We start from the raw sequence: 115,343 nt of genomic DNA on the forward strand, positions 1-115,343 counted from the left end.
CGTGAACGACTTCAACCAGTTCGGCCGCACGTACCAGGTGGTGGTGCAGGCCGATGCGCCATTCCGCTCGCAGCGCGAGCAGATCGCGCAACTGAAAGTGCGCAGCGACAAGGGCGAGATGATTCCGCTGTCGTCACTGATGCGCATCAGCGACACCTACGGGCCTGACATGGTCAACCGCTACAACGCCTACCTGTCGGCCGACATCAGCGGCGGCGCCGCGCCCGGGGTGTCGTCCGGCCAGGCGCAGGAGGCGATGACGGCGCTGGCCCGCGAAACGCTGCCGAAGGGGATCACATTCGAATGGACGGACCTGACCTACCAGGAAATCCTGTCCGGGAACACGATGGTGCTGGTATTCCCCCTGTGCGTGCTGCTGGTGTTCCTCGTGCTGGCCGCGCAGTACGAAAGCTGGACGCTGCCGCTGGCGGTGATCCTGATCGTGCCGATGTCGATCCTGTGCGCCCTGGTGGGCGTGAAGCTGACCGGTGGCGACAACAACGTGTTCACGCAGATCGCGCTGTTCGTGCTGGTGGGACTGGCCTCGAAGAACGCGATCCTGATCGTGGAATTCGCCCGCGAGCTGGAAGACCATGGCCGCACCGTGGTGCAGGCCGCGCTGGAGGCATGCCGCCTGCGGCTGCGGCCCATCCTGATGACATCGATCGCCTTCATCATGGGCGTGCTGCCGCTGGTGTTTTCCAGCGGCGCCGGCGCCGAGATGCGCCACGCGATGGGCGTGGCCGTGTTCGCCGGCATGCTGGGCGTGACGTTCTTCGGGCTGTTCCTCACGCCGCTGTTCTACGTGCTGCTGCGCTCCCTGGCGCTGCGCGTTTCGGGCGCGCCGCACAAGCGGCACCATGCGGACACGGGGTTGGGCGCCTGACGGCGTCAGGCCGCGATCGCCATCTCAACCGCCCCATCCACGCCATAATGCCGTGCATAGCGCGCATCGAGGTTCGCGAGCGGCATCAGCAGGAACAGGTCGGCGCTGTCGAAATCCGGGTCCCAGGCCGGCTCGCCGCACAGCCACGCGCCGGAACGCATGTAACCCTTCAGCAGCGCGGGCACATTGGCCGCGGCGGCCGGTTCGATCTTCGTGTGCGGGAATGGCAGGTGCGGCGTGACGCGGTATTCGGCCGGCGCCATGTGCGTTTCGCGCAGTTGCCGGAACACGGCGACGGCGTTGTGGCCACCGTCCGCGAGGCTGATGCTGGCGCAGCCGGCCAGGTAGTCGCAGCCCTGCCGTCGCATGTACTCGCCCAGCGCGGCCCACAGCAGCATGATGACGCTGCCGCCCCGGTAATCGGGATGGATACAGGCGCGGCCGGCTTCGATGATGCGCCCGCGCAGCGGATTGAGGCGGCCCACGTCGAACTCGCCCTCGGAATAAAAACGGCCGAGCCGGCGCGCGCCGGCGGGCGCCAGCACGCGGTAGGTGCCCACCACCTGGAGCGTGCTGGTATCGCGCACGAGCAGGTGGTCGCAATGTTCGTCGAATTCGTCGCAATCGAGGCCGTCCGGCCGTGCCAGCGCGGTGAGATTCATGCCTTCGATGAAAACGCGGTAGCGCAGGCGCTGCGCTTCGCGCAACTCTTCCGCGGTGGTGGCGATGCTGGTGGCAAGGCGCGGGCGCGGGGCCCGGACGCCGGCTGCAGTATTCGTCTGCTGGATGGTCGTCTGCTGCATGCTTCGTCCTCTCGGTGAAGTGGAGACGAAGCACAGCGTAGCGATGGATTACTTCAACAACATGACAGCAAGATAACGGTTCGGTGACCGTGGCGCCGGCGCGTCAGCTTCCATGGAGGAAGCCGGCGTGCCGGCGCCGCCCGGCAGACGAGGCGCTCAGTCCTTCTTTGGACGGCCCGTCTTCAGTTGCGGCAGCGAAGCCAGCACGTTCTGCAGCGTGGCCATGTCGATCTGGCTGATCAATGCCACGCCGATGCGCAGCAATTCGCTTTTCTTGATCTCGAAGCCGGCTTTCAGGCAAGCCTTCTTCACTTCACCCAGCACCGCGTACTCCGCTTCCGGCATCGTGAAGCTGTCACGCACCAGGCGCTCCTTGCGCGGCGCCGCGACTTTCTCGACAGGCTTGGCCGCGGCCTTGGCCACCGCTTTGGCAGGCTTTGCCGGCTTGGCTGCCTTGGCGGCCTTCGGCTCGGCCTGCGCCGCTGCCGGCTTGGCGGCCTTTGCTTTCACGGCCTTGGCGGCGGGCTTGACTTCGGCCTTCGGTTCCGCCTTGCTTTCCACGCTGGCGGCGGGCTTGGCAGCGGCTTTGGCCGGCTTCTGCGCTTTCGGTTTGGCGGCAACGGCCACCTCCGCCTTCGGCGCGGCTTTCGTCGCCCGGGCCTTTGCCGGCGTGGCCGGCTGCGCTTCGGTGGTGTCCTTCACCGCGGCTTCCTTCGCGGCCGTTTCCTTCGCGGCGGGCTTGCGCGCCGCCGGCTTTGCCGTGGGCTTCGTTTCGGTTTTCGCGTCGGCCCTGGCTGCCGGCTTGTCGGCGGCGGGAGCGGGGTTGGCCAGCTTCGTGGCGGTATCGGCGGAAGTCTTCGTTACATCGGTCTTGGCGTTCATTGATGCTCCTGAAAAAGTTGAACTATATAAATAATATATACCATTTTTAAGGAAAGAGCACCTACCATTACACGTTCGGTTGCATTTCTTAAGGAATTTCAAATTTCCCTGCCGCACCACCCTGCCCCGAACCGCCGCGCGCCGCGAGCAGGGCCTCGAGTTCCGCATTGCGGCGTGCCAGGTCGCGGCGGACGGCGCGCAGCGCGAGATGCGTGGCCACGCGGGCAAACAGGATGGGCGGGCTGACCGGTCGCGTGATGTAGTCGACCGCACCCGCCGCCAGGCCACGCGCCTCGTCTTCCGGCTGGCTCTTCGCGGTGGTGAAGATCACCGGCATGTCGGCCGTGCGCGGGTCCTGCACGATGCGGCGGCAGGCTTCGAGGCCATCCATGTCCGGCATCATCACGTCCAGCAGCACGAGATCCACGCCGCCCGCCGCAAGGATCTGCAGGGCTGTGGCGCCGTTGGTCGCCACCTTGGTCCGGTACCGTTCCTTCAGCAGTGCCGACAGCAGCATGATGTTGTCGGGCGTGTCGTCCACGATCAGGATCGTCGCGCGGTCGATGTCGCGTGGGTCGTTCATGAAGCCTCCTCCCGGGCGGCGGCATCGAGCACCTGCCGGGCCGCGTCGAAATTATAGGCGGCGATGTGCGCGGCCAGGCGTTCCAGCGCGGTCGCCGGCAGTTGTGCCGCCAGCACCGTGCGCACGCTGGCGAAGTAATCGTTGCTGTCGCCGCTGTAGTCGGCCAGCAGTCCGCGCAGCCGGGCCAGCGCCTCGGGCACGGTGCCGGTGTCGGGCGGGGTCGGCGCCACGCTCGGCATGTTCGCGGCGTCGGCACCATCGTCAGCGCCCGTCCCGGCGAAATGCGCATCGAGGCCGGCGATCGCGGTGCGCAGCGCTGTCGTCAGTTCCTCGACCAGCGTGGCGGTCGGCACTTCGTCGCGATCGAGCAGTTCCTCGATGGCGCGCGCGGCCGCTTCCACCGCGTTGGCACCGACGTTGCCGGCCACGCCCCGCAGCGTGTGGGCACGCTTGCGCGCGTCGTCGCGTGCGCAGTGCAACAGGCTGGTCGCCACCTCGGCCGCGGCATCGCGCTGCGAATTGCGGAACCGGTCGAGCAACTGCAGATACAGCGTTTCGTTGCCGGCCACGTGGCGCAGGCCGCGCACCGTGTCGATTCCCGGCAGGACCGGCAGGCCGCCGCTCACGCCCGGTGCGCGCGGCAGCCGCGGCGCCACCGGCGGCATGGCCCGGCCCAGCCAGCGCGCCAGCGTGGCATACAGCATGTCCGGATCGATCGGCTTGGTCACGTAATCCTGCATGCCTTCGGCCAGGCAGCGCTCGCGGATGTCGGCCAGCGCATGCGCGGTCATCGCAATGATCGGCAAGCCGTCGAAGCGGCGGTCGCGGCGCAGCGCCAGCGTGGTTTCATGGCCATCGAGCAGCGGCATTTCCAGGTCCATCAGCAGCAGGTCGTAGTAGCCCGCGCCGGCCTGCGCGAGCCGGTCCAGCGCCTCGCGGCCATTGCCGGCAAACTCCACGGCGATGCCCTGTATGCCCATCAGTTCCGCGGCGATCTGCTGGTTGACGGGATTGTCCTCGACCAGCAGGACCCGGCCCGTCACATCGAGCCTGCCGGCCTCGATCGGCAGGCCGTGGCGGCGCGGCGGCGCGAACAGCGATACGAGCGTATCGACCAGCACCGACTGGCCGATGGGCTTGAACAGGTAACCGACGAATCCGGCGTCTTCGGCCTCGCGCTGCACTTCCTCGCGGCCGAACGCCGTCAGCAGCACCATGCCCGGCTTGCGTTCCAGCGGCGCGGCGGCCACGCGGCGCGCCAGCTCGATGCCATCCATGCCCGGCATCTGCCAGTCGGTCAGCACCAGCGCATACGGGTCGGCGGCCGCATCGGCCTCCACCACGCCGGCCAGCGCCTCGGCCCCGGACGACGCCATATGCACCCGCAGCGGCAGCGCCCGCGCCGCCTCGCCCAGTACTTCGAGCGCCATGGGGCTGTCGTCCACCAGCAGCACGCGCGCATTGTTCAGCGCGGCCGGCACCACCGGGGCCCGCTCGGGCTGGCCCGACAGGCCGAATTCCAGGTCGAACGAGAACACCGACCCCATCCCTTCCTCGCTGGTGACCGTGATCGTGCCGCCCATCAGCCGCACCAGCTGCTGCGAGATCGACAGCCCCAGGCCGGTGCCGCCGAACTGGCGCGACGTGGAACCGTCGGCCTGGTTGAAAGCGCGGAACAGCTTGCCCATCTGCTCTTCCGGCATGCCGATGCCGGTGTCGCGCACGGAGAAACGCAAGGCGGTCCGTCCGGGCCCTGGCGCCGGCAACTGCGTGCAGCACAGTTCCAGCTCGCCCTGCGCCGTGAACTTGACGGCGTTGTTGACGAGGTTGATCAGCACCTGCCCCAGCCGCAGCGGGTCTCCCTCCAGGTGGCGCGGAATGGCCGGCGGCACGTTGAACAGGTATTCGAGCTGTTTTTCCGCGGCGCGCTGGCTCGTCACGCTGGCCACGTTGGCCAGCACCTCGTCGAGGAAGAACGGGATCTGCTCCACTTCCAGCCGGCCCGCCTCGATCTTGGAAAAGTCGAGGATGTCGTTGATGATGCCCAGCAGCGCCAGCGCCGCGCGGTGGATCTTGCTCACGTAATCGTGCTGCTTCGCGTTCAGGTCGGTGCGCAGCGCCAGGTAGGCCATGCCGATGATCGCGCTCATCGGCGTGCGGATCTCGTGGCTCATGTTGGCGAGGAATTCCGACTTGGCGATATTGGCCGCCTCGGCCCGCACGTTGGCGGCCACCAGTTTCTGTTCCCGCTCCCTGCGTTCGCTGATGTCGCGCACGAACCCGCAAAACTCGAACTGCTCGGCATCGAGGTCGATGCGCGTGATCGACAGTTCGATGGGAAACTCGGTGCCATCCGCATGCAGCGCCTCCACCTCGATGCGCCGGTCGAGCACTTCGCCGGGGCTTTCGCCGGCCAGGTAGCGCGCCATGCCCTTGCGGTGGTCGCCACGGTAGCGCGGCGGGATGATCAGCGTGTCGAGCTGCTGGCCCAGCGCCTCGTCGCGCTCGTAGCCGAAGATGATCTCGGCCTGCCGGTTCCAGCCCACCACGCGGCCGTTGCGGTCCATGTTGACGACGGCATCGAGCGCCGTGTCGACGATCGCGCGCAGCTTGCGTTCGGAATCGCGCGCCACGGCGATGGTGCGCTTCAGTTCCTGCGTGCGGGTATCGATCTTCTGTTCCAGGTCGCCATTCAGCTCGCGCAACTCGCTTTCGGCATAGCGCAGCCGCGTCAGCGTGTCGCGGAAGCTGCGCACGGCGATGGACAGCCGCCCTACCTGGTCGGCGCGGCCGATGCCGGAGAGCTGGATGTCGGTCTTGCCCTGGGCAAGCTTTTCCAGCGATTTCTGGATGTCGCCGAACGGGCGCACGGTCTTGCGCGCGACGACGAAGACCGAGCCGACGATCGTCAGCGCCAGCAGCAGGTTCACGGTCAGCGCATGCAGCAGCTGCTGCTGGAGTGCCTCGTCGGCTTCGCGCCGCGAGTACGTGAGGTCGATGGCGCCCACCTTGTAGTTGCGGGCGCCATCCTGGAAGCTGATGTCGCGGTGCACGGTGATCGCGCCCGCCGGGTCGAACTTGCCGGTGCCGAAGCCGGCCAGCTCGGCGCCGTTCGGCGCCAGCACGCGCAGCATCAGCACTTCGGGCGTGGCGCGCATGGCATCGACCACGCTGGTGATCGCCGCGCCGTTGATGTCGAACAGCGGGCGCGCCAGCGCCTGCGAGAGCACCGTCACGAGCCGCTCGGAACGCTCCTGCAGCTGGACCTCGGCCTCGGCGTGCAGCGTGCGCACGGCATACGTGGTGTAGGCGGCCGTGGACAGCGCGACGGCCAGGAAGATCGACACGGCCAGGCGCAGCACGATGTCGCGCCGCCAGGTATCGCGCAGGTTGCGCAGCGCTGTGAGCATCAGGGTTGCTTGCCCTTGCCGGCAACCGGCAATTCGGATTTTTCAAGCTTGCGGTACTCGGCGCCGTTGCGCTCCGTTTCCACGGCATCCCAGATGCGCCGCGCCAGGTCGGGCTGGCGCTCGACCAGGCGATGCGACAGCAGCAGGAAGTAGGGTTTTTCCACCAGCGGCTTGGGCAGTGCCTCGATCTGCGGGCCAAACGGGCCGGCCAGCAGCGTGCGCGCATCGCTGCCGCCCAGGGCCGCGGCGGCCAGCCTGCCGGCCAGCAGCTTGCGCACCAGTTCATCGGAGCGCTGGCTGCCTTCGTCGACCGTGACGTTCAGGCTGCGCAGCAGGTCGGTGATGGAATAGCCGAGCTGCGCGCCGACGGCGCCATCGATGTTGTGCAGCGCCTTGCCGTCCCATTCGACATTGCTGCCCTTGCGGCGGATGAGGATGTAGCGGTCGATGTGCATGCGCTTGGCGATATCCGGCGTGGCACCGCCCGGGAACTCGCCGATCTCGCGCCGGTCGGTCTTGAAGCTGACGGCGAATGCGCCATCCACGGCATTGGCCTTGAGCTGCGCGAGGCAGCGCTTCCAGGGCATGCTCTGGAAATCAAAGCGGATGTTTTCACGCCGGCCCACCAGCTTGAGCAGCTCGAAGTTCAGGCCGCGGCCATCCTCGGTGCGCCACGGTCGCACGTTGGCGCGCTCGTAGCACAGCGTGACGACGGGCGGGGCGGCCAGTGCAGTGACAGGTGAAGTTGCCGCTGCGGTGGCCGATCCGGTGGCAGATTCAGCGGCAAACACGGCCGGCGCGGGCATGGCGTACAGCCCGGCCCACGCGCCCAGCGCCGCCGCCATCCTCGTCATCCGCCCAGTGCTCCCGACCGCCATCCCCGCCTCCATGCTCACAACCTATAGTGTAAGCAAAAGTACAAGGCCCGTGGAGATTCTCTTTGACAATTTCCACCGGCCTGCACAGGGTGGCGGCCCTGGGGGAACTCAGCCGGTCACTTCGACGACGCGCCCGTTCAATGGCTGCACGGGCCGGGCATTCATGCGGTACAGCTTGCGGAAGGCGGACAGCTGGCCCTTCGAGAGCTCCACCGGCTGCTTCAGCACCTGCCAGTGCACGCCTTCGCTGCACGGCGGCGTCGTCAGCGAACCCATATACGCGTAGTAGGCGTGCTGCCGCGGCAGCAGTGCGCCAAGGTCGAGCTCGCCCGCCACCGCATGGTGGTCGCCGGCGTGCGCCGGCAGTCCGGCGAAAACGGGTTTTAGAGCAGCATTCTCCTTGCCCTGCCTGAACAGCACGGCCACCACGGCCAGTTCGCCGGCGTCGTTCCGGTGGACCAGGTGCGCCACCAGCGGATACCGCTTGCCGTTGATCTTTTCCTCGCTGGGCGTGTGGAAGTGGAACTGCACGAGCTTGTAGTCGCCGCTGGCAAGGTGCACGGCGCCGCCCTCGGCCAGGTTCACCTGCACCGTGTGCCCGTTGTTGACGATGTCGGCAGTGCTGGCCGCATAATGGAAATCGATCGGCGCGGGCGCGCCAGTCTTCGCGCCGCGGATGTCGATCGGCGACTGCGCCTTGCCCAGCTTGCAGGCGGCGAAGTCCTGTTCGAGCTCGCCCCAGTGCGCGGTGCCGGCCTTGCCCGTGTATTCCCAGTGCGCGGCGCCCTTGTCGGCGGCGTGCACGCTTCCCATGGCAGCCAGGGCGGCTGCCAGCATCAGTAGTGTCTTTTTCATGGTTGACCCGGTTCGTTGAGTGACATTCGGTGCCGGTGCCCGCGCAGGCATCGGCACGCCGACGGTAACAAGCGCGCGGTGAAAATTTAGTTAAGGCAAGATGAGCCGAAACTTAAGCAGCGCGCACCCGAAGCCGGCATTCGCGCTGCTTCGGCACGCAACGCAGTATCGGCGCCGGGCGGCCGCGCGGGCACTCCCATCGGGCCAGGCGCGGCCCGGAACGAAGGACAGACGGGTCAAGGGAACCGCCAGTGCCACCGGTCGCCGCAGGCCGGCCGGGTTCAGGTCTCCTGGGGTTCCGGGCCGCGCGTGCGCCCCGGCAGCGCGAGCTTCACCGGCCGGTGCGTGCGCGCCGACTCGTAGATCGCTTCCGTGATGCGCTGGTCCTGCAAGCCTTCCTCGCCCGGCGTGTGCACGTCCTTGCCCTGCTGGATGCACTGCGCGAAATGGTCCAGCTCCGCGGTGAACTGGTTCTGTTCCTCGGCCTGGATGTCGCTGGCCTGCTCCTTGCCGTCGACCACGCGCGAGATGCGCAGCCGGTTGCCATGGTAGGCATAGCCAGGGTTCATCTCGGCCCACGCGTCGGCCCCGTTCAGGCGGAACATCTGCGACTTGTGCGCCGCATAGCTGGTGCTGCAGCTGGCGATGAAGCCGCTGGGGAAGCGCAGGACGAACTGGCACGACTCTTCCACTTCGCGGAACCGCGCATCGCCCGCCGTCGACCACGTGCTGCCGATCACCTCGTTCGGCTCCTCGCCGCTGAGGAAGCGCGCCGCGTTGATGCAATACAGGCCGATGTCCGGCAATGCGCCGCCGCCGGCCAGCGCCCGCTTCAGGCGCCAGTGCTGCGGGTCGCCCATGTTCTGTGAATTGACGGAGACGAATTCCTTCAGCGCGCCCAGCTTCTTTTCGCGGATCATCTTCACGAGGGTGCGGTCCAGCGCTTCGTACTGGCTGCGGTAGGCGATCATCAGCTTGCGGCCGGCCTTGCGGCACGCATCGATCATCTGCCGGCATTCCGCCACGCTGTTCGCCATCGGCTTTTCGCACAGCACGTGCTTGCCGGCGCGCGCGGCGCGCACCGTGTACTCGGCATGCATGTGGTTCGGCAGCCCGATATACACGCCCTGCACGTCCGGCATCTGCGCCAGCCTGTCATAGTCGCGGTAATCGAGCACCGCGCTTTCCGGGATGTTGTATTGGTGCGCGATCTTCAGGCCCTTGGCCCGGTCGCCGGTCACCAGCGCGACGGGCTTCGCATGCTTGCTCTGCGCAAAAGCGGGCAGCATCTCGTTGATGGAAATCCGCCCCAGCCCGACGATGGCGATCCCACGCGTTCGTTCCACGGATCGCCGGGCGGCTCGGTGCGCTCGGGCTTTTCGGCTTTGTCAAAGATCGGCGGGAATTCGACCCGGTCCTTTTCGCTGGCTCCGGCCTGCAATGCGGGCGTGGACAATGCGGCCAGGGTTCCCACATAGCGCAGGAAATCCCGGCGCGGCGGCTGGTTCTCCATGTGATGGCTTCCTTGAAATGATAAAAAACCATCGTCGCATGCGGTGTTTACCGGCAGCGCTCGCTTGCCCGATTGCAAAGATGGATGGGTTCACCTGCCACTTTTGTTGCTATGAACCATCAATTTCAGTCGTCGCGGGCCTTGGAGATTGCCACGCGGCGAGAAGGTCACTACAGTGCGAAAAGCCGCTTTAATTTACGACCAGCAATATCAATCCGCGCCTGCGCCGGCCCCCATGAAGATTCCCACGATTCCGACAGCCCGTATCCAGGCACCTCCGGCCATGCCGCGGCACGGCCAGGCGGGGTTCACGCTGGTCGAACTGATCACGGTGATCGTCATTCTCGGCATCCTTGCGGCCACCGCGCTGCCGAAATTCGTCGACCTGGGATCGGACGCGCGCATCGCTTCCGTGAAAGCCGTCGGGGGCGCGCTGGCGGCCACGTCGGCCATGGTGCATGGCAAGGCGCTGATCGACCCGTCGGCCACCACTGTCACCAGCGAGAATGTGGTCGTCACGCTGGAAGCCGGCTACCCTTCGGCAGCCCGCGTCGGCAACATGGCACTGGCGGCGGGGCTCGACACGGCCGACTACATCATCCGCTACGGCTCGGCCACCGCGACGGCCACCCAGCCGGCCCTGCCCATCAACTCGTTCGCGGCCATTCCTGTCGACGTGCAGAACACGCCGAAGGCGCTGGGCTGCTATGCCCAGTACACAGGGGCCAGCCGGACGGGAAATGCGGTTACGCCGCCGGTAATCACCGTGGTGACGAGCAGCTGCTGACTGTCAGGTTTGGCGAAACTTACAAACTGTGTTTAGCTTTACTTACTCAGCTCCGGATCCAGCACCTGCAGCGATGGCGGGTTCTTGAGTCGGGTTTCCGGGCCTGTCCTTTGCAAGCAGGGTCCATCCAGCATCACCCCTGTCGTGGCCCTCGTAAAAAACCAGACCTGGCAAATCCTCAGGCAGCGCAAGAGCAGGCTGCGATCCTGATAACAATGCGCGAACGGGTTCGATAATGCTCTTGCGGAGGGCGTCTTCGCTATTCAGATCGAGCAGCCGGATAGAAAAAGTCCACTGCGGCAGTTGTCCTTCTTTCTCGCTGTCCCAGAACAGCAAGCGGCTTTCCTTGATCTCGGTTGAGTCATCCCAGGCCGAGGGAAATTCGACGTAGAAACCGGACTCCAAAAAATCCGTTTCATAGTGCCAGAATGAAACGTGTACTACAGGACCCAAGCTTTCCTGGGTCGCGCCTACAAGGGGCGGAATGCCGCTACCAAACAGGCTGATCTGGTAATTGATCCATGCGTCGATGGTGTCGTTACGCCGTCTTTTGCCTGCGGCAGGAAAACTCATCGCATACTTAGTGCTACCCCATCCAGACGCTGTTTCATCCCAGGCTTCCCGCCATGGCCCTGCGCTACGCAGCTGACCGAACTCTCCCTTTTCGAGCGCAGCTTCCGTCATGGCACTCAACGAATTGGTCAATTCCTGCACCTGCGACCAAATACTCTCTACAAGCTCAAAACTCCGCACGATCTTTGTCCCGGCATTCATAAGCTCTCCCTCTATGGTATTGGGTAGTTCCTTATTCCTTGGTGCCCAGCCAGAATTTCAACGCGGCATTATCGCTATCTGCGATCGCATTGGCCAGCTGTATCGCGGCGTGAAAACCCACGAATGGACGAATACCGACATGGCCCAAGAATTCACCAATCAGAACGCTCCACCGCTTCAATGGTGCGGAAGTATCCGGCCGAGCAGCCAGTTTTGAAATCTCATGCTTGAATTCATGCCAGCGCACGGCTCGCAAGCGATTTACCGTCACGCCATCCGGCTCATTCTGGACCCAGGCCTGGCTATCTGGCAGGAGTTCTTTTACACGCTTTCCAATGAAAACATGGAGCGAATGACCATGCTGGCCACTTTGATAACGAGACCATTGCTTTTCCAACTGGTCAGCACCACTGACACCAGCATCCCACTTCAGTTCCACAAGAAGGGATCTCGGCTCGCCCTGTGCATCTAAAAACCTGATGACGAGATCCGGCTCGATACCATTCTTTCTTGGCCAGAACTCGAAAGTACAGGCCACAGGAGAATAACCCTGGAAATAGTCCGATGGCAGTGGCCCGCACAGGCTGTTCGATTCTGCGCTCGCCAGCACTTGCTTCCATAACGTCCAGTTGTCTGAAGCGGATAGAAACTCAAGGGGGCCAAATATGATGGAAGTGATTTCATCTTCCGAGCTGACTCGCGGCTCCGAAGGATCCCTGATGCCAAGGTAACGGGTGTAAGCCTTGCTTTTATTACGCGTGAATGCATGCAGCATATTGAACCTGTCAAGGTACGCGGAAGTTTCGATGCTAGCACTACCGTCTGCTGGTCGCCGCACGGCTTGGACTGGACGGAGTCCTTGCCTCCCCTGGCAGGAACTGGCTTGTTAATAACAAGCAGCTCGCCGTTATAGAAACGCAGCGAGCACAATCGAACGGTGCCAGGGAGTTCATGCGCCGAGATATTCGGATTCGAATAAAAGAGCGGCTTGCATCAATAGCTGGCAAGTAGCTTGCAGTGCCGCCCAAGCTGGCTATTTCAACAACGCATTTACCAGCAATGAGAATAGGTCCGCACCATTCCAGGCGTTTTGGCTTTCGCCAGCGCAGGGCGGCAAACTGCCTTCCCCACGCCGGCCGAATAATGTTCCCAGTCAGGTCCCCGTCCGCAACCCCAGGTCCACGCCCACCTCGTCCCAGTGCTCCTGCTCCTTCTCGACCCAGTAGGACAGCGTGGGATGCCCGCTGACGAGCGCGCGCGGCAGTTCCAGTTCGATGCGGTTCTTCATGCGCAGCTTCGGCTGGGCGTCGGCCACGGCGATGCGGGCATGCATGAAGACGACGGCCAGCCGCAGCGCGACCACGGCGCGGGCGAAGTCGGGGTCGGACAGGAATTCCTCCACCTTGCGCAGGTTGCCCTTCTGCGCCAGCACCAGCCGGCTCATCGTGCGCTGGTCGCGCGTGGTGAAGCCCGGCAGGTCGGCGTTCTCGATCAGGTAGGCGGCATGCTTGTGGTGGCCCGTCTGCGACACGGCCTGCCCCACTTCATGCAGCAGCGCGCTCCAGTACAGCAGCCGCGCCGTGGCGTCGTTCGCAAGCTTGAGCTGTTCCACCAGCGCGAGCGCATCGTCGGCCACGCGCGCGGCACGCGCCTCGTCGACATGGAACTTGCGGGCGAAATCACGCACCGACTGCTCGCGGCGGTCGCGCCGCATCTCGCGCATCGTGAGATCCCACATCACGCCCATGCGCAGACCGGCTTCGATCGGACACAATTCCTCGATATCGAGTTCGTGCATCACCCCGATCAGGATCGCCAGGCCGCCGACCACGGTGGAGGCGCGGTCCGGGCGCAGCCCCGGCAGGTCGATGCGGTTGACGTGGCCGAGCGCGATGAAGCGCCGCTTCAGCGCTTCCAGGCTGTCCGGCGTGATGCCCTTGCCAAGGCCGTTCTTTTCGATGACCTCGGCGATCGAGCGGATCGTGCCGGACGAACCGTAGGCCCGCTTCCAGAATTGCGGCATGTAGGGCGGCGCGCCATCCTCGAAGTGGCTGCGCGCGGACAGGATCGCCGCCTCGTACGACGGTCCGTCGACGTAGCCGTTGACGAAGAACGCGAGGCTCTGCTTCACGCTGCCCACGCTGAACGACTCGACCCGCTCGATATCGAAACCGCGGCCCAGGATCAGCTCCGTGGACCCGCCGCCGATGTCGACGACCAGGCGCCGCTCGTTCGGCTGGGCCAGCGCGCTCGCCACGCCCATGTAGATCAGCCGCCCCTCCTCCTCGCCCGAAATGATTTCGATCGGAAAGCCGATGGCCGCCTCGCACTGGGGCAGGAACGTGGCGATGTTCTGCGCCTGCCGCATCGTGGACGTGGCCACCACGCGCACCGCGTCGAGCTGGTAGGCCGACAGCGTAATGGCGAAGTTCTGCAGGCAGGCGATGGCGCGCTGCTGGGCCGCTTCGGTGAGGTTGCCGGCGGCATCGAGCCCGGCGGCCAGCCGGATCGGTTCGCGCATGCTCTTGAGCACGCGGATCGTGTCGCCATCGTGTTTGCCTATCGACAGGCGGAAACTGTTCGATCCGAGATCGACCGCTGCATACATCGGGGATTCCATTAATTTATATTGTTTATATTGAAAATCCTATCACATTAGTCCGCCCACATGACGGCTTGATGACAGGATAATCGTGTGCACAGGACAAACCGCGCGTTCCAGGTCTGTTCAGGTGCCGGTGCCCTCTTCCTCCACCAGCGGTGGCGGCGCGGCCACCACCCGGTTGCGGCCATGCAGCTTGGCCGCCTGCAGCGCCTCGTCGGCGCGTTTGAACAGGCTGACGGGCGTATCGTCGGGGCGGATCGTCGTCACGCCCAGGCTGGCCGTCAGCGAGATCACGGCGCGCTCGGCCTTTACCGGCGCGGCCTCGATCGATGCGCGGATACGCTCGGCCACGTGGACGGCGTCGGCCAGCGCGGTGCGCGGCAGCTGGATCGCGAATTCGGCACCGCCCAGCCGCCCCATCAGGTCACTGTCGCGCAGCTGGCGGCGGCAGGCAACGACCATGGCCTTCAGCACCTGGTCGCCCACCGCATGGCCATAGTGGTCGTTGACGCGCTTGAACCCGTCGAGATTAAGGATCAGCAGCGCGGTCGGGGTGCCGGGGCGGCGTGCCAGCGCGAGCCATGGCGCCAGCGCACCGTAGAAGCCGCGGCGGTTGGGCACGTCCGTCAGCGCATCCACCATTTCGAGGCGCGCGAGTTCGCCCTGCAACGTCTCGCGCGCCAGCAGCAGGTAACCGGCGCTGACGATCAGCATCGCCAGGAAAAAGGCCACGTAGGCGAGACCCTGCAGCTGCGCCGGCCCGAACCCGGCCCAGCCCTGCGGCAGCGCGATCGCCAGCAGGCCGCGGCCGGCGATCGCCAGCGCCGGCACGGCCAGCGCCAGGGTCAGGAAACGCCGCAGCATCGAGGCACGACGCCAGTCCAGCGCCAGCGCCGCCACCCCGGCCAGGTAGAACGCGCCGACGATGGCGTAGCCGCCGGCCACCCGCAGGCCGCTGTCCACGTCCAGCGCATAGCAGGCGAGCCATGCCGCGGTCCCCAGGCCCAGCGCCGGCAGCACGATGCGCCGCCAGCCGGTACGCCCCGCGTGCTCCCACAGCGCGCCGGCATCGAACGCCACGCCGGCGAACAGCAATACGTTGGCAAGGGGACCGGCCAGCAGTTCGGGAATCACGCCGCGGAAGTAAAGCAGCAGCCAGGCCACCGCCTGGAATTGCCTGGCCAGCGCAAAGGTGGCCAGCGCGCCGCGCTGGCGATTGTCCGTATCGTGAAAGAAAAGGGCTGCACACAACGCGAGATTGCCGAGCGCCAGGGTGAGTACCAGCGTCCTGACGTCCACGTCAGATCTCGTGCTCGACGTTCGTCGTCCCGTCGCCCACCTTGGATGCCCACGCCCGGCTGAAGAATTCCTTTTCTTCCTCGGTGGGTGTGTCGTGCCAGAACACGATCAGCGTGCCCTTGTGGTCATGCAGCTGGCTGCATTTCTCGATGAAGTTCTGCCGGCCGGCCGCATCGGCCAGCGCAGCCGCGTAGCCATAGACACGGTTCAGGCGTTCGATACGGTCCGGCTCGGTGAAACTGTTGGTCGCGGTAATGGTCGGGTGATCCAGGAACATTGTATTCTCCATCGAGAGCCGGCCGTGGCAATGTACCCACAAAACGTTTTCGTGTAAATGCGCCGCCGGGGTACACTTTCGGCGAGCCAGTGAGCTTAGCAGAAAGCGTCCCCGACACCAACCCGAGCCACCATGCCGCACACCCTTGATCCGGCGCCCGGCCAGCCGCTGCCCGCCGGCCAGGGCCCTGCTCTACAGCCTGCCACTCAACCCATGCCCTTGCCCGTCGGCCAGCCCGCTGCGAATGGAAATGGGGGAGCCCTGCTCAGCCGGCGCAAAGGTCGCCTGACGCTGGAATTCGCGCCGGGCGAAGTGCAGAGCCAGATGGACCTGGCCGATCCGCATCGCCTCGTGCTTGCCTACGCCCGGGCCATGATGTGCTTCGTGCTCTTCAAGCCGCGCCCGGCGCATATCGTGATGGTGGGCCTGGGCGGCGGCTCGCTGGCCAAGTTCTGCCACCACTACCTGCCGGACGCCCGCATCACCGTGCTGGAACTGTCCGCGGACGTGATCGCGCTGCGCGAGCACTTCGCCGTGCCGCCGGATAACGACCGATTTCGCGTGATCCATGCCGATGCAGCCCGCCACATGCCGCAGCTGGCGGGCACCGCGGACGTGCTGCTGGTCGACGGCTTCGACGCTTCCGGCCTGCCGCCCGCACTGGGCAGTGCACGCTTCTACGCCGATTGCCGGCGCGCGTTGCGGCCCGATGGCCTGCTCGTGGCGAACATCTTCAGCTACGACCCGAACTACCACGCCATGGCGAACCGGCTGCGCCAGGCGTTCGGCGGCCATGTCTGCCAGTTCCGTGGCATTGCCGGCAACAATCACATCCTGTTCGCGCTGCGGCCCGCAGCCGGTGCGCCGACGCGTGCCTGCCGCCTGGTGCAGCGCGTGGCGCTGTGCGGCGCGCTGTGGCCCGGCCTGGCGCCGTTCAACCGCCTGCTGGCCCACTGGATCGTGGGGCGGCTGCGCCAGACGGCGGCTTGACGCCCCCTCCGGCAAGCCGCGCCTGCGCTATTGCCCGAGCAGTTTCTTCAGACTCAGCAAGTTGTTTGCATTGCCCGCCGGCTTGGCTTGGGCCTGTGAGCCAGCGGATGGGTCAACGGGTCGGGCATCAAAACTTGCATCGACAGCGGCGCCCAGCCATCGATTGCTTCCACCGTCGACATTGGGCGCTCCCGAGCGTCCGAACGTCGTCGTGATATACGCTGCATCCATGCTTGGCTTGATGCGGATCAGCGTACCATCCTCGCGCACGATTTGCGGAGTCCCGGCAATTCGCAGGCCGGTCGCCTGGAAGATGTCGCGCAAGTGCAGCTCGGCCTTCTCGGCCACGCGCGGATCGGCAAACGCGCACTGGCGCGGCTCCGGTATGGCCCGGGTAGTCCAGTAACGTTGCCAGGCATCGTCGGGCCGGGCGTCGCACCATATGCGGGATACGGTGCCCCATGCCTGCTGCCCCCCTGGGACAACCGTTGAAGCGATGAGGGCACCACATAGATCGTGGAATCGAGCTTGGCAGCGTGCTTTCGCATGCTGTCCTCGAACTCTTTGCAGAATCCGCAGTCAATAGCGCTAAACATCAGCAAGCGCCGCCCTCCGCCATTGCCGTATGTCAGCTTGGGGAGCTTGTCGTAGTCAACCGATGAAAGGACTTCTCGCTGAAGCTGGTTTCTTTCATCCGGCGTCATTGCACGTGGCTGCGCTCCGGCAGGCGACACGACGTTGAAACCGCGCGAATCGCCAAATAGCGTCCCTGTTTCGTTGGTGAAACCAATAAACCGGCCTTGCCTGTCAGATAAAACATACATGCCCTTGACGAGGGTCGGCCCGACCGCGGTTGTCTTCTCATCGACACCGAGGCTGGCCTTTGCCCGAGCCAGATTGCCGAACAGGTTATGGGCAGCAGTCTGGCCATCGGCAGTCGCAGTGCTGGAGACCAGCGTTGCAAACGCGACCCATAATATCTTTCCGCGCAGTTTCATAGTTTTCCTTATCATAAGAGTCGAGATTAACCGTAGTTTGAAGTTTCTATGGCTTGCCGCATGCAAGATGATGACGACAACATTATCAAGTCCAATGCAGGCCCCAATTCCATGATAACGACTCGGCCTTTTTTGACCTCCTCGTGGACCGCGGCATCGCACATGGCGAGCATCCGGTTATCTTAATGCTGTACAAAAATAAAACGTATCCGATGCACCGGTGCATTGGCAGCGAATCAGGACAGCGATGTCCGCTATGAAGCGGAACGCTGTTTATCCTGGCAACTGATTCACGTGGGATTCCCTGCCGCGCGAGTCGGGTTCGGCCGCGGCGTTACCTGCTTTCGTCGCGTTCACGGCTTCTCGTCGGGCTGCGTGTCCTGGAGCTGTTCCAGGGTCGTTCGTGTCACGAAAATGGGAAGCGGCGAAAATTGCTTGTCCTTATCGGAAATGAAGTGCACTGCAGCGTGTTCACGACTGTCGTGTGCCGTTTCCTTGACCGGTTCCCCGTGGCTGGCCGGAATGCTGGCGGAACCTTCGTCAATGTAGGTAATGCCGGAAATCTCGACGTCGACAGGCGACCGAAATGGCGTCAGGCCGCACCAGAAGGCCTCCAGGCCTTCCCTGACCAGCCGCGTGACCTGATCGTTTTGTCCGGCAAGGACATGGGGCACGCTGAGCGACAGCTGAAAGCGGGTGATCGTGCCGTCGCCATGCGGAACGAGCGTGCAGTAGCCGCTGATGAAAATGGCCTGGTCGCGCCACAGAAGGTTGAAATGTCCTGGCGGCTCGCTGTCCGCCGGGTTGCGCCAGGGCTGCCCGCCCAGGGAAAGGAAGGTCGCTCCCGCCTCCGCGTCGAAGGAATACGTCTTCGAGAGCGACAGGACCGGCCCCGCGAGACGCCGGACAAGCAGCGCTGTTTCAGCAGGATCAAGCGTGGCAAGCTGGAAAGTCATTGTGAGTACTCATTTTCGGGTTGGTGGTGATAGGCCTTGCAATCTGTTCGACACGCGATACCGGATTCATTCCACAAGATCGAGCAATGGCTCGAGGGAATACAGCACGTGCGGTGTCGAGCGAGCGGCTCCGCGGATCATGCTCCAGCTTTTCGAGTTCCTCCGCTTCGAGGTTGATCCGCAGCACGGCTGCGGCATCGCGCAAGCCCAGGCTGCGTCCCATCAGCGTTCGGGCATCTTCATCGGTCTTCGGCCTGCCGCGCAATTGACCAAGTCCCAGCAGTCCCGCGAATGGACTGCGCTTGTCATTGATGTGCGCGATCGTCCCATAGACGTCGAACACGACGGCGCAGATCCTGTTTGATCCCCCGAGCTTTGGCAACAGTTTCTCCGTCTGTAAATAACCATGAAGATAGAAGTTTCCAATGGACGGACAGGCTTTGACGCGCCAATATGGGCACAGGATTGAACCAGTCTTATCCGGACGTTGATGATAGCAGCTTGTTCCGGTCGTGGATGAGCTTTGGATTTACGGTACACGCTTTATATTGGTGTTTTTTGGCGTGGTGAATGTGCTGCCAGCTCGGCCAGGAACCCCAGGGTTTTTTGCCGGGCGGTCGTTGTCATGAAAATCGCGGCCGTGCATGGCCAAATGCCGAAGGATTTTGGAATATGCAACTGTTATTGAAATCGCTGGACAATCCGGAGCAGGAATTGAGGTTTGCCATCTCCGATCCCGAGTATTGTCCCGATGGCGCTGGTTGCGAGGTCAGGCTCAATGGGAACGTTCTTTTTCGTTCCGTCATCGGCGTCGACCCGATCAATGCAATCGAAAATGCCATTACCGCCATTCGTGCCTATCTTGCCGGATCCCGGGAGAACATTGCATGGAGCGATGGCTCCCGCTACGCCGGCCCGCCATAGCGGCCCGCACCAGCCGGCAATACTGACGTCGCACCCCTGCCCCGGCCACTGGCCCGGCCGTCGTTCCACGGCCCGCGCCTCCGGCTCGTCATTGCGGCGGCGCCGAGCGCATCGCGTTCGTATCCGCGAGAAGCCGGAATGCGATCGAAAATGGTGCGCAAATGCAACAATACGTTCTTAGAAGATATAATCTCTCGAAGGCTCCCTGCTTTTATGACACACTGACGGCCGGGCTTGCTCGCCCGGTGGTTTCGTTCAGACACAGGAGTCCCATGGCACGCAGGTTCACCCCGGTTTCGCTGGCAGCGGCGGTCACGCTCGCCGTCGGCCTGTGCGTGACGGGCGCCCTGTTCATTGCCGTCAGCGCGCTCGAATACGGCAGGCTGTCGGAAAGTTTCGAGCAGCGCGCGAACCTGCGCTTGGCGGCGATCCGCCGCGGCCTGGACGATGCCGTCGAGGTGCTGACCGTCACGAACCAGTTGTTTCGCACGATGCCCGGCGTGACGCAGGAGCAGTTCGGCGACTTCGCCCGCCCGCTGCTGCACCGCCACCCCTTCATGGTGTCGTTCACCCACCAGCACCTGATGACGCATGATGAGCGCCTCGCCTTTGAAGCGCTCATGGGGCGCACGCGCCCCGGCTTCACCGTGACCGAGCTGCGCGCCGGCCGCTTCGTCCCGGCGGCGCGGCGCGACCGCTACCTGGTCACGGAATTGTTCGCGCCACTGCAGGCGCACAACGGCGCGCTTGGACTCGACGTGCTGCCGATGGAGTCCGCGGAAGCAACGGTGGAACGCATGCTTTATACGGGCAAGCCGACCGCCACGCCGCTCGTCAGCGTGCTCCACCCGGCGCGGCGCGACAGCTTCGTGCTGCTCGTGCCGCTGTACCTTCCGGGCATGCCCACGGAAACGCCGCTGCAGCGCCGCGCCGCCTGGATGGGCCAGACGGCCGCGCTGATCCGGGCACCGCACCTGGTGCACACGATCCTGCAGTACGGCGGCCTGCTGGACGATCCCCACCTGCTGCTGCGCGTGTACGCCGGCGATGACGCGGACCTCGTCTACGCGACCGGCCCCGATGCCGAAGCGGACAACCGCGCCCTGTTCACGCTGCCGCCATGGCTGGCGTTCCATCACCCGCAGCACGTGGCCAAGCGGTTCGACCTGCTGGGCCAGACGTGGCGGGTGCGCGTGGATGCGCTGCCGCGGCCCTTCCTGGCCGACCATGCCGGCTCGCTGATCGCGCTGGTCGGCGGCCTGCTGTTCTCGATGCTGGCCGCCGCCCTCGTGCACATACTGGAGCAGCGCTCGCGCCGCGTGCAATGGCTCGTGGACGAGCGCACCGCCGACCTGCAGCGCAGCAATGCACGGCTGAACGACGACGTGGCGGCGCGCAAGCGCACCGAGCGCGCCCTGCAGGAAAGCGAACACCGCTTCCGCCGGCTGCTTGCACTGTCGTCCGACTGGTACTGGGAGCAGGACGCGAATTTCTGCTTCACCTACCTTGCCGACGGCTTTTTCGACAAGGCGCATGTGCAGCGCAAGCAATACCTCGGCCGCACCCGCTGGCAGATCAGGCCGGATTTCCTCGAATCGACGGCTGGCCGCGACCATCTCGCGCTGCTGCAGGCGCGGCAGCCGTTCGCCGGCCTGGAACACGAGATCACTGGCGACGATGGCGTGACGCGCTGGTTCCAGTCCACCGGCGAACCGGTCTACGATGCCCAGGGCGACTTCCGCGGCTACCGCGGCACCGGCAGCGAGATCACGGAACGCAAGCTGACGGAGCAGCGCATCCGCCACATCGCGCACCACGATGCGCTGACCGGGCTGCCGAACCGGATCCTGCTGCAGGACCGGCTGGCCCAGGCGGTGGCCTATGCCAACCGCGGCGGGCGCCGGATGTGGGTGCTGCTGATCGACCTGGACCGATTCAAGTTCGTCAACGACACGCTGGGCCACAAGGCTGGCGACCACCTGCTGCGCACGATCGCCGGGCGCCTGCGCGCGGCGGTGCGCGAGACCGATACGGTGGCGCGGCTGTCCGGCGACGAGTTCGTGGCGATCCTGTCCGAGCATGCCGACGAGGCGCTGGCGCCGGAGATCATCGACCGCATCATGGCCGCACTGGCGCAGCCGATGACGCTCGATGGCAAGGAGTTCTGCGTGACCTGCAGCATCGGCGTGGCCAGCTACCCGGCCGACGGCACGCCGGCCGACCACCTGATCGAGCATGCGGATATCGCCATGTATGCGGCCAAGAAGCTGGGCCGCAACCGCTGGCAGTTCTACCATGGCGCAATGAACGAGGAAACGCGGGAACGGCTGCGCATCGAAGGCGCGCTGCGCAACGCGCTGGAGCGCGGCGAGTTCGTGCTGCACTACCAGCCGCAGGTGGACCTGGCGAGCGGGCGCATCGTCGGCATGGAAGCCCTGCTGCGCTGGCAGCACCCCGAGCTGGGCATGGTGCCGCCGCAACGCTTCATCGGCCTTGCCGAGGAAACGGGCCTGATCGTGCCGATCGGGGCCTGGGTGCTGCGCACCGCCTGCGCACAGGCGAAGGCTTGGAACGACGCGTGGGCACCAGGCGGGCTGCCGCCGCTGCGGGTGGCCGTCAACCTGTCGGCGCGCCAGTTCGCCCAGCCCGACCTCGTGCCGTCGATCGCGCAGGTGCTGGCCGACACGGGCCTGCCGGCCGCGTGCCTGGACCTGGAACTGACGGAAAGCCTGTTCGTGGACGACGTGGCCCAGGCGGTGGAGGTGCTGCACCAGCTCAAGGCGCTGGGCGTGGCGCTGTCGATCGACGATTTCGGTACCGGCTACTCGAGCTTCTCGTACCTGCGCAGGTTCCCCATCGACGTGCTGAAGATCGACCGCTCGTTCGTGGCCGATATCGCCAGCGACGCGGACGAGGCGGCGATCGTCGTCTCCATCATCGCGCTGGCCCGCAACCTCAAGTTGCGGGTGATCGCCGAAGGGGTAGAATCACTGGCTCAGCTGGAATTCCTGCGCGCCCACGGCTGCGACGAAATGCAGGGCTATTATTTCAGCCGGCCGCTGCCGGCGGAGGAATTCGAGCGGATGATACAGAGCGGCAGCACGCTCGCGCCGGCGGCGGAGCCGGAACTGCTGCCAGCGTAAAGACTTACCGAACGGGGGATAACAACAATGAATGCACGAGCCAAGAAACAATTCCTGCTGAAGCCTCAGCATGCGCGCACCAACCGCAAGATGCGCGACCTGGTCGACAAGGCCGTGACCGCGCTGCCCGAGGTGGGCATCCGCAAGTCCGCCGAATTCCTCGCCTCGATGCACGTGCCCGTCGAGGTGGCCGTGCGGGCCCTCGTGTACCCGAAGCGGCGCCGCGCCGTCACGCCACCGTCGTACAAGCGGCCCGGCGTCAAGTACGCGTCACGGCCGACGGCGACTTCGAACGCTTCCTGAGCCGGCAAATTTACCGGTTCCAGGTTCAGTCCTGCCGCCTTTGGTTTGGTTCCTGTTTCGCCCCTACTGCCCCTTTGCCTTGTTCTTGGCCCCGTGCAGCGCCAGCCGCGCGGCCTTGCGCGCCTCGGCCTGCTCGAAGCGGGCGACCTGTTCCGGCGTTTCCGGCACCAGCTGCGGCACCGCCACGGGCTTGCGGTCCTTGTCCACCGCCACCATCGTGAAGTAGCAGCTGTTGGCGTGCCGCACGAGCCGCTGCTGGATGTTTTCCGTCACCACGCGGATGCCCACCTCCATCGACGTGCGCCCCGTGTAGTTCACTGAAGCGAGGAACGTCACCAGTTCGCCCACGTGGATCGGCTGCAGGAACATCACCTGGTCGACCGACAGCGTCACCACATAGCTGCCCGAGTAGCGGCTGGCGCACGCGTAGGCCACGCTATCGAGGAACTTCAGGATCGTGCCGCCGTGGACATTGCCCGAGAAGTTGGCCATGTCGGGCGTCATCAGGACGGTCATCGTCAGCTCGTGGGCCGACCAGTGCATTGCGCTTTCCATCGTGCTTTCCAGTGGTTGAGGGTCCTACACATTCTAACGGCAATGCCGTATGCTTGCGCATCATCAATTTCACCATTGAAAGGGCGCCCCCATGAAGTGGAAACTTGCCGCCTTCGTGGCCGGCAGCATGCTTGCCGCCTCGGCCCAGGCCGCGTTTACGTCCGACCAGGTGCAGTCGTTCACGCTCGCCAACGGCATGAAGTTCATCGTCCTGGAAAGCAGCACGATCCCCAACGCGAACATGTACACGTTCTGGAAGGTCGGCTCGCGCAACGAGGCGCCCGGCACCACCGGCCTGTCGCACTTCTTCGAACACATGATGTTCAATGGTTCGAAGAACTACGGGCCGAAGATGTTCGACCGCACCATGGAAGCGAACGGCGGCAGCAACAACGCCTACACGAGCAGCGACGTGACCGTGTACCAGGACTGGTTTCCCGCCACTTCCCTTGAAACGATCTTCAAGCTGGAGAGCGACCGCATCGCCCACCTGACGATCGATCCGAAGATGGTCGAGAGCGAACGCGGCGTGGTGCTGTCCGAACGCAGCACGGGCCTGGAAAACTCGAACATCCGCATGCTGATGGAAGACCTGAACAGCGTGGCCTACTCGGCCCACCCGTATTCGTGGCCCGTGATCGGCTTCGAGTCGGACATCAAGGCCTGGACGCAGCAAGACCTCGTCAACTACTTCCGCACCTACTATGCGCCCGGCAACGCGGTGGCCGTGATCGTTGGCGACGTGAAGGCCGACCGCGTGAAAACGCTGGCCACGAAGTACTTCGGCGCGATCCCGAAACGGGCGGCGCCGCCGGCCGTGAAGACGGTGGAACCGGAGCAGAAAGGCGAGCGGCGCCTGTTCGTCGCCAAGCCTTCGGCCACGTCGGCCAACCTGATGGTGGCATACAAGGCGCCCCGCGCGGACAGCCCCGATTACTACGCGCTGAACGTGCTGCAAGGCGTGCTCACCGAAGGCAAGACATCGCGCCTGTACAAGGCGCTCGTGGAAAAGCAGCTGGCGACCTCCGTCGGCACCGACGCCACCGATGGCTTCGATCCGGGCCTGCTGTACGTGTTCGCCGTGGCCGCGAACGGCGTCGACGGCGCGAAGGTGGAAAAGGCGCTGCTCGACGAAATCGACAACGTGGTGAAGAACGGCATCACCGAGCAGGAGCTGCAGGCCGTGAAGAACAAGAAGCTGGTCAACCTGTACCGCGCGCAGGAAACCATCAACGGCAAGGCGCAGCAACTGGGCAACTACGAAACCTTCTTCGGCGACTGGCGCAAGCTGTTCGCAGCGCCGGCCGAATTCGAAAAGCTGACCACCGCCGACATCCAGGCCGTGGCCGCCCGCTACCTGAAAAAGCAGCAGCGCACCATCGGCGTGCTGGCCGCGAAGGAGGAATAATGAAGAAACTGGTATTCACCACCGCCCTGGCCGGCGCCGCCGCGGCGCATGGGGCTGCGCAAGGGGCTGAATTCAAGCTGCCGCAGTTCGAGACGACAAAGCTGTCCAATGGCCTGACCGTGATGCTGATGGAGCGCCACGAAGTGCCGCTGATCGCCGTGCGGGCCGTCGTCAAGGCTGGCGCCGTGAACGACGGCACGCAGGCCGGCCTGGCCAACCTGACCGGCGACGCGATCCTGCTGGGCAGCGAAAAGCACGCCAAGGCCGCCATCGACGAGGCATTCGACTTTCGCGGCGCGCAGCTCGCCGGCGGCAGCGCCACCGAGCAGACCACCGTGCAGGCGAACTTCGCGAAGAACGACGCGGCGGCCTTGCTGCCGCTGTTCGCCGAGATCGTGCAGCAGCCCAGCTTCGAAGCGGCCGAACTGGACAAGCTGAAGAACCGCAAGGTCAGCGGCCTGAAACAGGCCAAGGAAAGCCCGCGCCAGGTCGCCGGCACGTATTACCGCAGCATGCTGTACGGCGACGCGCCCTACGCCAGCCCCGCGGGCGGCACGGTGAACAGCCTGGCCGCGCTCAAGCGCGCCGACGTGCAGGGCTTCCATGGCCGCTACTTCAGGCCGGACAATGCCGCCATCATCGTCGTCGGCGATTTCGACCCGGCCGCGATGCGCCGGCAGATCGAAACGCTGTTCGGCCAATGGACGGCCGACGGCCCGGCGCCGCAGCGTGCCGACTACGGCAAGCCGCTGGCGGCCAAGCCGCGCGTGTGGCTCGTCGACAAGCCCGATGCGATCGAGACCACGTTCGTCATCGGCGGCCCCGGCATCGCCCGCAACGATCCGGACTACGTGCCATTGCAGGTGCTGAACACGGTGCTGGGCGGGCGCTTCACGTCGTGGCTGAACGACGAGCTGCGCGTGAACTCGGGGCTTACATACGGCGCCAACAGCGCCTTCTCCCCGCTGGCGCAATCGGGCACCTTCGCGGTGTCCAGTTTCACCGCCTCGGCCAAGACGGAAGCGGCGCTCGACCTGGCGCTGAAGACGTACAACCGGCTGTGGGAAAAAGGGATCGACAAGGCCACGCTTGATTCGGCGAAAGCCTACGTGAAAGGCCAGTTCCCGCCCCGCTTCGAGACAAGCGAGCAGCTGGCCAGCCTGCTGGGCGACATGTATGCGCTGGGCGTGGACCGCGCCCAGATCGACAACTTCATGCGCGACGTGGACGGGCTGACGCCGGCGAAGGCGAAGCAGCTGGTCGACCGGCACTTCCCGCGCCAGAACCTGCAGATGGTGTTGGTCGGCAAGGCCGACGATATCCGCAAGGTGGCGGCCAAGTATGGCGAGGTGACGGAACTGGAGATCAGTGCGGATGGCTTCAGGCCTGGCAGGAAGTGAATCTGGCTGGTCTCGAGAACCAGGCCGGGTGATGCCGGAATAGGGAGGCATCTGAAGGTCTGGTTTCGGGCCAGAAGCGGCCGTTAGCCTCGAACAATTTGCAGGGAGGTATGGTGTTATTTGTGGTGGAAAAGAAGGCTCCCAAGCAAGATCCGACTACGGCTCAGGTAATCGCTGCGATCACGAAGTTGCGGTCTTATGGACCGTCATCTTTTGCATCACTCACCGATGCGCACGGGAATTACCTGCAGGTGGCCGGAGGAGGGTTAACCTGTCTGCTCGAAAGGCGAACTGCGGCAGGTGCGCAGCACTTCCGGGCATATCTAGAAAAGCCAAGCGGCATACATCCGGACGGTACCACCCTTGCCTTCAGCGGTGGCCAAGTAAAGCTTCGAGCCGACGAGTGGATATCCGCTCCGCTTGTCATTGACGCTTTTACCGCATTCTTGCAAGGTCACGAGCTTCCTCAGACTATACGCTGGCGAGACATCACAACCTTACTCGGCAGCTGAAGGTCCGCTTCGGGGCGAAAGCAGTCGGCCGAGACAGGCTGCTTCCGCTGTGCGCGGACCGCTTCGCCAATACGACACCATCGTCGAACTGGCGAGCTGATCGCACGCCGAAAGCAATTCTGCTTCGAGACTGGCAGCGGCTCGGCGACTCGGATCACTCCCGGGAACGGACGATCCGCGGGCTTTCCGGCGGTCCCAGGTAACTTGGCTGCAATCCTCCTGCATCGATGACGAGCCGCTGCAAGACGAGCTCGGGGTCCAGCGCCCAGAACTTCACCGTGTGCTTCCCGGGCTGGTCGACCTCCAGCGTGGTGGCGAACTTCGCCACGCCGTCCGATACGATCCGGCGCCAGTAGTCTTCTGACTGGTCGGCGTGCACGTTCACCTCCTGTGGCGGACCATCGTCGATCGACACCGCGTAGCGGAAGCCATTGCCGGGCTGGAACTGCAGCGTCGGCGACAGTACCGCATGCAGTTGCACCTTGCCTGCGCTGAAAAGATGCACGTCGTACTCGAGGCGCATGCCATCCTGTACGGTCAGGGCTGGTGCGGCACCGGGCATCGTCGTCACGCCGGACAGCGTGCGGCCGTAGCCGGGAATGGTCTGCCACCGCCGGCCCGCCGGCGCCAGGGCGCGGCTGTAATGTTCGGCCTCGATCGCGATCACGCCGCGCGTTTCGACGTGGCCTTCTACGGTATCGGTACGCGCATGCACCGGCACCCTGACGACAACCCTGGCCTTGTCCGGGCCGTGTACGGTGAGCTCCGCCTCCGTCACGCCGGCCGGCACCGCATCCCAGTCGACATCGACGGCGATACGCCGCTCCTTGCTAACGCGGCCGGCCGGGTGGCTGATCTTCAGCCACGGCTGGCTGGCGGTGACCGTGTAGTCGAACGGTGCGCTGCTCCGGTTGAACAGGTTGATATGGCGAGGCTGGCGTTCGTACCGGTCGAGCGCCGGCAGGACCAGCTGGCGGAGCGGGAAGACAGGCCAGGCGACGGGATTGCCATCGACAGCCACGCCCATCTGGTCCGAAGGGTGGATGCCGTTCGGCGCCGCCAATTGGCCCGGCTCGGGAATGCGCAGTTCGGAAACGGCCGGCATCACATCGCGATACGGCTGGTCCCAGTTCGTGTAGCCGAAACGGGTCTGCGACATCATGTGATTCCACTTGCCGCCGCTGATCCCTTGCTGGTACTGGCGTGCCAGTTCCGCATCGTGCTGGAACAGCTGGCGCACCCGCGCCGCCATGTCGTTCGTGCTGACCCGCCCCTGGCGCGCGTAGAGCTGGTTGCGGCCGGCTGACACGTAAAGGTCCACCGCGTTCGCGGAGGCCCGCACCGGGTATTCCACAAGCTGGAAGTAGGCGTCCCGCATGGCCTTGGGCAGTGTCTTGCCGATGCGTTGCGCCTCTTCCGACAAGGCGGTGTAGTCCGCGACCATGCGTTCTGCCTCGTCGTAGTTCACTAGGCTGTAGGTATCCGGCGCCAGCTGTTCGGGCCGGCGGCGGGCGTTGTTGCGCGTGTATTGGTCGACGATGTCGGCGATCCGGTGCGCGTGCCGCTCACCGAATTCCCGGGCTGCCCACTGGCGGAGGTAATCGGGAAGGCGTTCGGCGGGCCAGGCCGCAGGATCCCATGCATACGCAAGAAAGAATTCGGTCGGCACTTCCATTGGCTTCAGGTCGCCCACGTTGACGATCCACATCCTGTTGGCACCGTATTCGTTGGCCAGGTTCATCTGCTCCCAGACCTTGCCTATCTGGGTGACGTTCAGCCACTTGTAGGAGCGGGGCACGCCAACGTAATCGAAGTGGTAATACACGCCGGCACCGCCGCGCCGCTTGCGCTCCTCGGGCGTCGGCAGGCGGCGGATATTGCCCCAGTTGTCGTCGCACCAGAGCAGCAGCATGTCGTCCGGCACGCGCATGCCCTTCTCATAGTAGTCCTGTACTTCCTTGTACAGGGCCCACAACTGGGGAACCGTTTCCGGCTCGCGCTGCCATTCATTGCGGATCAGCTCGCGCTGGTCCGAGACGATGCGTTCGAGCAGCCCCACGTTCGCGCTTTCGGACATCGGCTCATCCCCGTCGCCACGCATGGCCATCGTGATGACGCTTTCGTAGTTCTTCGTATTGCGCAAGCCACCGGCCCAGAACTTGCGCAGCGTGTCGCCATTGCGCTGGTAGTCCCAGGGACCTTTGCCATAACGGTGCCACTCCTGCTGGGCGCGCATCATCGGCTCGTGGTGCGAGGTACCCATGACGATGCCCATCATGTCCGCCAGCTCGCCATTGCCCTTGTCGTCGTCATAGAACGACGAGTACCACATTGCCGGCCACAGGTAATTGGCCCGCATGCGCAGCATCAGTTCGAACAGCTTCTCGTAGAACTGCCGGTTGAAGCCGCCGAAGCGCTCCTTTGCCCAGTTGGTCAGCGCAGGCGCCTCGTCGTTCAGGAAAATGCCGCGGTATTGCACGGCGGGTTTTTCGGTCACGCGTGTGGCGAGCGGAACGGTCAGCGAAGCGTGGCGAGGGATCGGCACGTCGGCCCACCAGTGCCACGGCGATACGCCGATCTGTTCCGACAGCGTATAGAGGCCATATATCGTGCCGCGTTTGTCGCTGCCCGCAATCACCAGTGCACGCTTCACGCCCGGCATCGGATCGACGACAGCCTGGATCAGGAAACCTTCCCACTGTCCGGAAAGATGCGCCGCATCGATTTTCCCCTCCTTTGCCAGCTGATCGATCACAGGGTGCCGGCCCAGCGTGCCGGCGATGATGATGTCGCCGGCCATGGTCACGGTCTCCGTGCGCCAGGCGGGCGTGGCGCCGCTGACCTTGCCGATATCTCTCTGCAAGTCGCGTGCCGCCCGCAGCACGCCGGGAAAATCGCCGCGCGATACCAGCAGCGGGGCTGCGCGTCCTGTCTTGGCAACGATCATGCCATCGCGCCCGTCCAGTTGCACGAAGCGTCCGGTGCCGAGCGCATTGGCCGGTGCCACCGCCATCAGGCAGATCAGGGCCGCGAGGATCCGGGTTATCTGGATACGATTGAAAAATCGCCACCGTTTCAAGGCGAAAACAGTCGCAAGGCTGCTCGAGCGCGAGCTCATCCATTTGGTCACAGTGTCTCCTTCGTGAGGCTTGATATCCGCTACCATCGCGTATCATTTTTTGTTAGCGCAAACAAGATAGCTCGCGATGGTAGCGGTGTCAAACTTCGCAATGCAGTACGGTCATCGAAGCACCGGAATTGCGCGGACCTGACAATCACGGTACTGAATCCCCATAGGCCAACAGCCGGCCTGGAAACAAGCGCGGGGCCGCCTGCCGCGTGACCTGCCTTTACCGTGCCCAGCGCTGGTCACGCGCCGCGCGTTCACCTTGCGCATCGAGTGCATCGCCGGCGATGCGCTCATCGATCGCATCGAGTACCGCCTGCGGCATCTGCGCGCTCGCCTGGCGGTATTGCTGGTCGCGCGCCGCCGGGGTTTCCGTGAGCACGGCAATGCGCCAATCACCGGTATCCCGGCATGCCAGGCCGGCCGTTCGCTGGACCGTGAAACTGCGGCAGTAGGCGCCTTCCGTCGAGACGAAGCTGACCCCGATGCGCACGCCATCCGACGATTCGGCAGCCAGTTGGTTCGACAGCGCGCTGGCAAGCGTTCCCCGGGCGGTCGCGCCACCGCCCTGTTCCAGCACTACTTGGCTGGCGTCGTCACGCAGCACCTGCCACCCGGCGCCGCCCGCGAACACCCCGATCGCCAGCGAAGCGGCTAATGCGCCCCACTCCGGCCATGACCAGCGGCGCCGCTGTGCCCGCTCGCGCACGGCCGACATGGGCACGACGTTGTCAGCCCGGGGCCGCAGGCGTGCCGGCACCGGCTCGTCCAGAACGCCCGCGAAGGCGTCGAAGACGTCCCGCCGCAATGCCTTGTGGCGGGCCACGGCCTGGGCGATCGACGGGTCGGTTTGCATTGCCTGTTCAATGGCTTCGCGCTGCGGCGCATCGAGTTCGTTGTCCGCATACGCCATCAATAGTTCATCCGAGATCTTCATTTCATGTCCCTGCCAGCAAGCCCTGTAACGCCTCGCGTGCGCGCGCCAGGCGGCTCGTCAATGTTCCCATCGGTACACCAAGCACCTCGGCCGCCTCTTTATATGGCAGGCCCTCGACCAGTACCAGTGCGATCACCATGCGGTGGTCTTCCGACAGCATGCTCATGGCTTTTTCCACCGCGAGCTTTCGCTGATGCGCCTCGGCCGAGTCATCGCCGACGTGCTCGCCCGCCTCCTCCGGCGCGAACAGGTCGTCGCGCCGGATCCGGCTGCGCGCCTCGTCGATCCACGCATTCTTCATGATGCGAAATATCCAGCTGTCGAGCCGCGTGCCGGCCTGGAACTGGTCCTGGCGCACCAGCGCGCGTTCCGCCGCGACCTGTACCAGATCGTCGGCGTCCTCGCGATTGAACGTCAGCGCGCGCGCAAAACGGCGCATGCGGGGCAGCAGGTCGGCAATGTCGGCATTCAGTTTCATCATCTGTCATTGGCAGAACGACGGCGGCGGGGATTTTATTCCATTCCCCGGACGTTTTACATGCAATGCCGACCGATACTATCATTGCGCCATGATCCCGCCACGCTACCTCTGCACGCTGCTCCTTTGCCTTTGCAGCACCGCCAATGCCCAGCTGCGCCTGCCATCGCTGCAGGTGCCACAGCCGCTCAACACGGATCTGCTGCGTGGCCCTGTCGAACGCCTCGTCGACACGCGGGTCCTGGCCGACGTGCGTGGGCTGCGCCGGGAACTCGTCGACAGTCTGCTGCGCCGCCACCCGGACATCGTGGAAGCCGATCCGCGCGGCGAGCCCGCGGTGCGGGGCGAAATCCTCGCCTGGTCGCCTTCGGCCGAAGGATTGACGGCGGCGCGAACCCTCGGGCTGGCGGTGGTGCGGGAAGAACGATCCGACGAGCTCGGCCTGCATATCGTCGTGCTGAGGGCGCCGCAAGGTGCCGCCACGGCCCGTCTGCTCGAGGCCCTGCGCATGGCCGATCCGGCTGGCACGTATGACTTCAACCATTTGTACACGGGCTCGGGCAACGCGACCGGCATCCCGGCCGGCAGTGGGCCGGCCGCCGTCGTGGGCCTGGTCGACAGTGGCGTGGATGCAGGCCACGCCGTGTTCGACGATGCCGATATCCGCCGGGACGGGTGTGGCGGCACGGCGCAACCCCATGCGCATGGTACCGCCGTCGCCGCCCTGCTGGTCGGCCGTGCGGACGGTTTCAAGGGCGTGGCGCCGGAAGCGACGCTGTTTGCCTATGACGTCTATTGCGACAGTCCCACGGGTGGTTCCGCGCTGGAGATCGGCGCCGCCCTCGCCTGGATGGCAAAGAGGAACGTGGGTGTCGTCAATGTGAGCCTCGTCGGCCCATCGAATGAAGCGTTGCGCCGGACCGTGGCAGCCATGGTCGCACGGGGGCATCTGCTGGTCGCGGCCGTCGGCAACGATGGCCCGGCCGCGCCTCCGCTCTATCCGGCCAGCTACCCGGGCGTCGTGGGCGTGACCGGTGTGGACCGCCGTGGACGCCCGTTGCCCGAAGCAGCGCGCGGACCGCAGGTCATGTTCGCCGCGCCAGGCAGCCAGATGATCAGCGCATCGCCCGGGTCCCCGCCGTTCCGGCAAGTGCGCGGCACGTCGTATGCCGCCCCGATCGTCGCGGCGCTGCTGGCAACCCGCCTGCCGCATCCGGACCCGGTCCGCGCGCAGGCAGCCGTCACCGCGCTGGCACAGGAGGCTGTGGCGGGCGCGGACCGCAATGCCGTCGGCAACGGCGTCGTTGGCGCGGCGTTGCGAAACGATCCTTCCGCGATGCGTTGAATTTTTTTGGCGCTGTACGCGTAAAGCTGGGGAACTTCCCTGTGGAATCACGGTCAGATCTTCTGTTGAGATACTTCATGTATACGCGGAGGGTGCGATGGGCGCAGCGGAGTTCCACGTGGTGTTCAAGGCGCTGGCGCAGCTCCAGCTTTCCGACGATGAGATCGCCCTTCTGCAAGGCTTCCTTGCGAACGTCGTGCAACCCGGTCAGTGCCTGCGCCTGATCGAAGAGGCTGCCGGCAAGCGGCCTTGTCCCAGATGCGGCGGCACGCGTTGCCACCGCAGCGGTCACGCCAACGGCCTGCAACGCTATCGTTGCATTGCCTGCCGGCGCAGTTTCAATGCGCTGACCGGCACCCCGCTGGCCCGCCTGCGCCTGCGCGACAAATGGTTGCCTTACTTCCTATGCCTGATCGAGTCGCGCACGGTGCGCAAGGCCGCCGAGCGGGTGGACGTGGCGAAATCCACCAGCTTCCGGTGGCGCCACCGCTTTGTTGCCGCCGTGCGCCGAGAGCTTCGGCCGACACTCTCCGGCATCGTCGAAGCCGACGAAACGTATCACCTCGAATCACAAAAAGGTTCGCGGCACCTGGATCGGCGGCCCCGCAAGCGTGGCGGCAAGGCATCCAAGCGCGGGATCAGCAAGGAGTTCGACTGCATCCTGGTGGCGCGTGACCGCACGCGGCAGACCTGTGAATTCGTCACCGGCCGCGGCGCGGTCAGCGCCAGCCAATTGTCCGAACACCTGAAGCCCGTGCTGGCGCTAGACATCCTGTTGATCAGCGATGCCGCCAGGGCGTATGCCACATTCGCCAGGCAGGCTGGCATCACGCACGAGGCAGTGAACGTCAAGGCAGGCATTCGAACGCGCGGCGCCATCCACCTCCAGGGTGTGAATGCCTGGCACAGCCGCTTCAAGGCCTGGCTGCGGCATTTCAACGGTGTGGCCAGCCGCTACCTGGCCAATTACACGGGCTGGCAGCGCGTGCTCGATACGGCGGCGTGGCCGACACCGGCGCAATGGCTGCGTGTTGCGGTTGCGTCTGGCTGATGGCGGTACCCGCGACAAGGGGGCTCGTAGAAAGTTCCACGGCTCGAAGCAATGACCACTTTACGCGAACAGCGCCATTTTTTTCAATCGCATGGAATAAACCGCCGGGCAGCATCGTTTTCACTGTGAAGGCAGCGGAAAGGCCGCGCCACGAAACAGGAGAACAACCATGCAAGCCAAACAAATCGTCTTTATCGCCTCCCTCGCCATCGCTGCTTCGGCCAATGCCCAACTGCTGGGCGGTGGCGGCGCACTGGGTGGCTCGCTCGGTGGCGCCCTTGGCGGGAGCGGATCGATCACCCGCATGGGTGGCATGGACAATGCCATGCGCGCACCGATGCAACCGGCGCGCCCGGTCACCGCCATGGAAACCGCCCCGGCGCGCACGCCTTCCGGATCGAGCGCCAGCGGCCAGGCAGCCGGCAGCGGCACGATCAACCTGGATGCGGCCGGCAACGCATCGGCCGCACGCTCCGCTGCCGCCGGCCTGGCGCAATCGGCGCAATCGGCGGCAGGCACACAGGCCGCGGCGACGCGGACCTACGTCGAGACGTCCGCCGCCAACGGCGCGGGCGCCGCCCGCGATGCGGCGACTACGGCGCGCGGCGTGGCCAGTACCGCTGCGCAGCGTGCGGCGACGCTGCAAATCCAGGCCGGCGGTGACGCCAGCGGTTCGATCACCCATTGAAACGCGAAGGCGCTCTCTGCGCACCTGCACGGGCCGGCGGTGCATGCTCGATACCGCGGCGTGGGCGACACCGGCGCAATGGTGGATATTGCGGTAGCGCCTGGCCAGGCGCGGTGCTGACCCGCCTGCCCGCCATGCCGGATTCAAGACCAGGGTCGAGCAGAGCGTTCGGCATCGTCATGCAGTCTGGCGACTGATCTGGCTGCCGTCGCTACTGCAGTGCGGCAGCGAGTATCCGATCCATATCGGGTGCGGCCTCCTCGCAATTGGCCAGATGGATGATCGACGTGCGGGTGTGCGGGAGCCTGACAATCAAGGTGCCGAATCCCCACAGACCGCCGCTGTGGAACACAACGTCCTGGCCGCACCGTTGCGTCAGCTCCAGGCCGAAGCGATAGTCGGGCACGGTGCCGTCCACGAACGGCGATGGCTGCAGCATTGCATGCAGCAGGCTCGAACTGTCGGCCCACTGGCGGTGCCACGCCATCTCCCACCGCAACAGCTCGGCGATGCTGCCATAGATGCCGCCATCGCCGACCGTGTTGGCATTGCCCAGGTGCTGTTTGTAGCCGAAGGGGCGAGCCGGGTCCGCTTCGTAACTGGACACGCGATGTTCGATCACATTGGACCGGTCGTCATCAAAGGTCAGGCGATGGATGCCAAGCGGCTCGAACAACATCTTTTTGGCGTAATCCGCAAGCGACATCCCGGCAAGCCGTTCAACCAGTGCGGCAAGCAGGATGTAGTTGCTGTTGCTGTAGCGGTATTCGGTCTGTGCCGGGCACTCGACCGTATCCATGCAGGCAATGATTCCCAGGATCGTGTCGTTGTTGAAGTAGTCAGCTTCATGGCGCCCCAGCTGGCATTGCAGGAACTGGAAATAGTCCGGGATTCCGCTGCTATGATTCAACAAACTGCGCAAGGGGAATGCCTGTTCGAATTTCGCCAGCTCGGGCAGATAAGGACAGACGTCGTCGTCGAGGCCCACAACGCCTTCACGCACCAGGGTCATGACACAGGCCGCCGTGAATTGCTTGGATTCCGACGCCAGATAGTATGCCGAGTCGCGCGACAATGGCACTTTCAGTTCAAGTGAAGCCAGCCCATGATGGCGTTCGAACACGGTTTCGGTATCACGCATGACCGCGACACTGAAACCTGGACCGTGCGCCGGCAAGCGCGCTTCCAGCTGTCTGTAATACTCCCAAAGTGCTTGCACGGGGCCTCGACTTTTTTGCATGAGAAAGCCGGGATTGTAAGCGCCCTGGGCGCACGTGTATCGACGAATACTCGCCGACGACCGCTGTAAAGGGGCTTCGATGGATGGCGCTTCCCGGGAACGCGCCAGCGCCGAACGTCGTCAGCGTTCAACAGGCTCGCATGAGGATGGCATCGCCATGGATAAACCGTACCTTCACTTGCGCAAGGACTTGCTGGCGCCGCAGCAGGCACCGCGATTTCCTGCTGGTATCCAGCCCGTGTCCTTCAGTGTGGCGGAACACGCATCCGCCGCGCGGGATTTGCTGGCACTGGCTTACCGTTCCGGTGGCGGGCATGTCGAGGTGTTCGAGCAATGGTGGCCAACAGTAGCCAGCGATCCGGAATACGACCCGGCCACCATCTTCACCGCTGTGGACGCGGCAGGCCGGTTGGCCGGCATCGCCTTGTGCTGGAGCGTCCCTTTCGTCAAGGACCTTGCCGTGGCACCGACATGGCAAGGGCAAGGCCTTGGCAAAGCAATGCTGCGACAAGCCTTTGTCTTTTTCCACCAGCGCAACGCGCCATCCATCGACCTGAAGGTGCATGTCGACAATCCCGCCGTACGGCTATACCATCGACTTGGCATGCATGCTGTGCAGCTCGAGGAGCGGTCATGACAAAGTTTCTGATTTCCTTCCCTGCGGAGGCGATGAATGTTCCCGCCGAGGAGATGGCTGCCGTGGGCGAGGCGGCGCGTGAAGTGATCCGCGAAGCAAAAGCCGCCGGCGTCTACGTGTTCGGTGGCGGAATCAATGCCGACGTCGCCCCGGTGATGGTTGCCGGCGATGGCAGCTGTACCACCGCGACATATCGCCAGACCAGGGAGCTGGATGGGGGTTTTTGTGTGCTCGAGCTTCCATCCAGGGCGGTTGCCGTGCAATGGGCGGCCAGGATTGCGGCGGCTTGCCGCTGCGCGCAAGAGCTTCGCGAGTTCGGCTACGATCCGGAAAGCTGACCCGGAGCCCATCGCGATCTTGCGCAGGCACCCGGGTCAGGGAGGAACGGCGATCGCAAAGGACCGATTACAGGCTGTTCGCTTCGATATCGGCCAGCGTTTCGCGCCCCTTGTCGGTGACGGCGAAGCCGGCGTCGCTGGCGACGATATGGGATTTCTTGCCGAGGAAGGCAATCACATCGTCATCGAGCTTTGCGGCGGGATCGTCGGTCAGGGCGCGCAGGCCGAGAACGCAGCGGCGCAGGAACAGCTTTTCCTTGCCCTTGTCGGTCAGCGACAGGTGGCCGCTGCGGGCGAACGACAACAATTTCAGGCCGGACAGGCGCTTCGTGTTGCGGGCAACGCAGGCGCTGGGGCGCCCGGAAATGCCGCGGCGCACTTCGTCCAGCGCATTGTATTCGTCGGTGGTGAGTTTTTCGTCTTTCATTGAACCTGTTCCATGATGGCGGATGCGGCCGTCATGGTACGCGGGCAGCACCGGCCCGGCAAGCGGCGCGGGAAATTACTTGAACGCCTTGAATGCCAGCAGGAATACGCCCAGCCCGGCCACCATGCCGGCCAGCAGCCTGCGCATGCGATCGCTACGGCGGCCAAGATAGATTTTGTTGTGCAAAGAGTTACCCATGACAGTCTCCAGATGAATCGTCCATTACTGACTCAATTATAGGAACACTTCAGTGACGCGACTGTGACAGCAGGCACAAATAGTTAAACCTTGTATGCTGCCAGCAACACCTGTGTTCTTCTAGTCAATATAGCGCCGCACCATTCGTCCCCTTGCTACGATGGGCCATCATTCACCCACGGGAGAAAGCAATGCCAGAACCTCAAAAACAGTCAAGCAGCGCGGACGATTCTGAAAAAGGCGGTCACATGATGGACGAGCCGGATATCGGCAGCGGCGAGAAATCGCCGGGCGAGAAGGAAACGGAGGAACAGATCCGCCAGATCCCGCAGCGCACGCCTGAACCGCCGAAGCCGGGCGCCTGAAGCAGAGAAAGCAGAAAAGCCATAAAAGGCAAAGGCGGCCCGCGCCGCCTTTGCCTATGCTGCCAACTAGTCCATCCGGATCGGCGGTGCCGGCGCGGTCGGCTCTTCCACCGGAGGGATCTCGCTGGGGGGCTTTTCGTTCGGTGGCGGCTGGTTCGGCGGGTCCTGCTCCGGCGGCGGCGTGTCGGGGTCCGGCGTGATATGTGCTGAAATGTCCGGCGCCAGCGATGCTGGCGACGTGATGTGCGGCTGGCGGTCCAGGTCTCCACTCATGTCGATGCTCCTCGGTAAATATTGCTAAAAAGCTTATCACCGTCACCGCAAACACGGCGCCCGCGTCGTCCGCCATCGGTCCTGTCCAGTAATCCGGTCCCGACGACGGCCCCGCCGCCGCCTCCCTTCGCCTCCGCCGCCATGGCCTTCCACGCCCAATGGCAGATCCGTCCACGGCGGCAAACGGTTTACACTGATGGCCCGACCAGATAGCGCAACGACGACCGCGCCATGGAGCACACGATGAGTACACGAGGATTCACGGGCCGCCGGCCCGGCGCCGACGCGGCGCGCCGCCTGCCGCCCGGCCAGCACGAGACCGATGATTTCCCCGTGCTGTCGCTCGGGCCGGCGCCCGCGATCGACCTGGCGAACTGGCGCTTCACGCTGCGCCAGGGTGCGCGCCCGCTGGCCAGCTGGAACTGGGAACAGTTCCTCGCCCTGCCCCGCACCACGTGGCGCGGCGACATCCACTGCGTGACCACCTGGAGCAAATTCGACACGGTGTGGGAAGGGGTCGCATTCGACGACCTGCTGACCGCGGCCGGCATCGCCGCGCCAACGCCATTCCTGCTGGCCCAGTCGTTCGACGAGTACGACACCAACGTTCCCGTCGCCGACCTGGTGAACGGCCAGGCGATGGTGGCCACGCATTTCAACGGCGCGCCCCTGGCGGCCGAGCATGGCGGCCCCGCGCGGCTGCTGGTGCCGCACCTGTATTTCTGGAAAAGCGCGAAATGGCTGAAGGGCCTGAAGTTCACCGAGAAGGATGAAGCAGGCTTCTGGGAACTGCGCGGGTACCACATGCGCGGCGATCCGTGGCGCGAACAGCGCTACACGGACGACGACTGAGCGGCCAGTGAACGGCCAATGAGCAGCCAATGAGCACCAACGGCCCGGGCGCCTGGGAACACGCCGTCATCACCCGCATCGAACAAGCCACGCCGCGCATGCGCAGCTTCTTCCTGCGCGCACCGCTGGCACGCCACGCCGCCGGCCAGCATGTCGACGTGCGGTTGACGGCGCCGGACGGCTACCAGGCCCGCCGCAGCTATTCGATCGCCTCCGCGCCCGGCGCGCAGGAACTGGAGCTGGGTATCGAGCTGCTCGATGACGGCGAAGTCTCCGCCTATTTCCATGACGTGGCGCAGCCTGGCGACACGATCGAGGTGCGCGGTCCGCTCGGCGGCCATTTCCTGTGGCACCCGGGACAGCCCGGCCCCGTTCTGCTGGTGGCCGGCGGTTCCGGCGTGGTGCCGCTCGTCTCGATCGCGCGCGCATGGCGCGGGGCCGGCGCGCCGGCGCCCATGCTGCTGCTTCACTCGGCCCGCACGTGGGAGGCGCTGGCCTACCGCGACGAACTGCGCGGCATGGCCGGTGCGCATGCGGGATTCGGTTACGTCACCACCGTCACGCGGGCCGGCAATGACGCCGCGGATCACGCGCGCCGCATCGACCGCCCGATGGTCGACGCGACACTGGCCCGGCTGGGCGCGGTCCCGGCGGTGTGCTATGTGTGCGGCGCCAACGCCTTCGTGGAAGCGGTGGCGCAACTGCTGGTGGCGGCCGGTATCGCCCCGCGCGCGATCCGCACGGAGCGGTACGGAGGATAGGAAGTTAGAGGTTAGCGGTCCGCGATCGCCACGCCTTCCCGGTGTCCGGCCAGGATGGCGAGGATCTGCTCCACGCTGACCGGCTTGACCAGGTGTTCCTCGAACCCCGCCTCGAACGCCAGGTCGCGGTCCTTCTGCTGCCCCCAGCCGGTCACGGCGATCATCATCGTGCGCCCCAGGGCCGGCACGGCGCGCAGCGCCCGTGCCAGGTCGTAGCCGTTCAGGCCCGGCAGGCCGATGTCGAGGAATGCAAAGTCGGGCGCGAAGCCTTCGGCCGCGGCCAGGGCCTGGGGACCGTCGTGGCACACGTGGACCGTGTGCCCCAACGTGCGCAGCAGGCCGCCGATCGCGTTGACGAAGTCTTCGTTGTCGTCCACCAGCAGGATGCGGTAGTGCCGGTCGCCGGCCAGGCCCGGTGCCGGCCGCTCCGCGGCCTGCGGCACTTCGGCCAGCACCGGCAGCGTCACGGTAAAGGTGCTGCCCTTGCCCTGCCCTTCGCTGGCCGCTTCCAGCGTGCCGTCATGCAGCTCGACCAGCCGGCGCGCCAGCGACAGCCCCACGCCCAGCCCCTGGCTGGAACGCTCCAGGGAAGCATCGGCCTGCACGAACATCTCGAAGATATCGGCCAGCATGCCCGGCGCGATGCCGATGCCGTCGTCGGCCACGCAAATGTGCAGGCGGCCCTCGGCGCCAACGTCCGCCGACAGCACGATATGGCCGCCATGCGGCGTGTAGCGGGCGGCGTTGTTCAGCAGGTTCGACAGCACCTGGGCGAGCCGCGTGGTGTCGCCCAGCAGGTGGACCGGCCCGGGCGGCAAGTGCACGGCCAGGTCGTGGCCCTGCGCATCGATGAACGGGCGGGCGATCTCCAGCGCGTTGGCGACCACGGCATGCAGTTCGAGGTTTTCGCGACGGATCGTCAGCTTGCCGGTATTGATGCGGGAAACATCGAGCAGGTCGTCGACCAGGCGCACCATCTGTTTCAGTTGCCGTTCCATCACACCGCGTGCCCGCAGGCTGGCCGCGGGATCGCCGCCGTTCAGGCGCATGATGTCGAGCCCCGTGCGGAGCGGCGCCAGCGGGTTGCGCAGTTCGTGCGCCAGCGTGGCCAGGAATTCATCCTTGCGGCGGTCCGCCAGCAGCAGTGCGCGTTCGGCGCCCTGGCGCACGGCCATCTCGCGTTCCAGCGTGAGGTTCGCTTCCTGCAGCGCATTGGCGCGGCGGCCGATCTCGGCCAGCATGTCGTTGAAGGCATCGACCAGCGTGCCGATCTCGCCACTGTGGCGCGCGCCCTTGCCGCCTTCCGGGTAGGACGCGCCATGCAATTCATCATGATGGTGCTCGACGCGCAGCGAAAAGTCACGCCGCTGCATCACGGCGCGCGCCACTTCCGTCACCGCCCGCAGCGGCCGCGTGATCGACTGCTGCAGGCGCGTCGCCACCACCGCCGCCAGCAGCAGGCTCGCCATCGTGACGACACCGAGTATCGTTGCGTAGCTGACCAGGCGCTCCATCAGGCGATAGCGCGCGCTCAGGTAGACGGTGCCGACACGTTCGCCGTTTTCCATGATCGGGTGATACACCACCATCCGGCCACCCTCGACGGCCGGGCCCGGCGGGCCAGGGCGGGCAGGCAGCGGCGGCACGTCGGCACCTGCCTCGGCATAGGCGGCGAAGATCGCACCGTTGGCGGCATAGATGGCGCCCTGCTGGATCTGCGGCCGTACCCGCAGCAGCGCCAGGTTCTGCCGCGCCGCGGCGGGATCGTTGAAGCCCACCGCGGGTGCCGACACGGTCGCCACGATCTCGGCCTGCGTGGTCAGGTCGTCGATCCAGTTCTGCTGGAACGTCGTCAGGTCGTACACCAGCATGCTGATCGACGTGGTGAGCAGCGCGGCGAACGTGGTGGCGAGCGCCATTGCCACCAGTTTCGCGCGCACGCTACCGGAGTGGAGACGGGACAGCACTAGTTCCCCTTCTGCACGTGCCAGGCCACCGACAGCAGGCGCGAACTGAGTTTCAGGTTGCTGCGCTCCGCGGCCGGCAGCGATACCTCGAAGCGCACGCGGTCCTCGACGATGCGGAAGTTGATCACGGCGCCATGCTGCAGGCCGTTCTCGTCGTCGGCCACGCCGAGCGCGCCGTTCTGCGCCGCGCTGCGCAATACCTTCGGCAGGTCGGTCGCCGTGCCGGCATACAGCATCTGCAGGCCGGCCACCGGCTCGCCCTCGCGCAGGCTGCGCACGGCGATCGGCCGGCCGTTGACGGTGCGCCCCGCCGTGATGCGCGACAGTTCGGCGGCCACGTCTTCCGCGCCGAGCACGCCGACGGTGAGCGGACTGCCGCTTTCCGCGCCCTCCCTGGGCGCCAGGAAGTCCACGTAGCCGAGAAACTTGAACAGGTAAGCGGCCTTCACGCTGCGCTCCAGGTTCGGCATGGCAGGCGCGGCCGTCTGGCCCACGGCTGCCCCGCTCATCGCCAGGCACAGCAGGGCGAGCGCCAGCACCAGGAGCACGGAAAGCCAGCCCGGCCAGTTGTGCGGGGCCGTCCGGCGGCAGGGTTCGATCGCGAGTGGCGTCATGTCAGAAACGGTAAGTAAGCCTGAGCACGGCGGTACGCTCGAACACGCTCCGGTTCGGCGCCGCTCCGAACTCGGGGTGGGACCGGTGCAGCAGGTTCTGGCCGACCAGCGCAAGCTCGAGGTTGCGCGTGGCCTTCCAGGACCATTGCAGGTCCAGTTCGTTATACGAGGGCACGGCCGGGCGCGGCAGCGCGCCGACCCTGCGCAGTGTCCAGTCCAGCTGCATGTCGTTCGGCAGGTCATGCGACGAACGGAGCTGCCAGTAATGGCTCGGGTCCGCGCCGATCAGGTCCACGCCGCCGGTCGGGTCGCGGCTCTCGGGCCGCAGCGCCGTGCGCACGCGCTGCACCACGAGGCCGCCATCCAGGCGCCAGCCATCCGCCGGCTGCCAGCGCGCCCACATTTCCACGCCGCGCGTGTGGCCATAAGCCAGGTTGCGGTATTCCGCCAGCCCGCTGTACGCGGGGCCGTCCGGATTCGGCTCCTGCGTGCGCAGGCGGCCGTACCTCGCGGCGAACGCCGTCACCGAATAGGACAAGCGTGGCGTGGGCTGGATGCGATAGCCCAGCTCGACCACCCGCGCCGTCTCCGATTCGAATGCGGGCCCGCCGGACAGGTAGCGCGGCACGCCGGCAATGATCAGGGGCTGTGCCGGGGCATACCGGTCGCGGTCCACGCGCGACGGCGCGCGTACCGTGCGCGCCAGGTTGCCCCACACCAGTTGGCGGCTGTCCGGCGTCCACGCCAGCCGCAAACCCGGCAGCACCTCCGCGCCCGTGTAGTGGTTGTGCTCCACCTTGATGCCGGCCGTGAACCGCAGGTCGTCGCGCAATGCCACCTCGTCCTGCGCGAACAGGCCGCCCCAGTGCATCGTCAGGTCGTTCGGCAGGTACACCTGGGTGCGCCCCGTGGTGATGCGGTCGCGCGAATGCCGGTAGGTTGCACCCCATGTCACCTTGTGGGGCATGGCGGAATCCGTCGCCACCCGCAGGCTGTGCTGCGCTTCCAGCTCGACCGTGTCGAGGCGCTCGAAGATCGCGTTCGGCTGATTGCGCTCCGTATGGTCGAGCACCACCTGCAGGCGCACGTTCGAATCGTCCGACAGCCGGCGCGTGAAGCGGGCCACCAGGTTGGCGCCCGAAATCTGCGCCGCGCCCGTGCCGCGCTGCGCCAGGTTGCCCTCATAGACATCGCCCGACAGGGTGAGACCGCCGCGCGAGCGGTCCCAGTCGGCGCGAAAGCCCGCCTGGCGCCGCGTGTAGCCACTGGACGCACTCCCGGTGTCGCGCACCGCATCGTCGGCATCGGCATAGCGCGCATAGATGCGGTAATGGCCGCCATTCGGCAACGCGCCGCCGTAGCGCACACTGCCCTCGCGGTCATCCTTGCCGAACGCACCCGCCAGCAGGCCGCCCTGCGTATCCTTGGCCGAGCGCGTGATCACGTTGATCACGCCATTCACCGCGTTGGCGCCCCAGATCGTGGCGCCGGGACCGCTGATCACCTCGATCCGCTCTACGTCTTCGAGCAGCATGTCCTGGATGTCCCATGCCACGCCGGAAAACAGTGGTGTGTAGAGGTTGCGGCCATCGACGAGCACGAGGAGCTTGTTCGATTGCAGGCTGTTGAAGCCGCGCGCCGTGATCGCGTAGTTGCGTGCATCCACGCGCGCCACCTGCAGGTTCGGAGCCAGGCGCAGTGCCTCGGGCAGCGTGCGTGCGCCGCTGCGGCGAATCTCGTTGCCCCCGATGATGTAGATAGACGCCGACGCATTGCCAAGCCGTTCTTCCTGCCGCGAGACGGACGTGATGACGATGTCGCTCAATTGCTCGAGCGACAGCTCGGCAATATCGTCCTGCAGCGGCGCGGCGCATGCCGGTCCGCCCGCCGCCAGGAGGCAAGCCGCGACCGGCGCCCAAATTGTCAACGGACCTCTTTTGATTGGTCTCATAAGCCGCGCCGGGCAAGTTGAATTTTTCTCAAGAAATTATAAGCGCTGCGACGGATCCCCTCGCGCACATTAGCATACCGCCCTTGTGAAATGCGCAACGAACCGTATTTACGCCCATATTGTTATAGGGAAGACACATGTTTCCGAAACCACCACGCCCCGAACCGCCCCGCCGGGCCATTCCCACGCAGATCGTGCAGCAGCGTGACACGCGCCGCGTGACGGATGTGCTGGTCGTCGACCGCCCCGCTCCCCCGCCGCCTTCCGCCGACGACGCCCCGGCGCCGGCCCCGGACCGGTAGGCGGATCCGCGCCGCTTTTCGGTATACTTCACGGCCATGAACAAGTACACACGCATGTCGGAAGAATGGGATCGCTGGCTCGACGCCAGCCTGGACAAGGGTTGCCGCACGCAGGACATCGTGGCCGCGATGGTGGCCGCCCACTACGACACGGCCTATGCGGAGCGCACGGTGGCCGAACGCCAGGCGCGGCGCTCGCAGCCGGCGCCGGTGGTGGCAGGCCCTTACCGCTACGGCGCGCCGACGATCCGGCACCGCAACAATACGATCGCCACGGCCGACCGCACAGTGCGCGTGACGATGCGCATCGAACAGCCGGTCGTGGCGGTGCTGGACGACGTGTTCTCGCCGGAGGAATGCGATGCCGTCGTGGCACTGGCGCGCGCACGGCTGCAACCGTCGGCCACGCTCAGCCCCACCACGGGCGAGAATCAGGTGAAGGAGCACCGCACCAGCCAGGGCGCCTTCCTCGATGATAGCGACGAACCGCTGCTGCAGCGCCTGAACCGGCGCATCGCCGAGATCATGAACCAGCCGGTGGAGAATGGCGAAGCACTGCACGTGCTGCACTATGGCGTGGGTGCCGAGTACAAGCCGCACCACGATTACTTCGATCCGTCCAATACCGGCTTCGCGGCCACGCTCAAGCGCGGTGGCCAGCGCGTGGCCACGCTGATCATCTACCTGAACGACGTGGAAGAAGCGGGCGACACGGTGTTTCCGAAGCTGGGCCTGTCGATCGTGCCGCGCAAGGGATCGGCCGTGTATTTTGAATATGTCAACGAAGCCGGCCAGCTCGACGAGGCCAGCCTGCACGGCGGCGCGCCCGTGGAGCGCGGCGAGAAATGGGTGGCCACCAAGTGGGTGCGCCAGGGCGTATTCAAGTAGGCGGATTGCAGCGGAGGCGGGTCAATGCCGGGACAGCTGGGGAAATCGCGGCGGAAATCGCGGATGGCGGCACCCGGCCGGGCGCCGCCGGTGGACGGGTGCTTACTCGCCTTCTTCGCCGATCTGGTCGATGATGCGCTTGCCCTGCTCGACACCGCCGTCGTTCATCCCGAGCGGCACGTAATAGTGGAATAACGGCTCGCCATCCTTGTACACCGAGCCCATGCAGATTTCATAGCCCTTGTACTGCACGGTTTTCAACTGCGACAGTTGTGCGCCGATCATGTGTGCCTCCCCGTTATCAGTCATTGGATATGGGCCGCCCGACCGGGGGGCGGACCTCTGTTCGATATCTTCTTGCGATTCGAGTATGCCGTGCACGGAACGCGCGAACTGTGCGCGGCTTCACCAAGCGAAGCTGGACCCGGCGCAGCTATGGCGCCGGCGCAACAGGCGCCCGGCGGCGGCGGCCGGGTTGCCCGGCATATGTCGGGCAGGGAATGGAACTGGACAGTGCAGGACGCCGCGCGGGACGCCCTGTCGAAATTACTTCGCCCGTGCCGGCGGCCCCGGTTCGACCAGCACCAGCTTGCCCGTCTTCGGATCGCGGTACACTTCGCCGACCCGGTCGTAGCCGCTGCCGGCCTGCGTCACGCCGGCGGCGGGCCGCTCGATCTGCCGGCCCTTCTCGACCGGCTGCGGTGCCTTGAGCGCGCCTTGGCTGCCGGCGATCGCGGCGATCAGGCCGCACGCGAAGACCAGCATCACGTCGACCAGGTTCACGAGGCTGGCGCGCGGGTCTTCGTCGCCGCCATCGAACCGGGCATCGAGGTGCGAATACAGGCGCAGGCGCTTGCGCGGTGGCCTGGCGCTCATGCCGCCTGCTCCATCGCTTCTTCCATGGCTTCCAGCGTTTCCTCGTACCAGCGGCGGCGCAGCTTGCCGATCACGAGGCCGGCGATGCCGGCCACGAGTCCCAGCACGGTCGCGTCGAACGCCACGGTGACGGCGCTGGCCAGCTGCGCCGGATCGCCGGCGCCCAGCGCGGCCAGGCCCGGGCCCAGCGGGATGATCGTCGCCATCAGGCCCAGCATCGGCGGAATCCGTGCCAGCAGGTCGGCACGTTCCAGGCGGCGGCGGGCGATCGCCTGCACGTGCGCGACATTGCCGCCGGCGCGCAACTTGGGCAGGCCGTGAAACCGTTCACCGGCGGCGATGCCGGCCTCGATCACGGCAATGGCGCAGGCCAGCAGCAGCGCCGCCAGCGAGGGCACGAGCAGCCAGCTGACCGCGTCGTGCAGCCAGCCGAAGGAATGGGGTTCGATCATGTGAAGCTCCTTGAAGGTTGAGGTACGGCGCGGCCGCGCCACAGGCCCGCCGCGAACAGGGCCGCAAGAACGGCCAGGCAGGCCAGCAGTCGCGCGACGGTGATGCCGGCCGGCGCCACGGCGGCGGCCGGCTCATGCAGTTCGTAGGCGCGCAAGGCAGGCGCCGCGGCGGCCAGGGCGGCGTCGTCAGTCTTGTCGTCGGCCGCGCCTTCAGGCTTTGACTGCGGCTGCTGCGGAATTTGCGTCGTGCGGGCTGTGTCCGCACTGCCGGGGACATCAGCCTTGCCATCGACATTCGTGACGGCAGGCAACAGGTCGCCGCGCGCCTTGGCCAGCGTGGCGCCGAGCGCCTGCGCGTCGGCGCTGTCCAGCTGCGGGGAAAGCCAGGTCCACATCGGGTGGTCGGGCGCCGTGTGGCCGCTGCCGGGCAGGCCGTTGGCGGCAACGAGCCTTGCCAGCTCGCCGCCCATGCGCTTGATCGTTTCCGGGTCGGTCTTCCAGAAGCCCTTTTCGGCGGCGACCATGAAGATCGCCAGCATGTGCGCCTTCACGTGCGCATTGTGGCGCTGGCCGAGGAATTGCGGCAGGCCGAGCCCGTGCCGGTCGTCGAAGTAGACGGACTTCACTTCATCCCACGCCCAGTCCTTGACGAGGTCCGGGCGCGTTACCTGCCAGCCCCACAGGTTTTCCAGGAATTCCTGGCCCATCGTGCGTGCCCCTGCATAACCATGACCCATCAGGGGTTTCAGCCATGCCGGGTTCAGGAAACGGCCGCGCAGCTCGCCCAGCAATGCGGCCGCCAGCGGTTCCACATCCGCCCGGCCGGGCTGCGCATGCTGCAGGATCAGCGCGTCCGGCACGCGGCCGGTGCGCCCTTCGACGGCCAGCGACAGGCCGCCCAGGTAATCGAACGCGTCGTTGTTGTCCAGCAGGCCGTACAGGTTGCTGGCGCGGCCGTGGTAGGTGCGGGCGATGCCGTCCAGCGCCGCGTCGAAGGCCGCATGCTGCGCTTCGCCGCTGCCGTCGAGGCCATACGCATGCCCCATGCGGTTGCGGTAGGCGGCACCGATGTCATCGCGCTCGCGCCATGCGCCGGAGCGCTCGGTCAGGCGGTTCACACCCGTGCCATAGGCGCCCGGCGCATCGCCGAACACGCGCTGCGCGGCGCCCCGCCCCGCTTCCGCCACCGGCAGGCCCGCGCGTACCAGTGCGCGGTGGCGGGTCAGCCATTCGCCGGCCACGCGATTGCCCGCCACCGGTTCGTCACCCCACGCGGCACCGCCGAGTGGTGCCAGCGCGGCTTCCAGCGCTTCGCGCAGTGCAGGATCCTGCGCCACCAGCGTATCGGCCGATGCGGCGAGCGCCAGCCGGCCGGCGCGGTCGATGAGCCGGATCAGGTTCGGGTACAGGTCGCGGAACAGGCCGGACGTGGTCACCAGCGCGTCGCGCCGCGGCGCCCCCGGTTTCAGCTGCACGCCGGTGACGATGCCGCGCGCATTCCACACGGGCTCCGCCCCCATCATCGCCAGCGCGAACGCCACCATCACGCCTTCGTCGCGCACCGCGTCAGAGGCCCACAGGATGATGCCTTCGCTGCCCTGCGCCGCTTTCGCGTCCCCTCGCGCGCGGGCGATCGCCTTGTCCGCCAGGTTCGCGCCGAGCTGGTAGCCGAGCTTCGTGGGCAGGATGTCGCCATCGACCGCATGGAAATTGCGCCCCGTCGGCAGCGCCTCGGGCGAGCGCAGCGGGTCGTTCCCCTTGCCGGGTTCGATGTAGCGGCCGTCGAGCCCCGCCAGCAAGGCCCGCATCTCCAGGCGCGGCGAAGCGGTCAGCTTCGCGGCGACCTCTGCGCTCACTTCCTGGCCGTCGACGCCCCCCTTCTTCATCGACGCGAGCATCAGGTCGATCGAGTCCTTCTTCCACGGCCGTCCGAAGATGTGCAGCCCGTGCGGCATGAATTTCTCCTGCAGCTTCGTCAGGTAATGGCCGATCTCGTGCGCCAGCAGATCGTCGTCGGCCGCGTCGTAGCCGATGCCGCGCACCGCCAGCACGTCGGCCATCGATGCTTCCAGTTCCGCCTTCAGGTTCAGCGCCACCACGCGTTCGCGCATCAGGCTGGCCGCCTGCGTCTTCAGCGATTCGGAGTTCGCCGCCTCGTAGCTTTCCACCACCTGGCGCAGTGCCAGCAGGTCGTCGTACAGCGGCGTGCTGGCCAGCGGCGGCGTCAGGTGATCGACGATCACGGCCAGCCCGCGCCGCTTGGCCTGCGTGCCTTCGCCGACGCCGTCCACGATGTACGGATAGATGCCCGGCAGGTCGCCGGCAATCAGGCTGGGATAATCGTCGCTTGCCAGGCCGACCGCTTTGCCCGGCAGGAATTCATAGGTGGAGTGGCGCCCCACGTGCACCAGCGCGTCGGCCTTGAAGCGGTCGCGCACCCAGTGGTAGAAGCCCAGGTACTGGTGCGGCGGCGTGATGCTGGTGTTCGCGTGCAGCAGTTCCTCGTCCACTTCCCAGCCGCGCGGCGGTTGCGGGCCGATGAAGACGTTGCCGAACACGAGTCCCGGCACCAGCATTTTCCCCGAGTCGACCATGATCCTGCCTGGCGCGTTGCCCCACCCTTTCAGGCCTTCGATGCCGTAGCCGGCGAGCTTGCTCGCAAGCGGCGCCAACGCCTTGCAGCGGCGCGGCGCGCGCACGTCCAGGCAGGCGCGGTAGCCGTCGCCCAGCGCCGCCAGGTCGCTTATCGCCGCTTCCCGCTGCGGGTGGTCGGCCCCCTCGACGAGGTGCTGCAGCTCCTTGACGATCACGTCCACCTGCTTGCGGCCCAGCACCCACTCGCCGGCTTTCTCGGCCTCCAGCACGTCCGCATGCAGGCGCCCCAGCAGGCCGCTCGTCATCTCGTTCTGCACGCGCGGCGACAGCGTGGCGAACCACTTGCCGTAGTCGGCCGCGCTCACGGTATTGACGGTGCCGGCCAGTTCGCGCAGGGCGGCCCGGTCTTCCGGCAGGTTGACCCCATGCGCCATGATCCGGTCCAGCAGCGCTTCCGGCGATGCGGGCAGTTCGCCCACGGTATAGCCGGCATCCTTGAGCGCATGGAGCATGTCGAACAGCGAGGCCGGCACGTCCAGGTTGTCGGCACCGATGTTCTGGCGACCCGGCGGGTGGTTGTAGTAGATCAGCGCCACGCGCTTGTCGCGGTTGGGCTTGTCGCGCAGCGCCAGCCAGCGCACGACGCGGGCCGCCAGCCGTTCCGCTTCCGCGTCGAGCATGACCGGCGGCCGGTTCTCGATGCCGGTCGCCTTGTCCCGCTGCGCATTGCCCAGCGCGGCCACCACGATCGGCTGGCCGATGCCCTGCAGTTCCGGCAACGCCACGCGGTATTGCACGGAGTCCGGCGGCAGGCCGTCCGGCGACAGGCGCCATTGCAGCGCCGTGCGGTCGGACAGCCGTATGCCCTTGAACACGGGAATATCGAGGCATTTCAGCGCCTCGGCGACGGCTTCGCGCCCTTCCGCCGCGCCCACCACGAAATCCTGGAGCACCACGAGCGCCGCCGGCCGCGCCGGGGCGAGCAGTTCAGGCAGCCGCTCCAGCGCCTCGCGCGACGCGCCGCCCCACCGCGTGAGGACCTGCACGCAGGGCTGGCCAGCCGCTTCGATGCGCGCACACACGGCGGCCGGCACGGCGCCATCCATGTTCGACAGGTCCAGCACCACCACGGCGGCCTGCGCCTTCAACCCCAACTGAGCGCCATTGCCCCACGCGGCGGCGTCAAGCAGTTCGCGCCGCCCCACGCGCACGCGCAGCGTCGGTTCCGGTTGCGGGGCGGCCAGCGGCCTGGCGGGATGGAGGCGGTGCGCAAACAGCGCCGCGGTATTGTCGACGCCGCCGGCCTGCCATACGCGGCGCGCGGCCAGCCAGCCCGGCGCCGCCGGATGCGCCTGCGCGGCCTGCAATGCCGCCGCCGGCGGCGTCTCGGTGGACAGGTCACGCAGCGTTTCGGCGGGAAAATCGCGCATGGCGCCCTGCGCATCGCGGCTCATCAGGCTGAGGCCCGCATCGCCATTGAACGCCAGCACGACCGTGCGTGGCTTCGCATGGCGTGCCAGTGCCGCCTTCAGCCGCGCGGCCGGGTCGCCGAACAGCGAAACGGCCAGGATCGTGTCGGCCCCGCCGACGAGCCGTGCCACATCGCGCTCATCCAGCGCCATCCATTGCGCCGGCGTGCGCAGCACGATGCGGTCCTTCGGGTGCAGGGCCAGGTGGCGGTGCGCCGCCTCGATCGCCACCGGGGCGGCACGCTCCGTGACGATGGCGAACAGCGTGGCGGCATGGCCGCGCACGCAGGCGAGGATGCACAGCAGCGCAAGCAGCGCGCGCAAGAATGGAGAAATGCTCAAAAGTAGGAACCGGCCGTGAAACGCAACAGGCCAGGCCACACCCCGGGCCCGGCACATCATTGCAAACGGCCGGTCTTCTGGCTTGCCATCGTTCTTGCCGGCTCATGCCTTCCCGTGCGCGGCACAGTGGCGGTGGAACCGGTTCGTCTGGCTTACAGCAGCGGGGGCTGCGCCGGACTGGCGGGGGATGGAGATCCCCCGCGTCACCGGCTTCCCGTTTCACCCTCGCGCCGGCAGGCGGGAGGGCACCGTTTACTCGAGACGGGATTCTACCTGCAAGCAAGCCGCGCTGTCACCGCCCCATTTAGTCGGCGCCCTCCACGCGCAGGCGACGCAGCCCCACCAGCCCCGCGCCCAGCACGACGCCTGCCAGTACGAACACAGCGAACACGTCGCCCCATGGCACCAGCGGATCGGCCGCGCGCGGCGCGAACGCCGGCCGCTTGCCGAAATCCTCCGTCCCGAACGGCCGCTCATTGAACAGGTACGGGTAGTAGAACGCGCGGATACGGCGATGGAAGGCCGCGATCTCGTCTTGGTAGGCCAGCTGCGCCGGCAGGTCGGTATCGGCGAGGCGGTGCAGCACGGCCTGCGCTCCCACGCCCGGCAGCAGCCAGCCGAGCCGCCCGGTCCATGCCTGGCGCGCCAGCAAGCCTTCGCGGTAGTCGCGCACCTGCCCCGCCACGCTTTCGTCACCCACCTGGTGGAACGCGAAATACCATTTCCAGTGGAAGCCCGGCGGCACGTGCGCCTTGTCGCGCCATTCGGGGTGGCTGGCGACGAACTTGCGCATCGTTTCATCGCGCGGCACTTCCCACGCGCCATGCACGGTCTGCCGCTGGGCCAGCATCAGGTCCACGCCCTGGTGCACCGGGATCGCGCGCACCAACGCCACGTTGGCCAGGGCCGGCAGCACGAGCGTCAGCACGGCCCAGGTGCCCATCAGCGTGGTGGCATTGGTGACCGAACGCCAGCCGCGCGCGGACACGACCATCGACAGCCCCGTCCAGAAAGCCAGGTAGGCCGCGATCAGGATGAGGACAACGGCAAGCACGATGACGAGTGCCACGACGCCGGTGCCGGACAACACCGCGCCGGCGCAGGCGGGAACGGCCAGGCAGGCGAACAGCAATGCATAGCGCAGCGCCACGCGCCGGCGCCACAGGCGCGCCGCATCGGGCATCGCCAGCAGCAGCCGCAGCCGGCCTGCCTGCCGCTCGCCGGACACGAGGTCGTGCAGCAGCGCGATCGCGATCAGCGGCGCCAGGTAGATCAGCACGAACGCGAAATCGAAACGGCCCGGCAGCGCGATTTCCGGGTTGAACGTCTCGCCCTCGTAGAGCTGCGCCTGCAGCCCCAGCGCGCGGATACGCAGCACGTAAGGCGCCACGTCGCGCAGGCCGAGCGCCAGGAAGGCGGCATCCGATGGCGCATCCCACGTGTTGTAGAACGTGTAGTAGGCCGGATTGCCGGCATCCTTGCTGGCCGGGTAGCGGGCCGCCAGCGCGGCCACGTCCTGTTCGTGCAGCGGCGCCAGGCGCGCGATGGTCTGCCGCTGGCGTTCCACTTCCTGCATGCCCGACCAGACGGCCAGCGTGGACAACAGCAACAGCAGCAGCAAGGCTGCGATGGACAGCCGCGAGCGCACGATCAGGCGCAGTTCGAAGGTGAGCCGGCTCATCGCACCGCCCTCCCCAGCCGGCCGGCCAGCAGCCAGGCCAGCGCGCCCAATGCCGTCAGCCACAGCGCCAGCGTGGCGCCGGCCGGCGCGGCGCGGCGCAGCGTGTCGGCCAGCGGCGCCGGTTCGTAGCGGAACGCCGGGAACCCCTGCCAGTGCTCGCGCGACACGCGGTTTTCCTTGCTCCGGTCGATGTCGTCGGCATAAGCGAGCTTCTCCGCCTGGAGACGGTTCAGTCCCTGGATCAGCGCATAGCGATAGCGCTCGCCCTGCTCCAGGAAGCTGCGGTAGCTGGCCAGGTCTGTGCCGGCCGCCGTCATCGACAGGCGCCGCAATGCCAGCGCCGGGCTGGCCCAGCCGAAGGCGTCGATGATCTCGGCCTGGCGCTCCTGCCGGTCGAACGCGGCGGCCGCGTAGCGGTTGAACAGGTCGCTGGACTTGCGCTCGCCCTCCATGCCCACGACGCCCTTGAAGTTCACGGGCAGGTCTTCCACCCGAGCCACGCCATATTGCTTGAGCAGCCTGTCGCGGAACGCGGCGAATTTCGGATCGTTCGGATCGTGCGAATCGCCCAGTGCCAGGTACTCGCGCTGCACGTGGATCGCGTCCTCGAAACGGGTCGGCAACGCCACCGCGGTATTGGCCATGTCCGGCACCCAGCGCGGCAGCAGGATGACGATCACGGCCCACGCGGCCAGCAGCACCAGCAGTGCATCGCGGCCGCGCGCCACGCACATCGACACGAGCACCACGCCCAGCACCCACAGCAGCAGCCAGGCGGCATAGCCGGCGGCCAGCACGGTGGCCAGTGGCCAAGGCGCATGGCCGGCGGCGGCGAACCAGGCCAGCGCGGCCAGTGCCGGCAGCAGCGCCAGGCCGGCGAAGCCGGCCAGCGCCAGCAGCTTGCCCAGCACCACCTCGCGGCTGCGCACCCCCTGCGCCAGCAGCACGCGCAAGGTACCCGATTCGCGCTCGCGCGCCACGGCGGCGTGGCCGAAGAACACCAGCAGCAGCGGTGCCAGCACCTGCAGCACGAAGGCAGGCGTCAGCTGGCCGAAGCGCAACAGCAGCGAGGTTTGCCGCACGTCGCCGAAGTTGGCGCTGTTCTGCCGGTGCCCCTCCAGGAACAGCGTGTTGCCGGTGAAGCCGTCGATGCCGGGATCGAACGCGGCCAGCGGATTCAGGGGGCGGAACAGGAAATGCCCGTAATGGACCATGCGGTGCGGATGGCGATCCGGCTGCGCTTCGAATTCATGGTTGGCCTGCACCTGGTAGCGGGTCCGCTCGGCGTCGGCATTGCGCTGGTGCTCGTGGGCGGTCATCGCCGCCACCAGCATCAGCACCGTCAGCAGCAGCAGGCCTGCCACGGCCGCGCGGTCGCGGAACAGCGCCCGCCATTCCTCGCGCGCGATGCGGGTGATGCACGAGAATGCACTTCGGGCGGCGCTCATGCCGCCAGGGCGCCGTAGCGGCGGTGCAGCGAACGCACATCGAAGCGGTCGGCGCCGGTGGCCGCGACTTCCTCGAGCAGGCGGCCGGCATCGAGGAAGCCGATGCGGTCGGCCACGTCGGCGGCGCTGAGCAGGTCGTGCGTCACCATCAATACCGCCACGCCCTGGGCGCGCAGCACGCCGAGCAGGCGGTTGAATTCCGTGGTGGCCTGCGGATCGAGGCCGGACGTGGGCTCGTCGAGCAGCAGCGCCGGTACCTTGCGGGCCAGCGCCAGCGCGATCGCCACCTTTTGCCGCATGCCCTTGGAAAAGCCCGACACGCGCCGGTCGAACGCGGCGGCGGCGAGGCCGGCGGCCGCCAGCGCATTATCGATGGCCGCGATGGCCGCGTCGGCAGCGCCATCGCCGCGCTGCCCCGCCAGGTCGAGCAGGTACGCCACGTTTTCACGCGCGGTGAGGTGTTCGTACAGCGCCACGTTCTCGGGAATGTAGGCGAGGTGGCGCCGCGCCTCGTCCGGCTGTGTCGCGGGATCGATGCCGTTCACGCGCACCGTTCCCGCGGCCGGCGTGACGAAGCCGAGGAAGAGGCTCAGCGTGGTGGTCTTGCCCGCGCCGTTCGCGCCCAGCAGCGCGTAGATCTCGCCCGGGCGTATGTGCAGGTCGAGCTGGCGCAGGATGGTCTTGCCGCCATAGCCGGCGACGACCGCCGTGGCTTCGAGTACGTGGTCCGGCAGGGCCGTGCCGTGCGTGATGTTCAAGCGATTCTCCTTCGATTGGAAAGGCATGGCCAGGGCGACACTGCCGCCCGGCACCGACACAAATGATAATGCATTATCATTCGCATTTGCAATGCGCCAGAAGACGGAGTGGATTTGCATCGGCGCAACAAGTTCCGGCCGGGAAAAGCGAAGCCCACGGTCCAGGACAACGAATTGTTTCTCTCCGGCACTTACTAAGGTATAGTCACTCTGCAATGGACAACCCGTTCCCGGATGCCGGCGAACCGCCATCCGATTCCAACACTGCTCCAACGCCACCCAGACGATGACCGCCCCCACCTCCGATCTGATGTACCGCCTGCTGGTCGAACGCACTGTCGATTACGCGATCTACATGCTCACGCCGGAAGGCATCGTATCGAACTGGAATGCCGGCGCTGAACGTGCCAAGGGATACAAGGCCGAGGAAATCGTCGGCCGGAGTTTTGCCGTGTTCTACAGCGAGGAAGACCGCGCGGCGGGCCTGCCGCAAAAGGCCCTGGCCACGGCGCGCGCCGAATCGCGCTTCGAGGCGGAAGGATGGCGCCTGCGCAAGGATGGCACGCGGTTCTGGACCAGCGTGGTGATCGATGCGATCCATGACGACGCCGGCCAGCTCGTGGGCTTCGCCAAGATCACGCGCGACATCACCGCGCAGCACGAGCAGCAGCTGAAGCTGGTGGAAGCCAAGGAACTGGCCGAGCAGTACAGCGGGCAGATGGCCGGGCTGTCGAACTTCCTCGATTCCGTGATCTCCAACATTCCCGGCAGCGTGCTGGCGCTGGACGTTCGACCGGGTGCGCAGCTGGGTGAGATCCTGCTGGCCAACGGCCAGGCGCGCCGCCTGTTCGCGTTTGACGGCGCCGACATCAAGGGCAGGCGCGTGCGCGACAGCCTCGATGGCGACGTGGCGCAATACATCGAACGCCTGGCGGCGGCCTCCCCCGGCGGCGATGCGTCGGACGACAGCATGGTGCAAACGCCGCTCGGCCCGCGCACGCTGCGCAGCCGCACGGTGGTGGGCAGCCGCCCCGACGGCGCCGGCGACTACCTGCTCGTCATTACCGAGGACGTTACCGACGAACTGGCCGCCTACGCGCAGATTAATCACATGGCGCAGCATGACGGCCTGACCAACCTGCCGAACCGCACGTTCTTCAACGAACGCCTGGCCGCCGCGATCGTCGACAGCCTGGAGGACCGCAGCCACGCGGCGATCCTGTGCCTGGACCTGGACAACTTCAAGAACATCAACGATGCCTTCGGCCACGGCTTTGGCGACAAGATCCTGCTGATGCTGGCCGGCCGGCTGAAGAAATGCCTGCGCGAGCATGACACGCTGGCCCGCCTGGGCGGCGATGAATTCGCCGTGGTGCTGCCGCGGGTAAAACGCCTCGACGAAGCCAAGCACGCGGCGCAGCGCCTCATCGAAGCGGTGGTACCGGGATTTGCGATCGATGGCCACAGCTTCACGGTGGGCCTGTCGGTGGGCATTGCCATCTCGTCGCACGAGGGCAGTACCGCCGAGCAGTTGCTGCGCTTCGGCGACATGGCGCTGTACGAAGCCAAGCGCAATGGCCGCAACCGCTATGAACTGTTCCGCCCCGAGCTCGAGGCGGTTTCGCGCCTGCGCCGGCAGATGGAAATCGACCTGCGCCGCGCGCTGCACCGCGGCGAGCTGCAGATGCACTACCAGCCGATCATCGAAAAAGCCGGATGCCGCATTTCCGGCTACGAGGCGCTGATCCGGTGGCAGCACCCGACCAGGGGCCCTGTGCCGCCGATGGAGTTCATCCCCCTTGCCGAGGAAACGGGCCTGATCCACGAACTGGGCACGCGGGCGCTGAACCTGGCCTGCCAGGAAGCGGCCACGTGGACGAACGGCGAAACGGTCGCGGTGAACCTGTCGCCGGTGCAGTTCAAGAACAGCGAACTGGTCAAGACGGTGGCCCTGGCGCTCGAGGATGCGGGCCTGCCGGCGCACCGGCTAGAACTGGAAATCACCGAGTCGGTACTGCTCGCCAATACCGAAGGCAATATCCGCACGCTGCAGGCGCTGAAGGACCTGGGCGTGCGCATCTCGCTCGACGACTTCGGCACCGGCTACTCGTCGCTGAGCTACCTGCGCTCCTTCCCGTTCGACAAGATCAAGATCGACCGGTCGTTCGTGCGCGACATGGGCGAAAGCCGCGAGGCGATGGCGATCATCCGCGCGATCACCGGCCTGTCGAGCAGCCTGCTGATCGAGATCACGGCCGAAGGGGTCGAGACCGAGGAACAGTTCCGCCAGCTGCAGCAGGAAGGCTGTTCGCACTTCCAGGGTTACCTGTTCGGCCGGCCCGTGGCCGCCGAGCACCGGATGCAGGAGATCGGCGTGCACGAGATCGGGCTGCAAGAGCGTGGCCCGCAAGAGCGTGGCCTGCAAGAGCGCGGCCCCTTGCGCGCCGCCTGAGGGCCGGCATGCGCCATGCGCGCGCACGTGCACCGCGCCGGTGCACGGATTGCCCTGCGCGGCCGATCACGTCTTCAGTACGTTTTATAGGGCAGGAACTTGCCGGACATCGTGATGCTCACGCGGTCGCCCGCCGGATCCGGCTCGCGCTGCATGTCCATGCGGAAGTCGATCGCGGACATGATGCCGTCGCCGAATTCCTCATGGATCAGCGCCTTGAACGTGGTGCCGTATACGCTGACCAGTTCGTAGAAGCGGTAGACCAGCGGATCGGTGGGCACGGCCGTCGGCAGCGAACCGCGGTACGGCGGCTGCTGCAGCAGCAGCACCGCCTCCTCGGGCAGCCCGAACGCTTCGCCCACGATCGCCGCCTGGCGCGCATCGAACGTCATCTGGCCCAGGCACCCGGCCGTGACCCATTCCTTCGACAACCCGACCTGTTCGGCCACGTCGCACCACTTGATGCCCTTGCGGATCTTGGCGGTCATGATCATTTCGGTGACGTCGGTGCGTTGCATGGTGGTCCTTTCAGTGGTGGGTGAACGATTGCGTTCCCTTACCCAGCACGAAGCGTGCCACCGGACCAGGTGGCTGAGGCAAGTTGCTCATCCAGGCTCTCCTCCATGGCGGGCTTTCGCCGCGAGAATGCCACACAGCACCGCAGGAACCAGCACTATCGCGTACTCCCGCAGCGATTGATGCGGCTTGAAGGCCAACAGGCAGACCAGCGGGCTGACGCTGGCCAGTCCTGTCACGCATCCCTGCTCCCGTACCTGCAGGACAGGCAGGCGCGCCACGCAAGGCCACAGCACGACATACAGCAGACCAGTGATCAGGGCGGGAATCGCACCGGTGAAGCAACTGAGAAACATCAGGATAAAGAACAGCTTATCGTCGCCCTTGTGGGGTAGCACGCTTCCGTAAAAGATGAAAAACGCGATGAGCGGGCCAATCAGCATGAACACCAGTGGCGGCACGAGGTAGGGGCGAATTCTCATGAAATTCCTGCGCAGACGTTTCTGATCCCGGCCATATCCGGTGACGGCTGCCGCCCAGGCCGGCATTCAGACACGCAGGCTCTCATGGATGCCATAGCTCATGATCGCAAGGAATGCCACCAGCCCGAGGTACATCACGCCATAGTTGATGCGCTTGTCCAGCGGCGTGTCATAGTAACCGGCGGCCGCGCCGGGCGAGCCCTGCCATGCCTGCTTCAATTGCGGCAGTGCCAGCAGTCCCACCAAGATCAGCATCGGGCTCGGACGCACGAAGAACAGTGCGGCCAGCAATGGCACGCCCACCAGCCACACCTTCGGCGAGATGACGGCCGTGATGCGGCCGCCGTCGAGCGGTGCCAGCGGAATCAGGTTGAACAGATTCAGCATGCAGCCCGAATAGGCCAGTGCCATCAGCAGCTGGCTGCCCGTGTCGCGCGCGGCGAAGTAGCACGCCATCGCGGCCATCGTGCCCGCCACGGGGCCGGCAAAGCCGATGTACGCCTCCGTCTCGGCATCGCGCGGCTGGTCCTTCAATGCCACCCAGGCGCCGACGAAGGGTATGAATGCGGGGAGGCCCGCCTCCATGCCGCGCTGGCGGGCGGCCACGTAATGCCCCATCTCGTGGACGAACACCAGCAGCACGAAACCGGCGGCGTAGCGCCAGCCGAAGACCCAGCTGTAAACGACCAGCGACAGCAGCATCGTGCCGCCGCTCGTGAGCAGCTTGCCCATCTTCCCGGCCGCGAACAGCCAGACGAGTAACTTGCCCATCGCTTACCCTGGCTTGGAAAGATTGACCTTCCTGCGGCGGCCCAGCATCGTCCAGAGCCAGCTCGCCGCGATAGCCCCGCCCACGAAGACCACCTTCTTGAAGGCCAGCACCAGCGCCAGCAGCTTGCCGAACAGGCCCAGCTTGGCGGCCGCGCCGCCTGCGATCAGGGCCGCGATGCCGTACTCCGCCACCTTGTCCGTTTTTTCATCGAAGTCCGCATAGCGGTGGCCCGGCGCGAAATCCGTGAATGCCGTCACGTTCTTCATTTCGTCGCGGATCTGCCCGATCTGATCCATGCCGGCAACCGCGTTCAGCACCAGCACGCCTTCGCGGCCCAGCACGCGGATGTTGTAGTTCAAGCCGTTGTACTGGTCGCCTTCGGTATGCAGTTCCTTGGCCCAGTACAGCTTGTGGCTGGCCTTGTCGTAGTGGGGTTTCTCGGCCCAGCCGATCAGCGTCATCGATGCATAGCCTTGCTTCTTGCGCTCCTCGTTCGCCCCCGTCATCGCTTCCTGCATGGACTGGAGCAGCTCGTCGTACTTGATGCCGTCCGCGTCGCCATCGTCCACATGGCCATCATTTTCATACGTGATTACCACGCCCCAACCGTGGGCGGCCAGCGGATTCACCGCAGTGGGTACGATCATGCCCAGCGTTTTGATCCCGGGCGGATTGCCCCAGCCTTCGGACAACAGGCGGCCGGCATCGGCGGGATCAAGATAGCGGAACCCTGCCGGCAGATCCAGTGTGGCGATGCCATCGGCCAGCGTAATGCGGCCGTGCTGGAATTTGAGCGAGGCAAGCAATTGCTCGGGGGAGGTTTCGCCCGCGCGAGCGAAACCGAGAAGCAGGCACAAAAGCGCTGCAAGAATGGTGCGGATGAACATGGCGTTTCCCTGAATGGTTTTGGTATGCGTCAAGCCTGCGACGCGTTCTTTGACGTGCTCGACAATAAAAGGCTGGACGCCGCCATTGTAGAAGGCCGGCTTGCCGCCAATTCTCTCCAAAAGTAACCTTATAGAAATATTAGTTGCCATTTAGACGTTACGAGAGACGACAACCCGGCGGCAGCCCCCTTTGCGGCCCAGATGACGTTGATTATTAATGAGAATCATTCGTGTTATCATTATTAATTAGTCATGCAACCACAATCATCATGAGCACACCATCTTCAGGTTCCACCCTTGTCCGCCATGCCACCACCGCCGCCATCCTCGGCATCCTTCCCTTCTGGCACGCGCAGGCGCAGACCGTGCCACAAACGGCACCGGCCACGATGGCTGAAATCGAAGTGACGGGCACGAAGGACGCCACCACGGAAAACAGCGGTTCCTATACGACGACCGGCCCCATCGCCAGCGGCACGCGCCTGGACCTGAGCCCGCGCGAAACGCCGCAGTCGCTGTCGATCGTCACGCGCGAGCGCATGGAACAACAGGGCCTGCAGACGCTGGCCGAGACGATGCAGCAGGTGACCGGCCTCTATGTGAACTACAACGACACCGAGCGCGTCACGTACAACGCGCGCGGCTACGCGGTGACCAACTTCCAGGTCGACGGCATGCTGAACCTGTTCGGCAGCTCGCTGAAGGCGAATGGCGACAACGTGGTGTACGACCGCATCGAGGTGGTACGCGGCGCAACGGGCCTGACGACAGGCGCCGGCGATCCATCGGCGACCATCAACCAGGTGCGCAAGCGTCCGACGCGCGAGTTCCAGGCCAATGCCGCGCTGCGTATCGGCAGCTACGACCTGCGCCGCGCCGAACTCGATGTTTCCGGTCCCCTGGCATTTGACGGCAAGCTGCGAGGCCGCTTCGTCACCGCGAAGCAGAAGGCCGAATCGTTCCGGCCCATGTACGAGCAGGACATGGGCGCGCTGTACGGCATCCTGGAGGCCGACCTGGGTGCGGCCACCACGGTGGCGGTAGGCTACGAGCGCCAGAAGTCCGATCCGCGCGGTTCCACATGGGGTACGGTGCCTTACTGGAACGCGGACGGCTCGCTGGCCAACCTGCCCTCCAACCTGAACCTGTCGACGCCGTGGGCCTCCTGGAACATGGACGAGAAAAAGACCTTTGCCACGCTGGAACACCGCTTTGCCGACGACTGGCGCCTGCGCGCCGCGTGGAGCAGGACCGACCGCGTGCAGGACGGCAGCCTCTACTTCGGCTATGGCGGCTACCCGCGCGCCGACGGCAGCGGCATCACCGTCGCCTCCAACCGCTTCCCCGTCGACGAAACGATGGATGTGCTGGAACTGAACGTAGACGGCAAGTTCGACCTGTTCGGCCGCCGCCACGATATCGTGTTCGGCTGGGGCAAGGCCGACCGCGAAATGGTTTCGCAACGCGTCACCATCGGCGCGGTGCCGGCCGGCTACGACAAGATCCCGAACTGGCAGACGTGGACCGGCGACGTGCCGCAATTCCCGACCACGGTCGGCGCGGTACCGAACAGCATCGGCAACGTCGACCAGAAGGCGCTGAGCGTGGCAACGCGCCTGAACCTCACGGACGCCCTGAAGGCCGTGGTGGGCCTGCGCCACGGCGACTACACGACCCGCACGCGCAACTTCAATGCCGACGGCAGTGCCAGCACCACGACCGGCTTCACGCTCGGTTCGGTGAACACGCCGTACGTGGGCCTGCTGTACGACCTGGATGAACAGTGGACCGCGTACACGGCCTACACCAGCATCTTCCAACCGCAGAACCTGCGCGACAGGAACAATGAATTCCTCGATCCGGTGGACGGCAACAGCATCGAGGCCGGCATCAAGGCCGAACTGTTCGACCGGCGCGTGAACTTCTCGGCGGCCGTGTTCAGGAGCGAGAAGGACAACGTGGGCGAGATCGACGACAGCGTGCCGCCGAATTCCCTGCCGGGCGCCGTGCAGGCCTACCGCTCCACGGGCAAGGGCAACAAGGTCGACGGCTTCGAGCTCGAAGCCTCCGGCCAGGTCCTGCCGGAATGGAACCTCTCGGCCGGCTACAGCCACACCCGATCGCGCGATGCGCGCGGCAACCCGATCAACACGGTGGTGCCGCGCAACCTGCTGAAGGTCTTCACCACGTATCGCTTCGGCCCCGACCGCCGCTACACGGTCGGCGGCGGCGTGAACTGGCAGAGCAACCTGTGGAACACCGCGCAGCAACCCACCGGCGCCTACAACGCCGATGGCGCGCCCATCACGGCGCCGTCGCGCATCTCCCAGGGTTCGATCTGGCTGGCCAGCCTGACGGCCAGCTACCGCATCAACGACCACTTCACCGCCAGCGTCAACGTGGCCAACCTGTTCGACAAGACCTACTACAACCGTGTGGGCTTCTATAACGGGCTGCATTATGCCGAGCCGCGCACGGCGTCGGCGACATTGCGGGCGGTGTTCTGATGTCGCTTGGCGATACCCGATCTTATCGTAAATGCTCGGATCACCCGGACGCCAGCAAGCCGTTGCCTGTTTGACCGAGTTTGCTTAACGGCGCTATTCCACGATATACGCGCCTGCTGAGACCTCGACGCTATCTGGCACTGAATTAAGCCGCTTTCTTCTGCTGAACACTAGCATATTCTTGATTCGATCTCGCAATTTATGCAATTTCAAACAAAGAAATTTTAGCTCTCGTGAGAATCCGATAGTTTTCCAGACATTATTTTGTATTAATATTTATCTGCCAACCGGCTTAACCATATAAGTGGAAGATATATGTCTCGCATACAGCCCCCTCAGATTAATGATAAACTTCTGACGCAGAGTGTTTTCAACCAAGAATCTTCTTGGAGTGACGAGGATGCTTGGGAGGTTGAGGACTACTTGGAGGACGATTCTTTTGATTCTTGGTTTTCCGCAGACTCATCAACTTGGCAGACGGAAAACTTTCTTGCTCCTTTTGGTGGCGCTCAAATTAACGATCATCCACCAGTCACACATGGCAGCATTGTTACCGAGTCGTTTACGATCACGCAGATGATTAATGGTTCAGAACTTCGTTGGTTATGGGACGTCGCTACCGACAATAATACTGGAAATGTTTCCATAGGAATGAGCGTCTATCACAACGGAACGTTTGCCGGCGGCGCTTCTGGATTTGTTAACGAAAATGGAGCGACCATGTATGGAGTAGATGCGAATGGAAACATTACTGCCACTTATACGATGGCACCGGGCTCGTTACCGAAGGCACCGGCGTATGATGGCAACCTTGATCTGCAGATTCTGGAAGGGACGAACAAAATTTATCTTGATGCGAGCGTCGAAAATTCCGATGAATTTATTTCCACTCAGATAGTCGGCTCCGCAAGCTTTGAACTCCAGCAATTTTATGGCTAATTAAAGAAAGCGCTGCAAAGCGCTTTTCACCATGAAAAAAACTTATTATTATACGTTGGCATTAGTGATGCAAACCTCTGCTTACGCATATTGCTCAGATATGTACTCTTTTCAGGCCCTGAAACTGGTACCAAATGATGTCGCCCCGTTGGAAGAAAAAGCTTGCCCGCATTTGGTAAAGTTCGCTCGAGAACGGTTGATAGTAGGGTTTCCGGAGACTTCTTTCATGAAACCTCTTGAAATTGAGGCCCCTGAAATCTCACCGGGTAATTACGTACCTTTGCGACCAGCGAAAACACATGAGATTGGTTCCGGCAGCCATAATATGGATGGCGTTCTTCTTCGTATCTATGCGAACTGCAGTGCGAACACACTTTTCATATCAAAATCGTCATCGTTCGATGGCCTGACCCATTGGTTTGGACCAATTATCTTCAACGAAAAATCAGGTACGTCCGGTTCTCCTTCGGCAGACAATGATGGCAATTAAGCAAACGAACTTTGTTAATACAATGCCCCCGGGTGTCCAGCAACGCAAAATGCGGTGCGTGTCAGAATCACCACGCCTTCCGGTCCATGGTCCACCTTAAGATGGACATACCGGTCGCCCGCATCCGAGAATCCGAATCAAGGACCCTGGGCAACGTGATTGATCCGGAAAGAATCTTCGCGAGCGTATGAGCTTTATCTCGAGATATCCGGCGATGCGGAAACCCCGTCTACCAGATATCGGCTTCCACTTTTCGATACGAGAGCAAAGCTTATGCCGACCGTATGCACGTCGCCCCGGAGCACTAGATTTCTATCTGCAGATATCTGGAATTTCACGCATGCAATCCTTTCGTTTAGCGATTATTCCAGCACCTGGTTCCGCGTCTCCGCATCCACGCACAGGATCGCGCCCGCCCCCATCAGCAGGAACACGGCCAGCATCCCCAGCGCCAGCGTGAAGTGCGTCGCCATCACGGGCGCCACGATGGCCGGGGCGAACAGCCCGCCGAAGCGGGCCACGGCGCCGGCCATGCCCATGCCGCTGGCACGCAGGTCGGTCGGATACACCTCCGGGGTGAACGCATACAGCGCGCCCCAGGTGCCCAGCAGCGCAAAGCTCATGAGCAGTGTCGAGCCGACGACGACCGGCGTCGAACTCCCGAGGCTGTAGCACATGCAGCCCAGGGCGCTGAGCACGAGAAAGCCCACCAGCGTTGGCTTCCTGCCCCACCGTTCCACGCCATAGGCCGACAGCGCGAAGCCCGGCAACTGCACGAGCGCCAGCACGATCAGGAACACCTGGCCGCGCATGAAGCCGAAGCCCTCGGCGCCCAGCTTCACGGGCAGGTAGACAAACACGCCGTAATACGCGATCGAGATCAGGCCCCACGCCGCGAACAGCGCCACGCTGCGGCGGCGCAGGTGCTGCGAGAACAGCGCGAACAGCGAATGCCGGCCGGCGCTGTCCGGCAGCAGCGGCGGGATGGGCACGTTGCGGCCATTGGCCAGGGCTACCCGCTCGAGCACCTTGCGCGCCGCATCCGGATTGCCGCTGCGGTTCAGGTACATCGGCGATTCGGGAACGTACAGGCGCAGCACCACGCCCACGAGCGCCGGGATGCCGGTGACGAAGAAGATCAAGCGCCACGCGTCGTCGCCCCAGCTTGCGGCGAACAGGGCCAGGATCGCCAGCAGGATCGTGCCGACCGCCCAGAACGATTCGAGCATCACGAGCCAGCGGCCGCGCCGGTCGCTGGGCAGGAATTCGGCCATCATCGTGTAGTCGACCGGCAGCGTGCCGCCCACGCCGATGCCGGTGAGGAAGCGCAGCGCCAGCAGCCACGTGAAATCCGGCGCGAACGCCGAGGCCACGCCGCAGCACGCGTCGACCAGCACCGCCGCCATCAGCACCGGCCGCCGGCCGATGCGGTCCGCCAGCCGGCCAAAGGCGAAGGCGCCGATCAGCATGCCGATGAAGAAGAACGTGCCGGTCTGCAGCGCCTGCGGCATCGCGATGCCGAATGTCTTCGCGATCGATGGCGCCGAGAAGCCGATCGACAGCACCTGCATCGCGTCGGCCATCCACACTAGCCCGAAGATCACGAACAGGCGATACTGGAACTTGCCGACGCCGGCGGCCACGATGCCCTGTTCGACGGTTGCGGATGCGGCGGACATGGTGCTCCTCATGGTCAAAAGCCCGATTGTAGGCCAGCAGTAAGCGACCGGGCGCGCGCACACCGGAGAGCGGCTTTCGGCATGCAATGGCACTTGCTGGCATACAATATGTTGACAAACGGTACGACCGTCTTTTTTTACTTTCCGTAAAGCAATATGCAACCCACCGCCCCGCCCCCGATGAACGACGACCTGAGCTGGCTGGCTGGCGGTGGCGAAATGGGCGCCCTGATCCGCGCGATGGACTGGTCGGCCACGCCGCTGGGGCCGCTTGAAAGCTGGCCACAGAGCCTGCGCACCTCCGTCAGCCTGTGCCTGTCGTCCACCTTTCCAATCCTGGTGGCGTGGGGGCCGGACGATATCCAGATCTACAACGATGCCTACCGCCCGATCTGCGGCGACCTGCATCCGCGCGCGATGGGCGGCGCGTTCAAGGAAGTGTGGGCCAGCGCGCTGCCCGTGGTGGGCGACGCCTTCGAGCGCGCGCACCATGGCGAAGGCGTGTACATCCGCGACCAGCGCATGTTCCTCGACCGCGTGGGCTACCTCGAAGAAGCCTTCATGACGTTCTCGTTCTCGCCAATCCGCGATGAAACGGGCGCCGTGGGCGGCATCTTCCACCCCATCACGGAAGCGACGGCGGCCGTGCTGAACGCGCGCCGCACCCGCGTGCTGCGCGACCTGAACGCCGCCATTTCCGACGCCCGGGCGATCGGCGACATTGCCCACGACATCGAAGCGCACTACCAGGGCATGACACTCGACCTGCCGTTCGTCCTGCTGTACCAGATCGACGCGCAAAGCGGCAACCTGCTGCTGCGCGGCGCGGCCGGCACCGCCGGGCATGCCCACCTGGCACCGCCGGTCGTGGCGGCGGATGACGCGATCTGGCCATTTGCCAGCGCAGCCCGGGCACGCGCACCGCAGCAGGTGCATGGCCTGCGGGGCCGCTTTGCCGGCGGGCCTTGCGGTCCCTACGAGATCGCGCCCGACGCGGCGCTGGTGCTGCCGGTCACGGTACCTGGCCAGGCGGAGCCGTACGGCTTCGTCGTGGCCGGCGTCAGCGCGGCGCGCGCGCTCGACGAGGATTACCTGCATTTCTACGAACTGCTCGGCGCCACGGTCAACACGGCGGTGGGCAACGTGGTCGCATATGAAAAGGAGCAGCGCCGTGCCCAGGAGCTGGCGGAGATCGACCGCGCCAAGACCGCGTTCTTTTCCAACGTGTCGCACGAATTCCGCACGCCCCTGACCTTGATCCTCGGCCCACTGGCCGATGCGCTGGCCGATGCGCGCGAGCCGCTGCCGCCGGGGCAGCGCCAGCGCATCGACGTCACGCACAGCAACGCCCTGCGCCTGCTCAAGCTGGTGAACTCGCTGCTCGATTTCTCGCGCATCGAGGCCGGGCGCGCGCTGGCCACCTATGTACCGCTCGACCTGGCGCGACTGACCACCGACCTCGCCGGCGTCTTTGAATCGGCGATGGAAAAAGGCGGCCTGCAATACCGGCTCGACATCGAAGACCTGGGCCAGCCCGTCTATGTCGACCGCGACATGTGGGAAAAGATCGTCTTCAACCTGCTGTCGAACGCATTCAAGTTCACGCTGCAGGGCGCGGTCATCGTCAGCCTGTACCGCCACGCCGGCATGGCCCGGCTGTCCGTGCGCGATACCGGCAGCGGCATTCCGGCGGCCGAACTGCCGCGTGTGTTCGAGCGTTTCCACCGCATCGAAGGCACGCCGGGGCGCACGTATGAAGGCACCGGCATCGGCCTGGCGCTGATCCAGGAACTGGTGCGCCTGCACGGCGGCAGCATCGCCGTGCACAGCAGGGAGGGCAACGGCACCCGCTTCGACGTCGACATCCCCTTCGGCCATGCCCACCTGCCCGCCGGGCACGTCGACCACCGCGGCGACGCGGATGGCGTGCCGGCGGACGGCGACGACGCGCGCCGCATGGGCGCCGCCTCGTTCGTCGAGGAAGCGCTGCGCTGGCTGCCCGATGCGCCGGAACCGGCGCTGGCGCCTGGGGGATCGCCGGACAGCCGCGCGCCTGCGCAACCGACCGCCGCGCCCCTGCCGCGCATCCTGGTCGCGGACGACAACAACGACATGCGCGCCTATCTGAAATCGCTTCTCGAGCCGCATGCCGACGTGACCGTGTGCGCGGATGGCGAAGCGGCGCTGGCGCTGCTGCGGCACGATCCGCCCGACCTGCTGCTCAGCGACGTGATGATGCCGCGGCTGGACGGTTTCGGCCTGCTCGCCCGCATCCGCGCCAGCGAATCGCTGCGCCACCTGCCCGTGATCCTGCTGTCGGCGCGGGCCGGCCAGGAAGCCAAGGTGGAAGGATTGCAGGCCGGCGCCGACGACTACCTGGTCAAGCCGTTCGCCGCCGGTGAACTGCTGGCGCGCGTGCAACGCCAGCTCGGCATGGCCCGCGCGCGCAGCGACCACCATGCCGAACTGGCGCAACGCGAAACCTACTTCCGTTCGCTCGTCGACATGGCGCCGGTGATGCTGTGGACGACGGATACGGCAGGCCTGTGCACCTACCTGAGCCGGCGCTGGTACGAATACACGGGCCGCTCGCCCGAACAGGACCTGGGCATGGGCTGGCTGGAAAACGTGCATCCGGAAGACATCACGCGGGCGCGCACCATCTTCCTGGATGCCAATGCCAGCCATGTACCCTTCTCGTTCGACTACCGCCTGCGCGGCAAGGATGGCACGTACCGCTGGTTCATCGACGCGGGCATGCCGCGCTTCGACGAAGCGGGCCAGCCGAGCGGCTTCGTGGGCACCGTGGTCGACGTCGACGCGCGCGCCCAGGCCGAGCGGGAACTGCAGCGGCTGGCGGACGAGCTGACCGCGAAGAACCGCATGCAAAGCGAATTCCTGTTCACGCTGGCACACGAGTTGCGCAATCCGCTGGCGCCGATCCGCACGGGCCTGGAACTGATGCAGGCGCGCCCCACGGGGCCGGATGCGGACCGGGTCCACGGCATGATGCGCCGTCAGGTAACGCACATGGTGCGCCTGGTCGACGACCTGCTCGACATGGCGCGCCTGTCCGAAGGCAAGGTAGCGCTGCGCCGCGAACCCGTGCAGCTCGACCAGCTGGTGCGCGACGCGCTGGAAATCAGCGCGCCGCTCGTGCAGGCCGGCCGGCACCGGCTGACCCTCGACCTGCCGCGCGAACCCGTCACGCTGTTCGTCGACCGCCACCGCATCGCCCAGGTGTTGAGCAATCTCGTCAACAATGCCGCCAAGTACACGCCGCCGGAAGGCTGGATCGAGATCGGCGCCAGCCTGGATGAGGGAAACATCGCGATCGCCGTGGCCGACAACGGCATCGGCATCGATGCCGCCATGTTGCCGACCGTATTCGACCTGTACGCCCAGGTCGCACATCATCACGAGCTGGCACAGGGCGGGCTGGGCGTGGGCCTGAATCTCGTCAGGCGCCTCGTCGAACTGCATGGCGGCAGCGTGGGCGCGCACAGCGACGGCGCGGGCCGGGGCAGCCGCTTCACGATCACCCTGCCGCTGCGCGAAGGCGACGCCGGCCAGGCCGCCGCCCAGGATGCCGGGCCCGCCGATGCCCCCGCGGGACCCGCCGCGTTGCGCGTGCTGGTGGTCGACGACAATGTCGATGCGGCGCAGATGCTGGCGGCGCTGGTGGAGATGCGCGGCCACGCGGTGCACTTGGCGCACACCGGAAACGCCGCGCTGGCCATCGCCGCGCGCGACCGCCCGCACGTGGTGATGCTCGATATCGGCCTGCCGGACCTCAGCGGTTACGAAATCGCGCCGCAGCTGCGCCGCATGGACGGCATGGCCAATGCCATGCTCGTGGCGCTGACCGGCTGGGGAACGGAACAAGACCGGCAGCGCTCGCGCGACGCCGGCCTCGATGCGCACCTGACGAAGCCGGCCGACCTGGCCAGCATCGACGCGGTGCTGCTGGAAGCGGCGGCGCGCGCCGCAGGACAGGAGGAAAGCGCGCTTGTGCCGTCAGGCGGTTTCCAGCAGCGGTAGCCGTAATGATGGCATCGTCTCGATCGCATTGGCGCTGTGCGGCGCCATCGCCAGCTCGGCATTCGCCGGCAGGCCGCGGCCGACTTCCAGCATGATGCCGCGCAGCCAGATGTGGCACGGGTCGTTTTCCTGGAAGCGGTGCCATTGCAGGCACTCGGCCATCGACGGCAGCGCGTAGGGCAGCGGCAGCACGCGGATCGGCAGGCGGCGAGCGCAGGCCAGCGCGAGCCGGGTGTGCATCGTGGCCACCAGGTCGGTACCCACCAGCGCGGTCGCCATGCTGGTGAAATCGGCCGTGATGACGCGGATGCGCCGGTTCACGTTCTGCGCCTTCAGCAGCAGTTCTTCGACCGTCGGCGAGCGGGGCCGGCCGAGCATCGGCGCGATGTGCGGCAGCCGTTCGTAGGTGGCGGCATCGAGCGTGTCGCCGACGTGCATATTGCCTTCCCAGATCACGGCGCAGTAATGGTCCTCGAACAACAGCCGCTGCGGATGCTCGGGGTCGAGGAACTGGCGCGGGATGATGAGGAAATCGTTCTCGCCGCGGCGCAGCTTCTCGGCGGCATCGTCGGCCAGCGGCACCAGGTCGAGCGTCATGTTCGGCGCATCGCGCAGCACGCGCGCCACCACCTTGTTCAGGAACACCTCGGTGGCGTAGTCGGACACCATGATCTTCATGCAGCGCGTTTCACGCGCCGGGTCGAACGACACGCGCATGCCCACGGTGGCGTGCACGTGCAGGATCAGGTCGCGCACCGGCCCTACCAGCTGCCGGCCCAGCACCGTCAGCTCCATGTTGCGGCCCACGGCGGCCAGCAGGTCATCCTCGAAGAACTCGCGCAAGCGCGACAGCATGCCGCTCATGGCGGACTGGCTGACGTTGACGCGGGCCGCGGCGCGCGTGATGTTCTGTTCTTCCAGCAGCGCGTCGAGGGCGAGCAGCAGGTTCAGGTCCAGCCGGTTGAATCGCATGGTTTTGTCTCCTTGATATTATTCGTAGCCAGCATGTTTTTATCTTCCACTGTAAGGGCTTTTAGTAGTTGCTGTCATCTGGAATAACCGGCGGGGCGCTTTCATGGTTGGCAGCAGAGAACCGGTGTCTGACACTATTTTCCGGGAGATTCATCCGGAAAATAGTGTCAGACACCGGTGTTCGTCGGCCGCAGGTTGCTCGTTCGCCAGTTACCCGCGTGGCGCGCGCACGAAGGCCAGCATCGGCCCAGCCAGTGCGTCATCCCCGCTGTTGATCGCATACACCTGCGTCAGGTGATTGTGATTGCGCACGACGGATATCTGCGGCTGGAAGCCGTGCCGCGTAACCAGCGTGGCGAACAGCTCGCCGGCCTGCGCCTGCATCTGCACCGGATCGAGTTCCGCGTAGCTGATCGCCAGCGGGAACGGTGCCGCGTCGACCAGCGCCACCGTCGACATGGCCCGGTACGCGGCGAAATCGGTGCCGAAATAGGCTTCGTTGCGCGGGTCCGGCGTGGCGATGTTCAGCTGCGTGCGCGCCAGCAGCTCCAGTTCCGCGTTGTAGACGCCTGAGGCCAGGAAGGCGCCGGCGATCTTCAGCCCTTCGGCGGGCTGGAAGCGCCGCACCAACGTGGCCGCGGCCACGTGTGCCGCGCCGGCCGATTCTCCGGCCAGCACGATGTGATCGGGATTGCCGCCATGCGCCGCCACGTGCGCCCGCGTCCATGCCAGCACGGACGACACGTCCTGCGCGCCGGCGGGCCAGCGGTGGCGCGGCCCGAGCCGGTAGTTCGGCAGCACGGCCAGCACGCCGTGGCGCGAGAAGAAATGGCCGACGGCTTCCCGGTCGGCCTTGTCGCCGCGAATGAAGCCGCCGCCGTGCAGGAAGATCACCACCGGCGCCGGGGCCTTCGTGCCGAGCGGCAGGTAGACGTCCAGCCGGTGCCGCTCGTCGTCGCCGTAGGCGATGTCACGGAGGATCTCGCCGCCGCGGGGTGCACTCGCCAGCAGCGGCGCATACAGGTTCTTCGCGAACGCCGGGTCGATCACCGGCCCGGCGGCGCGGATCGCCTTTTCCAGCTTGCGCATGTCCGGCGCATTGACGCCTGCCTCCATGCTCACGCCCCCGCCAGCCCGGCCAGCGCCGGGTCCTTGTGGAAGCGGCCATCCTTCATGATGGCGCGCAGGCGCTTGCGGTCCTGCAGCACCGTCACGTCGGCCACCGGGTCGCCATCCACCAGCAGCAGGTCGGCCAGGAAACCTGGCTTCACCTGGCCCAGCTCATCGCCCATGCCCATCAGCTCGCCGCCCAGCAGCGTGGCGGCGGACAGTACTTCTTCCGGGCTGTAGCCGAAGTGCTCGACGAACAGTTCGAGGTCGCGCGCATTGCGCCCGTTCGGGTTGAACGGGAAGCCGTAGTCGCCACCCGGCAGCACCTTCAGGCCGCGCCGCTTCAGTTCCGGCACCAGCTTCTTCTGCAGCGCCAGCACCTCGGCGGCGCTGGCCTTCATGTGCGTCATGTCGAAATGCGGCGGCGGCGTGGCGTCCAGCGTTGCCTGGATGATGCCGACGGCGGGCGCGATGAAGATGTCGTCGCGCTTTGCCTCCAGCATGTCGAGCGCTTCGTTGTCGGCGTACGAGCAGTGGTACAGCACGCGGAAGCCGGCGCGCAGGCCCATCTTGACCGCCTCGTTGGCCTGCGCATGGCAGGCCAGCCACACGCCCGATTCGCGCGCCTGCTCGCCGGCGGCGCTGGCCTCTTCCTGCGTGTACAGCAATTGCTGCGAAGCGCCCGGCATCAGCGCATCCTCGCCGGACAGCAGGAATTTCACGGACTTGGCGCCGATCGATGCGCATTGCTTGACGAACTCGCGCACCGCTTCCGGCCCGGTACCGTGCTCGGCCACCTGGCCTGGATCCAGCTCGTCGATGGTCGGCGGCGAACGCTCGATCGAGGAAGCGACGAGGCGCGGCCCCGGCATGCCGCCGCTCGTGATGAAGGTGTTCAGCACGACTTCAACCGACTTGCTCAGCGAACCGGCCGAATAGGCGCTCGTGAAGCCGTGATCGAGCAGGATGCGCGCATTGCGCGCCGTCGTCAGCACCAGGTCTTCCGGCGGCAGCGCCATGCCGGGCACGAAGCGCTCGACCGAGCTTGGCCACGACAGGTGCGCATGCGCCTCGACCAGGCCCGGCATCAGGGTGCCGCCCTGCCCGTCGATGACGCGGTCGCCGGCCTGCCGCTCGATGCGGCGGCCGCCATCGGCCACTTCGCTGATGCGGTTGCCTTCCACGCGCACCGCGCCGATGCCGGGGCGCAGCTGGGCACCGTCGAAGATGCGTACGTTGTTGAAAATGATTCCTGCCACTTGTGTCTCCTGTATTTCTGAATTTGATGTCCCAGCTTAGTGGGGCCGCCGGTATCGCCAAAGCCTTGTTTGGCGATACCAGCTATCGCGCGTCCTGGCGCCGGCGGGCCTGCGCTACTGCGACAGTACCCGCAGGGTGACCGGTCCGATCAGCCCCGCGGGGCGCAGTGGCGCGTCGGCCTTGTACGTCGGCGCGGCGGTGAATGTGACCTTTCGAGCACCCGGCTGCGCGTCGCCGACGAGGCGATTGACCCACAGGTTGGCCACCCTGACCTCCACGGTATTGGCGCCCGCCACGACCAGCCGACCAATGTCGACTTCATACGGCTGCTTCCACGCGATGCCAGCACTCCTGCCATTCACGATCACTTCGGCCACGTCGCCCACGCGGCCCAGGTCCAGCTTCAGCGGCCTGCCCGGTTCCGCACCGTCGGGCAGCGTGAAGCCGCGCCGCCAGATGCTCGTTCCCGAGAAATATCTGACCTGTGGGTCGCCACTGTCCGTCAACGAGCCCGGTGCACGATCGGCGATGGTGCCCGGTGCGGCAAGACCGTCAAAGGCGACCTGCCAGTCGCCGTCCAGGCGGGCGGCCTGCGACCATTCCGGCGCCGCGATCGTGGCACCCGGCGCGGTGGCCGCCTTGCGGAACACGACAAAGACCGATTCGTTCGCCCCCAGCGAGAGCGGCATCGCCGTCCTGCCGCCCGCCGTTCGATAACTTGCCGGCTCACCCAGCCCGCTGTCGGCACGCCAGAATTCGGGCGCCTTGCCGCGCACGTTGAACAGCGCCTCCGTGCTGACCGGCGCCGCCGTGCGGTTGACGATGAAATACACGTCGCCGTCGTCCAGCCGGCGGTGCACGAACGACAGCGGGGTATCGCCGGCGCCGGCACCGGCATACTCGACGTCCGGCGCCTGGCCCAGCGTCGCCAGCACCGTTTCCACGTCGCGGCTGTCGACGACCCTTCCCTTGCCGACCCTGCCGCTGTCTTTGCCGCCGCCTTTTCCACCCCACATGCGCTTCACCAGCGCGGCGAATTGCCGGGCATCGTCGCCGAGCGCCGGTGAGCCGGCGGGAGCAGGTCCGACGATCGTCGCGCCCTGCGTGGCCAGCGTGTGCAGCCTGCGCAGCGTGGCCAGCGTCATCTTCCGGCTGCTGCCGCCCAGGTACAGCACGCGATAGCGCGCGCCGCTCTTCGCCACCAGGTCGCCGTCCTTCACCAACAGCGCCTGCGCCAGTGCGTCGGCATTGACGAAGTCGTAGGCGTACCGGCGCGGCGCGTCGGTCGGCTGGCCCGCCTTGTACAGCGTCACCAGCGGCGCTTCTTCTCCGTAGAAGTAGGCCACGTCGGCGTAGTGGCGCCCCTGTTGCAGCAGGTACGCACTGCGCGCCATGTAGTCGACCCACGGCCGCGCCATGCCGGCCCAGGTTTCGTTGCGATTGAAGTACTGGCCGAAGATCGCCAGCGACAGGCCCGGCTTTTTATCCTCGCCCAGCGGCTGGTGCACCGACGTGTGGATCACCGGCAGGTTGACGCCGTTGGCGAACTCCGTGTCGATCATCGGGCGCAGGTCGGACGGGGCGAAGGCCCACGGCGCCATCGCGCTCGTCATCGATTCGGCCGCCACCAGGTTCTGGCCGTAGAGGTGCGCGACCGAGGCGGCGCCCCGCATGTCGGCGATGGCGGTCGGGTTGGGTCCGAGGTCCGGGCGATACGTCCACATCGCCGCCATCGGGATATCCGCGTGGCGCCGCATGGCCATGTCGTCGCCCAGCGTGACGCGCGCGCTCTCCAGCGCCTCGCCATAGACTTTCATGCCCCGTTCGCGCGCCACGGACGCCACGGTGCCATAGTGCTCGCTGGCCACCAGCTCCGCCAGCGTGCGGCGGTAATCGTAGAGGAAGGCGTCGGTACGGGCGCGGTTGCCGATGACGAGGCCCGTCAGGGCCGGCAGCCAGGGCCGCGCGTCATAGCCGCGCAGCCGCCGGAACTGGTCGAGCATGCGCGGTGTCCAGTTCGCGGCGCCGACCTCGGTGCTGTCGGTCACCAGCGCACGCACGCCGCGCTTGCCGATCATATCCTTGCCAACCGCCCTTTCGTAATTGCCCAGGTAGGTCTGCAGGTAGCGGCGCACCGCCCCGCTGTCGTACTTGTCGACTTCCAGCCCGGTGGCTTCCGGCGTCGCCGGGTGGTTCTCGATGCCGGTCAGCGACCAGCCGAGCCGCACGATCTTCCACTTCCCGCTTGGCGGCGTCCACCGCAGCGTGCCGTCCGCGGCCAGCTTGCCCGTCAGGTCGACGACTTGCGACGGCGGCGTGCCGGCCTCGTTCGGATCGGCGGCCGCATCGAGCGCGTGGTAGTCGGCCACGGTCGCGAAGCCGGCCTTGGCCTCGAACTGGTTCACGCGCGGCTCCGCCGACAGGACCAGCTGGCCGAGGCGCAGGTTCTTCGGCCTGGCCATCGCCGCGAACGGCCCCGTATCGGCGCCGGGCACCGGCATGAAGCCGGGATTGACGGCTGGCGGGTTGGCCTTGATCACGACCCGGAACTTCGCCGCCGTGACCGGTGCGAAGCCGGCGGTGGCCGGCACCAGCGACAGCGGCAGGTCAGCGACTTTCTTCCACGTCTGGCCGTCCATGCTGGCTTCCAGCACGGACTGGTAAGCGGGACCCTCGAAGATGTTGCCTGCTCCCGGCGTGAAGATCGTGGCCGAACGCACGGTGCGCGGTGCCGGGTAGTCGAGCGTGACGACGATGGCTTCGCCGGCAGCCGGCGGCGCGATCTCGACGACGTCGCCGTCGTGCGCCATCGCCAGCCTGCGCGCATCGAGCGTTCTTTCGCCGAGCCGGATGCCTGGCAGCTCGCCGGTCCCTGCCCCGGCCGGCCATGCATAGACGCCGACGTCGGCGCCGGCCTGTGCCAGCTTCTGCGCGTCCGGCCGGTGCCCCATGATATCGGGCAGCACGAACAGGCCCTGGAACGGCCCGCTCGTACGTGGCGCGGGCGCGAGCTTCAGCTCGACCGGCTTGCCGCCATCGACGACCGTCTCGGACCAGACCAGCTTCTTCATGCCATCCTGCGCGGGCACCCATGGCCCGCCCGTCTCGCTCCAGCCCGGCGAAGCGGCAATGCCGAATTCCAGGTTCTTCTCTTCCGCCAGTTGCGTGGCGAACCGGAACGCCTCCTTCCAGCCTTCATCCATGTACACCAGGCGCTTGGCGACCAGCGGCGGCGTCATCATCTCCGCGTCGAAGTTCTGCAGGCCGCCCAGACCCGAACGCGACATCCACTCGATATCCTTGCGGATGCCCTCCTTCGTGATATTGCCGTTCAACCAGTGCCACCACACGCGCGGGCGGGCCGTTTGCGGCGGGTCGGCAAACCCCTTCGCCAGCTCGTCTCCCCAGGCGGGCAACGTCACGGCGGCAACAACCGCCAGGCAGATCGTCTTCAAGCGCGGTGCCATCGTCAGACCCCGTTCGCCCTGGCGACCTTGCCGAGTACCGCGAGGCTGGGCTTGGCGGTGCGCTTCATCGTCTTGCGGTCCACGTCGATCAGGCCGAAGCGGGGACCGTAGCCGAAGATCCATTCGAAATTGTCCAGCAGCGACCAGTGGACATAGCCGCGCACGTCGATGCCATCCTTCAGGCAAGCGGCCACGCCGGCCACCGCCGTGCCGATGTAGGCAACGCGCTGCCTGTCGTCGTCGGTCGACGTGCCGTTCTCCGTCACGTACAGCGGCTTCTTCACGTGCTGCGCCGTATAACGCAGCGTGGCTTCCAGCGCCTGCGGGTAGTACTCCATGTGCGCCGACGTCATCACCGCATCCTTGGGCGGCGGCAGCACGCCTTCCGGGCCGATCAGCTCGCGCGTGTACGTCTGCACGCCGAAGAAGTCGCCATGCTCGTTGATCGCCTTGAACCACGGTTCATAGGCGATCGCGCGCTTGCGGTCGCGCATGGCGGGATCGCCCACTGCCTGGTCGTCGGCGATGGCGATCGAGAAGCCCACCGGCAGTTGCGGGCGTACCGCCTTGACGGCCTGGTACGCGGCCGCGTGGCCTTGCAGCTGGCCGGCCTGGATCTTGTCGAAATCGCCGAACAGCCAGGCGGAGAATTTGTCGGAGCTACTTTGGCGCGCGGCCTCCGCCAGCATGGCCTTCATGCGCGGGTTGCCGGCCATGCCGGACAGCGGGCCGGGGATGCCGAACAGCAGGCGCGCCAGGTTCGGTTCATTGAACGTGGTGGCGTAGTCGATCAGGTGGCCCAGGTGGCGCGTCACCCTGTCGCAATAGCGCGCGAACAGCTCGGCCGCGCCCTCCGCTTCCCAGCCGCCGCGCGCGGCGAACCAGCGCGGGTTGACGAAGTGGTTGAAGCTGACCATCGTGCGCACGCCGCGCCTGCGGCACGCTTCCAGCACGTCGCGATAATGCTCCAGCGCGGCGATGGAGAACAGGCCCTCGACCGGCTCCACGCGTGCCCACTCGATCGAAAAGCGGAACGTGTTCAGGCCCGCCTGCGCCAGCAAGCCGATATCCTGGTCGAACAGCCGGTAATGGTCGACACCGGCGGCCGACGGTTCCTTGAACTCGGTCGGCTGCACGTTTTCCAGCAACCACGCATCGCTGTTGACGTTGTCGCCCTCGGCCTGGTGGCCGGCGATCGCCGCGCCCCACAGGAAGCCTTTTGGGAACGCGCCTTTTGCTTTCGTGGCGGCAGCGGCGGCCGTGGCGGCGCCGGGCAGCATGGCGGCGCCGGCCAGCGCCGTGCCGAGGCCCAGCAGGTTGCGGCGGCGCGGGTTGTTCGGGGTATTGCCCTTGTCGGACTGATGGGTCATGCCTGTCTCCATTGTTGTTGTGATGAGCGTCGTTACAAGCGGATCGTGAACGCGGCTATTGCAAGCGGTCCTTCAGGCCCGCCGCCAGCGCGAGTAACCCGGCGCCATCGCCGGCCACGCCGTATACGTAGTGATCGGGCCGCACCACCGCGGCATGGACACCGTGCCGCGCCAGCCAGCCGGCCACCACGCCATCGGTTTCGCCCGTCTGCATGCGGTGCGGGCCGCTGGTGAAACCGTCTTCGCCGGGCGGCAGCGACACCAGCATGCCGAGGCTTGCCGCCACCGGCAGCAGGCCGGCAGGCAGTCCGTCGACCGGCAGGTCGGTGACGATGCGCCAGCCGGTGCCGGCGATGTCATCCAGCAGCACCGGCCCGGCCGGACCGTGCACGCGGGGCTGCGGGAACAGCCTGCCGACGCCATCGGCGGCCTTGCCGCCATCCGCGTCCAGCAGGCCGGCCGACAGCGGCGGGATGATGTCCTGCCGTGCCTGCGTTTTCACCTGGCCGCCGGCTGCATCGAGCAGCGCCGCATCGCGCGCCCGGGCCTTGACGGTATCGCGCTCGCAGATCACGGCGCCGATTTCCTTGATGCGCGTGGTCAGCTGGCGCACGTGCTCGCGGCGCTCGTCCGCATAGGTGTCGAGCAAGGTCTCATTCGCTTCGCCGCCCAGCACGGCGCGCAACTTCCACGCCAGGTTGGCCACATCGCGCACGCCCTGGCACATGCCCTGCCCCAGGAACGGCGGCTGCTGGTGCGCCGCATCGCCGGCGATGAACACTCGGCCCTTGCGCCATTCCCTGGCCACCAGCGCGTGGAAGCGGTAGCTGGCCTGGCGCCACAGCGTGGCGTCGTCGCGGCCGATCCACCGCTGCAGCACGCTCCATGCGCCCTCCTCGGTCGCCATGTATGCCGGGTCTTCGCCAGGCAGCAGCGAGATTTCCCAACGGCGGTGGTTGCCCGGCCCTATCACGTAGGTGCACGGCCGGCCGGGTTCGCAGAACTGCACGCTGGTCGACGGCAGCTTCGCCAGCCCGCGCTCGTTGACCTGCACGTCGACCACCAGCCACGGTTCGTCGAACCGCAGGTCTTCCAGTTCGATGCCGAGCGCTTCGCGCACCGCGCTGGAGGCGCCGTCGCAGCCGATCGCGTAGCGCGCCTTCACGGTGCTGCGCTCACCGCCCGCATCTTCCAGGTGCAGCGTGACACCGGCGTCATGCTGTTCCAGGCCGGTGAAACGCATGCCCAGCCTTACCTCGACATTGGGCAGCTCGCGCACGTGCCGGCGCAGCGCCGCTTCCACCGGCGGCTGCGTGAACACCATCGACGGCGTGTGGCCCAGCGGGTAAGGCGGCGCCACCGTGGCCAGCCGCTTGATCAGCTGGCCATCGACGCCGTAGTACTCGGACGGCGTGAACGGCTCGCAGAACGGCGCGATGGCGTCCGCCAGCCCGAGGTTCTGGAACACCCGCATGATCTCGTGGTCCAGCGCGATGGCACGCGGCTTCGGGTACACCTCGTCGGTGCGGTCGATCACCAGCGTGCGCAGGCCGGCCTGGCCCAGCAGCGCGGCAGCCACCGCGCCGGAAGGCCCGAAGCCGACGACCGCCACGTCGTAGTCGGGATGCGTGTTCATGCCTGTGCTTCGTCGTGGATCGTGTTGACCAGCAGGCCCACGCCCTCGATCTCGATTTCGATGGTGTCGCCATGCTTCATCCAGACAGGCGGCACGCGCGACTGGCCCACGCCGGCCGGCGTGCCCATCGCGATCACGTCGCCCGCTTCCAGCGTCACGCATTCGGACAGCAGCGCAATGGTTTCCGCCACGTCCCAGATCATGTCGCGGGTGTTCGCATCCTGCATGACTTCACCGTTCAGGCGCGACTGGATGCGCAGGCCGGCGCCGCCCGGCGGCAGCTCGTCCGCCGTGACCAGTACCGGGCCGAACGCGCCGGTGCGGTCGAAGTTCTTGCCGATCGTCCATTGCGGGGTGCGCTTCTGGAAGTCGCGTACCGAGATGTCGTTGAAGGCCGCGTAGCCGAACACGTAGTCCAGCGCGTTCTCCTTCGTGATATGGCGGCCGCGCTTGCCGATGACGACGGCCAGTTCGGCCTCGTAGTCGAGCTTTTCGGACACGCGCGGCCGTTCGGCAGCTTCGCCATGCGCCAGCAGCGACGTGGTCGAACGCAGGAAGAACCACGGGTAGACCGGCTTGTCGCGGCCGCTCTCGGCGGCGTGGTCGTAATAGTTCAGGCCCAGGCACACGGTCTTGCCCGGCTCCGGCACCACCGGCGCCAGCGCAACGCCGGCCAGCGGCTGGCGGTCGGCAGGGCCGGCCAGTTCGATGGCCCGGCGCGCGGCGGCCTGCAGGTCGATCCCCGATTGCAGCGCCTTGCGCGCATCGGCCGGCACCTCGGGTACCAGGCGATTGAGGTCGATAACGGTCTCGCCGTCGAGGATGGCCAGGCGGGCTTCGGTGCCGCTGCGGTATGAGACGAATTTCATGTGTTTCTCCTGTTGCTTGATTGATTACTTGGTGGGTTCGATGAACCGGATTTTCTTTTGCGCCTGCTTGATGCGGTCCGAGGGCGGCTTCGACACGCCCCACTGGTCGAAGCGGCCGGGCGGCCAGGTCCAGTCGGATGGCGCGCCGACCTTGTAGCTGTCGTCGACCTGCTGCACGTCGGCCGTGTATTCGATGACGAAATCGTCCGGCCCGACGAAGTACGCAAACACGTTGTTGCCGGGGCCGTGGCGGCCCACGCCCCACTCGATCGGCCAGCCGGCATCACTCATGCGGCCGGCGCCGCGCATCACCGCGTCGAGGTCGGGCATCACGAAGGCGATGTGGTTCAGCGTGTTCGAATCGGCATCGGCCAGCGCGATGCTGTGGTGGTCCGTATTGCAGCGCATGAACGCCATCACGCGAGTCCGGTCGGACAGGCGGAAACTGAGCGCCTCTTCGAAGAATTTCTGCGCGGCGGCCACGTCGGCGCTGTTGAATACCGCGTGCGTGATGCGGACCGGTGCATCCCGCTTTGCATCGCGCCCCACATCCGTGGCGACGTGGCGTTCGTCGCCATGCACGAAGCGCAGGATGCGCCCCTGCGGATCGGCGATGACGACGGCCGTGCCGCCGCCCGGCTCGTCCAGCGGTGCCGGGCCGGAAAGGACCGTGCCGCCGGCGCCGGGCGTGCGGCTGGCGATCGCCGCCAGGTCGCCGGGTGCCGCCACGCTGAAGGTCAGGTTGCGCACGTCCGGCTGCGCGCCGCGATGCAGCGACAGGATGTGGTGGAAGCTGCCGGTGCCGCGCAGGTAGACGGCGTCGCCCGTGCGGGCCACGGTTTGAAGGTGCCAGGTGCCGGTGTAGAACCGTTCGGCGGCATCGAGGTCGGTCACGCCGATCGCGATGCTGCGCAGCTGGCCGGCTGGTGCGGAAGTCATGCGGGTACTCCTTGGGAATTGATGGCGATATCGAGGGCAAGAAAGCGCGCGGCGTTGCCGGCAACGAGCCGCTCGCGCACCGATGGATCGGACACGGCGGCCTCGATGCTGGCCACCGGCCGCGCGTCGCGGAATGCAAACGGGTAATCGGTGCCGATCATCAGCGCATCGGCGCCGAAGCGCTGCAGCAGCACGCCCAGCGTGGGCGCATCGAACACCAGCGTGTCGTAGAACAGGCGCCGCGCCTGTTCCGACGGGCCGACCGGCATCGCCTCGGCCAGCGCCGGGAACACCTTGCGGGCCTGTTCGAGGCGCGGCAGCAGCATGGCCAGCGTGCCGCCGCCGTGGCTGAATGCCATGCGCAGGCGGGGATGGCGTTCCACCAGGTTCGAGGTCAGCACGGAAGCCGCCGCCAGCCCCACTTCGGTAGGATAGCCCAGTGCCTGCAGCAGGTTCGACGGGCCGACCAGCCGGTCCGCGCCGGCCGGTTTCAGCGCGTGGACGAATACCGCCACACCCTTCTCTTCGCACGCGGCGAAGAACGGCGCGAATTCGGGCGCGCCGGGCGGGCGGCCATTGATGTTGCTGCCGATCTCGATGGCGCGAAAGCCCAGCTGCCCGGTCAGGTAATCCAGCTCGGCCAGCGCCAGGTCCATGTCCTGCAGCGGCACGGCGCCCATGCCGACCAGCCGGCCTCCAGCCAGTTCCACCGCGGCCGCGATCTGGTCGTTCACGTAGCGCACCAGCTGGGCCGCCGCGCAGGGCGCCATCCAGTACGACAGCAGTTCCGGCATCGGCGAGATCGCCTGGCGGGCCAGGCCCATGTCATCCATGTCGGCGACGCGGCGGGTCGGGCTCCACGCCATCTCCGACACGGTGCGGTACACCTTCCCGGAAATTATCACGTGGCGGTGACAGGCATGGGCCGGCGCCATCGATGGCCAGTCGGCCGGCACGGCGCTGCCCAGGTAGCGGGGGAAATCATGTGGGATGAAGTGCGCATGCACGTCGATGCCGCAGGTGCAGGCCGGGTGCTCGTGAAAGCCCATCGTCATGCCGTCGCCAGTCCCGCGGCCAGCACGCCGGCGGCGCAGATCGCTTCGTCGTCCTCGCCCTTGCCGCCGCTGGCGCCGACAGCGCCGATGACGATGCCGTCGCGGACCACGGGCACCGAGCCGGCCTGTGGAATGAACTTGCCCTGGCCGGTCGCGGCCAGTGCGTTGAAGAAGGCGGGATTGCCCTGCGCGCGCCCATGCAGCACGCTGCCGGCCACGCCCATGCCGGCCGCCGCCCAGGCCTTCCCGAGCGCGATGTCGGCGCGCAGCATGCTGGCGCCATCCTCGCGCTGCAGGGCCACCAGGTGCCCGGCCCCATCCAGCACCACGACCGCCACCGGCGGCATGTTCGCGGCGCGCGCCGCGGCAAGCGCGGCATGCAGGATGCCGTTGGCTTCGGCGAGAGTCAGAGGTTGGGTCAGAGGTTGGGTCAGTGCGTGTGTCATCGGTGCTCCTTTAAAAAGCAAAGTATTCAGGCGGCCGCCGCGGCGGGCGTACGGGCCTGGCGTGCCACCAGCGCAAAACACAGCGTGGCGCAGGCGCCGACGAGCACCGCCAGCGCGGCCAGGCCGCCGAAGCCGGCGTGTGTCGCCACCGTGCCCGCCAGTGCCGGGCCGATCGCCGATCCGGTCATCATCATGGCCGGCGTGGACGCCAGCGCGCGGCCGCTCGGGTCGAGCCGGGCGATCAGGCCGAACAGGAAGGTGTGCATGAAGATCAGCACGGCCGGGTAGACGCTGGCCGCCAGCGCGTATTGCGGATAGCCGGCGGCCAGCGAGATCGTCACGGCCAGCACGGCCTGCAGCGGCGCCGCCACGAGGGCCACGCGCACCGGGTTCAGGCGCTTGTCCAGGAAGCCGGCAATGGCCGCGGGCAGCAGGTTCACCAGGCCGACCACGACCAGCAACTGGTTCACGGCTTCCTGTCCGAAGCCGCGCATGATGCCGATCCGGTCCAGCATGCTGAACGTGAGCGCCTGGTTCAGCGCCATCGCGGTAACGCCGAAAATGGCCCACCAGGCGCCGCGGGACAACCGCCCGTGCACGACATGTTCGTGCCCCGCTTTCGCATGCCGCGGGAAGGCCAGCGCCGCCAGCGCCGTCACGGCCATCAGGCCGCCCAGCACCTTGAACAGCGTGGCGCCGCCATGCGTTGCGATCGCCGGCGGCACAGCAGCGTAGAACACCACGGCGCCGATGCCCAGCGCGGTGCCGGCCAGCGCGAATAGCCGGTGCGGATCGGCGCTGCGGCCGATGGTGCCGTGCGTGACCGACAGCGCGGTACCCGCAGCCAAGCCGGCGACCAGGTGCAGCAAGGCCAGGATGCCGAAGTCTGGCGTGAAGGCGGCACCTGCGAATGCCAGCGCGGCGATGCCATAGCCGCCTGCGACGCAGGCAGTGCGCGGCAGCCGGCCAAACCGGGGCGCCGTGAACAGGCTGGCGGCCACCGCGCCGGCCAGGAAGGCGGTGACCGTGATACCTGCCTGTTCGAGACTGAACTGGTAGTGCTGGACCAGCGCACCGACCCAGACGGGCAGCGCGACCAGGTCGACCATGCCGGTAAAGTGGCACAGCATGAGGATGCCGCGGCCGCGCCAGGTCTCCGGCGCACGCCCTTGAGCGAGGTTCTGCATGGTTGTCTCCACATTGTTGTGACGTTCTTGTGGAATCAACGATATCAGCGGCCCTGTCAAAACCGAACGCCTGAGTTTTGATACGACGTATCACCGATTGCGATCGTTCGGGGCGCCAGCCATCACCTGCGGCACGCGATAGCAGGTATCAGGAATTACGGCTTCAGGCCGCCGAAACGCCGAACCTATACTCGCCTCAATCGACCGGGGCTGGCCGGCCCCGGGCCGGGACAGCACCAGCGTCGCACACATCTAGCCGGCACAGATCCGGCAATTACCCAGGAGACAAGATGCGCATCCATGTTTACCAGCCGGCCATCGGCCAGCTCACCATCCTCGCCATGAGCCTTGCAGCCATCCAGCCAGCACTCGCCCAGGAGGCCGCGGCCCCCGCCGCGGAAACGGCTGCCGTCGTGGAACCGGCTGCCGCCGTTGCAGCGCCATCGAAACGGGATAGCGGCATCGAGACCGTCGTCGTTACGGCGCAGAAGCGCACGCAGAACATCAAGGAAGTCCCGCTGGCGATCACCGTCGTCAATGCCGCGCAGCTGGAGCGCGCCGGCGTCAAGGACATCGGCGACCTGGCCAAGACCGCCGCCGCACTGGAGTTCGGCGACCAGAGTTCGACCAGCGGCCCGGGCGGCAGCGCGTCGATCCGCGGCATCGGCACGGCCGTGATGACCACGTCGGCCGAGGGTTCGGTCGGCGTGGTGGTGGATGGCGTGCCGCAGGGATCGACGGCCAGTGGCCTGATGCTCGACCTGGCGCGGGTGGAGGTGCTGCGCGGGCCGCAGGGCACGCTGTTCGGCAAGAACGCCTCGGCGGGCGTACTCAATATGTCGACCCAGGCGCCGATGATCGGCGACACCGGCGGCAACGTGCAGCTCGAGTACAAGGGCACCTACGGCGCCGCCGTGCGCTCGACGGTCAACCTGCCGATCAACGAGATCTCGGCGCTGCGCGTTTCCGGCCTGGTCGAACGCAACAAGGGCGTGTACCACAATGTCCACAACGACAAGGACAGCGTGGCCGACAACGCGGGCATCCGCCTGCGCTACCTGCTGCGCCCGAACAGCGACCTGTCCATCAACGTGATCGGCGAGGCTTCGAACACCCGTGTCGATTACGCGACATTCTTTGCGCCGGCAATCGCGAACGTCACCAACACGGCGGGCAACCACCGGCCGCTGGCCGAGTTCGCCGCCTGCGGCGTGACGGTGTCGCGCACCAACAACCAGATCTGCAGCGATGCGACGGAACTCTCGCACAGCAAGGTGCGCGGCCTTTCCGGCCAGGTCGACTGGACCCTCGCCAATGGCTCGACGCTGACTTCCATCACTGCCTGGCGCGAGCGCAACGTGGGCCCGAACTCCAGCGGTATCGACATGTCGCTCGGCTACGACAAGATCCGCAACCTGACACCGGCACAGGAATCGAAACAGTTTTCGCAGGAGCTGCGCATTGCCTCGCCGAGCGGCCGGCAACTGGAGTACGTGGCGGGCCTGTTCTACGCGGACTCGAAGATCGACAAGCAGACCATCACGACGATCCAGCCCAACCCCGCGCTGCCCGCCGCCGTGCCCCGCTCGATCGTCACCGACACGACCGAACACGCGCAGATGACGACCAAAGCGGTATTCGGCCAGGCCACGTGGCGCTTCACGCCGGCCACCAGCCTGATCGCCGGGCTGCGTTACACCAGGGATGCGGTATCGGCCAGCTATATCGAAGGCAGTACCGTGAACTTCGCTGCGTTCAGCGTGCCGACCACGGTCAAGACTGCCAGCGGCGATACGAACGAGACCAACGTCTCCGGCAAGGTGGGCCTGCAGCACACGTTCTCGAAACAGGCCAACGTGTACGCGACGCTGAGCCGCGGCTACAAGGGCCCGCAGGTCGACAACGCGTCGCCCGTCAGTGCCGCCACCGCGGCGGGGGCCTACTCGGGCAAGCTGGTCAATCCGGAATTGCCGACGAGCGTGGAAGTGGGCACGAAACTGTCGCTGCTGGACCGCAGGCTCGATGTCGACCTGGCCGTGTTCCACACGAAGATCAAGGATTTCCAGGAGCAGAACTGCACGCTCACTGCGGTGGGCGCCTTGAGCTGCATTCCGCTGAACGTGCCGGAAGTGACCAGCAAGGGCTTCGAGGCCGACCTGCGCGCCCGCCCGCTGCCGCAACTGCAACTGGGCCTGTCGATGGCCGTGATCCTGGACACCGCCTACCCGACGGGCTTCATCTTCGATGGCCAGGACGTGGGCGGCAGGCGCCTGCTGTACTCGCCGAAGCAGAAGGTCACCGCGTCGGCCGACTACAGCTGGGACCTGCCGGGCGAGTACGAACTGCGCCTGGGCGGCGACCTGGTGTACAAGAGCCGCGTGCGTTATTGCAATTCCATCGACGACAACTGCAGCTTCCGCGGCCACACGATCTCGTCGCTGCGCCTGTCGCTGAACGCGCCGGACAACAAATGGAGTGCGCAACTGTATGCGCGCAACCTGAACGACACGCGGGTGCCCAACGCCATCATCTACCCGCTGCCGGGCAAGGGCGCCGGGTCCGGCTTTGCCTATGGCCTGGGCGAAAACTCGTTCCGGCGCGTGGGGGTGACGGTCGATTACCGGTTCTGAGCGGGTGGAATAGTGGTTGAGTAATGGCCGGCATGTGCCGGCCTTCCCCGGTGCTCCGTCCTATATCTGCTTTGGCTTTGACAAATGCTGTTTCGACAGGAGCACGTGGCAACCGCCAACGGTCCTGGTCTTACCCAGCCGTTCTACATATTGCTGATGCTCGCTCGGGAACATGGCATGTTTGGCAAAATACTCGTACTGCGTTGTATAGCCCGCAAACACCTGGTTGCGGGCATAAAACTTCCTTATCAGCTCGATCGCAAGATTTCCTCCATCATCGGTTCCGAATTTCGGCAATCGAAAACTGGACGACTGCTCGCGCAATACGTCGATCCAGCCGATACCATACTGGGCCCCATGCGCGAAATCGAGCCAATCAATGAGCTCTGCTGTTTTAACTGCCTGCGAACAGGGAAAGGTGATCCGTCTCGCCTCCAGGACAACCCGACGCCGTGGCGCAAGTTCACCTTGAAACGCCAAACACTTCACCCTATAGTGAACTGATGCAAACGGACAGGCTCGACACGATCTACCGTGCGCTGGGCGATCCATCCCGGCGGGCCATGCTGCGGCGGCTGGCGCATGCACGGTCGCTTACGGTAAGCGAACTGGCGGCACCGTTGCCGCTGGCGATGCCGACCGTGCTCAAGCACTTGAGCGTGCTGGAGCGTGCCGCGCTGGTGTCGCGGCACAAGACCGGCCGCACCGTCACCGTGACGCTGCAGCCGGCCGCCATGGCCGAGGCGATGGCATGGCTGCAGCGCACCGAAACGTTCTGGACGAGCCGCCTGGACCGGCTTGCCGCCTTCGTCGCCGTCCCGGAGCCAACCGGGCCACCTGCATCCGGGGAGGATTCTTCGTGACCAGCCTGACCATCGTCCGCATCATCGAGGCACCGCCCCCGGCCGTCTTTGCCGCATTCGTCGAACCCGACAAGATCGCATTGTGGTGGGGGCCGGACGACGGGCCGGTCACATACGCGGAGGTCGATGCGCGCCCCGGCGGCCGCTTCCATGTGCGCTTCCGCATGCTGGACGGCAGCGAGCACGGCTGCTTCGGCGACTTCGAGGTATTCGAGCCGCCGCACCGCCTTGCCATGAGCTGGTCGTGGGAAGGCGAGGACTCACCGCCATCACGCGTGCAGGCCACATTCGAGCCGGTCGGCGCGGGGTACACCGAGCTGACCTTCGTCCATGCGCTGCTCCGGGACGACGCCACGCGCGACAGCCACGAGCGGGGCTGGAACGGCGCGCTCGACAAGTTGCAGCACAAGGCGCGGGCGCTGTCCTAGATGAGAACGCATACGCACGCCGACATGCACCTGGAGGACATCCGATGATCATCGTCACAGCAATGAAATGGGCACCACCGTTCGCCGCCGGCCAGGTACGCGACCACCGCGCACGCTGGATCCTCAACGAAGTGGGCTGGCCCTACGAGGTCCGGCTGGTGGATGCGCCGACCATGAAATCGGCAGAGTATTGCGGCGCGTTGCAGCCATTCGGCCAGCTACCCGTGCTGCAGGAGGATGGCCGGCCGCCCGTCTTCGAGAGCGGCGCGATCGTGCTCGACGTCGCCATGCGCGCCGGCCGATTCATCGGTGCCGAGGGCACACCCGAGCGCGCCGCCGCGCTCCAATGGGTGATTGCCGGCCTGAACTCGCTCGAACCCGTGCTGTTCAACGTGGCCGAGGTCGAATACTTCATGGACGACGAAGAGGTGAAGACAGCCAGGCGCCCGGTCGTCGTGCGGCAGGCGAAAGAGCGGCTGTCGATGCTCGAGCATGCGCGCGCCGGGCGCGACTGGTTCGTGGGCGATGGCTTCACCGTCGCCGACCTGATGCTCGCCTCCATCCTCAAGATTGCCGACCGGCTCTCGCTGCTCGACGAGCTGCCGGCACTGGCCGCCTGGCATCGCTCGATCCTCGCCCGCCCCGCACACGTTCGGGCCGAGGAAGACCAGAAAGCCGAGATCGCCCGCCACACGCCTGCGGACATGCGCTACAGCGAACTCGCACAACAGGAAGGAGCCTGACATGAGCATCGATAACGCATTGGCCAGCGTGGCCGTGAAGGACATCGACAAGGCCGCGGCCTGGTACACGGAACTCCTGGGATCCAGCGGCCACCGGCCCATGCCCGAAGTCGAGGAATGGATGTTTCCCCGCGGCGGCGGGCTGCAGGTCTACCAGGGCGCCGAACGCGCCGGCAATTGCTCGTTCACGCTGGCGGTCAGCGACATCGAAGCCGTTGCGCAAAAGCTGGCCGCGATGGGCGTGCCGCCTGGCGCCCGCACCAGCAACGAGCGCGTGAAGACACTGATGATCAAGGACCCGGACGGCAACAGCATCGCCATTGCCGAGGCGCTCGATCCCGCGATTGCGAGGTAGGCAGCTCGCACCAGACGGTAAAACACATCGCCCGGGCCGAACGTGCTATGGTGGAAGCATCTGCACGTTCCGCGAAGTGAATTAACGCCTCTTCTCCGCGCCACTGTGATTTCACAGGAGAAGAAGCCATGTTCCCCACCCTTGCCTACGTCTGCAGGCGAAAGAATTACGTCCAGGCCGCGTATGTGAATGCCGCCCTCGCTCTGCATAACGAAAACAATTCCGAAAAACTGAAGGCACTGCTCTACAGCCAGGGCGTCCCCGAAGACGTGATTGCACGAGTACTGTTCATGGGCGGTCCAGCCAGGAAACCGTAAGGCCCCCTGGCAGGCAACCGGCCGCCGGCGCACACCGGCGACTGATGTGTCATGCCTGCGCACTGCCGGCATGAATGGCTCCGCGAACAACACGCTCGACAATGAAAGCGCGCCCTGGTCCCTGCGCGGCGCTACTGCATTGCCGCCAGGTAGCCGTGAATCTGCGCCACCACCTGGGCGCCCTCGCCCACGCCGGCCGCCACGCGTTTCGTCGACCCCGACCGCACGTCGCCGATGGCGAACACGCCCGGCACGCTGGTTTCCAGCGCCGCGCGTGCGCTTTCGCTTCCTCCTGCGGCCGGCGCCACCACCGCCGCGCCGGTGCGGATGAAGCCCTGCGCATCGACGTCCACGCCGCAGTCGCCCAGCCAGTCCGTGTTCGGGTCGGCGCCGATGAACAGGAATACCCGGCATACCGCGCATTCCCGTTCGCCAAGCGAGCGGTTGTTGCGCCAGCGGACCGCCTGCAAGCCTTCGTCATCGCCTTCCAGCGCCACGATCTCCGTATGCGGGTGCACCTCGATGTTGGGCGTGGCGCGGATGCGCTCGATCAGGTACGTCGACATGGTGGCCTTCAGGCCGTCGCCGCGCACGAGCATGTGCACTTTCGCCGCATGGGCCGACAGGAACACGGCCGCCTGTCCCGCCGAATTGCCTCCGCCGACGAGGATCACCTCGGCGCCGGCGCACAGGTTCGCCTCGATGCGCGACGCCCAGTAGTAGATGCCGCGGCCTTCGAACTGCCTGATGTTCGCCAGCGACGGCCGGCGGTAACGGGCGCCGCACGACAGCACCACGGTGCGGCCCCGCACGCGCTGGCCGTCGGCCAGCTCGATCGCCAGCGGCGACGCATCGCACACCAGCCGCGCGGCCACCATCGGTATCGCCACCTCGACGCCGAACTTCATCGCCTGCACGTAGGCGCGGCCGGCCAGCGCGCCGCCCGAGATCCCGGTGGGGAAGCCCAGGTAATTCTCGATGCGCGCGCTGGCCGCCGCCTGCCCGCCGTACGCGCGCTGCTCCAGCGCCAGCACGGACAGGCCCTCCGAGGCAGCATACACGGCGGTGGCCAGACCGGCAGGTCCGGCGCCGACCACGATCACGTCCCAAACCTTGTCGGCCGGCAGGTCCGGCAGCATGCCGAGGCAGCGGCCCATGTCCGCGTTGGAGGGGTTCATCTTCACGCTGCCGTCCGGGCACACGACCAGTGGCCAGTCGTCCGCCGTGGGCTGGTAGTGTTCGCACAGCGCCTGCGCGTCATGGTTCTCGCGCGGGTCAAGCACCGTATGCGGGTGGCCGTTCGCCGTCAGGAAGCTTTGCAGGTGGAACACGTTCGGGTGACCCGGCGGCCCCACCAGCACCGGGCCGCCCGAGCCGGATTCGATCAGGTTCACGCGGCGCAGGATCAGTGCCCGCACGATGCGTTCGCCCAGCTCCGCTTCCGCGATCACGAGAGCACGCAGCTGGTCGGCCGGAATGACGAGCGCTTCCACGCGGCCGAGCGCCGTCACGTTCACCAGCGACGGCCGGCCGGCCAGTTGCGACACCTCGGCCGTGAACTCGCCCGGGCCATGCTCGACGATCAGGGCCGAGTTGCCCAGCCCGTCGTAGCGGTGCGACGCCATGCGGCCGGCCAGCACCAGCACCATGCCGAACGGCGTGAAGCCCGCCTCGAGGATGCGCACGCCATCGTCGTAGGTGCACACGGTGCCGAAGCGCATGAGGCGCCTGATCTCGTGTTCCGCCAGCACCGGAAAGATCTGGTGCCGGCGTTGTTCGATCGAGGCCGCGATCGCGGGTACCTGCTCGTCGCGGCTCCCTTCGGGCGTGAATTGCGGAGAGTTGAACTGCCGGTTTGCCATGCTCGCTCCAGTTGGATATGGATTCCGGCAGTGTAGCGGATGGCGCGCACTGTTCAGCGCCGCCGCGCCGGCCGTCAGTACGGGCTGGCGGTCGGCCGCACGATGATCTCGCTGACGTCCACGTCGGCCGGCTGCTCGATCGCGAAGTGGATCGTGCGGGCGATCGCCTCGGGCTTGATGGCGATCCGCCGGAAGGCGCGCATCTCCTCGCGCCCGCCCGGGTCCGAAATCGACTCGGCCAGCTCCGATTCCACCACCCCCGGCGACACCACGGTGACGCGGATATCGCCGCCCACTTCCTGGCGCAACCCTTCCGAGATCGCGGCGACGGCGAACTTGGTGGCGCAATACACGGCGGCCGTGGGGCTGACCGTGTAGGCGCCGATCGACGCCATGTTGATGATCTGCCCGCTCCGCTGCCGCTGCATCACCGGCAGCGTCGCGGCGATGCCGTGCAGCACGCCGCGCACGTTCACGTCGATCATGCGGTTCCATTCGTCGACCTTGAGCGCCTCGAGCTTCGACAACGGCATCACGCCGGCGTTGTTGACGATGACGTCCACGCGGCCATGGCGTTCGAGGGCGAAATCGACGAACGCCTGCATGCTTTCCAGGCTTGTCACATCGAGCTCGCGGACCGCCGCCGAACCGCCTTCGGCGTTGATGCGGGCGGCCAGTTCCTCGAGCCGCCCGGTGCGGCGCGCCCCCAGGACCACGTGCATGCCGCGTGCGGCAAGGTGGATGGCCGTGGCCTCGCCGATGCCGCTGCTGGCGCCGGTGATCAGGACGACTTTCCGTTCTGCTGCATTCATGGTGTTCTCCTTGTTCGTTGCGATGGAAGAAGTATGCCGGCCGCTGGCGCAATGAAAAATATCGATTAATATCTGCCGATTGCCCGATTCTCCAAACCCGCACCTGCACGCTTTCATCCATGAACGACTCGCGACAACGCCGCATCGTCAGCCTGCTCGAACGGCTGGCGCCCCATGAAGGCTATACGCTGTCGGCCCTGCCCGGCCTGAAATTCATGCGCGCCAACGAGAGCATCGCGCGCACGCCCGTCATGTACGACCCCTGCATCGTCATCGTCTGCCAGGGCCGCAAGCGCGGGTTCACCGGGGGTCAAGGCTATGTCTATGACGCTCACCATTACCTGGTGCTGTCCGTGCCGCTGCCGTTCGAGTCCGAGACCGAGGCCAGTCCCGCCGAACCGATGCTGGCCGTGTCCGTGCCGATCGACCTGAAGGTGGCCGCGGAACTGGTGCTGGCGCTGGAACAGCGGCATCGCCAGCGCGCCGCGCCCGCCGGCATCGTGTCCACGCCGCTCGATGAGCGGATGAGCGATACGCTGCTGCGGCTGCTGGAGGCGCTGCAATCGGACACCGAAGCGGCCATCCTGGGCCCGGGCATCGTGCGCGAACTGGTTTACCGGGTGCTCGTCGGCCCGCAGGGGGGCGCCATCCACGCCGCGCTCACGCAGCAAAGCCAGTTCGGGAAGATCGGCAAGGCGCTGCGGCGCATCCATGCGAACTACGACCGGCCCATCGACGTGGGCACGCTGGCCAGCGAGGCGGGCATGAGCCTGGCCGCCTTCCACGCGCATTTCAAGGCCGTCACGCAAACGACGCCGATCCAGTACCTGAAGACGACGCGCCTGCACAAGGCACGACTGCTGATGGTGCAGGATGGCCTGAACGCGGCCACCGCCTGCCACCGGGTGGGCTATGAAAGCAGTTCCCAGTTCAGCCGCGAATTCAAGCGCTTCTTCGGCCGCACGCCGGCGCACGAGGCGGCGGAAATGAAGAATGCGCTGGTGCAGATGCCGGCGCAGCCGCCAAACGGGCATGCCGCGATGCCGTAGCAGGGAACACCCATGTGTTCAAGTCCGCAATGCAAAAGCCCACCGTGAGGTGGGCTTTTGCATTGCGGGCCTGGCACCGCTGCGGCGCCCACGCTATCTGCGTGGTGCGGGCCGCGAGTGCCGGTCCGGCCGATCAGATATCAGATCGCGCGGATATTGCCGGCTTTCTCGCCTTTAGGGCCGGTCGAGCGTTCGAACGACACGCGCTGGTTTTCGGACAGGCTCTTGAAGCCTTCCGACTGGATGTCCTGGAAGTGTGCGAACAGGTCACCGCCGCCAGCATCAGGCGTAATGAAGCCGAAGCCCTTGGAATCGTTGAACCATTTTACGGTGCCGGTTTGAGTAGTCATTTTATTTAGTCCTTTAAATATTGCATGGGCAAAGACGCCCGGTATGCACGGTTGACCAAGAGGAATAACGGAGGAAATCAAACGGGACCGCCAAACGGAAAACCGGATTGGCTAGACGGGAGAGAAAGACCAACAATAACAACGACTTGATTCAGTGCCAGACAAAAGATACAGCACTTTGCGGTGAATACCTAATTATTTCGGATTTATTTTTCATTACTGTGCGTTCTTCCGGCAAGAAATTATTTTCACCGCATAGCTGATATTATCGGACACCCGGTCGAAGCGAATCTTGCAAAGCCGCGGCTCAAATAAGGCAGTATCTTCATGACATCCCCCCGACTCGCCGTTTTCATACGCGACAATATGGAACCGATCCTGCAGGCGTGGGAAGATTTCGCGCGTACCATCGAACCGCCCGCCCTCACCATGACCGACAACGACCTGCGCGACCATGCCCGCCAGATGCTGCTCGTGTTCGCCGACGATCTCGAAACCGAACAGTCCGACGTCGAGTCCGCGGCCAAGTCCATCGGCCACGGCAAGCGCGGCAAGGGCGACACGGCCGCCGAGGTCCACGCCGAGGCCCGCCTGCTGTCCGGCTATACGGTCGTGCAGCTCGTGTCCGAATACCGTGCGTTGCGTGCCAGCGTACTGGCGCTATGGGCCGCCAGGGTGGGTGACTGCTCGGGCACGGTGATGGTCGACATGATGCGGTTCAACGAGGCCGTCGACCAGACGCTTGCCGAGTCGGTCGCCCGCTACCAAAGCCTGGTCAAGCAATCGCAGAACATGTTCCTGGCGATCCTCGGCCACGACTTGCGTAATCCCCTGGGCACGCTGGTCAGCGGCTCGAGCATCATCATGCAGGGGGCCGATGTGCCGCCGAAGTACGTGCTCGTTGCCAAGCGCATGTTCGACGGCGCCAGGCGCATGAGCAGGCTCATTAATGACCTGATCGATTTCACGCGCACCCATCTCGGCCCGGGCATTCCGATCCGGGCCGGCGAGAGCGACCTGACAGCCCTGTGCACCCAGGTGACCAACGAATTGCGCACCGCCCACCCACAGCGCCACATCGACTTGCGCGCGCCGCACCGGCTCGAGGCGGTCTTCGATGAAGGCCGCGTTGCCCAGATGCTGTCGAACCTCATCGGCAATGCGCTGCAGTATGGCAGCAAGGATGCGCCGGTGGCGATCGGCGTCACGGACACCGATCGCGAGATATCGATCGTCATCAACAACCGCGGGCCGGCAATCCCGCCGGACAAGATCGCCAGCATTTTCGATCCCATGGTGCGGATCGCCGCCAGCGCCTGCGATGAAGATGAAGACACGGAACGCACCAGCCTGGGCATCGGCCTGTTCATCTCGCGCGAGATCGCGCTCGCCCATGGCGGGCAGGTCGGCGTGGTCTCGAATGCGGCCGACGGCACCACCTTCACCGTGACGATGCCACGCTGGCCGGGCGGTGCACGGCCGGCGGGCATGATAGTGGGCAATTCGTGACCGCCGGGCCGATCACGGTACTCGTCGTCGATGACGAACGCGAGCTGGCCGACCTGGCCGAGGCGCTGCTGGCGAACCACGGCTTCACGGTGCGGGTGGCCTATTCGGCGGCCGAGGCGTTGCAGGTGCTCGATGGCGGCGGCGCGGTCGACGCGCTGTTCTCGGACATCATGATGCCCGGCAAGACCGGGCTCGAGCTGGCCGACACGGTCGCCCGAAGCCATCCCGGCATGAAGATCGTGCTCACGTCGGGCTACACGTCGCCGGCGCTGCTGGCGGGCATGGACAGCAACTGCCAGTTCGTGGCCAAGCCCTACACGATCGATACGGTGGTACGGCTGCTGCGCAGCTGACGATCCCGGACTTCCCTTGCTACACGCGGCTCCACCCGATGCAGCCGGCCGGCAAGCCGGTACCGCCCACCAGCACGGCGCCGTGCCGGTAGAAGCGCCAGCGCCGCTCCTCCGGCACTGACACGAGCACCACGCCCATCGGCCGATCGGTCCAGACGAGGCGCGCATCGGCGGCGTCGAGCGCGCGGAACACCTGCGCCGGCGTGGTGCCCGGCGCGAACACGACGGCCGTGAACTGCTGGCCGGGCGGTTCCTGCAATGCCCAGCCGCCAGCCACCGTGACGGCGATGGCCAGCGTGCCAATGGTGGCTGTCGGATTGCCCGTGCCCGGCGGGCGCCTGCGCAGCCACGCCCCGAGCGCCAGCGGCACGAGCCCGAACAGCGCGAGCCACAGCAGATCCCAGAACAGCGGATCGGGGCTGTCGACACGAACGCGGTGGATGCGCAGCACCCAGTGCGACAACACCGTGTCGAGCACGTGCCAGATACCGAAGCCCACCAGTAGCGCCGCCGCCAGCGCCGGGATGCCGGGCGCGGCCATGCCACGGCGGCGCGCCCGCCACAGCCCGTAGATACCGAGCAGCGCCAGCACGTACATGAGTGCGTGGAAATAGCCGTCCCACATCACCTGCAGCCGCAAGTCGTCCATGCCGGGCACGAGGCTCAACAAATGGTGCCACTGCAGCACCTGGTGCAGCAGGATCCCGTCGAAGAATCCGCCCAGGGCGATCCCCAGCACGATGGTCCATTTCATCCACGGCGATTTCAGCATCGGGCAACTCCGTTTGGCGATCACAGGGAGTGGCGAGTATAGAAAGCCCCGGCATCGGGCGGCGCACGGTGGCCACGGGACAACACCTTCGCTTTTTCGATCGCAAGTAAATCCGAAAGCCACCGGCCATATTCGATAGGTTAACGTTATCATGTTTTCTATCGAACAACCGATAGGCAAACCCATCAATGACTACGCTCCATCACTTGCCAGCAGCGCGCTGGACCGCCGGCGGCGGCATGCACACCGCAGGGGAAATCGCCCAGCAACCGGACACCTGGCGCCAGGTGCCGGCCTGCCTCGACCGGCTGGCCCCGGGCACGCGCGCCAGCCTGCATGCGCTGCTGGCCGACCCGGCCGCGCTGGTCCTGCTGACGGGCGCCGGCACATCGGCCTACGCGGGCGAACTGGCGGCCGACCATCTCGACGCGACCTGGCCCGCCCAGGTCCGCGCGCTGGCCACCACCACGCTGCTGACCCACCCTGCGGCCTACCTGCCGGCCGGGCGCCCGGTGCTGCTCGTGTCGTTCGCGCGCAGCGGCAACAGCCCGGAAAGCCTTGCGGCCGTGGAGCTGGTGCGCGCGGCAGTGCCCGGCGCGCGTTTCCTCAACATCACCTGCAACGCCGAAGGCCGGCTGGCACGCGACGGCGCAGCCAGCAGCGACACGATGAACCTGCTGCTGCCGCCCGCGAGCTGCGACCAGGGATTCGCCATGACCAGCAGTTTCACGACGATGCTGCTGGCCGCCCTCGCCCTGCTCGGGCCGGAACCGCTGCCGGCGGCGGCGCAGCGGATCGACGCGCTGGCCGCGCTGGCCGGACGCTGGCTGGACAGCCAGGCTGCAACATGGCACGCGCTGGGCCAGTTGCCGCTGCAGCGCATCGTCTACCTGGGTGCTGGCCCGCTCGAAGCACTGGCGCGCGAAGCGGCGTTAAAGGTGCTGGAACTGTCCGGCGGCCGGATCGTCGCGCTGGCCAATACGCCGCTGGGGTTTCGCCATGGCCCGAAGGCGGTACTCGACCGGTCGAGCCTCGTGGTGCTGTTCCACAGCCAGGACCCGCACGCACGCCGCTATGACGAAGACCTGCTGGCCGAACTGCGCCGCGACGGCGTCGCGACGGACGTGGTGGCCGTCGATGGCCATGCGCTCGGCGCGGACAAGTCGGTTCCGGATGCCTGGCTGGCAACCGCCTATGTGATCCTCGCCCAGCTGCTGGCGCTGCACCAGTCGCTGCGCCTCGGGCTGACACCGGACTCGCCATTCCCCGACGGCACGGTCAACCGCGTGGTCCAGGGCGTGACCATCCATGCGCGCGCCTGACCTGCTCTACGGCATCGACCTCGGCGGCACCAAGATCGAACTGGTGGCCTGCGAGGCCGGTCCGCACGCCGGACTGGCCGTGCGCTACCGCCAGCGCGTTCCCACGCCCGCCAATGACCATGACGCCCTGGTCGAAGCACTGGTGGACCTGGTGCGTGGCGCCGACGCGGAGCTGGGCGCCAATGCCGCCACGACCTCCTTGGGCATCGGCGTGCCCGGCATCGTCGATGCGGCCAGCGGCGCCCACCTGTGCGCCAACGTCCCTTGCCTGACGGGCCGGGAACTGCTGCCGGTACTGCGCACACGCCTGGCACGCCCGGTCGCGCTGGGCAACGACTGCCAGTGCTTCGCGCTGTCCGAGGCCCATGGCGGCGTGGCGGACGGCAAGGGCAGCGCATTCGGGCTCATTCTCGGCACCGGCGCCGGCGCAGGCTATGTGATCGATGGCCGGCTCGTGCGCGGCCTGCACGGCGCCGCCGGCGAATGGGGGCACTGGCCGCTGGATCCCGCGCTGCTGCGCCGCTACGGCCTGCCGCTGCTGCCCTGCCCCTGCGGCCGCGCGGCCTGCCTGGAAAGCTATGTGTCCGGCACCGGCCTGCGGCGCCTGCATGCGCACTTCGGCGGCGGTGGCGACAGCGCCGAACGGCTGACCGAACGCCGCGCCGCGGGCGACCCGCTGGCCGGCCGCGTTTTCGATGCCCACCTCGACCTGCTCGGCGCGGCGCTGGCGCACATCGTGCTGGCCTACGACCCGCACGTGATCGTGCTGGGCGGCGGCCTGTCGCGCCTGGAGCACCTGTATGCCGGCCTGCCCGGGGCGATCCGCCCGCACCTGATCCCCGGCCTGGGCGTGCCGCCGATCCTGCCACCCGCTTTCGGCGATGCCGGCGGTGCCCGCGGCGCGGCGCTGCTGGCGCGCCAGGCGTTCAGTTCCCTTGCCGCGACCGCGGCGCACCAGCCTGCTTTTTCCTCTTTTCAGGAGCCATGATGTCCCCCTTGCAAACCATGATCCGCGAACACCACGCCGGCGCGCCGGTCGGCCTGTACAGCGTTTGCTGCAGCAACGAACAGGTGCTGCTGGCGTCCATGTCCGTGGCGCTGGAATACGGTGGCGCAATGCTGGTGGAAGCCACGTCGAACCAGGTCGACCAGTTCGGCGGCTACACGGGCATGACGCCGGCGGACTACATCGCCTATGTGCGCGACCTGGCCGACGGCGCGGGCTTTCCGCGCGATCGCCTGATCCTGGGCGGCGACCATCTCGGCCCGAACACGTGGCAGCACCTGCCGCCCGGCCTGGCGATGGCCAACGCGTGCGACCTGATCGCCGCCTATGTGCTGGCCGGTTTCCACAAGATCCACATCGACTGCAGCATGGCGTGCGCCGGCGATCCGGTGCCGCTGCCCGACGATATCGTCGCCAGCCGCTCGGCCGACCTGGCGCAGGTGGCGGAAGACGCCGCGGCGCGGGCCGGACTGCCGCCGCCCGTCTACGTGATCGGCACCGAGGTGCCCATCCCCGGCGGCGAGGCATCGCTGGCCGACGGCCTGCAGGTGACACGGCCGGAAGCCGCGGCGGCCACGCTGGAAGCGCACACGCGCGCATTCGCCAGCCGCGGCCTACACGCCGCCTGGGAGCGGGTCATTGCGCTGGTGGTGCAGCCGGGCGTCGATTTCGACCACAGCACGGTGCACCATTACGCACCGGCCGACGCGGCCGAGCTGTCGGCTTTCATCGGCAGGCATCCCGGGCTCGTCTACGAGGCCCATTCGACGGATTACCAGACCGAACGCGCGCTCCATGCACTCGTGCGCGACCACTTCGCCATCCTGAAGGTGGGACCGGCCGCGACGAACGCGCTGCGCGAAGCCAGCTTCGCGCTGGCGGCGATCGAGGATGCGCTGGTGCCCGTGGAGCGGCGCTCGCACCTGGCCGACGTGCTGGAGCGCAGCATGCTCGAACAGCCGCGCCACTGGCAGAAGCACTACCGCGGCACGCCGGACGAGCTGCGCATGTTGCGCCGCTACGCGCTGTCCGACCGCAGCCGCTATTACTGGGGCGAGCCGGCAGTGGCACGGGCGCTCGATCGCATGCACGCCAACCTGGCCGGCATGGACCTGCCGCTGCCGCTCGTCAGCCAGCATCTGCCGGAACAGCTGGCGGCGGTGCTCGACGGCACCCTCCCCGCCCGGGCCACCGACCTCGTTCGCCACAAGATCGGCCTCGTGCTGGCACGCTATGCGCGAGCCTGCCATGCCAACACGGCGGGCGCCGCCAGGCCGGCCGGAGTGGCGCAAACCGCTGAACAGGCACCGGCGGCGGAAGCCGTATGCTGAGCCACGAAAGCCGCCGCGAGCAGATCCTGCAGGCGCTGCAGCTGCAGGAACAAGTACACGTCACGCGCCTGGCCCAGCGCTTCGGCGTGTCCGCCGTCACGATCCGCACCGACCTGAAGGCGCTGGCCGGCGCCGGCCTGGTACAGCGCCAGCATGGCGGCGCGTGCGCCACGCAGCGGGCGCCCAAGGAAGCGCCGCTGGCCGAGAAGCGCACGCTGCACCGCCACCGCAAGCAGGACATCGCTGCCTGTGCGGCAGGGCTGGTCGCGCCCGGCGACAAGCTGATCCTCGATGCCGGCAGCACCACGCTGCAGCTTGCGCGGCGGCTGGCGCAGCCCGTGGCCGCGCTGCCGCTGACCGTGTTCACCAACAGCCTGCCGATCGCCAACGCGCTGGCGGCTGTCAACGACGTGGAGCTCCTGCTGTCCGGCGGCACGCTGCGCAAGGCGTCGCAGTCGCTGCTGGGGCCACAGGCGGAAGCAAGCCTGGACGACTACGTGTTCGATAAGCTGTTCCTCGGCGCCGACGGCTGCGATGCCGAATTCGGCCTGTCCACGCACGATGAAACGGACGCGCGGCTGAATGCGCGCATGGTGGCCCATGCGCGCCAGGTCATCCTGCTGGCGGATGCGTCGAAGTTCGGCCGCATCTGCCTGTACCGCATCTGCAGCCTGGCCCGCGTCGACACCGTCATCAGCGATGCCAGCCTGGACCCGGACATGCGCGCGGCACTGTCGCAGCGGGGCGTGCGGATACTGATCGCCGGAGACAGGCCATGACTCAAGCCATGACTCAAGCCATGACACAAGCCATGACACAAGCTGAAAACCGCCCCGCCAGCGTGGGCGGGCGCATCCTCACGCCGCATGGCTGGGTGCGCGGCTACCTGCACGTCGACGCGGGAACGGGAAGCATCGGCCACATCATTGCCGACGACGCGGCGCCGGACGACCGGCTGGTGCTGCCCGGCTTCATCGACCTGCACGTGCATGGCGCCGGCGGCACCGACATCATGGAGGGCGGCGACGCCGCGCGCCGCGTGGCCCGCCTGCATGCGCGCCATGGCACCACCACGTTGCTCGGCACGACGATGACGGCGCCGCCGGAGCAGATCGACCGGGCGCTGCATGGTTTGGCCGCCGCGATCGCCGCGCCGGACCCCGATGCTGCACAGGTGCTGGGCGTGCACCTCGAAGGGCCGTTCCTCAACTGCGCGCGCCTCGGTGCCCAGCCACCGCTGGTGACCACCGGGTCGATCGAGGTGGTGCGCCGCTGGCACGCGATCGCGCCCATCCGGGTGCTGACATTGGCCCCGGAAGTGCCCGGCCACCTGGCGCTGATCCCGCAGCTGGCGGCGCTGGGCATTCGCGTGCAGGCCGGCCACAGCGCCGGCACGTATGCGGACGGCGTCGCGGCGCTGGAAGCGGGCCTGGCCGGCTTCACCCACCTGTTCAATGGCATGTCCGGCATGGACCACCGCGCGCCGGGCATCGCCGCCGCGGCGCTGGCCCACGGCGAGTTCGCTGAGATCATTCCGGACCTGCGGCACGTGCAGCCGGGCGCGCTGCATGCCGCGCTACGCGCGATCCCACGGCTGTACGCCGTCACCGATGCCACCGCCGCCACCGGCATGCCGGACGGCGAATACATGCTGGGCAGCCAGCGCGTGCTGAAATGCGCGGGCTGCGTGCGGCTCGTGCTGGGCGATTCCCTGGCCGGCAGCGCGCTGACGATGGACCAGGCGCTGCGCAACCTGGTTGACATCGGCCTGACGCTTGAGGATGCGTCGCACCGCGTCACGCGCTTCCCCGCCGAATACCTGGGCTTGCAGGACCGTGGCCGTCTCGTGCCGGGCCAGCGCGCCGACCTCGTGGTGCTCGGCACCGATCTCCAGATCCGGCAGGTCGTCATCGCCGGCCATGCCCTCAACCCCGCCGAAGGAAACCATGCCCCTGTCTTCTCCTGAACTGCAGACCCGCCTGCAGACCCGCTATCTGCTGCTCGTCGCCGGCCTTGGCGGCCTGCTGTACGGCATCGACGTCGGCATCATCGCCGGCGCCTTGCCCTGGCTGGAAGCCAGCGCCGTGCAGCTGTGGAAGCTGTCGTCGCAGCAGCTGGGATTCATCGTCGCCGCCGTGCTGCTCGGCTCGGTGCTGTCGTCGCTGGCGGCGGGCGCGCTGGCCGAGAAATGGGGCCGCAAGCCCGTGATGCTGGCCGCCGGACTGCTGTTCAGCCTGAGCATCCCCGTCATCGCGCTGGCCGACGGCTACCTGCCGCTGCTGCTCGGCCGCCTGCTGCAGGGCGTCAGCGGTGGCCTGATCGGTGTGGTCGTGCCGCTGTACCTGGCCGAGAGCCTGCCCGCGGCCGTGCGCGGCCGCGGTACCGCGCTGTTCCAGCTGCTGCTGACCATCGGCCTCGTGCTGGCCGCCGCCATCGGCCTGCTCGTCGCGCACCAGGTGGCGCAAGCCGCGCAGGAAGCACCGGCGGCACTGCAGGCGGTGCAGGATGCCGCGTGGCGGCGCATCTTCTGGCTCAGCCTCGCTCCCGGCATCCTGTTTTCCCTGGGCGTGCTGTGGCTGGCCGAATCGCCCCGCTGGCTGCTGGCGCGCGGGCGCGCATCGGACGCTTTGCTGGCCCTGCGGCGTACCCGCACGGAAGCCGACGCGCATGCCGAACTGGCGGCCATCCGCACCGCCGGAGATGAGGCGGACCATCGGGGCGGCGGCAGCCTGCTGCGGCGCCGCTTCGTGCTGCCCTTCCTGCTCGCCTGCCTGATCCTCGCGTGCAACCAGGCCACCGGCATCAACTCGGTGCTGGCCTATGCCGTCACCATCCTCGACCAGGGCGGCCTGTCCGGCACGATGGGCAACGTGGGCGACGTGGCGCTGAAGGTGCTCAATGCGCTGATGACCGTGGTGGCCGTGATCCTCGTCGACCGCAAGGGTCGCAAGTTCCTGCTGATGCTGGGCTCGGGCGGCATCGTGCTGTCGCTGGTGGCCGCCGCGCTGCTGTTCCGTGGCGCCGAATCCGCCCAGGCCGACATCCGCCCCGTTCTCGCGCAAGGCATGGCGGACAACGCGCTGGCCCTCGACGCACCGGCACTGCGCGCCCTGGCCGGCGGCGGCGACTACCAGCTCGACATCGCCTGGAGCTACGGCCCGCTGACGCAGGTGCGCAGCCTGCGCCCCGGCGAATCGCTGAACATCGCGCCGCCCGCCACCGTGGAAGGCGACAGCGTGATCGGCGCCGCGTTCCGGCGCCTGCACCTGAACCCGTTCCCCGACATGTCGGCCGCGCCGGCTGCGCCGCTACGCATCGAACGCGCCCGCCTCGGACCACGCCCCAGCGCCATGCACGGCTGGCTGGTGCTGGCCTGCCTGCTGGGCTTCATCGCCAGCTTTGCGGTCGGCCCCGGCGTGTGCGTGTGGCTCGCGCTGTCCGAACTGATGCCCAACCGGATCCGCTCGAACGGCATGAGCGTGGCGCTGCTCGTGAACCAGTTCGTCTCCACCGTGCTGGCCGCCATGTTCCTGCCGGTGGTCGGCCTGCACGGCTACGCGCCCATGTTCTTCTTCTGGGCCGGCTGCACCGTCGTGTACTTCCTCGCCGCCGCGTTCCTGCTGCCGGAAACGCGTGGCAAGTCGCTGGAGGAGATCGGCCGGTATTTCGAGGGGCACAAGGGCACCGACGCAAAAGCCCCGCCACTGACTGCCTGACAGCAAAACCGGGGTCAGACCCTGGTTTTCAAGAAATTTCCTCAAAACAGGGGTCTGACCCCTGTTTTGAGGAAACAGCTCAAGGCCGTGGCGGAAGCTCCCGCCGCCACAGGCTCCACCACAGCACCACCCCGCAGCCGGCGGCCAGGGCGCCGGCCGGATACAGCAGCCGGTAGTCCCGGCCCGTCGCGTCCAGCAGCGCTCCCAGGCCCATCGCCGCCGCCACCACGAGTACCGCCGTCACCGAAGCCGACACCGCCGCCAGCTGCGAAAAGCGGGCGCGCGGCAGCACGGCCGGCAGCAGCGAAACGGTCCCGGTAAGAAAACACCCCGCCAGCACACCGTGCGCCACGAGGGCGACGATGAAGCCGGTGCGCCCCGCCACCAGCTGCCACGCGCCCAGCATGCACAAGGCATAGGCGGCCAGCGCCACCGTCCCCACGCGCAGCGGATGGAAGCGGTCGGCGAGCCAGCCCATCGGCCATGCCAGCACGGCGGAAATCGCATACGTCAACGCGATCGCGCGACCGAAATCTCCCGCATCCGCGCCGAACTGCGCGCACGCGTTCAAGGCATTGATGTTGATCGGCAGGACCGCCACCGCGCCGAGCGCCACGGCCGCGAACAGGCGCCACCACTTGCCGTCCGTATCCGCGCGCGGCCACCAGCCGTCAGCCGGCACGGGAACATGCGGCGGCTCGCGCACGCGCCAGCACACGAGCAGCATGCAGCCCAGGTAGGCCATGGCGATCATCGTCAGCAGCGGCTGGAACACGGCGGCGGCTTCGTTGTGGAAGAACAGCGCGAAGAAGCCGGCGCCGGTCACCAGGCTGACGATGCGGAACAGCGCGAAGAAGCGGCCCAGCACCGGCCGCGGCACGGTGTCGTTGATCAGGGCGAGGAACAGTGGATTGCCGACGATCGTGGCGATCTCGAACACGATCCAGCAGAAGGCCAGCGTGGCCAGGCCGGTACTGAACGCCATGCCGAGCATGCCGGCGGTGGCGATGAGGGCGCTGCCGAAAATGAAGGGAATGCGGCGCCCGAAACGGCAACGGGTGCGGTCGCTCCAGGCGCCCACGGGCGGCCCCAGGCCAACGGCGATCAGGGCGGGCATGGCGCCGATGAGGAAGTTGAGCAGCGTGGCATCGCGGCTGAAGTCGAGCAGGCGCATCTTGAACAGTTCCTGCACGGAGCGTTCGCGCAGCGACCAGCCGAGATCCCCCAACAGCAACAGGGCGCACAGCACCAGCAGTGCCGCGCGCCCTGTCCTGGCGCCTGCCACGTCATCCCGCACCGCCGTTTCTCCCCGTCCGTTGTTCGGCCTTGCCCGCAGCCCTGCCATGGCTGCGATCGGCTCTACTATAAGCCAGCCGGGCGGCTGGCCGGGGGAAAGAAGAAAAGCAGTCTGGTCAGAAGGTGAAGTCGGCCCGCACGGCGACGTAGCGCTGGTAATCGCGCGCCGGCGTCCATTGCGTGGTGTTGACCAGCACGGCGCTGTTCGGCGCCCGCGTGCTCCAGGTGCCGTTGCCCCAGTTATTGGCCAGGCCCGTGGCGTACGATTTGTCGAACACGTTGTTGACCAGGAACGTGACCTTGTAGGCATCCTTCTTGTCGCGGATGCCCACGCCCAGGTTGAGGATGCCGTAACCACCCTGCACCGTCATCGGATCCTGGTTGAGGTTGAACTGCGTCCTGCTCTGGAAACGCCAGGCGCCGGTAATGAAGCCGTTGAACGACCGGGTGGTCGGGATGTCGAGCTGGCCGCCCAGGTTGAACTTGAACTTCGGCGCGTTCGGCAAGGTGGCGCCGGCCAGGTCGGCCACGTTCGTGTTGTTGTACCGGGGGTTCGGCGCGCAATTGCCGCCGACCCGGGTGCCGGTACCGGCGTCATTGAGCACGCTGTGGCACGGGCCGTTCTCGAACTCGGTGACGACGGCGCGCGTGTAGGCAAAGGCGCCATTGAGCTGCAGCCGGCTGTTGACACGCCAGCCCAGGTCCGCCTCGAAGCCGCTGGTGCGCAGGCCGCCGATCGAGTGCAGCGTGGTGCGGAACACGCCATCGTTGTCGTAGAAGCCGGCCGACTGCTGGAACCCCGTGAAGCTGGTGCGGAACACGGCCAGGTCGAGCGACATGCGGCCGTCCAGCAAGCCCAGTTTCAGGCCCGCCTCGATGCTGCGCGCATCCTCGCCGGGCACCGGCTGGTTCTTCGCGATCGCGCCGTTGAAGCTCGACGTGAGGTCGTACGCCACGCCCTTGTGCCCCGTCGACCACGTCGTATAGGCCATCGCATTCGGGTTGAAACGGTGTTCCAGCCCGAGGCGGCCGGTAATGTCGGTCTCGCTGTCGTCGCCGGCCAGTCGTTCGGTCACCACGCGCGACGTCGCCGGTGGCGGGTTGTAGCGCGTAAAGGTGTAGCCCGTGTCTTCCTTGTTGAAGCGCACGCCGGCGATCACGCTCGTGGCGGGCGTGAAGTCCCAGGTGGCCTGGCCGAATGCCGCATAGCTGGTGTTGTAGGCGGTGGCGCCGTAATCCGTCACGTACGTCGATACCGGTGCGCGGGTCAGTTCGCGCGCCAGGTCGTTATCGCCGTACCAGAGGCCGGCCACGTACTTGAAGCGGCCCGCGTCGGGAGACGTCAGGCGCAGTTCCGCCGTGCGCGACGTGACATCGAACAGGCCGAACTGGTACAGGCCGCCGTGCAGGCCCGTCACCGCGCCATTCACCGGCAGGTAGCCGAGGATGTCGCCGTCGGTGCCGTCGCCATCCTGGTAGTCGTCCATGTGGTAGTTGGACCACGACGTGATGGCACTCAGCGTATAGCCGGCCAGCGGCCCCGCCTCGTCGAACGCGTAGCTTACCTTCAGGCCCGCGCCCTTGTCCCGGGCCTTGCCGCCCGCCGGGAAGTCGTTGCGCACGCTGACATTGCCGGGGCCGGGCGCGATCCCGGCCAGCAGCGTGGATGCGGGCAGCTGCGCCACGTTCTGGTACAGGCCACCCGGCGTCATGCTGGAAAACGGCTGCACGCAGCAGGCCACCGTGGACTTGCTGGCGCGCGGGCTGAGCGTGACCATCCACTGGTCGTCCGGCCGCCACTCGATCTTGCCGACGAAATTCGTGCTGCGCGAGCCGTTCAGCCGGTCGCCGGTGGCGAGGTTCTTCACCACGCCATCGAACGACGACTTGTTGACGGCGATGCGCGCGCGCACCGTGTCGCTCAACGCGCCGGACACGGAGCCCATCGCGCGCCATTCGCCATCGTCGGACACGTAGGTGGTGGCTTTCGTCTTCCACGCGCTGTCGATCGGTTTCGTCGTGATGTTGACGGCGCCGGCGATCGAGCTCTTGCCCAGCAGCGTGCTTTGCGGTCCCTTCAGGACCTCGACGCGGAACACGTCCGCCAGGTCCTTGAACGCATTCGCCTGCATCGCGAACGGGATGTCGTCGATGACGACGGCCACGTCGGATTCGACGCCGATGCCCAGCGAGTAGGTGCCGATGCCGCGCATGTTGATGCTGAAGTTCCCCGGCTGCGTGGAATACGTGACGGTCAGCGCGGGCGACAGGTTCGGCAGGTCGTTGATGTCGCGGACATTGTTCCGCTGCAGCGTGGCATCGCTCAGCACCGTGATGGCGGCCGGCACGTCCTGCAGGTTCTGCGCACGCTTGTTCGCCGTGACCACCACCTTCTCCACCTTGCCGTCGTCGACCGGCGCTTCCTGGGCCGCCGCGCCATGCGCCAGGACGGACAACGCCAGGGCGACCGCCGCCGCCGCGGGGCGGATTGCCAGGCTGGCTGGCTGCTGCATGTTCTTGCTCACTGCTTTCTCCTCATCGAATGAAACGTTGGGCAACCAGCGCGCGGGTATGTGAACGTTATCACACCAAACCAAAAATGAAACCGCAAGCGGCCGGACACCCGGCGGCGCATGTTGCATTGAACATCAACGCTGTCTGCCGGGCAATTGAGATAACGTTATCAGCATGACCAATCGATGACAAGCGCTTTTATATGCTTTTTACATTTTCGTTCGAAATGGGATAAACGATTACAACACTTTGTTTTTATTCGATAAAGTGAAGAATCGAAAGTGCTTGCGGATCGTGCTGCAGCGTGGCGAAACGAAAGCGCGGTGGCAGGGCCGGATGCCATCACGCCGACGGTCGGCACGCCGCAAGGAGCATGGAGCCAGGAAGAAGCCGGTAGGCGGAAGGTGGTAGGCGGAAGCCGGAAGCGTACCGGAAGAGGTGCTCAGGCCTTGCGCGTGCGCCGCTTGGCAGCGGCGGGCGCGGTGGCGATCGGCGCGGTCGACCCGCGCATCACCATCTCGGCGGGGAATTCCACGCGCTGCCGGGTGCCCGGTTCATGCAGCACGCGGCGCATCAGCTCCTGAACGGTCGCCTGCGCCATCAGCGCCAGCGGGTGCCGCAGCGTGGTAAGGGGCGGCTGCGCGGTGACGGCGCCAGGCACGTCGTCGAAGCCAACCAGCGACACGTCTTCCGGCAGGCGCAGGCCCAGTGCGCGGGCGGCATTCATGCAGCCGAGCGCCATTTCATCGTTGGCCGCGAACACGGCGGTCGGGCGGGGATCGAGCGCGAACAGTGCCTGCCCCGCTTCCAGCCCGGACTTTTCACTGAACGTGCCTTGCGCCACCCACCGTTCGTCGACCGGCAGTCCCGCGTCGGCCATCGCCTGGCGATAGCCCCGCTCGCGTTCCGCGCTTTGCCCCGTCCAGTGCGAGCCGCGGATGAAGGCGATGCGCGCGTGCCCCTGCGCCACGAGGCTGGCCACGGCATCGCGCGCGCCATTGAAGTTATCGCCCAGCACCACGGGCAGCGTGGTCGGGCGCCGGCAGAAGTTCACCAGCACGACCGGGCTGCCACTGGCTTCCAGCGCGGCCAGGTATTCGTCCGTCATGCGCGGCAGCACGTAGATCAGGCCATCCCACAGCCCGTGCAGCAATTGCCCGTGGCGGCGTTGGGCCTGCTCGTCGAGCTGCACGGAGGAGTTGTAGATGAACAGGTCCATCTCGTACTTGCGCACTTCCTCGGTCAGCGCGGAAACAAAGGCGTTGACGACCACCGAGCTGAGGTCGTTGACGACGACGCCCAGCACATTGGTGCGCCCGCCCTTCATCACGCGCGCCAGCGCATTCGGCGCGTAACCCAGCGCGTCGGCGGCGGCCAGCACCTTGTTGCGGGTTTCCTCCGACACGTAGCCATCGCCGGAAATGGCGCGCGACGCCGTCATTACCGCAACGCCCGCCTTTGCCGCCACCTGTACCAGTGTCACCGCCTGCTTCTTCATCGCTATCCCGTTCTGAACGCCGCCTCGTGGGCGAAGTGATAACGATACCTCTTCCAGCGCCGCGCTTCAAGGACGGGGCGTGAGAGCGTGCGCCGCCGGCAGTGAAAACACGGCGGCGTGACTCTTGCCGGCCGCTTTCGCGGTGTCGATGCGCAGGCGCAGCCGCGGCGCCGTGGCCAGCACGGTGATGGCGGGGTCGGCGGACAAGACGGCCGCCACCGGCCGCGCCACCGACAGTTCCAGGCTGTCCAGCCCTTGCGTGGGCTCGGCAATCGACAAGTGCAACTGGCCACCCTCCTCGGCCAGCACCACGGCCGCCGGACCGGATGCCGTGACATAGGCGCGCCCCGCGCGCGGCGCGCTGCCGGCTCGCCACAGGTTGGCGGCATACACGTTCGCGGCCAGGTCCAGCACGGCGGCAGCGGTGGCGTCGTTCGCCTCGATACGCAGCCCGGGTTCCCGCGCGGCCTGCCCGGTGGCGGCGACGCTGGCGTTGGGCAGCAGCACGTAGGCATAGTCACTCCTGGCGCCATGCGGCAGTGCCAAAGACTGGAATGTCGCGCTCAGTTCTTCCGTGCTGCCCTGGTCGTTCAGCGCACGCCACGCGCCGCGGCGTTCCCCGCGCCCGGCCACCACGTCGGCACCGTGCGGAAACACATAGCCGATGCTGCTGCCGGCCCGGTCGTCCCGCAGATGGGCCCAGCGTGCACCGCGCACGCTGCCGTTGGCCCGCGGGGCACCATCGATGACGAAGCGCGCGGCGGGATCGGCCAGCCGGCGGTTCTCCACGATGGTCTCGGCCGGCCCTGCGCCGCCACCGATGCCGGCGCCCATGGCCAGGATGCGCTCGCCCAGCAGGAACCACGATTTCCTGCCGTGCAGCGTGGACCCCGTAACGCCTTCCAGCGAGAACGCCATGCCCAGCGCCGCGTGCCGGCCCAGCGTGGCGCCGCCCACCCAGCGCTCCTTGTTCGGGTACATCTTCCAGTCGACCGGCCAGCCGCTGCCGCTGCGGTCCGTCGTGGTGCCCGGCAGGCGCCGGATGTCGACGGTGGGCCAGAACGCGCCGCCGAACTGCGCCTGGTCCGCCGTGTACAGGGCCAGCATGCCCATGCCGGTCCACCACCCCAGCAGGTTTTCGCCGTTGCCCGATTCAAAGGCCGACATGCGTGGCGACGTCATGCTCACCACGGCCGCGAAGCCGGTGCCGCGCAGGATCGCCCGGTCCATCGAGGCATACAGCCGCGCACCCGGCGGTTCCGGCGCCGCCGGAATGGCCGGGTCGGCGGCGATCGCCTTCAGCAGCCCCAGTTCGTACAGCGACAGGGCCGAGATGCCCATGCCGCCCGGCGCCGCCAGGTAAGCGGCGCCGAACGTGCGGTCGCGCGCCATCCATCCCTTGATCGCGGCACGCAGCGCGGTCGCATCGGCGGCCGGCGCCGATGCCGCCAGTGTGGCGAGGCTGGCGATCATGCCGCGCCCCACCGAGTGCTCGGTCTGCGTGGGCGTGGCGATCTTGCGGCCGCGCAGCGCGTCGGGCATGCCGCCGTCGATGAACCACGGCGCATAACTGTCGCGTGCCCACCGGACGATGCGCGCGAGGCGCGCCTCGCCGATCGGCCAGGCGGAGCCGGACAGCAGGTGCACGAGCCGGGCGAAATCGGCCAGCGCCACGGCGCCGTAGCTGCCCGTGTACGGCACCCAGCCATGCTGCACGAAGGAGCCGTCGCGATAGAAGCCGTCGCCCGTCTCCACGCAGTCGAGCGCCGGGCCGATGGCATCGCGGCCCAGCGCGACGCGGTCTTCGTCGCGGGCCAGCATGCCGGCAAGGATCGCGGCCAGCGACTTGTCCAGCAGGTTGGCGCCCGTCTCGGCGTTGTGCCGGTCGATGGTGCCATCGTTGCGGGTGCGGTAGCGCGGGTCCGGCACATGCCAGTTCACGGCCGCCACGGCACGCTCGCGCAGGGGCCGCGGCACTTCCGCATGCATCAGCGTGACGATGTCGAGCAGGCGCAGCGGCGTGCCGATCTGCCAGTCCCACCAGTTGCCGAAGGCCGGCTTGCCCCGCCGGTAATGATGTTCCAGCAGCCACCCGGTGCCGGCCAGGACGGCATCGCGCAACGCGACATCGCCATGCGACGGCGCGCCCGGTGCCGCATACGCCAGCGCCATCTGCTGCAGGCGGGCGGCGTTCGCGGTCACCGCCGCCGAGGCCAGCAAGCGTTTCGGGTCATCGAAGCCGGCGATGTCGTCCCACAGCCTGGTCGCATCCGGCGCCGCGTGCATGCCGGCCAGCCAGCCCTGCGCAGCGCGCGAGCGGGCGTGCAGCTGGGCCGCCACGTCCGGATCGGCACGATCCAGCGTCGCGGCGCCGGTCAGGTGCAATTGCCAGCGTGCGTGCAGCGTGTCGAAACGGTCGGCAGTGCCGGCGGCCGCCGGTGCTGCCAGACCGGGCACGGGCGCCGCCACGAATGCGGCAACGAAGGCGACACGCATGGCGGCGACTAAGGCGACGCGCATGGCGGCACGGCGGAAGGGACTCATGCCGCCACCCCGGTCACTGCGCGACCGCTACCTGCACCGCGCCGGCGGGACGCGCCCCCTGCGACGCCCGCGCATCGGCCAGCGACGCCGGCACCGCGGGCAGCGCCTGGCGCGGGAACAGCAGGTAGCGGCGTGTTTCGCCCGGCGCCAGGTCGGCCTGGAACCGTACGCCGTCGCCCCCCGCTTGCGATGGCAGCACGCGCGAGGTGATCGCATCCATCACCACCATGTCGGTGCCCGGGGCCGCAACCAATTCTTCGAGCCGGTAGGCCGCGCCGCCATTGGTCACGGTGACGATGCGCGGCGCGGCCGCTTCCACGAGGCCCATCCGGTACATCTCGCTGCCGGCCATCAGCAGCGCGCCCACCGCGAACACGTCCGTCGAGCGGGGATCGAAGCGCTTCGGGTCGGCGCCGATCGGCTGCACGTGCGTCAGCCTGCCCTCGGCCGTCACGTGCGACGACAATGCCTGCCACGCGCGCTTCACGGCCGGGCCGTAGGTCTCTTTCGGCAGCAGGCCCTGGTTGACGCCCCAGGCCAGCCCATACGTGTACAGCCCGGTGCCGCTGGTTTCCCTGCCCGGGTAGCTGGCCGGGTCCAGCAGGCTGGCGCGCCACAGGCCGTCGGCCTGCTGCAGTTGCAGCAGGCGCGCCGCCATCTCGCGGTACTGCTGCTCGAACCGGGCGCGCGACGGGTGGTTGGCCGGCACGTACTGCAGCATGCGCGCCAGGCCCGCCAGCACCCAGCCGTTGCCACGGCCCCAGAACACCTTCTTGCCGTTGGCCTCGCGCTGGCTGAAGTAGCGGCTGTCGCGGAAGAACAGGTGCTCGGTCTTGTCGTACAGGTAGTCCGACGTGCGCCACCAGCGCTCGATCGCGAACTCCAGGTAGCGCGGATCGCCGGTGACGGACGACAGCCGCGCCCATGCCGGCGGCCCCATGAACAGCGAATCGCACCACGACCAGCGCATCAGCACGCCGGGAACGAGGAAGTCCAGCGTGCCGTCGCGCGGTTCGGCGAGGATGCCGTCGAACTGGGCGCGCATCGGCGCGATCATCGCCGGGTCGCGCAGTTGCTGGTACAGCTCGGCATAGGTCTGGCCGACGGCCTGGTCGTCCGCGTGGTACAGGCTGGGGCCGAGCCGCCAGCGGTTCTTGCGCGCCATCGCCAGCATCGCATCGCGGTAGGCCGCCTTGCCGGAAACGCCGGCCAGGGCCATGAAGCCGGCGTCGCCCACCGCTTCGGTCCAGTCGTCGGCCGGGTAGTCGGTGGGATGGGCCAGTTGCCAGTCCGCCGCCTTTTCCATCAGGGCCAGCGTGGCCGCGGCAGCGGGCGCCGGCATGGCGGCGGCGGCCAGCACCGGGACGGACGCGGTGGCTGGCGCCGCCGACACAGCCGCCGGCACAGCGACACAGGTCACGGCAACGGCGCACAGCACGGCCAGTGGCGTCAATTGGAAAGGCTTGCAATGCACGGCATTCTCCTCGGTGTCAGATCGATGAGATAACGATATCACATCCAATTTCACATGACGAAGTCTTTCGATCGCCGCTTTCGGTTCCGTGCGGAAGGCACGACCCGAAAGCGAAAGCGGCCGCGGTGCATGACCGCCCGACGTCATTCGGCATCGACGATGAGCACGGGCCGCAGGCCGGCATTGGCGTTCTCCCGCGCCGCGTAGTCGACCGAGCCCGCGCTGCCGTAATTGGCCGCCGCTTCCACTTCCAGTGCCAGCACGCCACTGCCGGCGAAGACGGCCGCAGCCGCCGCCGTCACGTCCACTTCCACGGCCGTGCCGGCGGTGGGCACGGTCCAGCTGCCCAGCAGGCTGCCATGGGCGGGCAGGCCATTCCACGTGATGCCGGTCTCGGTCCAGCCGTCGCCGGCCAGCCGGTACAGGCGATGCACGATGCCGGACGCGGTGCCGACCGACGTGGGCGTGAGCCGCAGCCTTGCGCTGCCGATCGTGCCGGAGAGCGAGGACAGGTCGAACTTCAGCACGCTCCTGCGCCGGTAGCCCGCGGCATCTTCCTTCACGGTGAGCATGGCGGCCGTGCCGTAGTTGGTGGCGGCATAGGCACCATCGCGAACGAAGGCATCGGCCGACGGGGACAAAGCCACGGTCGTGTCGAGCGTGAATCGGGCATGGTAGGAAGCGCCGGCCGAACCATTGACCGCCACCGCCATCCGGATCGTGGGTGTCGTCTGCGTGACCGTGATGGCCGGGTCGGCGCTGACCACGGCTTGTGCGGCGCGGTTCAGTTCCAGGTTGATCGTGCCCGTATTGGCCTGGGTGGGATCGGCCACCGCCAGCCACAGGTCGGTGCCCTGCTGCTGCACCGTGACCACGGCGCGCCGGTCGCTGGTGAGCCAGGGCTGGCCGCCGGCGCTGACGGTCTTCGCGGTATCGGCCCAGAAGATGGCGCCGGTGAGCCCCTGCTCGCTGTCGCGCACGGCGATCGCCGACGTGGAACGCTCGAGCACCGTGACGGGATTGGCCGCGGCGAAGGCGGCCGCCTGCTGCGGCGTGCGGTTGGGCAGCACGATGTACGTGTACGCGGCGCCCGCCGGATTGACGCCATGGTCCAGCGCCTGGCTCAGGTAGCTGGCGCTGACGCTGTCCGTGCTGCCGGCCTTGTTGACGGTGCGCCAGCTGCCCGTGCGGGTTTCCCGCAGGCCCGCCAGCACGGGCCGGTCAGGGAACACCCAGGCGATGTCCGCCGCGGCGGCGTTGCCTTCCAAGTGCGCCCACCCTGCCCCGCTCACCGCCTCGCTCCAGCCGGGCGATGGGGGCCTTGCGCCGCCATCGATGGTCAGCGCGTTGTCGCCGGCGGCGTTCAGCGCACGGTTGTCGACGATCGTTTCCACGCGTGCTCCGCCCGTGCTGGCGATGCCGGTGCCCACAGCGACCACGCGGTCGCCGAACAGGAACCACGCCTTCTTGCCGGCCAGGGTCGTGCCGGTGACGTTCAGCGTCGCAAAATCCATGGCCACGGTGGCGAACCGCTCGTCCAGTTCGGCGCCGCCGACGGTGTTCTTCGTGTTGCCATAGAATTTCCACGCCACCGGTTCGCCGCTGCCGCTGCGATCGGTGGTGGTACCGGCCAGGCGCCCCATGTCGACGGTGGCCCAGTAGTTGCCGCCATATTGCAGAAGGTCGCCGTTGTAGAGGTAGGTCATGCCCATGCCGGTCCACCAGCCCCGGTAGTTTTCGCCGTTGCCGTATTCGAACGCCGACATCCGCTTCGATGAAAACAGCGACACGGCATAGGCATGGCCGTCGCGCCGCTGCACGGCGCGGTCGGTGGCCGGCAGGTAGCGGGCCTGCTCTGGTTCGGGCGCGGCAGCGATGCCGTCATCGGCAAGGATGCCCTTCAGCAGTGCGATGTCGAAGGCGCTTACCCCCTGGGTAATTCCGGGGGTCCTCGTGGGAACCGGCGTGAAATAGCTGGCGCCAAAACTGGTGTCGCGCCGGACCTGGCCCTTGAGCATGGCCTTCAGCGTGCCGGCCTGCGGCTCCGGCAGCACCTGCGCCAGCTCCGCCATCGCGGCAATGGCGCCGCGCCCCGCCACGTGGTCGGGCGTGTACTGGCGGGCGATCGAACGGCCGCGGTTGTTGTCCATCATCGCGCCGTCGTACAGATAGAGCCGGAAGGCCCGCATGGCCCAGTCGTACGGCGCCAGGTAGTTCGGGTCCGTGACGGTCCAGCTGGAGCCGTTCAGCAGGTAGTACAGCCGCGCGATGTTCGTGACCAGCACCGTGCCGTAGGCGCCCACGTAGGGTTCGTGCGTGTGCTGGACGAACGAGCCGTCCGCATGGAAACCGTCGCCGGACGTGACGTAGGCGAGCGCCTGGCCGATGGCGTCGCGCCCGGCGGCGATCTTCGCCGACGACTTGCCGAGAATGCCGCGCAGGACGGCGACGAATGCCTTGTCGAGCCGGTTCGCGCCCGTTTCGACAGTGGCCGACAGTGTGCCGTCCAGGTTGGTGCGTCGCGTGGGATCGGGCATGTGGTAGTCGATCGCCGCCATGTAGCTGGCCACCTGCGCCGGTGTCAACGCGGTGTAGAGGGTGGCGGTCGCCGCGTTGAGCGCTGCCGGCGCGCCGATCTGCCAGTCCCACCAGTTGTCATGCCGGGTGCCACTGGCGGTGTAGGCATGGGTGACCATCCAGTCCAGGCCAGCCACCACGGCCG

The 115,343-nt window shown here is 66.6% G+C and carries 97 protein-coding genes and 1 riboswitch (2 of these 98 only partly in view); of the genes, 38 read left to right on the plus strand and 59 right to left on the minus strand.

The annotated features are described in order from the left end of the window. A protein-coding gene (locus tag EWM63_RS02840) for an efflux RND transporter permease subunit (protein WP_130185190.1) crosses the window boundary here: on the plus strand, positions 1-886 show its 3' end. 2,291 nt of this gene lie to the left of the window's left edge; only the last 886 of its 3,177 coding nucleotides appear in the window; its start codon lies off the left edge, out of view; the stop codon is at positions 884-886. Positions 887-891: 5 nt separating this feature from the next. Here the strand turns inward: EWM63_RS02840 and EWM63_RS02845 are convergent, their stop codons facing one another. The 7 genes from EWM63_RS02845 to EWM63_RS02875 all read right to left on the minus strand — a co-directional run bounded on the left by EWM63_RS02845 (position 892) and on the right by EWM63_RS02875 (position 9,643). Next, positions 892-1,689, minus strand: a complete 798-nt coding sequence (locus EWM63_RS02845) for a GNAT family N-acetyltransferase (protein ID WP_130185191.1) — start codon at positions 1,687-1,689, stop codon at positions 892-894. Between the two features lie 156 nt (positions 1,690-1,845). Further along, positions 1,846-2,571 (minus strand): hypothetical protein, encoded by a 726-nt coding sequence (locus tag EWM63_RS02850; protein WP_229487694.1) that lies wholly within the window; start codon positions 2,569-2,571, stop codon positions 1,846-1,848. An 88-nt stretch (positions 2,572-2,659) separates the two neighbouring features. Then, entirely contained in the window at positions 2,660-3,154 is a 495-nt protein-coding gene (locus tag EWM63_RS02855; RefSeq protein ID WP_130185192.1) for a response regulator, read from the minus strand. Further along, on the minus strand, positions 3,151-6,564 hold the full coding sequence (locus EWM63_RS02860; protein ID WP_130185193.1) for a response regulator: 3,414 nt from the start codon (positions 6,562-6,564) through the stop codon (positions 3,151-3,153). The genes EWM63_RS02855 and EWM63_RS02860 overlap by 4 nt, the downstream gene beginning before the upstream one ends. Next, positions 6,564-7,442: a transporter substrate-binding domain-containing protein gene (locus EWM63_RS02865; RefSeq protein WP_229487695.1), complete on the minus strand. Its 879-nt coding sequence runs from the start codon at positions 7,440-7,442 to the stop codon at positions 6,564-6,566. The genes EWM63_RS02860 and EWM63_RS02865 overlap by 1 nt, the downstream gene beginning before the upstream one ends. A 108-nt stretch (positions 7,443-7,550) precedes the next feature. Next, the gene (locus tag EWM63_RS02870) at positions 7,551-8,297 is read right to left on the minus strand and encodes a carbonic anhydrase (RefSeq protein ID WP_130185194.1); all 747 of its coding nucleotides are present in this window, start codon (positions 8,295-8,297) and stop codon (positions 7,551-7,553) included. Positions 8,298-8,578: 281 nt separating this feature from the next. Next, a complete protein-coding gene (locus EWM63_RS02875) occupies positions 8,579-9,643 on the minus strand; it encodes a Gfo/Idh/MocA family protein (protein ID WP_229487696.1) in 1,065 nt (354 codons plus the stop codon). 402 nt (positions 9,644-10,045) lie between these two features. Here EWM63_RS02875 and EWM63_RS02880 point away from each other — a divergent pair, with 402 nt between their 5' ends. Continuing rightward, positions 10,046-10,597 carry a type II secretion system protein gene (locus EWM63_RS02880; protein ID WP_229487697.1) on the plus strand — a complete coding sequence of 184 codons (552 nt, stop codon included), beginning with the start codon at positions 10,046-10,048 and terminating at the stop codon, positions 10,595-10,597. 42 nt (positions 10,598-10,639) lie between these two features. Here the strand turns inward: EWM63_RS02880 and EWM63_RS02885 are convergent, their stop codons facing one another. From EWM63_RS02885 to EWM63_RS02905, 5 genes are all read right to left on the minus strand, one after another. Continuing rightward, positions 10,640-11,371 (minus strand): hypothetical protein, encoded by a 732-nt coding sequence (locus tag EWM63_RS02885; protein ID WP_130185195.1) that lies wholly within the window; start codon positions 11,369-11,371, stop codon positions 10,640-10,642. Positions 11,372-11,402: 31 nt separating this feature from the next. Beyond that, a complete protein-coding gene (locus EWM63_RS02890; RefSeq protein ID WP_130185196.1) occupies positions 11,403-12,146 on the minus strand; it encodes a hypothetical protein in 744 nt (247 codons plus the stop codon). A 378-nt stretch (positions 12,147-12,524) separates the two neighbouring features. Beyond that, entirely contained in the window at positions 12,525-13,979 is a 1,455-nt protein-coding gene (locus tag EWM63_RS02895) for a Ppx/GppA phosphatase family protein (RefSeq protein ID WP_130185197.1), read from the minus strand. A 120-nt stretch (positions 13,980-14,099) separates the two neighbouring features. Then, on the minus strand, positions 14,100-15,275 hold the full coding sequence (locus EWM63_RS02900) for a GGDEF domain-containing protein (protein ID WP_130185198.1): 1,176 nt from the start codon (positions 15,273-15,275) through the stop codon (positions 14,100-14,102). 1 nt (position 15,276) lies between these two features. Next, the gene (locus EWM63_RS02905; RefSeq protein WP_130185199.1) at positions 15,277-15,552 is read right to left on the minus strand and encodes a hypothetical protein; all 276 of its coding nucleotides are present in this window, start codon (positions 15,550-15,552) and stop codon (positions 15,277-15,279) included. A gap of 132 nt (positions 15,553-15,684) precedes the next feature. Here EWM63_RS02905 and EWM63_RS02910 point away from each other — a divergent pair, with 132 nt between their 5' ends. After that, positions 15,685-16,542: a spermine/spermidine synthase domain-containing protein gene (locus EWM63_RS02910; RefSeq protein ID WP_371861176.1), complete on the plus strand. Its 858-nt coding sequence runs from the start codon at positions 15,685-15,687 to the stop codon at positions 16,540-16,542. Between the two features lie 27 nt (positions 16,543-16,569). Here EWM63_RS02910 and EWM63_RS02915 read toward each other — a convergent pair whose 3' ends face one another. The 3 genes from EWM63_RS02915 to EWM63_RS02925 all read right to left on the minus strand — a co-directional run bounded on the left by EWM63_RS02915 (position 16,570) and on the right by EWM63_RS02925 (position 18,839). Beyond that, entirely contained in the window at positions 16,570-16,890 is a 321-nt protein-coding gene (locus EWM63_RS02915) for a hypothetical protein (protein WP_130185200.1), read from the minus strand. Positions 16,891-17,893: 1,003 nt separating this feature from the next. Further along, complete coding sequence (locus tag EWM63_RS02920) at positions 17,894-18,496, minus strand: hypothetical protein (protein WP_130185201.1); 603 nt, start codon at positions 18,494-18,496, stop codon at positions 17,894-17,896. Next, a complete protein-coding gene (locus EWM63_RS02925; RefSeq protein WP_130185202.1) occupies positions 18,471-18,839 on the minus strand; it encodes a hypothetical protein in 369 nt (122 codons plus the stop codon). Before EWM63_RS02925 ends, EWM63_RS02920 begins: the two co-directional genes overlap by 26 nt. Positions 18,840-19,168: 329 nt before the next feature. On the opposite strand from EWM63_RS02925, the gene EWM63_RS02930 reads away from it, so the two are divergent. The 3 genes from EWM63_RS02930 to EWM63_RS02940 all read left to right on the plus strand — a co-directional run bounded on the left by EWM63_RS02930 (position 19,169) and on the right by EWM63_RS02940 (position 22,866). Continuing rightward, positions 19,169-19,420 (plus strand): hypothetical protein, encoded by a 252-nt coding sequence (locus EWM63_RS02930; RefSeq protein WP_130185203.1) that lies wholly within the window; start codon positions 19,169-19,171, stop codon positions 19,418-19,420. A 272-nt stretch (positions 19,421-19,692) separates the two neighbouring features. Next, complete coding sequence (locus EWM63_RS02935) at positions 19,693-22,563, plus strand: bifunctional diguanylate cyclase/phosphodiesterase (RefSeq protein WP_130185204.1); 2,871 nt, start codon at positions 19,693-19,695, stop codon at positions 22,561-22,563. Between the two features lie 27 nt (positions 22,564-22,590). Further along, positions 22,591-22,866, plus strand: a complete 276-nt coding sequence (locus EWM63_RS02940; RefSeq protein ID WP_207221233.1) for a hypothetical protein — start codon at positions 22,591-22,593, stop codon at positions 22,864-22,866. A 63-nt stretch (positions 22,867-22,929) separates the two neighbouring features. Here EWM63_RS02940 and EWM63_RS02945 read toward each other — a convergent pair whose 3' ends face one another. Next, positions 22,930-23,409: an acyl-CoA thioesterase gene (locus EWM63_RS02945; RefSeq protein ID WP_130190150.1), complete on the minus strand. Its 480-nt coding sequence runs from the start codon at positions 23,407-23,409 to the stop codon at positions 22,930-22,932. 103 nt (positions 23,410-23,512) lie between these two features. Here EWM63_RS02945 and EWM63_RS02950 point away from each other — a divergent pair, with 103 nt between their 5' ends. Both EWM63_RS02950 and EWM63_RS02955 read left to right on the plus strand, forming a co-directional pair. Continuing rightward, a complete protein-coding gene (locus EWM63_RS02950) occupies positions 23,513-24,829 on the plus strand; it encodes a M16 family metallopeptidase (protein ID WP_130185205.1) in 1,317 nt (438 codons plus the stop codon). Next, a complete protein-coding gene (locus EWM63_RS02955; RefSeq protein ID WP_130185206.1) occupies positions 24,829-26,229 on the plus strand; it encodes a M16 family metallopeptidase in 1,401 nt (466 codons plus the stop codon). The genes EWM63_RS02950 and EWM63_RS02955 overlap by 1 nt, the downstream gene beginning before the upstream one ends. Positions 26,230-26,895: 666 nt before the next feature. Here the strand turns inward: EWM63_RS02955 and EWM63_RS02965 are convergent. The 3 genes from EWM63_RS02965 to EWM63_RS02975 all read right to left on the minus strand — a co-directional run bounded on the left by EWM63_RS02965 (position 26,896) and on the right by EWM63_RS02975 (position 31,286). Next, entirely contained in the window at positions 26,896-29,754 is a 2,859-nt protein-coding gene (locus EWM63_RS02965; protein ID WP_130185208.1) for a glycosyl hydrolase 115 family protein, read from the minus strand. A 337-nt stretch (positions 29,755-30,091) separates the two neighbouring features. Further along, entirely contained in the window at positions 30,092-30,805 is a 714-nt protein-coding gene (locus EWM63_RS02970) for an anti-sigma factor family protein (RefSeq protein ID WP_130185209.1), read from the minus strand. Position 30,806: 1 nt separating this feature from the next. Next, positions 30,807-31,286, minus strand: a complete 480-nt coding sequence (locus EWM63_RS02975; RefSeq protein WP_229487698.1) for an RNA polymerase sigma factor — start codon at positions 31,284-31,286, stop codon at positions 30,807-30,809. A gap of 88 nt (positions 31,287-31,374) precedes the next feature. On the opposite strand from EWM63_RS02975, the gene EWM63_RS02980 reads away from it, so the two are divergent. From EWM63_RS02980 to EWM63_RS02990, 3 genes are all read left to right on the plus strand, one after another. Continuing rightward, complete coding sequence (locus EWM63_RS02980) at positions 31,375-32,628, plus strand: S8 family serine peptidase (RefSeq protein WP_229487699.1); 1,254 nt, start codon at positions 31,375-31,377, stop codon at positions 32,626-32,628. Positions 32,629-32,725: 97 nt separating this feature from the next. Beyond that, positions 32,726-33,679: an IS1595 family transposase gene (locus tag EWM63_RS02985; RefSeq protein ID WP_165390738.1), complete on the plus strand. Its 954-nt coding sequence runs from the start codon at positions 32,726-32,728 to the stop codon at positions 33,677-33,679. 169 nt (positions 33,680-33,848) lie between these two features. Next, entirely contained in the window at positions 33,849-34,367 is a 519-nt protein-coding gene (locus EWM63_RS02990) for a hypothetical protein (RefSeq protein WP_130185210.1), read from the plus strand. A 211-nt stretch (positions 34,368-34,578) separates the two neighbouring features. Here the strand turns inward: EWM63_RS02990 and EWM63_RS02995 are convergent, their stop codons facing one another. Beyond that, positions 34,579-35,586 carry a serine hydrolase domain-containing protein gene (locus EWM63_RS02995; protein ID WP_130185211.1) on the minus strand — a complete coding sequence of 336 codons (1,008 nt, stop codon included), beginning with the start codon at positions 35,584-35,586 and terminating at the stop codon, positions 34,579-34,581. 100 nt (positions 35,587-35,686) lie between these two features. Here EWM63_RS02995 and EWM63_RS03000 point away from each other — a divergent pair, with 100 nt between their 5' ends. After that, positions 35,687-36,244: a GNAT family N-acetyltransferase gene (locus EWM63_RS03000; protein ID WP_130185212.1), complete on the plus strand. Its 558-nt coding sequence runs from the start codon at positions 35,687-35,689 to the stop codon at positions 36,242-36,244. Further along, on the plus strand, positions 36,241-36,582 hold the full coding sequence (locus EWM63_RS03005; protein ID WP_165390739.1) for a YciI family protein: 342 nt from the start codon (positions 36,241-36,243) through the stop codon (positions 36,580-36,582). Before EWM63_RS03000 ends, EWM63_RS03005 begins: the two co-directional genes overlap by 4 nt. 67 nt (positions 36,583-36,649) lie before the next feature. Here the strand turns inward: EWM63_RS03005 and EWM63_RS03010 are convergent, their stop codons facing one another. From EWM63_RS03010 to EWM63_RS03015, 3 genes are all read right to left on the minus strand, one after another. Continuing rightward, positions 36,650-37,009, minus strand: coding sequence for a hypothetical protein (locus tag EWM63_RS03010; protein ID WP_130185213.1), 360 nt, complete (start codon positions 37,007-37,009; stop codon positions 36,650-36,652). 75 nt (positions 37,010-37,084) lie between these two features. Next, positions 37,085-37,207 (minus strand): hypothetical protein, encoded by a 123-nt coding sequence (locus EWM63_RS32790; protein ID WP_259772501.1) that lies wholly within the window; start codon positions 37,205-37,207, stop codon positions 37,085-37,087. Positions 37,208-37,638: 431 nt separating this feature from the next. Beyond that, a complete protein-coding gene (locus EWM63_RS03015; RefSeq protein WP_130185214.1) occupies positions 37,639-37,845 on the minus strand; it encodes a hypothetical protein in 207 nt (68 codons plus the stop codon). A 243-nt stretch (positions 37,846-38,088) separates the two neighbouring features. Between EWM63_RS03015 and EWM63_RS03020 the strand changes: the two genes are divergently transcribed. Beyond that, positions 38,089-38,697, plus strand: a complete 609-nt coding sequence (locus EWM63_RS03020; protein ID WP_130185215.1) for a sulfite oxidase-like oxidoreductase — start codon at positions 38,089-38,091, stop codon at positions 38,695-38,697. Between the two features lie 29 nt (positions 38,698-38,726). Beyond that, on the plus strand, positions 38,727-39,458 hold the full coding sequence (locus tag EWM63_RS03025) for an FAD-binding oxidoreductase (protein ID WP_130185216.1): 732 nt from the start codon (positions 38,727-38,729) through the stop codon (positions 39,456-39,458). Positions 39,459-39,469: 11 nt separating this feature from the next. On the opposite strand, the gene EWM63_RS03030 is transcribed toward EWM63_RS03025, so the two are convergent. From EWM63_RS03030 to EWM63_RS03040, 3 genes are read right to left on the minus strand one after another with little or no spacing between them, the layout of a single operon-like run. Next, positions 39,470-41,425 (minus strand): sensor histidine kinase, YfiR-like protein-associated, encoded by a 1,956-nt coding sequence (locus EWM63_RS03030; protein WP_130185217.1) that lies wholly within the window; start codon positions 41,423-41,425, stop codon positions 39,470-39,472. After that, positions 41,425-42,039: a TOL_0243 family YfiR-like periplasmic protein gene (locus EWM63_RS03035; RefSeq protein WP_130185218.1), complete on the minus strand. Its 615-nt coding sequence runs from the start codon at positions 42,037-42,039 to the stop codon at positions 41,425-41,427. Before EWM63_RS03035 ends, EWM63_RS03030 begins: the two co-directional genes overlap by 1 nt. Position 42,040: 1 nt before the next feature. Next, positions 42,041-43,966: a TOL_0244 family TonB-dependent receptor gene (locus EWM63_RS03040; protein ID WP_165390740.1), complete on the minus strand. Its 1,926-nt coding sequence runs from the start codon at positions 43,964-43,966 to the stop codon at positions 42,041-42,043. A 161-nt stretch (positions 43,967-44,127) separates the two neighbouring features. On the opposite strand from EWM63_RS03040, the gene EWM63_RS31685 reads away from it, so the two are divergent. Together EWM63_RS31685 and EWM63_RS03045 are read left to right on the plus strand one after the other, a co-directional pair. Next, positions 44,128-44,292: a hypothetical protein gene (locus EWM63_RS31685; RefSeq protein WP_165390741.1), complete on the plus strand. Its 165-nt coding sequence runs from the start codon at positions 44,128-44,130 to the stop codon at positions 44,290-44,292. A gap of 36 nt (positions 44,293-44,328) precedes the next feature. After that, positions 44,329-45,180 carry a prolyl hydroxylase family protein gene (locus EWM63_RS03045; protein ID WP_130185220.1) on the plus strand — a complete coding sequence of 284 codons (852 nt, stop codon included), beginning with the start codon at positions 44,329-44,331 and terminating at the stop codon, positions 45,178-45,180. A gap of 102 nt (positions 45,181-45,282) precedes the next feature. Here the strand turns inward: EWM63_RS03045 and EWM63_RS03050 are convergent, their stop codons facing one another. The 7 genes from EWM63_RS03050 to EWM63_RS03080 form a co-directional block, all read right to left on the minus strand. Then, positions 45,283-45,465: a hypothetical protein gene (locus tag EWM63_RS03050; RefSeq protein WP_130185221.1), complete on the minus strand. Its 183-nt coding sequence runs from the start codon at positions 45,463-45,465 to the stop codon at positions 45,283-45,285. Positions 45,466-45,726: 261 nt separating this feature from the next. Further along, positions 45,727-46,056: a DUF2149 domain-containing protein gene (locus EWM63_RS03055; protein ID WP_130185222.1), complete on the minus strand. Its 330-nt coding sequence runs from the start codon at positions 46,054-46,056 to the stop codon at positions 45,727-45,729. Next, positions 46,053-46,508, minus strand: a complete 456-nt coding sequence (locus EWM63_RS03060; protein WP_130185223.1) for a MotA/TolQ/ExbB proton channel family protein — start codon at positions 46,506-46,508, stop codon at positions 46,053-46,055. The genes EWM63_RS03055 and EWM63_RS03060 overlap by 4 nt, the downstream gene beginning before the upstream one ends. Beyond that, positions 46,505-50,896, minus strand: coding sequence for a cobaltochelatase subunit CobN (locus EWM63_RS03065; RefSeq protein WP_229487700.1), 4,392 nt, complete (start codon positions 50,894-50,896; stop codon positions 46,505-46,507). Before EWM63_RS03065 ends, EWM63_RS03060 begins: the two co-directional genes overlap by 4 nt. A 68-nt stretch (positions 50,897-50,964) precedes the next feature. Continuing rightward, positions 50,965-51,182: riboswitch (cobalamin riboswitch) on the minus strand. Between the two features lie 36 nt (positions 51,183-51,218). Next, complete coding sequence (locus tag EWM63_RS03070; protein ID WP_130185224.1) at positions 51,219-52,595, minus strand: DUF3526 domain-containing protein; 1,377 nt, start codon at positions 52,593-52,595, stop codon at positions 51,219-51,221. Next, complete coding sequence (locus tag EWM63_RS03075; RefSeq protein WP_130185225.1) at positions 52,592-54,043, minus strand: ABC transporter permease; 1,452 nt, start codon at positions 54,041-54,043, stop codon at positions 52,592-52,594. The genes EWM63_RS03070 and EWM63_RS03075 overlap by 4 nt, the downstream gene beginning before the upstream one ends. Then, on the minus strand, positions 54,040-54,801 hold the full coding sequence (locus EWM63_RS03080; RefSeq protein WP_229487701.1) for an ABC transporter ATP-binding protein: 762 nt from the start codon (positions 54,799-54,801) through the stop codon (positions 54,040-54,042). The genes EWM63_RS03075 and EWM63_RS03080 overlap by 4 nt, the downstream gene beginning before the upstream one ends. Positions 54,802-55,087: 286 nt before the next feature. On the opposite strand from EWM63_RS03080, the gene EWM63_RS03085 reads away from it, so the two are divergent. Further along, on the plus strand, positions 55,088-57,253 hold the full coding sequence (locus EWM63_RS03085; protein WP_130185227.1) for a sensor domain-containing protein: 2,166 nt from the start codon (positions 55,088-55,090) through the stop codon (positions 57,251-57,253). Between the two features lie 74 nt (positions 57,254-57,327). Here the strand turns inward: EWM63_RS03085 and cynS are convergent, their stop codons facing one another. From cynS to EWM63_RS03105, 4 genes are all read right to left on the minus strand, one after another. Beyond that, entirely contained in the window at positions 57,328-57,771 is a 444-nt protein-coding gene (gene cynS, locus EWM63_RS03090) for a cyanase (protein WP_130185228.1), read from the minus strand. A gap of 87 nt (positions 57,772-57,858) precedes the next feature. Then, the gene (locus EWM63_RS03095) at positions 57,859-58,251 is read right to left on the minus strand and encodes a hypothetical protein (RefSeq protein ID WP_130185229.1); all 393 of its coding nucleotides are present in this window, start codon (positions 58,249-58,251) and stop codon (positions 57,859-57,861) included. Between the two features lie 66 nt (positions 58,252-58,317). Beyond that, on the minus strand, positions 58,318-59,022 hold the full coding sequence (locus EWM63_RS03100; RefSeq protein ID WP_130185230.1) for a site-2 protease family protein: 705 nt from the start codon (positions 59,020-59,022) through the stop codon (positions 58,318-58,320). A 3-nt stretch (positions 59,023-59,025) separates the two neighbouring features. Beyond that, positions 59,026-60,060 (minus strand): DUF2167 domain-containing protein, encoded by a 1,035-nt coding sequence (locus EWM63_RS03105; RefSeq protein ID WP_229487702.1) that lies wholly within the window; start codon positions 60,058-60,060, stop codon positions 59,026-59,028. A gap of 119 nt (positions 60,061-60,179) precedes the next feature. Here EWM63_RS03105 and EWM63_RS03110 point away from each other — a divergent pair, with 119 nt between their 5' ends. The 3 genes from EWM63_RS03110 to EWM63_RS03120 all read left to right on the plus strand — a co-directional run bounded on the left by EWM63_RS03110 (position 60,180) and on the right by EWM63_RS03120 (position 63,846). Continuing rightward, positions 60,180-62,417, plus strand: coding sequence for a TonB-dependent siderophore receptor (locus EWM63_RS03110; RefSeq protein ID WP_130185231.1), 2,238 nt, complete (start codon positions 60,180-60,182; stop codon positions 62,415-62,417). A gap of 315 nt (positions 62,418-62,732) precedes the next feature. Beyond that, the gene (locus EWM63_RS03115; RefSeq protein WP_130185232.1) at positions 62,733-63,356 is read left to right on the plus strand and encodes a hypothetical protein; all 624 of its coding nucleotides are present in this window, start codon (positions 62,733-62,735) and stop codon (positions 63,354-63,356) included. A 31-nt stretch (positions 63,357-63,387) separates the two neighbouring features. Then, a complete protein-coding gene (locus EWM63_RS03120) occupies positions 63,388-63,846 on the plus strand; it encodes a hypothetical protein (protein WP_130185233.1) in 459 nt (152 codons plus the stop codon). 362 nt (positions 63,847-64,208) lie between these two features. Here EWM63_RS03120 and EWM63_RS03125 read toward each other — a convergent pair whose 3' ends face one another. Beyond that, positions 64,209-65,525, minus strand: a complete 1,317-nt coding sequence (locus tag EWM63_RS03125) for an MFS transporter (RefSeq protein WP_130185234.1) — start codon at positions 65,523-65,525, stop codon at positions 64,209-64,211. Between the two features lie 156 nt (positions 65,526-65,681). Between EWM63_RS03125 and EWM63_RS03130 the strand changes: the two genes are divergently transcribed. Further along, complete coding sequence (locus tag EWM63_RS03130) at positions 65,682-69,566, plus strand: ATP-binding protein (protein ID WP_229487703.1); 3,885 nt, start codon at positions 65,682-65,684, stop codon at positions 69,564-69,566. Here EWM63_RS03130 and EWM63_RS03135 read toward each other — a convergent pair. The 11 genes from EWM63_RS03135 to EWM63_RS03185 all read right to left on the minus strand — a co-directional run bounded on the left by EWM63_RS03135 (position 69,543) and on the right by EWM63_RS03185 (position 83,877). Beyond that, on the minus strand, positions 69,543-70,538 hold the full coding sequence (locus EWM63_RS03135) for a LysR substrate-binding domain-containing protein (protein ID WP_130185235.1): 996 nt from the start codon (positions 70,536-70,538) through the stop codon (positions 69,543-69,545). The two genes, EWM63_RS03130 and EWM63_RS03135, sit on opposite strands and share 24 nt — an antisense overlap. Positions 70,539-70,748: 210 nt before the next feature. After that, on the minus strand, positions 70,749-71,654 hold the full coding sequence (locus EWM63_RS03140; RefSeq protein ID WP_229487920.1) for an alpha/beta hydrolase: 906 nt from the start codon (positions 71,652-71,654) through the stop codon (positions 70,749-70,751). A gap of 2 nt (positions 71,655-71,656) precedes the next feature. Further along, positions 71,657-72,907, minus strand: coding sequence for an amidohydrolase family protein (locus tag EWM63_RS03145; RefSeq protein WP_130185236.1), 1,251 nt, complete (start codon positions 72,905-72,907; stop codon positions 71,657-71,659). Positions 72,908-73,021: 114 nt separating this feature from the next. After that, positions 73,022-76,375 carry a glycosyl hydrolase gene (locus EWM63_RS03150; RefSeq protein ID WP_130185237.1) on the minus strand — a complete coding sequence of 1,118 codons (3,354 nt, stop codon included), beginning with the start codon at positions 76,373-76,375 and terminating at the stop codon, positions 73,022-73,024. Positions 76,376-76,377: 2 nt separating this feature from the next. Further along, on the minus strand, positions 76,378-77,745 hold the full coding sequence (locus EWM63_RS03155; RefSeq protein ID WP_130185238.1) for a glycoside hydrolase family 1 protein: 1,368 nt from the start codon (positions 77,743-77,745) through the stop codon (positions 76,378-76,380). A 55-nt stretch (positions 77,746-77,800) separates the two neighbouring features. Next, positions 77,801-79,381 carry a bifunctional 3-(3-hydroxy-phenyl)propionate/3-hydroxycinnamic acid hydroxylase MhpA gene (gene mhpA / locus EWM63_RS03160; protein WP_130185239.1) on the minus strand — a complete coding sequence of 527 codons (1,581 nt, stop codon included), beginning with the start codon at positions 79,379-79,381 and terminating at the stop codon, positions 77,801-77,803. Beyond that, positions 79,378-80,250, minus strand: a complete 873-nt coding sequence (locus EWM63_RS03165; protein ID WP_130185240.1) for a fumarylacetoacetate hydrolase family protein — start codon at positions 80,248-80,250, stop codon at positions 79,378-79,380. The genes mhpA and EWM63_RS03165 overlap by 4 nt, the downstream gene beginning before the upstream one ends. A 24-nt stretch (positions 80,251-80,274) precedes the next feature. Beyond that, positions 80,275-81,189 (minus strand): VOC family protein, encoded by a 915-nt coding sequence (locus tag EWM63_RS03170; RefSeq protein ID WP_130185241.1) that lies wholly within the window; start codon positions 81,187-81,189, stop codon positions 80,275-80,277. Further along, positions 81,186-82,244: an amidohydrolase family protein gene (locus tag EWM63_RS03175; protein ID WP_130185242.1), complete on the minus strand. Its 1,059-nt coding sequence runs from the start codon at positions 82,242-82,244 to the stop codon at positions 81,186-81,188. The genes EWM63_RS03170 and EWM63_RS03175 overlap by 4 nt, the downstream gene beginning before the upstream one ends. Next, the gene (locus tag EWM63_RS03180) at positions 82,241-82,690 is read right to left on the minus strand and encodes a GlcG/HbpS family heme-binding protein (protein ID WP_130185243.1); all 450 of its coding nucleotides are present in this window, start codon (positions 82,688-82,690) and stop codon (positions 82,241-82,243) included. The genes EWM63_RS03175 and EWM63_RS03180 overlap by 4 nt, the downstream gene beginning before the upstream one ends. Before the next feature lie 26 nt (positions 82,691-82,716). Further along, positions 82,717-83,877, minus strand: a complete 1,161-nt coding sequence (locus EWM63_RS03185) for an MFS transporter (RefSeq protein WP_130185244.1) — start codon at positions 83,875-83,877, stop codon at positions 82,717-82,719. Positions 83,878-84,167: 290 nt separating this feature from the next. On the opposite strand from EWM63_RS03185, the gene EWM63_RS03190 reads away from it, so the two are divergent. The 7 genes from EWM63_RS03190 (at position 84,168) to EWM63_RS03220 (ending at position 89,213) form a co-directional block, all read left to right on the plus strand. Further along, positions 84,168-86,507, plus strand: a complete 2,340-nt coding sequence (locus EWM63_RS03190; protein WP_130185245.1) for a TonB-dependent receptor — start codon at positions 84,168-84,170, stop codon at positions 86,505-86,507. Positions 86,508-86,612: 105 nt separating this feature from the next. After that, the gene (locus tag EWM63_RS03195; RefSeq protein WP_130185246.1) at positions 86,613-87,011 is read left to right on the plus strand and encodes a hypothetical protein; all 399 of its coding nucleotides are present in this window, start codon (positions 86,613-86,615) and stop codon (positions 87,009-87,011) included. After that, complete coding sequence (locus EWM63_RS03200) at positions 87,011-87,370, plus strand: ArsR/SmtB family transcription factor (RefSeq protein ID WP_130185247.1); 360 nt, start codon at positions 87,011-87,013, stop codon at positions 87,368-87,370. Before EWM63_RS03195 ends, EWM63_RS03200 begins: the two co-directional genes overlap by 1 nt. Then, positions 87,367-87,798 carry an SRPBCC family protein gene (locus tag EWM63_RS03205; protein ID WP_229487704.1) on the plus strand — a complete coding sequence of 144 codons (432 nt, stop codon included), beginning with the start codon at positions 87,367-87,369 and terminating at the stop codon, positions 87,796-87,798. Before EWM63_RS03200 ends, EWM63_RS03205 begins: the two co-directional genes overlap by 4 nt. Before the next feature lie 44 nt (positions 87,799-87,842). Beyond that, positions 87,843-88,541 carry a glutathione S-transferase family protein gene (locus tag EWM63_RS03210; RefSeq protein ID WP_130185249.1) on the plus strand — a complete coding sequence of 233 codons (699 nt, stop codon included), beginning with the start codon at positions 87,843-87,845 and terminating at the stop codon, positions 88,539-88,541. A 1-nt stretch (position 88,542) separates the two neighbouring features. Next, the gene (locus EWM63_RS03215) at positions 88,543-88,896 is read left to right on the plus strand and encodes a VOC family protein (RefSeq protein ID WP_130185250.1); all 354 of its coding nucleotides are present in this window, start codon (positions 88,543-88,545) and stop codon (positions 88,894-88,896) included. A 128-nt stretch (positions 88,897-89,024) separates the two neighbouring features. Beyond that, entirely contained in the window at positions 89,025-89,213 is a 189-nt protein-coding gene (locus EWM63_RS03220; RefSeq protein ID WP_130185251.1) for a hypothetical protein, read from the plus strand. A 131-nt stretch (positions 89,214-89,344) separates the two neighbouring features. On the opposite strand, the gene EWM63_RS03225 is transcribed toward EWM63_RS03220, so the two are convergent. Next, positions 89,345-91,075 (minus strand): FAD-dependent oxidoreductase, encoded by a 1,731-nt coding sequence (locus EWM63_RS03225; protein WP_130185252.1) that lies wholly within the window; start codon positions 91,073-91,075, stop codon positions 89,345-89,347. 74 nt (positions 91,076-91,149) lie between these two features. Then, positions 91,150-91,887 carry an SDR family oxidoreductase gene (locus EWM63_RS03230; protein WP_130185253.1) on the minus strand — a complete coding sequence of 246 codons (738 nt, stop codon included), beginning with the start codon at positions 91,885-91,887 and terminating at the stop codon, positions 91,150-91,152. A gap of 119 nt (positions 91,888-92,006) precedes the next feature. Here EWM63_RS03230 and EWM63_RS03235 point away from each other — a divergent pair, with 119 nt between their 5' ends. Then, on the plus strand, positions 92,007-92,936 hold the full coding sequence (locus tag EWM63_RS03235; protein WP_130185254.1) for an AraC family transcriptional regulator: 930 nt from the start codon (positions 92,007-92,009) through the stop codon (positions 92,934-92,936). 140 nt (positions 92,937-93,076) lie between these two features. Here the strand turns inward: EWM63_RS03235 and EWM63_RS03240 are convergent, their stop codons facing one another. Then, positions 93,077-93,286, minus strand: coding sequence for a cold-shock protein (locus tag EWM63_RS03240; RefSeq protein WP_130185255.1), 210 nt, complete (start codon positions 93,284-93,286; stop codon positions 93,077-93,079). 366 nt (positions 93,287-93,652) lie between these two features. On the opposite strand from EWM63_RS03240, the gene EWM63_RS03245 reads away from it, so the two are divergent. Then, the gene (locus tag EWM63_RS03245; protein ID WP_165390742.1) at positions 93,653-94,795 is read left to right on the plus strand and encodes a sensor histidine kinase; all 1,143 of its coding nucleotides are present in this window, start codon (positions 93,653-93,655) and stop codon (positions 94,793-94,795) included. Beyond that, on the plus strand, positions 94,792-95,148 hold the full coding sequence (locus EWM63_RS03250) for a response regulator (RefSeq protein ID WP_130185257.1): 357 nt from the start codon (positions 94,792-94,794) through the stop codon (positions 95,146-95,148). Before EWM63_RS03245 ends, EWM63_RS03250 begins: the two co-directional genes overlap by 4 nt. A 19-nt stretch (positions 95,149-95,167) precedes the next feature. Here EWM63_RS03250 and EWM63_RS03255 read toward each other — a convergent pair whose 3' ends face one another. After that, positions 95,168-95,920 (minus strand): DUF2243 domain-containing protein, encoded by a 753-nt coding sequence (locus EWM63_RS03255; RefSeq protein ID WP_130185258.1) that lies wholly within the window; start codon positions 95,918-95,920, stop codon positions 95,168-95,170. Positions 95,921-96,108: 188 nt separating this feature from the next. Here EWM63_RS03255 and EWM63_RS03260 point away from each other — a divergent pair, with 188 nt between their 5' ends. Genes EWM63_RS03260 through EWM63_RS03285 form a run of 6 tightly spaced genes read left to right on the plus strand, consistent with a single transcriptional unit; the run spans position 96,109 to position 103,295 of the window. Beyond that, the gene (locus EWM63_RS03260; protein WP_130185259.1) at positions 96,109-97,242 is read left to right on the plus strand and encodes an SIS domain-containing protein; all 1,134 of its coding nucleotides are present in this window, start codon (positions 96,109-96,111) and stop codon (positions 97,240-97,242) included. Next, complete coding sequence (locus EWM63_RS03265) at positions 97,229-98,230, plus strand: ROK family protein (RefSeq protein WP_130185260.1); 1,002 nt, start codon at positions 97,229-97,231, stop codon at positions 98,228-98,230. Before EWM63_RS03260 ends, EWM63_RS03265 begins: the two co-directional genes overlap by 14 nt. Then, positions 98,227-99,579 (plus strand): D-tagatose-bisphosphate aldolase, class II, non-catalytic subunit, encoded by a 1,353-nt coding sequence (locus EWM63_RS03270; protein ID WP_207221234.1) that lies wholly within the window; start codon positions 98,227-98,229, stop codon positions 99,577-99,579. The genes EWM63_RS03265 and EWM63_RS03270 overlap by 4 nt, the downstream gene beginning before the upstream one ends. Next, entirely contained in the window at positions 99,573-100,358 is a 786-nt protein-coding gene (locus EWM63_RS03275; protein WP_130185261.1) for a DeoR/GlpR family DNA-binding transcription regulator, read from the plus strand. Before EWM63_RS03270 ends, EWM63_RS03275 begins: the two co-directional genes overlap by 7 nt. A 32-nt stretch (positions 100,359-100,390) precedes the next feature. Next, positions 100,391-101,545 (plus strand): N-acetylglucosamine-6-phosphate deacetylase, encoded by a 1,155-nt coding sequence (locus EWM63_RS03280; protein WP_130185262.1) that lies wholly within the window; start codon positions 100,391-100,393, stop codon positions 101,543-101,545. After that, on the plus strand, positions 101,526-103,295 hold the full coding sequence (locus tag EWM63_RS03285; protein WP_130185263.1) for an MFS transporter: 1,770 nt from the start codon (positions 101,526-101,528) through the stop codon (positions 103,293-103,295). Before EWM63_RS03280 ends, EWM63_RS03285 begins: the two co-directional genes overlap by 20 nt. Positions 103,296-103,374: 79 nt before the next feature. Here EWM63_RS03285 and EWM63_RS03290 read toward each other — a convergent pair whose 3' ends face one another. The 6 genes from EWM63_RS03290 to EWM63_RS03315 all read right to left on the minus strand — a co-directional run. Further along, positions 103,375-104,640: an MFS transporter gene (locus EWM63_RS03290; RefSeq protein WP_130185264.1), complete on the minus strand. Its 1,266-nt coding sequence runs from the start codon at positions 104,638-104,640 to the stop codon at positions 103,375-103,377. A 67-nt stretch (positions 104,641-104,707) separates the two neighbouring features. After that, complete coding sequence (locus EWM63_RS03295) at positions 104,708-107,116, minus strand: TonB-dependent receptor (protein ID WP_130185265.1); 2,409 nt, start codon at positions 107,114-107,116, stop codon at positions 104,708-104,710. A 431-nt stretch (positions 107,117-107,547) separates the two neighbouring features. After that, a complete protein-coding gene (locus EWM63_RS03300; RefSeq protein WP_130185266.1) occupies positions 107,548-108,603 on the minus strand; it encodes a LacI family DNA-binding transcriptional regulator in 1,056 nt (351 codons plus the stop codon). Between the two features lie 66 nt (positions 108,604-108,669). After that, a complete protein-coding gene (locus EWM63_RS03305) occupies positions 108,670-111,147 on the minus strand; it encodes a polysaccharide lyase 8 family protein (RefSeq protein ID WP_130185267.1) in 2,478 nt (825 codons plus the stop codon). A gap of 13 nt (positions 111,148-111,160) precedes the next feature. Continuing rightward, positions 111,161-112,621 (minus strand): glycoside hydrolase family 88/105 protein, encoded by a 1,461-nt coding sequence (locus EWM63_RS03310; protein ID WP_130185268.1) that lies wholly within the window; start codon positions 112,619-112,621, stop codon positions 111,161-111,163. A 143-nt stretch (positions 112,622-112,764) separates the two neighbouring features. Continuing rightward, positions 112,765-115,343 carry the 3' portion of a polysaccharide lyase family 8 super-sandwich domain-containing protein gene (locus EWM63_RS03315; protein ID WP_165390743.1) on the minus strand. Its footprint extends 361 nt past the window's final position, so the window shows 2,579 of its 2,940 coding nt (coding positions 362-2,940); its start codon lies off the right edge, out of view — the gene reads right to left on this strand; the stop codon is at positions 112,765-112,767.

The sequence above is a fragment of the Pseudoduganella lutea genome, assembly GCF_004209755.1.
GTDB lineage: Bacteria > Pseudomonadota > Gammaproteobacteria > Burkholderiales > Burkholderiaceae_D > Rugamonas > Rugamonas lutea.

Excerpts from the sequence above, each read along its gene's own strand:
- EWM63_RS03270 (WP_207221234.1), top strand. The coding sequence starts at position 98,227 with ATGATGTCCCCCTTGCAAACCATGATCCGCGAACACCACGCCGGCGCG.
- EWM63_RS03255 (WP_130185258.1), bottom strand. The coding sequence starts at position 95,920 with ATGCTGAAATCGCCGTGGATGAAATGGACCATCGTGCTGGGGATCGCC.
- EWM63_RS03225 (WP_130185252.1), bottom strand. The coding sequence starts at position 91,075 with ATGGCAAACCGGCAGTTCAACTCTCCGCAATTCACGCCCGAAGGGAGC.
- EWM63_RS02865 (WP_229487695.1), bottom strand. The coding sequence starts at position 7,442 with ATGGCGGTCGGGAGCACTGGGCGGATGACGAGGATGGCGGCGGCGCTG.
- EWM63_RS03045 (WP_130185220.1), top strand. The coding sequence starts at position 44,329 with ATGAACAAGTACACACGCATGTCGGAAGAATGGGATCGCTGGCTCGAC.
- EWM63_RS03075 (WP_130185225.1), bottom strand. The coding sequence starts at position 54,043 with ATGAGCGCCGCCCGAAGTGCATTCTCGTGCATCACCCGCATCGCGCGC.
- EWM63_RS03085 (WP_130185227.1), top strand. The coding sequence starts at position 55,088 with ATGACCGCCCCCACCTCCGATCTGATGTACCGCCTGCTGGTCGAACGC.
- EWM63_RS03150 (WP_130185237.1), bottom strand. The coding sequence starts at position 76,375 with ATGGCACCGCGCTTGAAGACGATCTGCCTGGCGGTTGTTGCCGCCGTG.
- EWM63_RS02880 (WP_229487697.1), top strand. The coding sequence starts at position 10,046 with ATGAAGATTCCCACGATTCCGACAGCCCGTATCCAGGCACCTCCGGCC.
- mhpA (WP_130185239.1), bottom strand. The coding sequence starts at position 79,381 with ATGAACACGCATCCCGACTACGACGTGGCGGTCGTCGGCTTCGGGCCT.
- EWM63_RS02950 (WP_130185205.1), top strand. The coding sequence starts at position 23,513 with ATGAAGTGGAAACTTGCCGCCTTCGTGGCCGGCAGCATGCTTGCCGCC.
- EWM63_RS03050 (WP_130185221.1), bottom strand. The coding sequence starts at position 45,465 with ATGATCGGCGCACAACTGTCGCAGTTGAAAACCGTGCAGTACAAGGGC.
- EWM63_RS03240 (WP_130185255.1), bottom strand. The coding sequence starts at position 93,286 with ATGACTACTCAAACCGGCACCGTAAAATGGTTCAACGATTCCAAGGGC.
- EWM63_RS02910 (WP_371861176.1), top strand. The coding sequence starts at position 15,685 with ATGCCGCACACCCTTGATCCGGCGCCCGGCCAGCCGCTGCCCGCCGGC.
- EWM63_RS03115 (WP_130185232.1), top strand. The coding sequence starts at position 62,733 with ATGTCTCGCATACAGCCCCCTCAGATTAATGATAAACTTCTGACGCAG.
- EWM63_RS03135 (WP_130185235.1), bottom strand. The coding sequence starts at position 70,538 with ATGCGATTCAACCGGCTGGACCTGAACCTGCTGCTCGCCCTCGACGCG.
- EWM63_RS03185 (WP_130185244.1), bottom strand. The coding sequence starts at position 83,877 with ATGCAGAACCTCGCTCAAGGGCGTGCGCCGGAGACCTGGCGCGGCCGC.
- EWM63_RS02855 (WP_130185192.1), bottom strand. The coding sequence starts at position 3,154 with ATGAACGACCCACGCGACATCGACCGCGCGACGATCCTGATCGTGGAC.
- EWM63_RS03190 (WP_130185245.1), top strand. The coding sequence starts at position 84,168 with ATGCGCATCCATGTTTACCAGCCGGCCATCGGCCAGCTCACCATCCTC.
- EWM63_RS02860 (WP_130185193.1), bottom strand. The coding sequence starts at position 6,564 with ATGCTCACAGCGCTGCGCAACCTGCGCGATACCTGGCGGCGCGACATC.
- EWM63_RS02965 (WP_130185208.1), bottom strand. The coding sequence starts at position 29,754 with ATGGCGGTGGCACCGGCCAATGCGCTCGGCACCGGACGCTTCGTGCAA.
- EWM63_RS03245 (WP_165390742.1), top strand. The coding sequence starts at position 93,653 with ATGGAACCGATCCTGCAGGCGTGGGAAGATTTCGCGCGTACCATCGAA.
- EWM63_RS02970 (WP_130185209.1), bottom strand. The coding sequence starts at position 30,805 with ATGAAGATCTCGGATGAACTATTGATGGCGTATGCGGACAACGAACTC.
- EWM63_RS03215 (WP_130185250.1), top strand. The coding sequence starts at position 88,543 with ATGAGCATCGATAACGCATTGGCCAGCGTGGCCGTGAAGGACATCGAC.
- EWM63_RS03285 (WP_130185263.1), top strand. The coding sequence starts at position 101,526 with ATGCCCCTGTCTTCTCCTGAACTGCAGACCCGCCTGCAGACCCGCTAT.
- EWM63_RS02920 (WP_130185201.1), bottom strand. The coding sequence starts at position 18,496 with ATGACTTTCCAGCTTGCCACGCTTGATCCTGCTGAAACAGCGCTGCTT.
- EWM63_RS03280 (WP_130185262.1), top strand. The coding sequence starts at position 100,391 with ATGACACAAGCTGAAAACCGCCCCGCCAGCGTGGGCGGGCGCATCCTC.
- EWM63_RS02870 (WP_130185194.1), bottom strand. The coding sequence starts at position 8,297 with ATGAAAAAGACACTACTGATGCTGGCAGCCGCCCTGGCTGCCATGGGA.
- EWM63_RS03060 (WP_130185223.1), bottom strand. The coding sequence starts at position 46,508 with ATGATCGAACCCCATTCCTTCGGCTGGCTGCACGACGCGGTCAGCTGG.
- EWM63_RS02945 (WP_130190150.1), bottom strand. The coding sequence starts at position 23,409 with ATGCACTGGTCGGCCCACGAGCTGACGATGACCGTCCTGATGACGCCC.
- EWM63_RS31685 (WP_165390741.1), top strand. The coding sequence starts at position 44,128 with ATGTTTCCGAAACCACCACGCCCCGAACCGCCCCGCCGGGCCATTCCC.
- EWM63_RS03110 (WP_130185231.1), top strand. The coding sequence starts at position 60,180 with ATGAGCACACCATCTTCAGGTTCCACCCTTGTCCGCCATGCCACCACC.
- EWM63_RS02845 (WP_130185191.1), bottom strand. The coding sequence starts at position 1,689 with ATGCAGCAGACGACCATCCAGCAGACGAATACTGCAGCCGGCGTCCGG.
- EWM63_RS03180 (WP_130185243.1), bottom strand. The coding sequence starts at position 82,690 with ATGACACACGCACTGACCCAACCTCTGACCCAACCTCTGACTCTCGCC.
- EWM63_RS02975 (WP_229487698.1), bottom strand. The coding sequence starts at position 31,286 with ATGATGAAACTGAATGCCGACATTGCCGACCTGCTGCCCCGCATGCGC.
- EWM63_RS02895 (WP_130185197.1), bottom strand. The coding sequence starts at position 13,979 with ATGTATGCAGCGGTCGATCTCGGATCGAACAGTTTCCGCCTGTCGATA.
- cynS (WP_130185228.1), bottom strand. The coding sequence starts at position 57,771 with ATGCAACGCACCGACGTCACCGAAATGATCATGACCGCCAAGATCCGC.
- EWM63_RS03125 (WP_130185234.1), bottom strand. The coding sequence starts at position 65,525 with ATGTCCGCCGCATCCGCAACCGTCGAACAGGGCATCGTGGCCGCCGGC.
- EWM63_RS03230 (WP_130185253.1), bottom strand. The coding sequence starts at position 91,887 with ATGAATGCAGCAGAACGGAAAGTCGTCCTGATCACCGGCGCCAGCAGC.
- EWM63_RS02980 (WP_229487699.1), top strand. The coding sequence starts at position 31,375 with ATGATCCCGCCACGCTACCTCTGCACGCTGCTCCTTTGCCTTTGCAGC.
- EWM63_RS03055 (WP_130185222.1), bottom strand. The coding sequence starts at position 46,056 with ATGAGCGCCAGGCCACCGCGCAAGCGCCTGCGCCTGTATTCGCACCTC.
- EWM63_RS03105 (WP_229487702.1), bottom strand. The coding sequence starts at position 60,060 with ATGGCAACTAATATTTCTATAAGGTTACTTTTGGAGAGAATTGGCGGC.
- EWM63_RS03025 (WP_130185216.1), top strand. The coding sequence starts at position 38,727 with ATGAGCACCAACGGCCCGGGCGCCTGGGAACACGCCGTCATCACCCGC.
- EWM63_RS03165 (WP_130185240.1), bottom strand. The coding sequence starts at position 80,250 with ATGAAATTCGTCTCATACCGCAGCGGCACCGAAGCCCGCCTGGCCATC.
- EWM63_RS03015 (WP_130185214.1), bottom strand. The coding sequence starts at position 37,845 with ATGAGTGGAGACCTGGACCGCCAGCCGCACATCACGTCGCCAGCATCG.
- EWM63_RS03170 (WP_130185241.1), bottom strand. The coding sequence starts at position 81,189 with ATGACTTCCGCACCAGCCGGCCAGCTGCGCAGCATCGCGATCGGCGTG.
- EWM63_RS03300 (WP_130185266.1), bottom strand. The coding sequence starts at position 108,603 with ATGAAGAAGCAGGCGGTGACACTGGTACAGGTGGCGGCAAAGGCGGGC.
- EWM63_RS03120 (WP_130185233.1), top strand. The coding sequence starts at position 63,388 with ATGAAAAAAACTTATTATTATACGTTGGCATTAGTGATGCAAACCTCT.
- EWM63_RS02905 (WP_130185199.1), bottom strand. The coding sequence starts at position 15,552 with ATGTTCCTGGATCACCCGACCATTACCGCGACCAACAGTTTCACCGAG.
- EWM63_RS03260 (WP_130185259.1), top strand. The coding sequence starts at position 96,109 with ATGACTACGCTCCATCACTTGCCAGCAGCGCGCTGGACCGCCGGCGGC.
- EWM63_RS02890 (WP_130185196.1), bottom strand. The coding sequence starts at position 12,146 with ATGCTGCATGCATTCACGCGTAATAAAAGCAAGGCTTACACCCGTTAC.
- EWM63_RS03140 (WP_229487920.1), bottom strand. The coding sequence starts at position 71,654 with ATGGAGGCAGGCGTCAATGCGCCGGACATGCGCAAGCTGGAAAAGGCG.
- EWM63_RS02940 (WP_207221233.1), top strand. The coding sequence starts at position 22,591 with ATGAATGCACGAGCCAAGAAACAATTCCTGCTGAAGCCTCAGCATGCG.
- EWM63_RS03290 (WP_130185264.1), bottom strand. The coding sequence starts at position 104,640 with ATGGCAGGGCTGCGGGCAAGGCCGAACAACGGACGGGGAGAAACGGCG.
- EWM63_RS03035 (WP_130185218.1), bottom strand. The coding sequence starts at position 42,039 with ATGACGCCACTCGCGATCGAACCCTGCCGCCGGACGGCCCCGCACAAC.
- EWM63_RS03130 (WP_229487703.1), top strand. The coding sequence starts at position 65,682 with ATGCAACCCACCGCCCCGCCCCCGATGAACGACGACCTGAGCTGGCTG.
- EWM63_RS03010 (WP_130185213.1), bottom strand. The coding sequence starts at position 37,009 with ATGAAAGACGAAAAACTCACCACCGACGAATACAATGCGCTGGACGAA.
- EWM63_RS03210 (WP_130185249.1), top strand. The coding sequence starts at position 87,843 with ATGATCATCGTCACAGCAATGAAATGGGCACCACCGTTCGCCGCCGGC.
- EWM63_RS02930 (WP_130185203.1), top strand. The coding sequence starts at position 19,169 with ATGCAACTGTTATTGAAATCGCTGGACAATCCGGAGCAGGAATTGAGG.
- EWM63_RS03000 (WP_130185212.1), top strand. The coding sequence starts at position 35,687 with ATGGATGGCGCTTCCCGGGAACGCGCCAGCGCCGAACGTCGTCAGCGT.
- EWM63_RS02885 (WP_130185195.1), bottom strand. The coding sequence starts at position 11,371 with ATGAATGCCGGGACAAAGATCGTGCGGAGTTTTGAGCTTGTAGAGAGT.
- EWM63_RS02985 (WP_165390738.1), top strand. The coding sequence starts at position 32,726 with ATGGGCGCAGCGGAGTTCCACGTGGTGTTCAAGGCGCTGGCGCAGCTC.
- EWM63_RS03305 (WP_130185267.1), bottom strand. The coding sequence starts at position 111,147 with ATGAGTCCCTTCCGCCGTGCCGCCATGCGCGTCGCCTTAGTCGCCGCC.
- EWM63_RS03100 (WP_130185230.1), bottom strand. The coding sequence starts at position 59,022 with ATGGGCAAGTTACTCGTCTGGCTGTTCGCGGCCGGGAAGATGGGCAAG.
- EWM63_RS02935 (WP_130185204.1), top strand. The coding sequence starts at position 19,693 with ATGGCACGCAGGTTCACCCCGGTTTCGCTGGCAGCGGCGGTCACGCTC.
- EWM63_RS03220 (WP_130185251.1), top strand. The coding sequence starts at position 89,025 with ATGTTCCCCACCCTTGCCTACGTCTGCAGGCGAAAGAATTACGTCCAG.
- EWM63_RS02850 (WP_229487694.1), bottom strand. The coding sequence starts at position 2,571 with ATGAACGCCAAGACCGATGTAACGAAGACTTCCGCCGATACCGCCACG.
- EWM63_RS03275 (WP_130185261.1), top strand. The coding sequence starts at position 99,573 with ATGCTGAGCCACGAAAGCCGCCGCGAGCAGATCCTGCAGGCGCTGCAG.
- EWM63_RS03175 (WP_130185242.1), bottom strand. The coding sequence starts at position 82,244 with ATGACGATGGGCTTTCACGAGCACCCGGCCTGCACCTGCGGCATCGAC.
- EWM63_RS32790 (WP_259772501.1), bottom strand. The coding sequence starts at position 37,207 with ATGGGTAACTCTTTGCACAACAAAATCTATCTTGGCCGCCGTAGCGAT.
- EWM63_RS03200 (WP_130185247.1), top strand. The coding sequence starts at position 87,011 with ATGCAAACGGACAGGCTCGACACGATCTACCGTGCGCTGGGCGATCCA.
- EWM63_RS03095 (WP_130185229.1), bottom strand. The coding sequence starts at position 58,251 with ATGAGAATTCGCCCCTACCTCGTGCCGCCACTGGTGTTCATGCTGATT.
- EWM63_RS03155 (WP_130185238.1), bottom strand. The coding sequence starts at position 77,745 with ATGACCCATCAGTCCGACAAGGGCAATACCCCGAACAACCCGCGCCGC.
- EWM63_RS03005 (WP_165390739.1), top strand. The coding sequence starts at position 36,241 with ATGACAAAGTTTCTGATTTCCTTCCCTGCGGAGGCGATGAATGTTCCC.
- EWM63_RS03070 (WP_130185224.1), bottom strand. The coding sequence starts at position 52,595 with ATGAGCCGGCTCACCTTCGAACTGCGCCTGATCGTGCGCTCGCGGCTG.
- EWM63_RS03020 (WP_130185215.1), top strand. The coding sequence starts at position 38,089 with ATGAGTACACGAGGATTCACGGGCCGCCGGCCCGGCGCCGACGCGGCG.
- EWM63_RS03235 (WP_130185254.1), top strand. The coding sequence starts at position 92,007 with ATGAACGACTCGCGACAACGCCGCATCGTCAGCCTGCTCGAACGGCTG.
- EWM63_RS03265 (WP_130185260.1), top strand. The coding sequence starts at position 97,229 with ATGCGCGCGCCTGACCTGCTCTACGGCATCGACCTCGGCGGCACCAAG.
- EWM63_RS02990 (WP_130185210.1), top strand. The coding sequence starts at position 33,849 with ATGCAAGCCAAACAAATCGTCTTTATCGCCTCCCTCGCCATCGCTGCT.
- EWM63_RS02955 (WP_130185206.1), top strand. The coding sequence starts at position 24,829 with ATGAAGAAACTGGTATTCACCACCGCCCTGGCCGGCGCCGCCGCGGCG.